The 93,717-nt window shown below is 73.2% G+C and carries 85 protein-coding genes; 35 read left to right on the top strand and 50 right to left on the bottom strand.

What is annotated here, in order from left to right:
• Positions 1-124: 124 nt before the first annotated feature.
• The 3 genes from AB0A74_RS16940 to AB0A74_RS16950 are packed head-to-tail and all read right to left on the bottom strand — an operon-like array spanning position 125 to position 2,981.
• Positions 125-919 (bottom strand): ABC transporter ATP-binding protein, encoded by a 795-nt coding sequence (locus AB0A74_RS16940; protein ID WP_358250311.1) that lies wholly within the window; start codon positions 917-919, stop codon positions 125-127.
• A complete protein-coding gene (locus tag AB0A74_RS16945; RefSeq protein ID WP_358250313.1) occupies positions 916-1,959 on the bottom strand; it encodes an iron ABC transporter permease in 1,044 nt (347 codons plus the stop codon). Before AB0A74_RS16945 ends, AB0A74_RS16940 begins: the two co-directional genes overlap by 4 nt.
• On the bottom strand, positions 1,956-2,981 hold the full coding sequence (locus tag AB0A74_RS16950) for an iron chelate uptake ABC transporter family permease subunit (protein WP_358250315.1): 1,026 nt from the start codon (positions 2,979-2,981) through the stop codon (positions 1,956-1,958). Before AB0A74_RS16950 ends, AB0A74_RS16945 begins: the two co-directional genes overlap by 4 nt.
• 99 nt (positions 2,982-3,080) lie before the next feature.
• Here AB0A74_RS16950 and AB0A74_RS16955 point away from each other — a divergent pair, with 99 nt between their 5' ends.
• The 3 genes from AB0A74_RS16955 (at position 3,081) to AB0A74_RS16965 (ending at position 5,346) form a co-directional block, all read left to right on the top strand.
• Positions 3,081-4,055 carry an iron-siderophore ABC transporter substrate-binding protein gene (locus AB0A74_RS16955; protein WP_358250317.1) on the top strand — a complete coding sequence of 325 codons (975 nt, stop codon included), beginning with the start codon at positions 3,081-3,083 and terminating at the stop codon, positions 4,053-4,055.
• A 74-nt stretch (positions 4,056-4,129) separates the two neighbouring features.
• On the top strand, positions 4,130-5,140 hold the full coding sequence (locus AB0A74_RS16960; RefSeq protein ID WP_358250319.1) for a radical SAM protein: 1,011 nt from the start codon (positions 4,130-4,132) through the stop codon (positions 5,138-5,140).
• Positions 5,137-5,346: a radical SAM-modified peptide, FtsH ternary system-associated gene (locus tag AB0A74_RS16965; protein WP_358250320.1), complete on the top strand. Its 210-nt coding sequence runs from the start codon at positions 5,137-5,139 to the stop codon at positions 5,344-5,346. The genes AB0A74_RS16960 and AB0A74_RS16965 overlap by 4 nt, the downstream gene beginning before the upstream one ends.
• 152 nt (positions 5,347-5,498) lie before the next feature.
• Here AB0A74_RS16965 and AB0A74_RS16970 read toward each other — a convergent pair whose 3' ends face one another.
• From AB0A74_RS16970 to AB0A74_RS17030, 13 genes are read right to left on the bottom strand one after another with little or no spacing between them, the layout of a single operon-like run.
• The gene (locus AB0A74_RS16970; protein WP_358250321.1) at positions 5,499-8,615 is read right to left on the bottom strand and encodes a WD40 repeat domain-containing protein; all 3,117 of its coding nucleotides are present in this window, start codon (positions 8,613-8,615) and stop codon (positions 5,499-5,501) included.
• Positions 8,615-10,681: a hypothetical protein gene (locus AB0A74_RS16975; RefSeq protein WP_358250323.1), complete on the bottom strand. Its 2,067-nt coding sequence runs from the start codon at positions 10,679-10,681 to the stop codon at positions 8,615-8,617. Before AB0A74_RS16975 ends, AB0A74_RS16970 begins: the two co-directional genes overlap by 1 nt.
• A complete protein-coding gene (locus tag AB0A74_RS16980) occupies positions 10,678-11,298 on the bottom strand; it encodes a hypothetical protein (RefSeq protein WP_358250325.1) in 621 nt (206 codons plus the stop codon). The genes AB0A74_RS16975 and AB0A74_RS16980 overlap by 4 nt, the downstream gene beginning before the upstream one ends.
• On the bottom strand, positions 11,295-11,558 hold the full coding sequence (locus tag AB0A74_RS16985; protein WP_358250327.1) for a hypothetical protein: 264 nt from the start codon (positions 11,556-11,558) through the stop codon (positions 11,295-11,297). Before AB0A74_RS16985 ends, AB0A74_RS16980 begins: the two co-directional genes overlap by 4 nt.
• Before the next feature lie 4 nt (positions 11,559-11,562).
• Positions 11,563-12,357 (bottom strand): hypothetical protein, encoded by a 795-nt coding sequence (locus tag AB0A74_RS16990; RefSeq protein WP_358250329.1) that lies wholly within the window; start codon positions 12,355-12,357, stop codon positions 11,563-11,565.
• Positions 12,358-12,368: 11 nt separating this feature from the next.
• A complete protein-coding gene (locus tag AB0A74_RS16995; protein ID WP_358250331.1) occupies positions 12,369-13,523 on the bottom strand; it encodes an AAA family ATPase in 1,155 nt (384 codons plus the stop codon).
• Complete coding sequence (locus AB0A74_RS17000) at positions 13,520-15,361, bottom strand: ATP-binding protein (RefSeq protein ID WP_358250333.1); 1,842 nt, start codon at positions 15,359-15,361, stop codon at positions 13,520-13,522. Before AB0A74_RS17000 ends, AB0A74_RS16995 begins: the two co-directional genes overlap by 4 nt.
• Positions 15,358-16,161, bottom strand: coding sequence for a hypothetical protein (locus AB0A74_RS17005; protein WP_358250335.1), 804 nt, complete (start codon positions 16,159-16,161; stop codon positions 15,358-15,360). The genes AB0A74_RS17000 and AB0A74_RS17005 overlap by 4 nt, the downstream gene beginning before the upstream one ends.
• Complete coding sequence (locus AB0A74_RS17010; RefSeq protein ID WP_358250337.1) at positions 16,112-17,152, bottom strand: JAB N-terminal domain-containing protein; 1,041 nt, start codon at positions 17,150-17,152, stop codon at positions 16,112-16,114. Before AB0A74_RS17010 ends, AB0A74_RS17005 begins: the two co-directional genes overlap by 50 nt.
• Positions 17,134-18,603 carry an effector-associated domain EAD1-containing protein gene (locus AB0A74_RS17015; protein ID WP_358250338.1) on the bottom strand — a complete coding sequence of 490 codons (1,470 nt, stop codon included), beginning with the start codon at positions 18,601-18,603 and terminating at the stop codon, positions 17,134-17,136. The genes AB0A74_RS17010 and AB0A74_RS17015 overlap by 19 nt, the downstream gene beginning before the upstream one ends.
• Positions 18,600-19,601, bottom strand: coding sequence for a ThiF family adenylyltransferase (locus tag AB0A74_RS17020; protein WP_358250340.1), 1,002 nt, complete (start codon positions 19,599-19,601; stop codon positions 18,600-18,602). Before AB0A74_RS17020 ends, AB0A74_RS17015 begins: the two co-directional genes overlap by 4 nt.
• Before the next feature lie 4 nt (positions 19,602-19,605).
• Entirely contained in the window at positions 19,606-20,283 is a 678-nt protein-coding gene (locus tag AB0A74_RS17025) for a hypothetical protein (RefSeq protein WP_358250342.1), read from the bottom strand.
• A complete protein-coding gene (locus AB0A74_RS17030; RefSeq protein WP_358250344.1) occupies positions 20,280-21,110 on the bottom strand; it encodes an effector-associated domain EAD1-containing protein in 831 nt (276 codons plus the stop codon). Before AB0A74_RS17030 ends, AB0A74_RS17025 begins: the two co-directional genes overlap by 4 nt.
• A gap of 200 nt (positions 21,111-21,310) precedes the next feature.
• Between AB0A74_RS17030 and AB0A74_RS17035 the strand changes: the two genes are divergently transcribed.
• The 5 genes from AB0A74_RS17035 to AB0A74_RS17055 are packed head-to-tail and all read left to right on the top strand — an operon-like array spanning position 21,311 to position 26,652.
• Positions 21,311-22,312 carry a hypothetical protein gene (locus AB0A74_RS17035; protein ID WP_358250346.1) on the top strand — a complete coding sequence of 334 codons (1,002 nt, stop codon included), beginning with the start codon at positions 21,311-21,313 and terminating at the stop codon, positions 22,310-22,312.
• Entirely contained in the window at positions 22,309-23,379 is a 1,071-nt protein-coding gene (locus AB0A74_RS17040; RefSeq protein WP_358250348.1) for a hypothetical protein, read from the top strand. Before AB0A74_RS17035 ends, AB0A74_RS17040 begins: the two co-directional genes overlap by 4 nt.
• Positions 23,376-25,076 (top strand): hypothetical protein, encoded by a 1,701-nt coding sequence (locus AB0A74_RS17045; RefSeq protein WP_358250350.1) that lies wholly within the window; start codon positions 23,376-23,378, stop codon positions 25,074-25,076. The genes AB0A74_RS17040 and AB0A74_RS17045 overlap by 4 nt, the downstream gene beginning before the upstream one ends.
• A complete protein-coding gene (locus AB0A74_RS17050) occupies positions 25,073-26,134 on the top strand; it encodes a hypothetical protein (protein ID WP_358250351.1) in 1,062 nt (353 codons plus the stop codon). The genes AB0A74_RS17045 and AB0A74_RS17050 overlap by 4 nt, the downstream gene beginning before the upstream one ends.
• Positions 26,134-26,652, top strand: coding sequence for a hypothetical protein (locus AB0A74_RS17055; RefSeq protein WP_358250353.1), 519 nt, complete (start codon positions 26,134-26,136; stop codon positions 26,650-26,652). Before AB0A74_RS17050 ends, AB0A74_RS17055 begins: the two co-directional genes overlap by 1 nt.
• A 163-nt stretch (positions 26,653-26,815) precedes the next feature.
• On the opposite strand, the gene AB0A74_RS17060 is transcribed toward AB0A74_RS17055, so the two are convergent.
• A complete protein-coding gene (locus tag AB0A74_RS17060) occupies positions 26,816-28,159 on the bottom strand; it encodes an MFS transporter (protein WP_358250355.1) in 1,344 nt (447 codons plus the stop codon).
• A 223-nt stretch (positions 28,160-28,382) separates the two neighbouring features.
• On the opposite strand from AB0A74_RS17060, the gene AB0A74_RS17065 reads away from it, so the two are divergent.
• Entirely contained in the window at positions 28,383-28,607 is a 225-nt protein-coding gene (locus AB0A74_RS17065; protein ID WP_358250357.1) for a hypothetical protein, read from the top strand.
• A gap of 209 nt (positions 28,608-28,816) precedes the next feature.
• Here the strand turns inward: AB0A74_RS17065 and AB0A74_RS17070 are convergent, their stop codons facing one another.
• Positions 28,817-29,722 carry an NAD-dependent epimerase/dehydratase family protein gene (locus AB0A74_RS17070; RefSeq protein ID WP_358250359.1) on the bottom strand — a complete coding sequence of 302 codons (906 nt, stop codon included), beginning with the start codon at positions 29,720-29,722 and terminating at the stop codon, positions 28,817-28,819.
• A gap of 123 nt (positions 29,723-29,845) precedes the next feature.
• On the opposite strand from AB0A74_RS17070, the gene AB0A74_RS17075 reads away from it, so the two are divergent.
• Positions 29,846-30,355 (top strand): MarR family transcriptional regulator, encoded by a 510-nt coding sequence (locus tag AB0A74_RS17075; protein ID WP_358250360.1) that lies wholly within the window; start codon positions 29,846-29,848, stop codon positions 30,353-30,355.
• Here the strand turns inward: AB0A74_RS17075 and AB0A74_RS17080 are convergent.
• The 8 genes from AB0A74_RS17080 to AB0A74_RS17115 form a co-directional block, all read right to left on the bottom strand.
• Positions 30,352-31,101 carry a MoaF C-terminal domain-containing protein gene (locus tag AB0A74_RS17080; RefSeq protein ID WP_358250362.1) on the bottom strand — a complete coding sequence of 250 codons (750 nt, stop codon included), beginning with the start codon at positions 31,099-31,101 and terminating at the stop codon, positions 30,352-30,354. The two genes, AB0A74_RS17075 and AB0A74_RS17080, sit on opposite strands and share 4 nt — an antisense overlap.
• 115 nt (positions 31,102-31,216) lie before the next feature.
• Complete coding sequence (locus tag AB0A74_RS17085) at positions 31,217-31,774, bottom strand: YdeI/OmpD-associated family protein (RefSeq protein WP_358250364.1); 558 nt, start codon at positions 31,772-31,774, stop codon at positions 31,217-31,219.
• Positions 31,771-32,172, bottom strand: coding sequence for a VOC family protein (locus tag AB0A74_RS17090; protein WP_358250366.1), 402 nt, complete (start codon positions 32,170-32,172; stop codon positions 31,771-31,773). Before AB0A74_RS17090 ends, AB0A74_RS17085 begins: the two co-directional genes overlap by 4 nt.
• Positions 32,173-32,244: 72 nt before the next feature.
• Complete coding sequence (locus tag AB0A74_RS17095; RefSeq protein WP_358250368.1) at positions 32,245-34,983, bottom strand: BTAD domain-containing putative transcriptional regulator; 2,739 nt, start codon at positions 34,981-34,983, stop codon at positions 32,245-32,247.
• A gap of 97 nt (positions 34,984-35,080) precedes the next feature.
• Complete coding sequence (locus AB0A74_RS17100) at positions 35,081-35,665, bottom strand: snapalysin family zinc-dependent metalloprotease (protein WP_358250370.1); 585 nt, start codon at positions 35,663-35,665, stop codon at positions 35,081-35,083.
• 199 nt (positions 35,666-35,864) lie between these two features.
• Positions 35,865-36,224: a S4 domain-containing protein gene (locus tag AB0A74_RS17105; protein ID WP_358250371.1), complete on the bottom strand. Its 360-nt coding sequence runs from the start codon at positions 36,222-36,224 to the stop codon at positions 35,865-35,867.
• 60 nt (positions 36,225-36,284) lie between these two features.
• Entirely contained in the window at positions 36,285-38,264 is a 1,980-nt protein-coding gene (locus AB0A74_RS17110) for a hypothetical protein (protein ID WP_358250373.1), read from the bottom strand.
• A 124-nt stretch (positions 38,265-38,388) separates the two neighbouring features.
• The gene (locus AB0A74_RS17115; protein ID WP_358250375.1) at positions 38,389-38,844 is read right to left on the bottom strand and encodes a MarR family transcriptional regulator; all 456 of its coding nucleotides are present in this window, start codon (positions 38,842-38,844) and stop codon (positions 38,389-38,391) included.
• Positions 38,845-38,952: 108 nt separating this feature from the next.
• On the opposite strand from AB0A74_RS17115, the gene wrbA reads away from it, so the two are divergent.
• Positions 38,953-39,567: an NAD(P)H:quinone oxidoreductase type IV gene (wrbA, locus tag AB0A74_RS17120; RefSeq protein ID WP_358250377.1), complete on the top strand. Its 615-nt coding sequence runs from the start codon at positions 38,953-38,955 to the stop codon at positions 39,565-39,567.
• A gap of 6 nt (positions 39,568-39,573) precedes the next feature.
• On the opposite strand, the gene AB0A74_RS17125 is transcribed toward wrbA, so the two are convergent.
• Together AB0A74_RS17125 and AB0A74_RS17130 are read right to left on the bottom strand one after the other, a co-directional pair.
• Positions 39,574-41,007, bottom strand: a complete 1,434-nt coding sequence (locus tag AB0A74_RS17125) for an amino acid adenylation domain-containing protein (RefSeq protein WP_358250379.1) — start codon at positions 41,005-41,007, stop codon at positions 39,574-39,576.
• Positions 41,004-42,104, bottom strand: coding sequence for an acyl-CoA dehydrogenase family protein (locus tag AB0A74_RS17130; RefSeq protein ID WP_358250381.1), 1,101 nt, complete (start codon positions 42,102-42,104; stop codon positions 41,004-41,006). The genes AB0A74_RS17125 and AB0A74_RS17130 overlap by 4 nt, the downstream gene beginning before the upstream one ends.
• Positions 42,105-42,272: 168 nt before the next feature.
• Between AB0A74_RS17130 and AB0A74_RS17135 the strand changes: the two genes are divergently transcribed.
• The 6 genes from AB0A74_RS17135 to AB0A74_RS17160 are packed head-to-tail and all read left to right on the top strand — an operon-like array spanning position 42,273 to position 47,122.
• The gene (locus AB0A74_RS17135; RefSeq protein WP_343937445.1) at positions 42,273-42,557 is read left to right on the top strand and encodes a phosphopantetheine-binding protein; all 285 of its coding nucleotides are present in this window, start codon (positions 42,273-42,275) and stop codon (positions 42,555-42,557) included.
• Positions 42,544-43,887, top strand: coding sequence for an NAD(P)/FAD-dependent oxidoreductase (locus AB0A74_RS17140; protein WP_358250383.1), 1,344 nt, complete (start codon positions 42,544-42,546; stop codon positions 43,885-43,887). Before AB0A74_RS17135 ends, AB0A74_RS17140 begins: the two co-directional genes overlap by 14 nt.
• Positions 43,888-43,898: 11 nt before the next feature.
• Positions 43,899-45,257 carry a TrpB-like pyridoxal phosphate-dependent enzyme gene (locus tag AB0A74_RS17145; protein ID WP_358250385.1) on the top strand — a complete coding sequence of 453 codons (1,359 nt, stop codon included), beginning with the start codon at positions 43,899-43,901 and terminating at the stop codon, positions 45,255-45,257.
• Positions 45,254-46,198: an amidohydrolase family protein gene (locus AB0A74_RS17150; RefSeq protein WP_358250387.1), complete on the top strand. Its 945-nt coding sequence runs from the start codon at positions 45,254-45,256 to the stop codon at positions 46,196-46,198. Before AB0A74_RS17145 ends, AB0A74_RS17150 begins: the two co-directional genes overlap by 4 nt.
• 1 nt (position 46,199) lies before the next feature.
• Positions 46,200-46,670, top strand: a complete 471-nt coding sequence (locus tag AB0A74_RS17155) for a hypothetical protein (protein WP_358250388.1) — start codon at positions 46,200-46,202, stop codon at positions 46,668-46,670.
• The gene (locus AB0A74_RS17160) at positions 46,667-47,122 is read left to right on the top strand and encodes a YbaK/EbsC family protein (protein ID WP_358250389.1); all 456 of its coding nucleotides are present in this window, start codon (positions 46,667-46,669) and stop codon (positions 47,120-47,122) included. Before AB0A74_RS17155 ends, AB0A74_RS17160 begins: the two co-directional genes overlap by 4 nt.
• Positions 47,123-47,130: 8 nt before the next feature.
• Here the strand turns inward: AB0A74_RS17160 and AB0A74_RS17165 are convergent, their stop codons facing one another.
• From AB0A74_RS17165 to AB0A74_RS17175, 3 genes are read right to left on the bottom strand one after another with little or no spacing between them, the layout of a single operon-like run.
• Positions 47,131-48,315, bottom strand: coding sequence for a cation:proton antiporter (locus tag AB0A74_RS17165; RefSeq protein ID WP_358250390.1), 1,185 nt, complete (start codon positions 48,313-48,315; stop codon positions 47,131-47,133).
• The gene (locus AB0A74_RS17170; protein WP_358250391.1) at positions 48,312-49,199 is read right to left on the bottom strand and encodes a DMT family transporter; all 888 of its coding nucleotides are present in this window, start codon (positions 49,197-49,199) and stop codon (positions 48,312-48,314) included. The genes AB0A74_RS17165 and AB0A74_RS17170 overlap by 4 nt, the downstream gene beginning before the upstream one ends.
• A 2-nt stretch (positions 49,200-49,201) precedes the next feature.
• Entirely contained in the window at positions 49,202-49,783 is a 582-nt protein-coding gene (locus AB0A74_RS17175; protein WP_358250392.1) for a response regulator transcription factor, read from the bottom strand.
• Between the two features lie 308 nt (positions 49,784-50,091).
• Here AB0A74_RS17175 and AB0A74_RS17180 point away from each other — a divergent pair, with 308 nt between their 5' ends.
• Positions 50,092-51,390, top strand: a complete 1,299-nt coding sequence (locus AB0A74_RS17180; protein WP_358250394.1) for an MATE family efflux transporter — start codon at positions 50,092-50,094, stop codon at positions 51,388-51,390.
• On the opposite strand, the gene AB0A74_RS17185 is transcribed toward AB0A74_RS17180, so the two are convergent.
• Positions 51,380-52,273, bottom strand: coding sequence for an NAD-dependent epimerase/dehydratase family protein (locus AB0A74_RS17185; protein WP_358250396.1), 894 nt, complete (start codon positions 52,271-52,273; stop codon positions 51,380-51,382). The genes AB0A74_RS17180 and AB0A74_RS17185 overlap by 11 nt on opposite strands.
• Positions 52,274-52,391: 118 nt before the next feature.
• On the opposite strand from AB0A74_RS17185, the gene AB0A74_RS17190 reads away from it, so the two are divergent.
• Positions 52,392-53,129 carry an ATP-grasp domain-containing protein gene (locus AB0A74_RS17190; protein ID WP_358250398.1) on the top strand — a complete coding sequence of 246 codons (738 nt, stop codon included), beginning with the start codon at positions 52,392-52,394 and terminating at the stop codon, positions 53,127-53,129.
• On the opposite strand, the gene AB0A74_RS17195 is transcribed toward AB0A74_RS17190, so the two are convergent.
• Both AB0A74_RS17195 and AB0A74_RS17200 read right to left on the bottom strand, forming a co-directional pair.
• Complete coding sequence (locus AB0A74_RS17195) at positions 53,116-53,739, bottom strand: response regulator transcription factor (RefSeq protein WP_358250400.1); 624 nt, start codon at positions 53,737-53,739, stop codon at positions 53,116-53,118. The two genes, AB0A74_RS17190 and AB0A74_RS17195, sit on opposite strands and share 14 nt — an antisense overlap.
• Positions 53,736-54,833 carry a sensor histidine kinase gene (locus tag AB0A74_RS17200; RefSeq protein WP_358250402.1) on the bottom strand — a complete coding sequence of 366 codons (1,098 nt, stop codon included), beginning with the start codon at positions 54,831-54,833 and terminating at the stop codon, positions 53,736-53,738. Before AB0A74_RS17200 ends, AB0A74_RS17195 begins: the two co-directional genes overlap by 4 nt.
• A gap of 174 nt (positions 54,834-55,007) precedes the next feature.
• Here AB0A74_RS17200 and AB0A74_RS17205 point away from each other — a divergent pair, with 174 nt between their 5' ends.
• The 6 genes from AB0A74_RS17205 to AB0A74_RS17230 all read left to right on the top strand — a co-directional run bounded on the left by AB0A74_RS17205 (position 55,008) and on the right by AB0A74_RS17230 (position 60,594).
• On the top strand, positions 55,008-56,018 hold the full coding sequence (locus tag AB0A74_RS17205; RefSeq protein ID WP_358250463.1) for an ABC transporter permease: 1,011 nt from the start codon (positions 55,008-55,010) through the stop codon (positions 56,016-56,018).
• Complete coding sequence (locus AB0A74_RS17210; protein ID WP_358250404.1) at positions 56,015-56,680, top strand: ABC transporter ATP-binding protein; 666 nt, start codon at positions 56,015-56,017, stop codon at positions 56,678-56,680. The genes AB0A74_RS17205 and AB0A74_RS17210 overlap by 4 nt, the downstream gene beginning before the upstream one ends.
• 55 nt (positions 56,681-56,735) lie before the next feature.
• On the top strand, positions 56,736-57,158 hold the full coding sequence (locus AB0A74_RS17215; RefSeq protein ID WP_358250406.1) for a VOC family protein: 423 nt from the start codon (positions 56,736-56,738) through the stop codon (positions 57,156-57,158).
• 285 nt (positions 57,159-57,443) lie between these two features.
• Positions 57,444-58,430 carry an efflux RND transporter periplasmic adaptor subunit gene (locus AB0A74_RS17220; RefSeq protein ID WP_358250408.1) on the top strand — a complete coding sequence of 329 codons (987 nt, stop codon included), beginning with the start codon at positions 57,444-57,446 and terminating at the stop codon, positions 58,428-58,430.
• 173 nt (positions 58,431-58,603) lie between these two features.
• Positions 58,604-59,293, top strand: coding sequence for an ABC transporter ATP-binding protein (locus AB0A74_RS17225; protein WP_358250465.1), 690 nt, complete (start codon positions 58,604-58,606; stop codon positions 59,291-59,293).
• Positions 59,290-60,594, top strand: coding sequence for an ABC transporter permease (locus tag AB0A74_RS17230; RefSeq protein WP_358250410.1), 1,305 nt, complete (start codon positions 59,290-59,292; stop codon positions 60,592-60,594). Before AB0A74_RS17225 ends, AB0A74_RS17230 begins: the two co-directional genes overlap by 4 nt.
• 760 nt (positions 60,595-61,354) lie before the next feature.
• Here AB0A74_RS17230 and idi read toward each other — a convergent pair.
• The 4 genes from idi to AB0A74_RS17250 are packed head-to-tail and all read right to left on the bottom strand — an operon-like array spanning position 61,355 to position 65,209.
• On the bottom strand, positions 61,355-61,930 hold the full coding sequence (gene idi / locus AB0A74_RS17235) for an isopentenyl-diphosphate Delta-isomerase (RefSeq protein WP_358250412.1): 576 nt from the start codon (positions 61,928-61,930) through the stop codon (positions 61,355-61,357).
• Positions 61,931-61,958: 28 nt separating this feature from the next.
• Positions 61,959-63,311, bottom strand: coding sequence for a fatty acid--CoA ligase family protein (locus tag AB0A74_RS17240; RefSeq protein WP_358250414.1), 1,353 nt, complete (start codon positions 63,309-63,311; stop codon positions 61,959-61,961).
• A 4-nt stretch (positions 63,312-63,315) separates the two neighbouring features.
• Positions 63,316-64,389: a 3-dehydroquinate synthase II gene (locus AB0A74_RS17245; RefSeq protein ID WP_358250416.1), complete on the bottom strand. Its 1,074-nt coding sequence runs from the start codon at positions 64,387-64,389 to the stop codon at positions 63,316-63,318.
• 28 nt (positions 64,390-64,417) lie between these two features.
• Complete coding sequence (locus tag AB0A74_RS17250) at positions 64,418-65,209, bottom strand: 2-amino-3,7-dideoxy-D-threo-hept-6-ulosonate synthase (protein ID WP_358250417.1); 792 nt, start codon at positions 65,207-65,209, stop codon at positions 64,418-64,420.
• 211 nt (positions 65,210-65,420) lie between these two features.
• Here AB0A74_RS17250 and AB0A74_RS17255 point away from each other — a divergent pair, with 211 nt between their 5' ends.
• A complete protein-coding gene (locus AB0A74_RS17255; RefSeq protein ID WP_358250419.1) occupies positions 65,421-66,359 on the top strand; it encodes a LysR family transcriptional regulator in 939 nt (312 codons plus the stop codon).
• Positions 66,360-66,364: 5 nt separating this feature from the next.
• On the opposite strand, the gene AB0A74_RS17260 is transcribed toward AB0A74_RS17255, so the two are convergent.
• Positions 66,365-67,576: an MFS transporter gene (locus tag AB0A74_RS17260; RefSeq protein WP_358250421.1), complete on the bottom strand. Its 1,212-nt coding sequence runs from the start codon at positions 67,574-67,576 to the stop codon at positions 66,365-66,367.
• Positions 67,576-68,823 (bottom strand): ATP-grasp domain-containing protein, encoded by a 1,248-nt coding sequence (locus tag AB0A74_RS17265; protein WP_358250423.1) that lies wholly within the window; start codon positions 68,821-68,823, stop codon positions 67,576-67,578. Before AB0A74_RS17265 ends, AB0A74_RS17260 begins: the two co-directional genes overlap by 1 nt.
• 127 nt (positions 68,824-68,950) lie before the next feature.
• Between AB0A74_RS17265 and AB0A74_RS17270 the strand changes: the two genes are divergently transcribed.
• Positions 68,951-69,439: a hypothetical protein gene (locus tag AB0A74_RS17270; RefSeq protein WP_358250425.1), complete on the top strand. Its 489-nt coding sequence runs from the start codon at positions 68,951-68,953 to the stop codon at positions 69,437-69,439.
• An 11-nt stretch (positions 69,440-69,450) separates the two neighbouring features.
• Here AB0A74_RS17270 and AB0A74_RS17275 read toward each other — a convergent pair whose 3' ends face one another.
• Positions 69,451-70,068, bottom strand: a complete 618-nt coding sequence (locus AB0A74_RS17275) for a hypothetical protein (RefSeq protein ID WP_358250427.1) — start codon at positions 70,066-70,068, stop codon at positions 69,451-69,453.
• Entirely contained in the window at positions 70,065-71,273 is a 1,209-nt protein-coding gene (locus AB0A74_RS17280; RefSeq protein ID WP_358250429.1) for a hypothetical protein, read from the bottom strand. Before AB0A74_RS17280 ends, AB0A74_RS17275 begins: the two co-directional genes overlap by 4 nt.
• A 77-nt stretch (positions 71,274-71,350) precedes the next feature.
• Here AB0A74_RS17280 and AB0A74_RS17285 point away from each other — a divergent pair, with 77 nt between their 5' ends.
• The 3 genes from AB0A74_RS17285 (at position 71,351) to AB0A74_RS17295 (ending at position 76,155) form a co-directional block, all read left to right on the top strand.
• Positions 71,351-72,739 (top strand): SDR family NAD(P)-dependent oxidoreductase, encoded by a 1,389-nt coding sequence (locus AB0A74_RS17285; RefSeq protein ID WP_358250431.1) that lies wholly within the window; start codon positions 71,351-71,353, stop codon positions 72,737-72,739.
• A gap of 189 nt (positions 72,740-72,928) precedes the next feature.
• Positions 72,929-73,858, top strand: coding sequence for a hypothetical protein (locus AB0A74_RS17290; RefSeq protein ID WP_358250433.1), 930 nt, complete (start codon positions 72,929-72,931; stop codon positions 73,856-73,858).
• Complete coding sequence (locus AB0A74_RS17295; RefSeq protein WP_358250435.1) at positions 73,855-76,155, top strand: hypothetical protein; 2,301 nt, start codon at positions 73,855-73,857, stop codon at positions 76,153-76,155. The genes AB0A74_RS17290 and AB0A74_RS17295 overlap by 4 nt, the downstream gene beginning before the upstream one ends.
• A 333-nt stretch (positions 76,156-76,488) precedes the next feature.
• Here AB0A74_RS17295 and AB0A74_RS17300 read toward each other — a convergent pair whose 3' ends face one another.
• From AB0A74_RS17300 to fxsA, 4 genes are all read right to left on the bottom strand, one after another.
• Positions 76,489-77,562: a hypothetical protein gene (locus AB0A74_RS17300; protein ID WP_358250437.1), complete on the bottom strand. Its 1,074-nt coding sequence runs from the start codon at positions 77,560-77,562 to the stop codon at positions 76,489-76,491.
• 76 nt (positions 77,563-77,638) lie between these two features.
• Positions 77,639-78,601 carry a hypothetical protein gene (locus AB0A74_RS17305; RefSeq protein ID WP_358250439.1) on the bottom strand — a complete coding sequence of 321 codons (963 nt, stop codon included), beginning with the start codon at positions 78,599-78,601 and terminating at the stop codon, positions 77,639-77,641.
• A 16-nt stretch (positions 78,602-78,617) separates the two neighbouring features.
• Positions 78,618-82,316: an FxSxx-COOH system tetratricopeptide repeat protein gene (gene fxsT / locus AB0A74_RS17310; protein ID WP_358250442.1), complete on the bottom strand. Its 3,699-nt coding sequence runs from the start codon at positions 82,314-82,316 to the stop codon at positions 78,618-78,620.
• A 35-nt stretch (positions 82,317-82,351) separates the two neighbouring features.
• Positions 82,352-82,519 carry an FxSxx-COOH cyclophane-containing RiPP peptide gene (gene fxsA / locus AB0A74_RS17315; RefSeq protein WP_170199842.1) on the bottom strand — a complete coding sequence of 56 codons (168 nt, stop codon included), beginning with the start codon at positions 82,517-82,519 and terminating at the stop codon, positions 82,352-82,354.
• A gap of 160 nt (positions 82,520-82,679) precedes the next feature.
• Here fxsA and AB0A74_RS17320 point away from each other — a divergent pair, with 160 nt between their 5' ends.
• The 4 genes from AB0A74_RS17320 (at position 82,680) to AB0A74_RS17335 (ending at position 89,047) form a co-directional block, all read left to right on the top strand.
• Complete coding sequence (locus AB0A74_RS17320) at positions 82,680-83,789, top strand: FxsB family cyclophane-forming radical SAM/SPASM peptide maturase (protein ID WP_358250443.1); 1,110 nt, start codon at positions 82,680-82,682, stop codon at positions 83,787-83,789.
• On the top strand, positions 83,786-84,922 hold the full coding sequence (locus AB0A74_RS17325) for an HEXXH motif-containing putative peptide modification protein (RefSeq protein WP_358250445.1): 1,137 nt from the start codon (positions 83,786-83,788) through the stop codon (positions 84,920-84,922). Before AB0A74_RS17320 ends, AB0A74_RS17325 begins: the two co-directional genes overlap by 4 nt.
• 67 nt (positions 84,923-84,989) lie before the next feature.
• Positions 84,990-88,445 (top strand): TM0106 family RecB-like putative nuclease, encoded by a 3,456-nt coding sequence (locus AB0A74_RS17330; protein WP_358250447.1) that lies wholly within the window; start codon positions 84,990-84,992, stop codon positions 88,443-88,445.
• A gap of 68 nt (positions 88,446-88,513) precedes the next feature.
• Positions 88,514-89,047: a snapalysin family zinc-dependent metalloprotease gene (locus AB0A74_RS17335; RefSeq protein ID WP_358250449.1), complete on the top strand. Its 534-nt coding sequence runs from the start codon at positions 88,514-88,516 to the stop codon at positions 89,045-89,047.
• Positions 89,048-89,179: 132 nt separating this feature from the next.
• On the opposite strand, the gene AB0A74_RS17340 is transcribed toward AB0A74_RS17335, so the two are convergent.
• The 4 genes from AB0A74_RS17340 to AB0A74_RS17355 form a co-directional block, all read right to left on the bottom strand.
• On the bottom strand, positions 89,180-89,365 hold the full coding sequence (locus AB0A74_RS17340) for a hypothetical protein (RefSeq protein ID WP_358250451.1): 186 nt from the start codon (positions 89,363-89,365) through the stop codon (positions 89,180-89,182).
• Positions 89,366-90,030: 665 nt separating this feature from the next.
• Positions 90,031-90,975, bottom strand: coding sequence for an ABC transporter substrate-binding protein (locus AB0A74_RS17345; RefSeq protein WP_358250453.1), 945 nt, complete (start codon positions 90,973-90,975; stop codon positions 90,031-90,033).
• Positions 90,976-90,986: 11 nt separating this feature from the next.
• On the bottom strand, positions 90,987-91,742 hold the full coding sequence (locus tag AB0A74_RS17350; RefSeq protein WP_358250455.1) for an amino acid ABC transporter ATP-binding protein: 756 nt from the start codon (positions 91,740-91,742) through the stop codon (positions 90,987-90,989).
• Positions 91,739-92,617 carry an amino acid ABC transporter permease gene (locus AB0A74_RS17355; protein WP_358250457.1) on the bottom strand — a complete coding sequence of 293 codons (879 nt, stop codon included), beginning with the start codon at positions 92,615-92,617 and terminating at the stop codon, positions 91,739-91,741. The genes AB0A74_RS17350 and AB0A74_RS17355 overlap by 4 nt, the downstream gene beginning before the upstream one ends.
• 339 nt (positions 92,618-92,956) lie before the next feature.
• Here AB0A74_RS17355 and AB0A74_RS17360 point away from each other — a divergent pair, with 339 nt between their 5' ends.
• Complete coding sequence (locus AB0A74_RS17360) at positions 92,957-93,601, top strand: LPXTG cell wall anchor domain-containing protein (RefSeq protein WP_358250459.1); 645 nt, start codon at positions 92,957-92,959, stop codon at positions 93,599-93,601.
• Positions 93,602-93,717 lie beyond the last annotated feature (116 nt).

The following is a 93,717-nucleotide window of genomic DNA, read 5'->3' on the forward strand; positions in this document are numbered from 1 at the left end:
GGAAAAGCTGGTTGCGGAGAAGACCAAAGCGCGGTTGGGCTGCGCCCAGGCCGTACGGGGAACGAACCGAGGCCCTTCCTTGGCTTGGCAGCCCGTTGAGCGCGCCTGCGGCGCTGAGGTGTGGCTACGGTGCGAGGTGGGCGCTGATCGGGATCACCAGGGGTGTGCCGGACACCGGGTCCGGGATGACCTTCGCCGCCAACCCGAACACCTCGTCCAACATCGGCTCCGTCAACACCTCCTCCGGTGTCCCATGCGCCAACACCTTCCCGCCTCGCATGGCCACCAGCGTGTCCGCATACCGCGCAGCCAGGTTCAAGTCGTGCAACACCATGACCACCGTCGTCCCGCGTTCCCGGTGCAGTCGGTGCACCAGGTCCAGCACGTCGATCTGGTGTGCCAGGTCCAGGTAGGTGATCGGCTCGTCGAGCAGCAACAGGTCGGTCTCCTGTGCCAACGTCATCGAGATCCACGCCCGCTGCCGTTGCCCACCCGACAGGTGATCAACCTGCCGGTCGGCCAACTCCGCCATGCCGGTCAACACCAACGCGCGCTCGATGGCCTCCTCGTCGGCCGAAGACCACTGCCGGTACCACCGCTGGTGCGGGTGCCGTCCCCGCGCGACCAGGTCCGCTACGGTCAGGCCCTCCGGCGCCACCGGTGACTGGGGCAGCAGCCCGACGACCCGGGCCACGTCCCGCGTCGGCAGCCGGTCGATCTCCTTGCCGTCCAGCAGCACCGATCCGGACGTCGGGCGCAGCAGTCGCGCCAGCGCCCGCAGCAGCGTCGACTTCCCGCACCCGTTCGGGCCGATGATCGCCGTGACGGTGCCGTCCAGCACGTCCACGCTCAGGTCGTCGACCACGACACTCTCGCCGTAGCCCAACCGAAGCGACTGGGCACTCAAACGGACGTTCACGCTCGCGCCTCCCGGCGGCTCCGGATGAACAAGAAGATCAAGTAGGGCGCGCCCAGGATCGCCGTCAGCACGCCCACCGGCAGGTCCGGGATCACCAAGCGCGTCACCAGGTCCGCCGACACCGTCAGCAACGCCCCGATCAGCATCGACCCCACCAACGGCGGCTGCGGGGAGCGCGTCAGCCGCACCGCGATCTGCGGCGTGGCCAGCGCGACGAACGTGATCGGGCCCGCCGCCGACGTGGCGACCGCCGCCAACGCCGCGCCCAGCAACAGCAACGTCCCGCGCGCCGCGTCCACCCGGATCCCGAGCCCGCGCGCGGTCTCGTCCCCGAACTGCAAGCCGCCGATCGTGTGCCCGCACACCAACGTCACCGGCACCAGCAACGCCAACGCCAGCAACACCGGCCCGACCGCGTCCCAGGACGCCTCGGACAGGCTGCCCACGATCCACGTCACCGCCCGCGCCGCGTCGTTGACGTCACCGATGGTCAGCAACCAGTACACGGTGTTGTACCCGATCGCCGACAACCCGATGCCGATCAACACCATCCGGTACCCGTCGATCCCGCGCCGCCACGACAAGGCGTGCAGCAGCACCCCGGCCACCAGGCCGCCGACCAACCCCGCGACCGGCACCCCGATCGCGCTGACGGCCCCGCTGACCTGCCCCCGGTACCCGCCGAGCACGATCACCGCGACGGTCGCGGCCCCCGCGCCCCACGTGATGCCGAGCACGTCCGGGCTGGCCAACGGGTTGCGCGCCAACGACTGGAACAACGCACCCGACAACCCCAGCGCCGCACCGACCAGCACGCCGGTCAACGTCCGGGGCAGCCTCAGGTCGAAGATGATCCCGCGCTCGCGAGCGGTCCCGCCCCCGAGCAGCGTCTCCAGGACGTCCACCACGCCGATGCGCGAGCTGCCCATCCCGATGTTGACCGCGGCCACCGCGACCAGCAACGCGAACGCCCCCACCGCGACCGCGACGACCCGCGGCCGGACCTTCCAGGCCACCGGCCCGGCAGCGACAACCTTCATATGCGGGCCAGTCCCTTCCGCCGCACGAGCACGATGAAGACCGGCGCGCCGATGATCGCCAGCAGGATCCCCACCTCGAAGCTGTCCCCGGTCAGCACGCGCCCGAGCACGTCCGCGACCAGCAACAGCACCGCGCCCAGCAACGCCGAGAACGGCACCAGCCACCGGTAGTCCGGCCCGGTCACCGCCCGCGCCAGGTGCGGCACCACCAACCCCAGGAACGCGATCGGCCCGCACGCGGCCACCGCCGCGCCCACCAGCAACGTGATCGCCACCACCCCGACGACCCGCGTCCGCACGACCCGCTGCCCCAACGCGGTCGCCACGTCCTCACCCAGCGCGAGCGTGTTCATGCCCGGCGTGTTGACCACCGCCAGCACCAACCCCGCCACCAGGAACGGCACGATCTGCCCCACCAGCCCGAAGTCCCGCCCGGCGATGGACCCCACCCGCCAGAACCGGTAGATCTCCATGCCCTGCTCGTTGCCCAGCACGACCGCCGCGATCAGCCCGTACAGCAACGCGCTCACCGCCGCGCCGGCCAACGCCAGCGTCACCGGCGTGGCCCCGCGCCCCCCGACCGCGCCCAGCAGGAACACCGCGACGCTGGCGACCATCGCGCCCAGGAACCCGAACCAGATGAACCCGTAGAGGCGGTCCACGCCCAGCACGACGACCGCGAACACGACCCCGAACGCCGCACCCTGCGTGACCCCCAGCAACCCAGGATCGGCCAACGGGTTGCGCGTGTGCCCCTGCATCAACGCCCCGGCCGCGCCCAGCGCCAACCCGGCCAGCACACCCATGACCGTGCGCGGCACGCGCAGCGACCACACGATGATGTCGGTCTCCGTCCCGTTCGGACGGACGAGCGCGTCCCACACCGCACCGAGCGGGATCGTCCGCGCACCGAACGTGATACTCGCAGCGCACACGGCCAGCAGCAGCGCCACGAGCACCGCGAGCCCCACGACCCGGCGCCGCCGGCGACCGGCAAGACCGGCCCTGGCCACCACCGTCACACCGGTTCTCCCTGTCGTCTGGGTAACTCCGACTTCCACTTCGGACGGACGTCATCTTAAGGTCCGTTAGGTAAGCCTAAGCGCAGAGAGAGTGCCCACATGACGACACCTTGGCGAGTCGCCCTAGCCGCATCCACCGCATTGCTGGCGCTCACCGCGTGCACGGCGAGTGACAAAGCCTCCACGCAGACCAGCACCAGCGCCGCGCCGGGCTACCCGCGCTCGGTCGAGCACGTGATGGGCACCGCGACCCTGAACACCCAGCCGCAGACCGTGGCCGCCCTCGACTCCAGCTACGTCGACGCGGCCCTCGCGCTGGAGGCCAAGGTCGTCGCGTACACGAAGTACCGCAACTACGACCAGCTCCCCGACTACCTCGGCGACGACCGCAAGTACGGCGAGGGCGCGCAGCAGGTCGGTCCGCTGGAGAACCCGGACGTCGAGAAGCTCTACGACATCAAGCCGGACCTGATCGTGTCGGCGAAGGTCCGCCACGAGAAGTTCTACGACCAGTTCACCAAGGTCGCGCCCACGGTGTTCAGCCAGACCACCGGCGCGAGCTGGAAGGACAACATCCGGCTGCTCGCCAAGGCCCTGGGCAAGGAGAGCCTGGCGGAGCAGAAGATCGCCGACTACGAGAAGCGCGCCAAGCGCATCGGCGAGGACATCGCGAAGAAGCTCGGCAAGGAGCCGAAGGTCTCCGTCGTCCGCTTCGTCGAGGGCGAGCCGACCGTCCGCCTCTACAGCAGCGCCTCCTACCCGGGCATCGTCATGGGCGACGCCGGCATCGGCCGCCCGGACGGCCAGCCGGACGTCAAGGACAAGATCTCGGTGAACCTCAGCCAGGAGGAGATCACCAAGCTCGACGCCGACCTGATCTTCGTCGCCGCGTACCAGGACGAGACGAAGAACGCCGAGGACCCGAAGGCGAAGTTCCAGGCCAACCCGCTGTGGGGCACCCTGAAGGGCAAGATCGTGGACGTCAACGACACCACGTGGTTCACCGCCGTGAGCCTCCAGGGCGCCAACGCGATGCTCACCGACCTGGCCAACCAGTTCGGCGTGACCCCGTAACACCGCTCTCGGCCTTTCGGGTGAAGCCGCGCGACAGCGGCTTCACCCGGGACCGGCCGTGCCATCATCGCGGGGTGGAGCGATCCGAGGCGACGTGGTCCCCGGCGGTCCTCTTCGAACCCTCCGGCAACCGGCTCCTGTGCACCCTCTGCCCGACCGGTTGCTCCCTCGCCGACGGCCAGGTGGGCGCGTGCAAGGTCCGCCGCCGCGACGGCGACACCGGCGAAACCGCCACCCGGGCCACGTCCGTCCGCCACCTGGACCCGGTCGAGCGCAAGCCCTTCTACCACGTCCGCCCCGGCGCGCAGACCGTGACGCTCGCGGCCCCCGGCTGCACGTTCCGCTGCGACTACTGCGTCAACCACCGCATCTCCCAGTACGGCCGCGACCACGACACCTGGTCCGCGACCCCGGTGGACGCCCCGGAGATCGCCCGCGACGCGCTGGCCCGAGACGCGTTCGTCGCCCTCTCCTACTCGGAACCCTCCCTGGCCGCCGAACTCACCCTGGACCTGGCCGCCCAAGGCGCCAGGATCCTCTGGAAGAGCAACGGCTTCCTCACCCCGCAGGCCGCGGACCTGCTGGCCCCCGCCCTGACCGCCGTCAACATCGACATCAAGGGCACCGACGACACCCGCCACCACAAGCTCACCGGCGCGCCCGTCACCCCGGTCCTGGACACCATCCGCACACTGCACGCCAAGAACGTCTGGCTGGAGATCAGCACCCCGCTGATCCCAGGCATCTGCGACGACCCACAAGACCTGGCCGCCATCGCCGAGTTCATAGCGGCCATCGACCCCGCCATCCCGTGGCACCTGCTGCGCTTCACCCCCACCTACCGCCGCACGCAGGACAACCCGACCACCCCGAGCGCCCTGGCCGAAGCCCGAGCCATCGGCCACAAGGCAGGCCTGCACCACGTGTACGTGGAACGAGCACTGGCCGAAGAAGGCCGCAACACCCACTGCCCGACCTGCCGAACCCCGGTCATCCACCGAACCATCTGGGGTCTGGCCCGCAACGACCTGGCCGACGGCACCTGCCCGAACTGCGCCACCACAATCCAAGGGATCTGGCGATGACGAACTACGAATTCGTGGACAGCCTCCCGGACCTGGTCCAGCCGGAGGAGTACGCGGACCACCCGACCGGCGGCCTGGTCCGCCTGCGCATCAGCGTGGAGAACGGCGAAATCACCATCCTGGGCGACGCCCTGCGCCCCGAACTGATCGAAAAGCTCCTGGAGTCCCTGTCCCCGGAGACCATCGAACAGATGCTCTGCGGCTAGCTCCACACGCCGCCCTCCGCGCGCAGCGCGGCTCTTCGCGCGCGAAGCGCGCGGTGGCCCAGCCACAAGTGGAGGAACCGACGCCCTTCACCCCCCCATCGGTGGTCAGCCCGCCGGCGAGGCGCTTGTGATCTTGAGGGCGCGAAGCGCCCCTACCCAGCCAGCGCAGCGACCACCACGTCCAACACTTCCTCAGCCGAAGCGTCACATGGCAGCGTCAACCCGCTCACCCCGGCCCGCCCGGGATACCGAACCCGGATGCACCGCAACGAAGCCCGCTCCGGCACCTCCTCGAACTCCTGCGTCAACACCAACACCCAAGCCGGCCCGACCAACGGGTCAGCCAACCCGTCAGCCACCCGTTCCGCCGTCCGCAAAGCCGCCCCCACCTCGGCCCGCCGCACCGACCCACCCGTCCACAACGCGGTCAAATCCTGCGCCCGTCCCAGAAAAACCGCCGCCCCGGGGTCACCCATCCGCACCACCGCGCACCGGTGGCGGTCGTCCACCAACGCCGAAGCGACCAGGTGCGCCACCATCCGCAACGTCACCCCGACCTGCCCGTGCGCGGCGGGGCTGTCGTCCAGGACCAGCACCGCCGACCGCAGCACCGGCGGCAAGGCGCCCTGCCGCGTCCGGTACAGCAACTCGCCGCGCGTGTACCGCAGCCCCAACAGCTCCGGCAACGCCAGTTGCGTCGGCACCAGCGCGTTCACCGCGCCGTGCCGCGCCAACCCGGCCCGCTCGCCGAGCCCGGCCCCCTGCGCCCGCCCGGCGGCCCGGGTGGTCAGCCGGAGCCCCAGCAACCGCCGCTGCCCGGCGTCCAGCGCCCACAACCGCTCGCGCAACGCCCGCATCCGCACCGGCAGCAACGGTTCCGCCGCCACCGCCTCCGGCCCCAACAACCCGAGCATCGTCAACAACCGGTCGTCCACGCCGTCCAGCACGCCGACCAGCGCTGCCAACGGCACCTCGGGTCGCACCGGGTCCGCCGCCGGGGCCGCCAGCGCCGCGCCCAACGCGCCCGCCAACTCGTCCTCGAACGCCTCCGCGGGCGGCTCGAACCCGTTCTGCGGCGGCAACTCCGCCGCCAACAGCACCACGACCCCCACCAGCGCGGCCACCGGCCACCGCAGCCCGCGCAACGCCACCACCCCGGCGTGCCCGCGCAACCACCCCAACCGCCCGTCGTCCCGCCCCGCCACCACGGCCAGCAGGTCCGCGACCGTGGCCAACGCGACCGCCGCGCCGGCCCGCGCGGTCACCACGCCGAGCGAGGTCAGCACCCCCACGTCGAACGGCAACGGCGAGGCGCCGCGCTCGACCTCCACGTCCAGCCGCCACCGCAGCACCAGCCCGCCCGCGTACCCGACGCCGATCTCGTCGTCCGCGGACCACCGGACCGCCCACACGTCCCCGACCCCGTCCGGCCGGGGCAGCACCCGGGCCACCTTCCACGCCGTCACGTCCCACAACGCGACCGTCCCCGCCCCGGCGCCGGGGAACGCGAGCATCGCGGAGTCCGGCGACCACGTCAGCGCCGGCGCCCACCCGCGCGCCCGCCCGGCTCCGGTCACCCGCCGGGCCTGCCACGTCACCACGTCCCACACGGTCACGCCGGAGTCCGCCGCCGCCAGCCACCGCCCGTCCGGCGACCACGCGACCGGCCCGAACGGCGACCTGCCGGGCGTCTCCGCGGGTCCGGGCACCCGCTCCCAGCTCTCGGTGTCCCACACCACGACCCGCCGCCCGGAACTCGCCGCGAGCCACCGCCCGTCGGGCGACCAGGCGACCCGGCCGACGCCCTGCCGGGCGGGCAGCACCCGCGGCCGACCCTCCGGCGCGCCCCGGCGCACGGCGTGGACCAGCACGTGGTCGGGCGTCGCCCCCGGCCCGGGGACCGCCAGGAACCGCCCGTCCGGCGACCACGCCGGCCCTTGGCCCCCGGGCACCGACGCGACCCGCTGCCCGGTGCCCGCGTCCAGCAGCAGCACGGTGTCCGCCTCGGAGTGGTGGAACGCGACGGCCACGAGCCCGCCGGCCGCCACACCCGGCACGCCGCCGGCCGCCACGCCCAGCAAGCCGCCCGCTACGCCCAGGACCCCGCCGGCCTCCACGTCCAGCACGCCACCGGCCACCGCGGGCACGTCCGCCGCCCACAGCGGTTCCTCCGCCGGGTCCCCGGTCCGCACCACCCGCCCGTCGGCGTCCTGCACCACGTACGACCCGTCCAGCCAGGCGAACCCCGGGCCCCACCGGTCGTCGCCGGCCGGCACCAGCACGTCCGACCGCACCGCGAGCACGCCGCCGTCGACCGCCCGGTCCCGCCCGACGCTGCGCGCCGCCCGCACGGCCCACCGCTTCACCGCCGCGGTCGCCGCCGCCCGGTCGGGGGTCGGCTCGGTGTCGGGCATCCGCCACACCCGGACCTCGTCCGGCGTGGCCCGCACGGCGACCGCGCCGGACCCGCCGACGTGCAGCCCGCCCGCCTCCCGCAACGCCGCCGGCAGCGTGCGGACGAGGTCCAGCTGCCGGTCCACCACCGCGACCTCGTCGCCGAACCCGACCAGCAGGTGCGCGCCGCTGCGGGTGAAGCCGAGCGCGACCGGGGAACGCCGGCCGCCGAGGTCGCGGCGGTCCAGGCCGCGCCAGGACGCGGTGTCGATGGTGAACACGTCCCGCGTGCCGGCGGCGGCGACCAGGCTCCCATCCGGCGACCATGCCAACCGCGCCACCGGGTGGGTGGTCGTGCCGATGCTGCGCAGCATGGCCTGGCGCGGGAGGTCCCACCACTGCAACGCGTTCGGCACCGCCACGCACAGCGCCGGTTCGCCGGGCCGCCAGGCCAGGGCGTTGACCCGGCCGCCGGTCTCGTGGCGGGTGACCACGGCCGTGCGGCGGTCGAGCACGACGACCTCGCCGGACGCGGTGCCCAGGGCGAGCAGCCGGCCGGTGCTGTCCAGGGCCAGCGCGGTGACGTCGTCCCGGTCGCCGACGCCCGGCGGCAGGCGGCGGGCCGCGCCGGTGTCCGGGTCCAGGGCGTGCGCGACGCGGTTGGCCAGCACGACCGGGTCGTGCCCGTCGGCGGCCCACTGCACCTCGACCGGGTGCTCGTCGGCGACGTCGATCCGCCGCGCCCACACCGGTGTGCCGGTCAGGTCCACCAGCTCGACGCCCGCGCGGCTGACCGCGAGCAACGCGCCCGCGTCCGGCGACACGGCCACGCCCCGGGCCGTGCACGGCACCGCCGCGACGAGGTCGGCGTCCATCAGCCGGCACCCTCGGCGGCCTGCTCGTACAGCCGGGCCGCGCGGTAGAAGTCGCCCGCCAGTTCCAGCTGCCGGGCCGCCGCCGCGAGGTCGCCGGACAGCTCCAGCCGGGTCGCGGCCGAGACCAGCCCGACCCGCCGGGCGGGGTCGTGCCCGGGCGCGCCGACGGCGTCCGGCTTGGGCCGGGCCACGTCCGCCAGGCGCGCCAACAACGCCTCCGCCGCCGGGGACAGCCCGTCGCGCACCTCGGGCGGGTCCTCCAGCCACAGCGCCCAGGCCGGGACGGCGTCCTCCGCGCGGAACCGGAACGCGCCCGCCGCGGTGGCCACCACGACCGTGCCGCGGGCCAGCCCGAAGTGCTCGACCAGGGCGCCGGCCGGCGGTCGGGGGCGCAGGGTCGTGCCGGACTCCAGGTACAGGCCGTCCGAGCCGAACCGCGCGACCGGGACGCCGAACGGGACGGGGTCGGTGGTGCCGCCGGGTTCGACCAGCAGGTGCCGCCCGGGTCCGGGGACGACGTGCAGCGCTTCGCGGGCGGGGCCGTGGGCGAGGAACACGCGCAGGGCGGGGAGGTCGTCGTCGGTGACCAGGGTCGCGTCGACGCGGTCGGCGGTGGTGTCGTCGCGCGCGAGGGCGATGGCGATGGTGACCGCGTCCACGCGGGGCGCAGCGTGTCGCGGGGGAGCGGTGACGGGCAGGTCGAGGGTCGGCGTGGTCTCGCGCGCGGTCACCACCACGTCCCACACCCCGGACCCGTCGGACGTCACGACCCACCGGTGGCCGGCGGGGACGGACGCGGCGAGGACGTCGTCGTCGACCGGGTAGCGGGCGCGGTGGTCCACCAGGAGGGACGGGCCGATTTCGCGGCACACGACGGTGTCCGGGAGGGCGGAAGTGGTGCGCAGCAACGACTTCGGCAACGGGTCCCCGCCGCCCAGCCGGAGCAGCACCGCCGGCCGGACGTCCCCGCCCCGGTGGAGTTCCACCGCGGTGACGGTCACCGGCACCGAACTGTCCAAAAAGGACCGGACGAGCGGTGCCGCGAGCAGACCCGGGGTCAGCACGGAGACCTCGGCGCGGTCCGGCCCGGTCGGCGGGACGTCCACCGACGCGGCCAGCTCGGCGAGGGTGACGACGGACCAGCCGGCGCTGTCCGGCGCGGGACCGACCAGGCCGCCGAGCGCGAGGGCGGCTTCCTCGGCGGCGGCGGCGACGGGGACGCACACGGTCCCGTCCGGCGCGCGGTGGCAGCGGACGGCCTGGTCCTCCAACGCGCCGACGAAGGCCAGCGCGGCGGCATCCCCGCGGAACCGCGCCACCCGGGCGCCGGGGGCGGCCGGCGCGGGGGACGGGCCCGGCTCGGGCGCGGGCTCGCGCCGCAACGGCCGGACATCGCCGATGTACCCGCCGGGACCCCGCCCGCGCACGTCCGGCGGCGGCCCCCACGCCGCGCCGGGCTGGGCGGCACGCGGGTCCGGCGGCGACCCGGCGGGCGACCACGGCTGACCGGGCGGCGACCACGGCTGACCGGGTGGACCTGGCGGACCGGCGGGCGACCAGGGCTGACCGGGCGGCGCGCCCTGCGGCGTCCGGGGCCGGTTCTGCGGCTGGCCGGGCGGCGACCACGGCTGGTTCCGCGGTGGCTCAGGGGCAGGTGCCGGCGGCGGGCCCGGCCACGCGGGTTCCGGCGGCCACGGCACGTCCGCCGGCCACCCCGGCGGCGGGGGCCCGTCCGGGTCGAAGGTCCACAGCAGGTCCGGCGGCAGGTCCGGCGGCCACGGCAGGTCCGGCGGCAGCTTCGCCGGCCGGGGCGCGGTCGGGTCCAGCAGCCACAGCACCTCCGGCGGCACCTCGGGCGGCCACGGCAGTTCGCCGGGCCAGTCCGCCGGGCGCGACCCGTCCAGCGGCAAGCCCATGAGCGCCAACGTCTCCGCGGGCAGCCGGCTCAGGTCGATCGGCACCAGGAGCAGGTCGTCCGGCGGCTCCACCCGCCGGACGTCGAACAGCGGCGGGCGCGGGGCGGCGGGCTCGTCGGCCTTCTTGCGGCGCATGCGGTCCCAGATCACGCCGCACCCCCGGGCAACCCGGCCGTGCCGCCCAACGCGCGCTCGGCCCACTCCCGCCACTCCGCCAGCACCGCCGGGTGCCCACCGGCGAACGCGTCGGCGAACACCTGCGCCGCCAGGTCCGGCCGCCCGACCAGGTCCGCCGCCTGTACCGCCCACCGCTGCGGCGTGCCCCACTGCCGGTGGTCCAGCGCCGCCAACGCCTCCCGCAACGCCGAGTGCCCGCCACCCTCCAACGCCCGGCACAGCGCCCGCACGATCGTCCGCCGCACGCCCGGTTCGGCCCGGTCGCCCTCGACCAGCCACCGCGCCCGCGCGGTGTTGCGCGCGGCCGTCACCAGGATCCACGCGGCCGACACGACGTCACCCGCCTGCTCCCAGCAGCCCGCCGCCTCCTCGACCCGCCCCAGCCGCAGCCAGCACGACACCGCCTCGGGCACCAGCCGGGCCCGCGCGTAGCAGTCGGCGGCCCGCTCCAGGTCCCCGCCCCGCTCGTAGAGCACGGCCGCCGGGTGCAGCGTGCCCGCGCGCTCCCGGCAGCGGGCGGCCTCCAACGGCAGCCCGGCCTGCTCGTAGCAGTCGGCCGCGCGTTCGAGGAGCCGCCGGGCGTCGGTCACCCGTTCTCCCGGGTCTCGGTCGACCGGCCCCGCTCGCCGTCGTCCTCCTGCGGCGCCCACGCCTCCACGACGGGCCGCCCGGCCGACAGCTCCTCCTCGACCAGCGGCCGCGGGTCGAGGACGCGGCCGACGCGGTGGGCGATCTCGTCGTGGACGGCGTCGTGCTCCTCGCCCTCGCGGACCGCGCCCAGGTCGTCCACCTGGAACAGCTCCACCTCGCCGGTCTCGGCGTTGATGCGCAAGCTCACCCTGACCCGCACGGCCTCACGACTCCATCTCGAACTGGATCTCGACCACGCCGTCCTCCTCGCGCACCACGAAGTTCTGCGCCCCGTTGCGGTGCGCGAACTCGGTGATCGCGCCCTGCACGCCGGCCACCATCGCCCGCTGCACGCCGCGCATGGTCCGCTCGTGGACCTCCTCCAGCCGTTGCTGCGCGGCCGAGCGCAGTTCCCGCTCCCGCAACCGGGACTCCTCGTCGAGCTTGCGGTCGGCGTCGGCCCGCGCGTCGGCCTCGGCGGCGGACGTCCCGTGCTCCCGCCGCAGCCGGGCCTGCTCCTCGGCCTCCCGCCGCAACGCCTCCCGCCGCCGCTCGGCGAGTTCGTCGGCGATCCGCTCGGCGGCGCGGCCGGCCTCCTCCTCGGCCTTCCGCCGGGTGCGGCCCATCCACTCGTCCTCGTACCACAGGCCTTCCTGCTCGGTCTCGACCTCGTCGGTGACCTCGCCGGACTCGACCCGCGTCGCCGAACCCTCGACCTCGACGGCCGCGGTCAGCCGCACGGAGATCTCCAGGTCGCCGGTGGCCGGCCGGTACACCACGAGCCCGTCGGGCACCCGGTGGTGGTAGTCCCCGTCCACCAGCTCCCACTCGGGGTCCTCGGCCAGCGCCCGTTCGAACGCGACCAGCAGCGGCCGGGCCAGCAGGGTGCGCAGCGAGCGGGTCAGCGTGGCCTCGCCGGCCACGGTGCCCGCCGCCCGCGCGGTGCGGACGACCTCGGTCCGCCACTGCTCGGAGACGACCCGGGTCGCGCGCACCCGGACCCGTCGTGGATTGCACATGGTTCCCGCTCCTAGCTCGGCTGGCGCAGCCGTTGGGTGACCTGGTTGATCAGGCCGCGGACGGTGTCGATGGCCGCGTGCTCCCGCGGGTGCCCGCGTTGCAGGGGTTGCAGCACCTCCTGGTTGAGCACGCGCAGGGTGGTCATGACCGCCGAGCCGTCGGCGCCGGCCGGGTAGTCGTCGAGCTGCCGCACCCGCTGGTGGGCCAGTTCGAGCAGCGCGGTGACCGAGCGGCCCCCGGACCCGTCCTCGACCGCGCCCAGGTGGTCGTCCAGCACGCCCTTGGTCACCTCGGCGTCGCCGGGCTCGGTCCAGATGTGCCGCAACGGCCACAGGTCGCGCGGCTGGGCGACCTCCGCGCCGCGCAGCAGGGCCGCGCCGGCCACGAGCTTGAGGCCGCGCACGATCCGCCGGTCCGACAGCGCCACGCCGCGCGCGACCAGCTCGGCCACCACGTCGGCGTAGCGGGAGCGGACGTCGGTGAGCCGGACGTGCCGCAGTTGCCGGGTCAGCTTGCCCAGGTCGGACACCGACACCAGCGGCGAGGTGTTCACGCCGCCGCCGCCCAGCTGCTCGGTCTGGTGCTGCCAGCCCCGGTCCAGCAGCTCGTGCAGCCGGATGCGGGCCACCGGCTCGACCTCCAGCCGCAACAGGAACCGGTCGGCGAACGCGAGCAGCGCCGGGTCGTCGGGCAGTTCGCTGGACGCGCCGAACAGGCTCACCAGCCGCGCGTGCTGCCGCGTGCCGCCGTTGTCGAACGACCGCTCGTTGAGCACCGCCAACAGGGTGTTCAGGATGGCGCTGCTGCCCTGGAAGACCTCGTCCAGGAACACGATGTCCGCCTCGGGCAGCATCCCGGTGGTGCGGACGCGGTAGGTGCCGGCCTGGAACTGTTGGAAGTCCAGCGGCCCGAAGATCTCCGACGGCTCGGTGAACCGGGTGAGCAGGTAGCGGAACTGCGAGGCGTTCACCAGGCCGCAGAACCGCGAGATCAGGTCGGTCTTGGCCGTGCCCGGCGGGCCGATGAGCAGCAGGTGCTCCTGGCACACCGCGGCCAGCACCATCAGCCGCACGGCCGCGCCCCGCCCGACGAACCAGCCGTCGAGCTTGCGTTCCACGGCGGCCAGCAGGTTGACCGTCCGGGTGGTCTCCTCGGGCCAGCTCACACGCGCCCCCGACCCACGTGCTCCCGCTTGCGGCTGATCTGGTGCCGGCCCACCAGCTCGCCGAGCTGGGTCGGCGTCGGCGGTCTGCCCTCGTACTTGGCGGCCACGAACGCGTCGCGGAACAGGGCCCGGATCTCGTCGCCGTTCCAGTCCACGGTGGCCCGCACCAGAGCCTCGGCGAACCCGTCCACCGGGATGCGGTAGCGGCGGGCGTGGACGCGGATGATGTCGCGGCGGGCGTACTCGTCGGGCAGGTCGATCGGGAAGCTCGCGAACCGGCTCGGGCGCAGCAGCGCCGAGTCGATCAGCTCCAGCCGGTTGGTCGTGCCGATCACCAGCATCTGCACGTCCGGGCGGAACCCGTCCATCTCGGTGAGGATCTGGGCCACCATCGCGTTGCCCGCGCGGCTGCCGCCGTCGTCGCCGCTGCCCCGGCGGGCGGCGATCGAGTCGAACTCGTCGAACACGATGACCGACGGCGCGTTGCGGCGGGCCTCGGCGAACAGCTCGCGGATGCGGCGCTCGCCCTCGCCGACGAACTTGTTGGTGACCTCCGGGCCGGACACGATCTGGATGGTGGCGTTGAACTTGTTCGCCACCGCCTTGGCGAACAGCGTCTTGCCGGTGCCCGGCGGGCCGTAGAAGACGAAGCCGCGCGGGGTCAGCTCGGCCCGCAGGTGCTGGTCCTCGTCGGGCAGCGCGCGGGACATGTTCATGATGTGCAGGGTGCGTTCGAGGGCGGCTTTCACGTCGTCGTAGCCGCCGATGTCGTCCCAGCTGACGTCCGGGATCTCGAAGCTGGACGACTGCTGCGCCTTGAACGCCCGGATGGTGTCGCGCAGCTCGGCCACGGTCGCCTGCGGGTTGCCCTCGTGCTGTTGGTGGGCGTACCGCATGGCCTGGCGCAACCGGACCGGGCTCAGGCCCGCCAGGAACTTGTAGAGGTCGGTGTTCTCCCGGACGGAGAAGTGCGCGGCCTCCTCGCGGGTGATCAACGCGGTCTGGGAGGGCAGTTCCTCGCCGGTGTGCAGGCGGACCAGCCGGGGCGTGCCCTCGATGGCGATGCGGGTGCTGAACCGGGACGCCAGCACCTCGGGCACCGGCAGCGACGGGTCCGCGAACGCCAGCAGCACGCAGCGGGAGCCGTGGGTGGAGTAGAGCAGCTCGATCAGCTCGCGCGACTCGTTGGACAGCGCGCCGTCCTGGCCGCCGCCCAGCAGGTCCAGGTGCGGCACGACCAGGACCTGGCGGTCCTTGATCTCCCGGACCAGGTCGCGCAGGCGCGACAGCAGGCGCTGGCGCAGCGTCGCGGGCGGCGCGGGGAACCCGGCGACCGGCGGCTGGCTCTCCTGCTCGCCGTCGGCCTCCAGCAGCCGCGGGTCGCGCCCGGCGCGGCGGACGATGTGCTCGGCCAGGTGGGGGACCAGGATCTTCTCGCACGTGATCAGCACGGACTGGTCGGCGCGCAGCAGCGAGGCCGCCGCCTCGATCTCGACGCCGTGGGCGAGCTGGGTGGCCTGCTCCTCGGTGATCTTCTCGGGGTGCCGCGGCGACGGCGCGCTGGGTTCCGGCGGTCGCTGTGGCGGTGGTTGCGGCGGTGCGACCTCGGGCGCCGGCGGGTGCAGGACCGTCCCCGGCGTCAGGTCGGAGCGCAGTTGGAACTCCAGGTCGAAGTCGTGCAGCGGCAGGGTGGCCTGATCGGGGCGCAGCGGTTCGACCAGCATGCACCGGTGCCGGGCCAGGACCGCCGCCACCGGCGCGCTCGGCGCCTCGCCCAGCACGTCCACCCGCGTCTCGGGCTGCTCGATGACCACCCGCAGGCTGATCGGTTCGCTCATCGGTACCTCCAGTGGAACCGGATGCCGTCCAGGTAGCCGGTGAACGCGGGCCGCGCGCGCAGGTCGCGCCGGTGGGCCCGCTCGACCGACGCCAGCGCCTGCCACCACCGAACCGTGGCCACCAGCAGCTCGCCGCCGTCCTCCTCGGCCTCCCGCAGCCGCGCCCGGTGCGCGTCGCCGTAGTAGGTCATCGCGGCCTCGTACACGTCGAGCACGAACGCCCGGTCCCGGAACCGGAAGCGCTCGAACAGCTCGCCGCGCCACCGGCCCTGCGCGGGCGTGGCGGGCACGTCGGCCAGCCGCAGCACGGCGGCGCGGCGCGCGGGCGGGTCGTCGATCGCCAGGTCCAGCACGGCCTCCACCTCGTGCTCCTCGGCCGGCGCGGGCACCTCGAACAGGGCGTGCAACGGCGACCGCGCCAACACCACCTCCCGCAACCCGGCGTCCAACGCGCCCGCGCACCGCACCGAGACCCCGTAGTGCGCCACGAGGTCCGCGCCGGACCTGGGCATCGGCACGGCCTCGACCAACCCGACCGCCACCGACCGCCGCTGCCGCCCGCCCACCGCCGCGCACAGCAGCGCCGCGCCGACCCCGGCCGGCCGGGCGTCGCCCAGCGGCGGACCGCTCAACCGCAGCTTCGCGCTGGTGACGGCGACCAGCCGGCCGACGGCGGCCAGCACGTCCGGACCCGGCCGCGCCAGTTCCGCGGGCGCGCCCAGGTCGCCGCGCGGCGGCTGGCCGGCCCGGTCACTCGTCGTCCACTCCAACACCCGCAGGGAGGTATCTGTCGCGCTCATGTCTGATCCACTGGGTGCAAGCCCTCATGTCGTTGTCCTGGCGGCCGTAGAAGCGCAGCACCCGTCTGTGCTTGGTCACGTTGAGCAGCCCGGCCACCTGCCACGGCCTGCGGAACGTCGCGAAGTGCAGGTCGAGGTCCACATCGGACAGTCCCAGGCCGGTGCCCGCCTCGAACAGGTGCGTGTGGTACCAGCCGACCAGCTCCTCGCCCTGACCGCGCTCGGCGCGCAGCTGGTTGACGGCGGCGAACGAGTCCGCGGTGAACGTGAAGTGCCCCTTGCCCGCGCCCGAGCTCTGCGCGGGCGTCACGGCCGTGATCTCCACCAGGTAGCGGGTCTCGCCGCCGGCGATCGCGCGGACCGTGCCGAGGAAGAAGCCGCCCTCCTCGATCCGCTGCGACAGCGGCAGGTCGCTGAGCAGCAACGCGTGTGTGCCGGGCGTCATCAGCACGTTGATGGGGGTGAGGTACTCCTCGGGCATGCCGTGGTCGGCGGGCCGCACCTCCGCGACCGCCGGCTCCTCGACCTTGTTGATGGTGAACAGCGGCTGGCTGGTGGGGCGGTGCAGGTTCACGTCCACCGCGCCCTCGATCGACGGGGCCTTGCGGTAGCTGCGCTCGCCGTCCAGCACGGGGTGGCTGATCCGGAACGACCAGTGCCGCTCGTCGGCGTCCAGGCGGTCCACCAGCCGCCGCAGCACGGGCCCGAGCAGCGCGCCCACCCCGAACTTGCGCCGGTACACCATCTGCTTGCCGCGCACGGCCAGCACGTCCAACTCGCCGAAGTCGGGCAGCAGGTTCACCAGCCCGTCCTCGGCCGCCTGCTCCTCGCCGACCTGGTGGAACACCAGCACGAACGTGACGTCCTCGTCCGACTCGTCCAGCGCCTCGCGCAGCAGCGGCTCCAGCGACAGGCGGCCGAAGTAGCGCGGCCGGGGCCGGTCGCCCTTGAACAGCATCACCTCGGCGATGGTCATCCCTCGACGCCCCACGCCCGCACGGTCAACGGCATCGGCGCCCGCTCGTGGTCCGCGGTCTCCCGGGCCAGCTCGTGCACCCGCCGCCCGCCGATGGCCTCGATGGCGTCCTGCCCCGCCGCGGACCGGGCCCACCGGGCGGCCTGGCGGTCGAAGTAGCCCTCGCCCTCCTCGTCGGGGTCGAGCACCTCGTAGTTGCGGTAGCCCGCGATGTCCACGAGCATCCCGCACAGCTCGGCGAAGTCCAGGTCCGGCCGGTAGGCGTCCATCAGCGCGCCCAGGCACACCGCGCCCTTGGGCAGCGGGCCGGGCAGCCGGGCGATGTTGGGGTGGAACACCGGCGACTGCCACAGCACCAGCGGCGCCTCCCGCGGGAACTCGCGGTCCAGCGCGATCAGCACCTCGTGCTGCCCGACCTCGACCGGCTCGGGCCGGTAGGGGTCGGCGTCCTCGGGCAGCGCGAACCCGGTGGTGGTGATCCGGATGGTGAACTGGGTGGGCAGTTGGCGGCTGTTGGTCTTGACGATGTCGAACTCGTCGTGCCGCCGCGCGTAGGCCTCGATCTGGGCGCTGGCCCGCTCGACCCACTGCTGCCACCGCTGGGTCGAGCCGGCCGTGGCCTGCGCGGCCACCTGCATGGCGTCGCCGTCGCGGACCCCGGCCTCGTGCAGCGTCTGGTTCGGGTCGAGCCTGCGGGTCTGGCCGTCCGCGCCGACGACGTCCACGACCGTGCGCGGGAACTCGCCGCGCCGGTTGCGCACGGCCTCGTCGTCGTACTGGCTGAGCACGGCGAACGGGATGTCGGACACCAGCGTGGAGGCGGGCACCGCGCGCAGCTCGTAGGGCTGGCCGTCCGGTCCCTGCACGACCAGGCTCGCGATCAGGTAGGGCCGGAACGGGTGCCGCTCGTAGTTCACCGTGGCGTTGGACCCGCGCTGGGACAGCTCCTGCTGCACGGCCGCCACCATCTGGTCGGCCCGCTGGCCGGGGTCGGGGATGCGCACCGCGGACACGTGCGGCGTCGTGTAGAGCAGTTCGGCCTCGGGCCCGGCGACCGCGCGCACCGCGTCCACGAACGCCGAGTGCTGGTCGGAGGTGATGGCGTAGAGCACGAAGCACGGCCCGCTGTCCTCCAGGCGCGGCCCGGCCTCGGTGGCGGTGGCCGACCCCGCGGTGGTCGGCGTGTCCTGCGGGGTCTCCGCGGCGCCACCGGTCAGCTCGGCCAGCCACTTGGCGAGCAGGTCGTTGTCGGGGTACCAGCTCAGCGCGGTGCGCACGACGGCCTCCGGGCCGTTGGCCATGATGCCGCGCTCCAGCTCGCCGACCACGTTGAGCCAGAACGCCCGCGCGTTGGAGGTGAACGGCGGTATCCGGCTGGCCGGGTAGCCCGCCTCGCGCAGGAACTCCCGGGCGGGTTCCTCGGTGTCGAAGATCGCCGCGAGGTCGCGGGCCAGCTCTTGTCTCATGGTGCTCCTTCGCCGGTGGGGGCCAGCTCCAGGTAGCGGAGCCGACCGGCGGAACCGGGGGTGACGACGGGCAGCAGCTCGCGGGGCGCGACGCCCAGGTCGGCCAGGCGCGCGCCCGGCGGCGCGTCGCGCAGGTGCACGCTGGTGCGGCCGTCGACCGGGAACGGGGTCCAGGTCAGGGCGACCTCGTCGGCGTCCACGGCGGCGAGCACGTCCCCGGCGGTGCCGAAGTGGTTGTGCGCCAACGGGACGACCCCGGTCACGGTCTCGTGGAACGGGCACGCCGGGTCCCGGTCGAGGCGGACCGGGTGCGCCGCGCCGCGCACGGGGTCCACGCGCACGACGGTCGTGCCGGAGCGGAGGCCGAACAGCAGTCGCAGGGCGGTGGTCGTCATCCACGCCGCGACCAGGGCGGAGATCGGTGCGGACGCGCCCCGGTGCCGGGGCCGCGCCAGGTCCGCGCAGCTCCACGGGTCGTCGGTGGCGGCCCGGTCGGCGGCCCCGAGCCCGCAGCCGAAGCACGCGTCGCCGGCGGCGTGGTAGCGCACCTCGCCGCCCCACGGCGACGTGCCGCCGTCCAGCAGCGGCACCCCGACCAGGTTGCACCGGGTGGTCAGCCGCAGCCGGGCGGCCAGGCTGTCCAGGCAGCTCACCACCAGCGCCGCCGACCGCAGCTCGCCCAGGCCGGCCGCGGCGGCCAGTTCGGCGTGCCGGGGATCGACGACGGTGTCCGGCGCGATGACCTCCAGCGCCTCGGCGGCGGCCTCGACCTTGGGCCGCCCCACGTCGGCGGCGCGGAACAGCGCGCCCCGGCTCAGGTTCGACTCGCTGACCACGTCCGGGTCGCACAGCACCAGCCGGCCCACCCCCGCCTGCCCGAGCAGCCGCGCGACCTCGGTGCCCAGCGCGCCGACGCCGACCACGACGACCTCCGCGCGCACCAGGGCCGCCTGGTCCCACCCCGGGACCAGCGCGTGCCGGGCGTAGCGGTCGGCCACCGCGTCACCTCTTCCGGTAGCTCATCGGGCAGTGCGCCAGCTTCTTGTTGAGCAGCCAGCGGTCCCGGCAGTCCAGGCCGCGCGCGGGGTCGTGGTGGACGGGCAGCTTGCACTTGGGCGCGGTCTCGTCGCACGGGCACAGCACGACCGCCTCGAACGGCCGCAGGCTGTGCCCGCACCCCGCGCAGCGCACCCGCTTGGGCAGGTTCGCGACCATCCACGAGCCCGGGTTGAGCCGCTGGGCGACCTGGTTGAGCGCGTCGAGCCGGTCGATGGCGGCGTAGAACTCGGTGGCCAGCGCGGGGTCGTCCCGCTGCCCGGCGGTCGCGTCGCCGTGGCACGGCAGTTCCTCGCTCGCGTGCACGACCCGGGCCGCGCCGTCGGCGGTGGCGTGCTGGACGTGGACGCGGTCGTTGACCCGGAAGGTGTGCCGGCACACCGGGCACACCTGCTGCCCGCCCGCGACCCAGAACGAGTTCGCGGTGGTGACCGCCGGCCCGTCGACACCGGAGTTGGTGCGGTCCACGCCCCGGCGCAGCCCTTCGGTGAAACCGTCCTCGGCGGCCGGCTGCCCGGTCGAGCGCTCGCCCTCGGGCTGCGAGGTCTCCGGCTGCTCGGTGTCGGGGTGCGAGGTCTCCGGCTGCCCAGTCTCGGGCTGCGAGGCCTCGGGGTGCCGGGTCATGCGGTGCCCTCCTGGTAGCGCATGCCGGACACCGGGCAGCCGCGCAGCCCCATCTCGGCCAGTCCGGCGTCGTAGGCGCGGCGCAGCGTGCCGCCGTGGCCCAGCGCGGTGTAGAAGCCGCGGGTGAACGCGGTCGCGCACGCGTCGCCCAGCGGGATCGTGGAGCCGACCACCGCTTCCGCCCGCGACCGCAGCGCGTGGGCGTAGGCGGCGGTGTAGCAGGAGTTGAGCAGGACGCAGCGCAGCTCGTCCAGGACGGCGAAGGTCCGCGCGAGGTCTTCCACCGCGACCGGGGCGGCCCGGCCGGCGTCGTCCTCGAACAGCAGGCTGCCGTCGGGCGTGCCGTGCCCGGCGAAGTGGACCAGGTCGGGTTGGGCGGCCAACAACGCGGGCACGATGTCGCCGACCCGGGTCGCCGGGTTCACCACTACCGACAAATTCCGCAATTGTGCGGACGCCTCCAGAATGGTGCGGTGCTCGACTTCCAACCGAACTCGCGCCGCATTAGTGGGAGACGCCAGGAGGCACAGCGCGCGGCCCGGTCCGGAACCGGCGAGCAGACGCCGCAGTTCCGCATTTCCGGGATACCACTCGGCCGCCGCGAGCAGGAGCTTTTCCAAGTCGAGTGGAAATCCGCCGTGATCGATCCGGCGGCACACCTCCCGCCAGAACTGCTCGGGCGGCAGAGAGTCCGGCGGCGGCACGCCCGCCGCCGGCACACCGGCGTCCTCCAGCAGTGCCAGCACCGACGACCGGTCCCCGAACAACGTCCCGAGCAGGGGAAAGGCACCATCGCGGCGCAGTTGCTGGAACGTCACCCGACCCACGCGCTCTCCACGGTTTCGGTATTGGCGGATGGACGTCCCCAGTGTCGCGCATTCGGCGGGCGTTGTTACCGACTTCCGGAAACTTCCGGTGCCCAATAGGCCGTTCGGTGTCATTGCGACGACTTCGCTCGCAGGCGGCTCCGGCGATGTCTACCGTGCGGGACATCCGGGTTCGACTCGACCGACTCCCTGGGACGTGCATGACCGAACAGCTCCAGCTCATCCTCGCGGGCGACTTCGGGCGCGGATTGCAGACCTACGACATCGAGTTCGACGGGCGGCGGCGACTGGACCCGCCCCTGCTGTCGCGCTTCGGCCGCAACCGGGTCAACGAGCCCGTCGCGCTGCGCTCGGCCGGCCCCGACCCCGCGTCCGTGGCGCTGCTGCGGCGCGAGGTGGACGCCCTGACCCGGCTGCGCGGCCGGCTCACCGAACGCCGCTACCCGACCCAGCTGACCCGGCTGATCGGGCACAACCCCGACCACGAGCCGCCGTACCTGCTGCGCACCAACCGGGGCGAGCCGCTGGCCCGGCTGGACCTGCCGCTGCCCGCCCACGTCCTCGGACCCGTGGTGGACGACCTGGTCCGCATCCTGCGCTACCTCGCGGTCAGCGGCCTGGTGCACCGGCGGATCGGCCTGTCCACGCTCAACTGGGACGGCGAGGGCCTCCAACTGGTCGACTTCGAGCACGCCGTGCTGTCCGGCCTACCCGCGCCGGCGTGCCCGTGCTGCCCGGACCGGCCGCCGGCGGAGGGCGCGGCCCGCCGCCAGGACGACGTGCTCGACGCGGGACTGGTGCTGTACCGGCTGTTCACCAACGAGGACGTGACCGACCCGGCCGAGGCGCGCCGCCGGCTGGACCTGCAGGACGTCGTGGTGCGCGACCTGCTCGACGGCGTGTTCGACCCCGACCGCACCCGCCGCCCGGACCCGCTGGCGCTGCTGCGCCGCCGCAAGCTGCCCGACCCGTTGTCCGGCACCGGCCGCCCGGTGGCCACCCTCGCCGACCGCGAGACCGGTGGCGTGGAGGCGTTCGAACGGTTGCGCGCCGAGCAGCGCGCGTTCGCGGCCTGGTACCAGAACAACGCGCAAGTGCTGCTGAAGGAGCCGGTGCCGCCCAGCCGCGTGACGGCGATCGTGTGGACGTCGGTCGTCGCGCTCGTGGTGCTGGCCGTGGTGCTGTGGGGGGCGTTCTCGTGAGCCGGTCGCCGAACTCGTTGCAGTGCCCGATCTGCCTGCACACCGTGCTGTGGTCGGCCGCGCCCGTGGTCGTCCTCGACGCGCAGGGCGAGGAGACGCCGCTCGTCGCGCTGCCGGCGGAGAACCAGGAGGTGCTGTTCAACCGGCTGGCCACCGCCTACCGGGTGTGCACCGGCGGCGGCACCCGGCACTACCTGCCCTACGACTACGGCGACTACGACGAGCGCGTGGTGGTCGGCGTGATCGGGCAGGGCGCGGCGGGCAAGAGCCACCTGCTGGCCGCGATGGTCGGGCAGCTGATGCGCCGGGCCGCGCCGCTGCGCGACATCGGGTTGCTGGTCGAACCGCTCGACCTGCGCATCCACCAGCGGTACATGAGCACGGTCGTCGAGCCGTTCCTGGGACGGCGGCAGCGGTTGCGCGCCACGCCGGCCCAGGCGATCGAGTTCGCCGACGCGTTGAAGGTGACCAACCTGCGCACCGGGCGGCGGTTCGCGCTGACGTTCTTCGACGTGGCGGGCGAGGTGCTGGAGCGGGTGGACCCGTCGGTGGCGTTCATCGGCGCGGTCAACGCCCTGGTGTTCGTGATCGACCCGGAGACCGTGCCGAACCTGCTGCGCGGCCGGCCGGAGACCACCGGCGACGCCGCGTTCGACGTCACGCTCGGGCGGATCTCGGCCATCCGCAACCGGCGCCGGCTGCCGTACCTGCCGATCCCGTCGGTGTCCGTGGTGGCCAAGGCCGACCTGCTGCGGTTCCGCTCGGCCAAGGTGGACCACTGGCTGTCGCGGGACGCCGAGGCGGAGGAGTTCGACTTGAGCACGGTCGAGGACGAGAGCCGGGACGTGTACGCCTACCTGTTCGCGCGCGGCGCGCACCGCTGGCTGGCCCCGGCGGAGCGGTGCGCGTGGTCGACGCTGCACTTCGCGTCCGCCGCCGGGACCAGTCCCGAGGGGTCGGAGTTCCCGGCGGTGGCGTTCCGGCAGCGCCGGGTGCTCAAGCCGCTGCTGTCGCTGCTGGCGATGAAGGGCGTGCTGACGCCGGCGCCGGTCGGGGGGTGGGTGTGAACGCCGACCTCTCGCGCGTGGACCAGGTCGTCTACCGGTGGTCCGCGCGGTCCCTGCTCGGGCGGCGCGGCGTGGGGCCGGTGGCGTCGTCGTCGCCGCCGGACGCGCTCGACCAGTGGGACCAGCGGCTGCACGAGCTGGTGTGGGCCGCGCCCGGCCCGCCGGGGCTGGTGTTCCTGGACTTCGACGGCGTGAAGGTGCTGATCCACAAGAAGGACGTGCCCGACGCGAACGGCCGTGAGGGTTCGGCGCTGGCGCACGTGCTGATCGGTCGGTCGCTCAACGCGTGGCACGCGCTCGGGCTGTCCACTTGGGACGGTTGGAGCGGCGAGGGCGACGAGGTGCCCGAGGAGTTGCCCGCCCTGCACGCGGGGTGGCTGCACGCCGCCGCCGAGCAGGGCCTGTGGGCGTTGCGCGGGTCGGTGCGGGACCTGCCGCCGGCGCTGGTCGCGGACTTCGTCGCGACCCTGCTCGCCGACCCGGGCGCGGCGCTGACCGTCGTGGACCCGCCCGCGTCGCCGGCCGAGCTGCTGTGCGCCTGGCTGGACATCACCGGCGAGCCGCTGACCTTCGCCACCGCCGAGCCCGGGGACACCGGCCGGCACCTGCCGCGCGTCGTGTTCCTCACCGCCGCGTCCGGCTTCTCCACCCACGCCACCACGCGCACCCGCGTCCGGCTGGGCGGCCCGCGCGAGGCGAACCCGTTGCGGCACTTCACCTTCGCGTTGGCCGGCCGGTACGCGCGCCGGGGCTACGAGGGGATGACCGCGCTGCTGCCGGCGCAGCCGCTGGCCACCGCCGCGGACGTCGAGGCGTGGGCGCGGCGGGTGCAGTTCAAGCCGGGTGTGCTGGCCGACGTGATGGACCTGCTCAGCCGGTCCACCAAGGGCGAGCTGACGCCGGTGGAGGAGGACGTGCTGCGGTCGGGCGTGGTGGACGAGCACATCGTGGAGCAGATCCGGCAGACGCCCGACGGGGAGCTGGCGAACACCCTGGTGGACGTGCAGGCCAACGGCAGCGCCACCGCGCGGGCGTCCGAGCACCGGATGCTGGGGGAGTTGGTGCGGCGGATGGCGACCCGGCCGTTGTCCGAGCGGGCGCGGCAGCTGGTGCCGTTCCTGCGGTTCGACAGCACGACGCTGGTCGACGAGCTGGCCCGGACCAAGCCCGTCGCGCACGGCGTGGACTCGTGGCGGGAGCTGGTGGCGTTCGTCGGGTTGCTGACGACGTTCTCGCTGACCGACGAGCGGTGCCTGGGGCTGGTCGCCCGCGCGACGTCCCGGTTGCAGACCGCGACCCTGCTGCGGTGGCTGCACGAGGACGGCGGGCGCGAGCCGGCGACGTGCGAGCTGGTGCTGCGCAGCCTGCCCGGCCGCAAGGGCTCCGGCGAGCAGCGCAAGCACGCGCGGGAGGCGTTCCTGCTGGGCAACGCGCTGGCGAACGTGGTGGACGTGCTGCGCCCGCAGAGCGCGAGCGCCGCCGTGCCGCTGTACGACGTGCTGGTCGGGGTGGTGTTCGGCCCGGACCTCGGCAGCACCCGGATCATCGGCGACGTCCTGGAGCTGCTCCCGCCGGACGCGCCGCCGGCGCTGCTGCACGTCCTCTACACCAGGGCCGACAACGCCCGCGTCCGCCGCCTGGTCGCGGACGCCGCGGCACGGCGCTACTTCGAAGGAAACGGATTGGCGGACCGATGACTCTCGACGCCCTGGCGGACCGCTTCGACGGCTGGGCCCGCCGTCCCGGTGCCGCCGCGGACGTGTTGCGCGGCATCGGCGAGGACCTGCGGGCGGGCGGTCACTCCCTGGTCGGCAGCCCGTTGGTGGTGGCGTACCCGCCCGAGGTGCTGCTGCCCGACCAGGGCAGGCCGCGGTGGGTGGGGTGGCTGGAGGTCGTGCGGGACCTGCTGGTGTTCGTGCCGGTCGGGTTCACGTGGTGGCGCTTGAGCGGGGCGCTGGAGGCGCACGAGCGGGCGAACAGCACCGAGTCGTTCCTGTTGGGCTGGCAGCGCGGGTTCGGCGGCCAGGTCCCGACGTTGGGCGGGACGGCGGCGTTCGTGGCGTTCATCGTCTTGGTGATCATCGCCCTGACCCTGGCCGCGCACGTGCTGGACAACCGCCACACGGCATCCCGTTCGGAAGACCGCGCGGCGCTGGGCCGAGACCTGGCCATGGCGACGGTTCAAGTGGGCAGGGTGGAGGTCGAGGGCGAGGTCCAGCTGACCAAACGCCAGATCCGCGACTTCGCCGCCCGCATCGGCGCGTCGAACTCGGCCCTGGTCAGTGCCCTCAAGGATACGGGCCGCACGATCGCCGGCGCGGTGGACGCCGGTCCGGGCAGCGACCTGCACAGCGCCCTGGGCGAGTGGACGACGGCGGCCCGAGCGCTGCGGGACATGGGAAGCGCGCTGCAAGCCCCGGCCGAAACCCTGGCCGCCTTGATCGCCCTGCACGAGACGGTCGTCGCCGACGGCAGGACCCTCCAGGGTTCGCTCACCTCCCTGATCGGCCAGCTCGACCAGGCGACGCAACGCGCGGAGGCCGACGCCCAGAGCCACCGCGAGGTGGCCGGCGAGGTGGCCCGGTCGGCGGAGCGGTTGGGCGAGTCGCTGGACGTGTTCCGCGAGCGGACCGAGAGCCTGAGCGAACTGGTGGCCCAACTCCGCTACGCCCTGGACCGCCTGGACCACCGCTACGACGGCTGGGACGAGACCCACCTGGACAACGCCGCGCCCCTGACCAACGGTGACCATTGATGGACCGCCGGCGGAGGCTGCACGTGGTGCTGTTGGCGGGGTGGCTGTTCGCGGACCTGTTCCTGGTCCTGTTCCTGGTGGGCCTGGAATCCACCCCGGGCGCGGCGACTGCCTCAAGCTCACCCACCACGACCACCACGACGACAACAACGACCACCACGACCACCACCACGACCACGACGGTGGCGGAGCGGGTGCTGGACCGGACCCCGGTGAAGTTCGAGGTGGAGGCAGACTTAAACCGCCTGGGCGCGGAAGGCCCAGGCGGCCCGGTGGCGGCGGGCGTGCTGGACGCGGTCAGCCGGGAGGTGGCGGCGCGGGGCCCGGGCCGGGCGGTGGGCTTCGTGCTGATCTTCGCCGCCGGCCCGCAGGACGGCATCGCCCAGGCGCAGGACCGAGCGCGGACGGTGCTGGGCGTGCTGCAGTCCCGCCAACCGGCCTTCGCCGACGCCAGCGGCGAGGGCTACTGGCGAGGCGGCGCGAACATCCTGGAATTCGACGTCTTCTTCTACCGCTGACGAACCCAAGCCCCATCCCGCCGTCACGCGTCACGATCGGACCGGGTCGCCGCCCAGCCACCAGCAGCCCGCCGCTGCGAGACCGCCGCGCCTGCCGCCGCCCGGCTGCCCGCCGCTGCCCGCCGCCGCCAGGCGCGTGATGTCAGCCGCCCGGTCCGTCCGTCTAGCCGTGGCCGTGGCCGTGGGCGTGGCCGTGGGCGTGGGCGTGGGGTAGGTGGCGCTTGGTGCGGGTGCGGGGTCGGGTTCGGGTGCCTGGCCTGGTGGAGCCGTGGGGGTGGCCCGGGGGTGGTTGGAGGGGGAGGGGGCGGCGGAGGACTCGGTGGGCCAGGGCTGCTCGGCGGTGGGGTGGGGCGGCGAGGATCGTGGCGGCGAAGGCTGTCGCGATCAGGGTCAGGGTGCCGGCCAGCACGAGGGTTTGCGACGCGCCCAGGCGTTCGCACAGCCAGCCGAGCAGGGGCGCGCCCGCCGCGCCGGCCGCCGCGCCCACCGCGTGGTTCACCGCGAGGAGCCGGCCGCGCATGCCGTCCGCCGTGTCCAGTTGGAGGCGGGTGCTCATGGTCGTGTCGATGATCACCGCGCCGGCCGCGATCGGCAGCAGTACCAGCGCGAAGCCCCACGTGCCGGGCATCACGCCGCCGATCGCCTGGAAGGTGCTGGTCACCCCCGCTGCGAGCAGCAGGAGTCGGAGGGTGAGCGTGCGGCAGGCCGAGGCCGCCAGGCCGCCCAGCACGGTGCCGATGGCGAAGACCGTCGAGAGCAGGCCGTAGTGGGTGGCGCTGTCGCTCATGGCGGCCATCGTCACCTGGTAGTTGCGGCCCAGGCTGGACAGCACGAACCCGAGCGCGAACAGCAGCACCAGCCGCCCGGACGCGCTGATGTAGCGCAGCCCCGCCCGCACGCCGGCCTGCTCGCGCGGGCTGGTGGCGAGCGGGTGCAGCTCGCGCGTGCGCATGGCCAGGACCGCGACCACGACGGCCAGGAAGCTGACCGCGTTGATCACGAACAGCGCGGGCGTGCCCAGCGCGGCGGCCAGGACGGCCGCGCTGCTCATCCCGAGGATCCGCCCGGTGGAGCTGAGCACGGACCCGAGCGCGAGGGCGTTGCCGAGGTCTTCCCGCGACACCACCTGCCCGCCGAACCTGCCCAGCGCCGGCCCGTCGAACACGGCCACCAGCCCGGCCGCGGCGGTGAGCGCGAACAGCACCGGGATCGGCGCGTCCTGCCACACCGCGAGCGCGAGCACGGCGGCGATGACGGCGTGCAGCGACTGGCAGGTGAGGATGATGTTCCGCACCGGCAGCCGGTCCGCCAAGGACCCGGCCCACGGCCCGAGCAAGACGGACGGCAGGGTGCCGGCGAGCACCGACAGGCCGACCGTCGCGGCGGAGCCGGTGCGCTCCATGACAACCCAGTTGAGGCCGATCAACTGCATCCACGTGCCGGTGACCGAGACGAGATCGGCCACCGCCCACAAGCGGTAGTTTCGGCCGCGCAACGCGCGGAACATCGGGGCTCCCTGAAACACGATCCTCGGGGCCTCGACGTGCCCTGCGAACGGCGTACACACTAAGCGCCGGTTCTGGGCTTCAAACCCTGTTGATCAGTGTTTTCCTTCACGTAACGCACGCCCGGTGCGCCATCCCACACGCTGCCCGCCGTCGGTGCCGACCGTCCTCCGGGGACGTTTCCACCGGGCGACCCAGGGCACCCCTCGGCCGGAGGTGGGTGCGATGAGCGAACCGGTGAGCGAGGACCCGGAGCAGTTCGCCGAGGAGGCGGGAGTGGACCCGACGCCCCAGGAGGTCGATCACTACCTCGAACTGGCGGAGGAGGTCCCGCCCTGGTCCGACCCCGAGCCGGACGCCGAGCCGGACTCCGCGCCCGAGCCGGCGGCGGAGGCGATCCCTGAGGCGGACGCGAGCCCGGAGGTTGAGTCGGGGTCGGAACCGAGCTGACCCTGCGGGCGCTGACCCTGCGGCGGTGGGTTGGCGGCCGGTGGGTTCGGTGGCTGGTGGGTTCGGTGGTCGGCGGTTGGCTGGCGGTTGGCTGGCGGTTGATCGGCGGTGCGTTGGCGGCTGGCGGCTGGCGGTTGGCTGTTGGGGGAGGGCTCCTTTCGGGGTGCGGGCGCGGTGGGCGCGGGCCCGGGTGGGCGGCGGCGCGGGGGTTAGTAGGAGCCGGTGGTCAGGTCTGTCAGGGCTGTGGGGTGGTGTGGGGTCCAGCCGAGGGTGGTTCGGGTTTGGGTTGAGGTCACCGCCTGGTCCAGGGCCAGGGCTTGGGCGAAGGGCTCGCCGACCGTGTCGGCGGCTGTCGGCCAGGGTTGCGCGTTGCCGGGGCCGCCCGCGGCCTGGTCTGCTGCCGCCGCCAAGGCCACTGTGGACACCGCCTCCTCCGTGACGCCGTGCAGCACGGAGCCGGGCTTGGCGGACTCGACGGCCAACGCGAACAACTCCGCCAAGTCGTCCACGTGGACCATCGGCCACCGTGTGCCCACCCCGCCGACGTACCGGCCGGCACTGGCCTCCCGCGCCCACCCCACGAGCATCGACGGGATGCCGCCGCCCCTGCCGTGCACGATCCCGGGGCGCAGGACCACACCGCCGGCCGCCAGCACCTGCTGCTCCAGTCGCGGGCGGTAGGCCACGATCGGGAGCGGGTTCGTCGGCGCTGTCTCGTCCAGCGCTGTCTCGTCCGGTGCTGCCTTGCCCAGTGCTGCCTTGCCCAGTGCTGCCTTGCCCAGTGCTGCCGAGCCCGACGCCCCCAGGACCCACACGCCGCTGGTGTAGACGAGGCGCGCCCCGCTCTCCAGGAGCGCTGTGATGGCTGCTGTGTCGGCCTGTTCGTCGCCCAAGGGCGGGGCGGCGTGGACGACCACGTCCACATCCGCTGCCGCCGCGCACAGGGACGCCGGGTCGGCGAGGTCGCCCGAGCGGAGCCCGTACCCGCCGGGCCTGCCCGGCCTGCCCGGCCTGCCCGGCTTGCCCGGGCGGCTCAGGGCCAGGACCTCGTGGCCGCGTGCCTCCAGGGCCTCCGCCACGGCCGAACCGATGTAGCCGGTCGCTCCGATCACCATGGTCTTCACTGTCGTCCCCCTGTCCGGTAAGCTTCTCAACGTCGAGATAATTGATATCAAGGGAAGTGTCTCGGTGTCAAGAGTCTCAACGTTGAGAGTTTCGGATTCATCCGGAGGGGTGCCTTGGGGACCGAGCGGGACGCGGTTGACGAGTTGACCGCCCAGTGGGCGCGCGAACGGCCCGACGTCGACGTGTCGCCGATGGGCGTGGTCGGTCGGGTGTCGCGGCTGTCGCGGGTGTTCGAGCGCAGGCTGAAGGACTACTTCGCCACCCACGGCCTCGAACCGTGGGAGTTCGACGTCCTGGCCAGCCTGCGCCGCGCGGGCGCGCCCTACGAGCTGACGGCGGGCGCGCTGCTCAAGTCGGCGATGGTGACCTCCGGCGCGATCACCAACCGCATCGACCGGCTGGAGGCCAAGGGGCTGGTCCGGCGCGGCCAGTCGCCCGACGACCGGCGTTCCGTGCGGGTCCGGCTGACCGAGGAGGGGCTCAAGGTGGTGGACGACGTGCTGGTCGGCCACATCGCCAACGAGGAGACCCTCCTGGCTCCCCTGTCACCGGTGGAACGGGACCTGCTGGTCAACCTGCTGCGCATGCTCCTGGTGGAGCACGGCGACACGTCTCTCGGCTAGTCCCCGGCGGGGTCGAGGGCCTCCGGGTGCACGGTCGCGCTCAACAGGCGGCCGTGCGCCCCGAAGGTGAAGTGGGTCGGGGTCTCGCCGGACTCGTCCAGCCCGAACAACGCCCCGTGCGACCGCAGCCGCGTGACGTCCCGGTGGTCCGCCACGGTCACCGCCGCGCACGGGATCACCTTCTCCCGCCACGTGAACACGTAGATCCCCGGCCGCAACCGGTACGTCGTGTTCTCGTCGGTGTCCGCCAACCCCCGCTCCGGGCCGGCGAGGCACTGCCACGTGTACCAGTGCGGGCTGAGGTAGACGTGCTCGTAGGCGTGTTCCGTGCTGTAGATCCACATCGCCCGCCGACCGATCAGCGCACGGCTCGGCTCCGGGGGAGCGCCGGTCGCGCCGGGCAGGTCCACGGGCGTGAAGCGCTGGGTGACGCGCGGCGTCCCGGTGTCGTTGATCGTGGTCGTCACCACCAGGGCGCGGTTGCTCCGCAGGTCGAGGAACAGCGAGACCGCCTCGCGGCCTCCCGGGTGGAACTGGCTGTAGTACAGCTCGTCGTCCACCAGGAACGTCTCGCACGGGTGCGTCCCGTCCCACTCGACGTCCGTGCCGGTGAAGCGGACCCGGCGGCCGTCCAGGTCGAACGCGCGCCCGTCCAGGTCGGTGACCGTCGGGGCTTTGTTCTGGTCGAAGCCGGGGGCCAGGCCGTCCAGCGGCAGCCAGGTGGAGGTGTCCGACAGCGTCGTCATCGCGGTCCTTTCCCGGGGGTCGCGGCCAGTCTGGTGCGGCCGGGACCCCCGGCGGAACGCCGCGGGCGAACCCCGTGCAACGGCGGACAAGCGCAGTGCGCCGGCGGGCAAACCGTCACCGGGCGCGGACACCGCTCGCCGCCAGCTCGACCGTGCGGGCGATGCGGCGTTCCCGCGTCTCGGGCCGTTTCGCGCCCACCACCCACGCCACGATCAACCGTTTCGAGGACGGCGGGAAGGCGGTGAAGTGCTCGTGGGCCGCCGGGGACGCCTCCAGGGCCGTGCGGAGGTCGTCGGGCACGGTGTCCGGGTCGGGCACCGGGTTCCACGTGCCCGCCGCCTTCGCGAAGTCGATCGCGGCCTGCCCGACGGGCGTCATCAGGCCTTCCGCCACCATCCGCTCCGCCCGCTCCCGGTTCACCGCGCTCCACGTGCTGCGCGGCGTGCGCGGGGTGAAGCGCAGCCGTGACGAGCGTTCGTCGTTCTTCTGGTGGTGGCCGTCGATCCAGCCGAAGCACAGCGCCTGCTCCACCGCCTCGGCGTAGCGCACGCTCGGCGTCGCGCTGCCCTTGTGGTGCAGCACCAACCAGATCTCCCGGGCGGACGCGGAGTGCTCGGCCAACCACGCCCGCCACTCCGCGACCGTCGCCGCGCTGAACGTCTCCACGGTCACGCCCCCAGCACGTTCAGGTAGTGCTGGTTGAACATGACACCGAGGACGTTCCCGAACGGGTCCACCACCGACGCCGTCACGAACCCCGGACCGCGCTCGATGGGCTCCCGGTACACAGTCGCGCCCAACGCGAGCAGCCGGTCGAACGCCGCGTGCACGTCGTCCACCGCCCAGTACGCGATCGCGCCGCCGGGGGCCTCCGGCGCCGGCCCGGCGAACCGGCGGTCCACGATGCCCAACTCGTGCTGGTAGTCGCCGATCCGGAACTCGATGTAGGCCGGCACGCCGTCCACCTCGCGCAGGAAGTACGGCTGGATGCCCAGCACCCCGGCGTACCAGTCGCTCGCGGCGCGGACGTCGTCGGCGAAGAAGCTGATGGTGGTGAGTCCTCGCAACATCGGGGATGTCTCCTCTCAACGGGCTGTCGAGAACCATCCTCCGAGTCAAAGTGCTCACCAACTGAGCACTTTTCAGCGCAGGTTCGCACGGATCTCCGACGCGCTCCGCCGGTGCTCCTCCGCCTCCGCCGTCCGCCCCAATTCCGTCAGCGCCTCGGCCATCGCGGCCTGCACGCGAGCCTGTTCGGCCTGGTAGCCGGTCTGCCGGCACAGCTCCAGCGCGTCCTCGTACCGGGGCAGCGCGGCCTCCGCGCCGTCCAACCGGTGCGTGGTGGCGGCGGCGTCGAACAGGATGCCCATCCGCAAAGTGCGCACGACACCCGCGGAGAACTTCAGCGCCTGCTCGAAGTACTCGTACGCCGCCGCCTTGTCGCCCAGGTGCCCGCACAGGACGCCCAACGCGCCCAACGCGACCGCGCCCAACCCCGGATCTTCGAGGTCACGCGCGATGTCCACCGCCTCTTCCAGCCGCACCCGAGCCGAGTCGTAGCGGCCGGAGATGATGTCCTGGTCGCCGCAGTTGATCTGCGCCACGGCCACGCTGTGCCGGAACCCGCCCCGCCGCGCCGCCGCCAGCGCGCGGGCGTGGAACTCCGCGGCCTCGGTGTTGCGGCCGAGCACGCCCACGGTGATGCCCAACTGGGTGTTGACCAGGTTCTCCAGGGCGAGGTCGTCGCCCACCACCGCCCGCGCCCGCCGCAGGAACGGCAGCGCCTCCTCCGCCAACCCCAGCCGGGTCAGGCAGAACCCCCGGTTGGTCAGGGCGAACCCGTCACCGGTGCGTTCGGCGGCCACGGTGTGCAGCGCCAACGCGTCATGGACCTGCGCGGTCGTGTCGAGGTAGCGGGCCAGCGCCCGCGAGAGGTGCGCCGCGTGCCGGGGCTGCCCGTGCGCGGCGACGGCGAGCAGGCACGCGCGTTCGTCGTTGACCCACCGCATCGCCTCGCGGTGCGTCGGGAACGCCGGATCGGGGCCCACCAGCGGCGGCACGGGCGGGCGGCGGTGCGGCTCGCCGGGGGTGAACATCGCCGCCGCCACCGACGCCACGTGGCAGTAGTGGTCGCACAGCCGCTCCAACGCCGCCGGGTCGTCGGCCAGTTCACGGGCGTGCAGTCGGACCAGGTCGTGCATCCGGTACCGGCCGGGGACGTGTTGCTGCACCAGGTGCGCGTCCTCCAGTTCGCGCAACGCCCGCCGCACGCGGGGGACCGGCAGGTCGGCCAGCGCGGCGGCCCCGGGCACCGCCACGTCCGGCCCCGGCACCAGCCCGAGCAGCCCGAACAACCGGACCGCGTCCGCGCCCAGGACCCGCAACGACGCCGCGAACACCGCGCGCAGGCTCGTCGGCAGGTCACCGGTGTCCAAGGCGTCCAGCCGGGCGGCGCGGACCTCGTCGGCCAACGCGGCCAGCGGCACGTGCGGCGCGGCCTTCGCGCGGGCGGCCAGCACGCCCAGCGCCAGCGGCAGGCCGCCGCCGTGCCGGGCGAGCACCTCGGCGGCCCCGGGCTCGGCGGCCACCCGGTCCGGGCCGAGGTGGCGGGCGAGCACGTCGGCGGACGCGGGCTCGTCCAGCACGTCCACCGGCACCGGCACCGCGCCGCGGGTCGCGACCAGGCCGGTCAGCCGGTGCCGGCTGGTCACCAGGACCGCGCACGAACTCCCGCCGGGCAGCAGCGGCGCGACCTGGCCGGTGTCGCGGGCGTTGTCCAGCACGACCAGCAGCCGCCGGTCCGCGGTCAGCTCCCGGTACAGGCCCGCCTGCGCGTCCGGGTCGGCGGGCACCTCGCGCGGCGGCACCCCGAGCGCGCCCAGGAACCCGCGCACCACCGCGTCCGGCGCGAGCGGTTCGGCGACCGGGTCGAAACCACGCAGGTCCACGTGGAGGCGGCCGTCGGGGAAGTCGTCGCGGTGGCCGTGCGCCCAGCGCAGCGCGAGCCACGTCTTGCCGACGCCGCCACCGCCGGTCAGCAGGGCGACCGGGGCGCGGTCGAGCAACACGTCCAGCGCCTTGAGCTCGCGCTCCCGACCGGTGAACGCCGCCGGCGCGGCGGGCAGCAGTTGCGGCACGCGCCGGTTCGGCTCGGCCGGGGACGGATCGGCGTCGAGCACCCGCTGGTGCAGTTCGCGCAGTTCAGGGCCCGGTTCGGTGCCGAGGTGGTCGATCAGCGCCCGTCGGGTGACCTGGTAGTGCCGCAACGCGTCGGCGGCGCGGCCCGCGCGGTGGAGGGCGAGCATGAGCTGCCCGGCGAGGCGTTCGTCCCACGGCCGTTCGGCGGCGCGGGCCGGGAGTTCGGCGAGCAGTTCGGCGTGCCGGCCGACGCGGAGGGCGAGGTCGATCCGGTGCGCCTGCGCGGCTTCCCGTTCGGCGGCCACGAGTTGGCGCTCGGCCTCGACCCACGGGGTGTCCAGGCCCGCGAAGGGGTCCGCGACGGACAGCGCCAGGGCCTCCTCGACCAGCTTCAACGCGTGCGCGGTGTCGTCCAGGCGGCGGGCGCGGGCGGTGAGGCCGCGGAAGCGGTGCAGGTCCACGTCGTCCGGGTCGGCGTCGAGCTGGTAGCCCCCGGCGCGCCGGCTGATGGTGGCGTCGGGTCCGAGGGCGCGGCGCAGGCGGGACACGTAGGTGCGCAGGACGCCGTCCGCGCGCAGGGGCGGCCGGTCGCCCCACACGCGGTCGATGAGCCGTTCGGCGGGCACGGGCCGGTTGAGGTCGACCAGCAACGCCGCGAGCACGCACCGCTGGCGGGCGTGCCCCGGGTCCAGCCGGACGCCGTCGGCCACCGCCTCGACCGCGCCGAAGACCCGGAACTCCACGCGTCCCCTTCTACCGGGTCGCGCCTCGCGGGTCCACCGCCGTCGGGCCGGGGTGACCCGTGGGGCGGGTGGTGGTCCGCCCCACGGGTCGTGCGCGTCAGTACACGTAGCACTCGACGGCGGAGTGCGGCGTGAAGCCCGCCGCCCGCACGTCCGTCGCCGCGAGCGAACCGGCGAACCGGCGATCGACCTCGGCGCGCTCCGCCGCGTTGGGCAGCTCGTTCTTGCAGGACACCGGGGCGCTGGAGCCCGACATCAGGTCGGCGCACAGGCCCGTGCGCCGGTCCGGCAGCCCGAGGATGTGGCCGATCTCGTGGGTCGAGATCCGCGGCCGGTGGTAGCCCTGCTGGACGGCCTGGCGGCCCATGTAGACGGTGCCGTTGCCCAGGGACGTCACGTAGGCGCGCGGCCAGCCGTTGTCGGCGTAGATCCGGATGTTCGTCGGCGTGCCCGCCGACTTCTTGACGAGCCGGACGTTGACCACGGAGGCGTTCCAGTTCGCCGCGGCCTTGTCCCAGTCCGCCACGAACTCCTGGGCCTGGCTGGTGTCGTAGTACAGGGTGCGCACCAGCGCCTGGGGCTGCGCGGCCTCCGCCGACGCGCTCGGAGCGGCGACCGCGACCAGCGGCAGCAACATCCCGAGCGCGACCACGGCGGCGCGTGCGACCTTTCGCACGAGCATGGTGATCTCCTTGTAGACAGGGAAAATCGGGAGCCGGTGACAGGGAGGCTCCCGCTACCCAAACAACCAGTCGTGACGCCCCGCCACCAGACCCGTACGTAGGGTTGTATGGACCTTTGTGGTCCGGCGTTGCGCCGTTCGGCGCAGTGGACGGCCTCGGGTGCGGCATTCGTCCCGACCGCACGATTCCGAGGCGGGGTCACAAGCCCCGCGTGCGGAACTTGTCCAGGACCCGGCGTTCGCGCTTGGTCGGCCTGCCCGCGCCCCGGTCGCGCCGGGCGACCGGCAGCTCCGGCGGCGGTGGGGGAGTGCGGTCGATGTAGCAGGCGGCGGCGTCCGTCGCGCCCACCCGCTTCTGGATCACCCGCACGACCTCGACGACCTTCACCGCGTCCCCGACCCGGGCGCGCACCTCGTCCCCGGGAACTACCGTCGAGGCCGGCTTGGCGGGCTTGTCGTTGATCCGCACGTGCCCGCCCCGGCACGCCGCCGCCGCGTCCGGTCGCGTCTTGGTCAGCCTGACCGCCCACAGCCAGCGGTCGATGCGGGTCGACTCCACGCCGTTCACCCTACGGTGACGACGGCCGCCGGGCCGCGTCCCGCGAGTCGGGGCACGTCGTCAGGGGCGGCCCCACACGTCGGTCGGCGGCGGCCCGGTCAGGCGGGCCACGTCCAGGGTGAACAGGGGTTTGGTGCGCTTGCGCAGCCGCGCCAGGATCGACCGCTGGCGTTGCGCCAGCTCGGTGATGATCGTCGTCGGCGCGGTGTCCGGGTCGGGGGTGTTGCGGTACCAGTTGCCCAGGACTTCCAGGCTGAAGTCGACCACGTGCGAGCCGCCGGTGCCCAGGACCAGGTCGCCTTCCGTGCGGAACTGGCCCGAGTGGAACGTCAGGTTCCGGGCCGTGTAGAGGGCGTCCAGGAAGGTCGCGATGCGTTGCTGGCTGTCCCGCAGCCACGCGCCGCACGCGGCGGGTTCGGCCAGTCGGTGGGCCCAGTCCGCGACCTGTTGAGCGGCGAGGGGTGACGTGTGCTCCAGGACCCGGGCCAGCGCGTCGCGGGCGGCGGTCAGCGCGGGCGGATCGGTGGGTCTTGGCGGTAACAGCAGGTCCACCCACGTGTTCAGGTCGTGCAGGCGGGTGAAGCCGTCCGTCTTGGCGTAGCTGTTCACCGCGGCCAGGTTCGCCGTCAGGTTGGCCTCGGCGGACCGCTGGTGCCGCCGCGCCGCGGCGAGTTCCGCCCGCTCGTGCGACGCCCTCGCGTGCAACGGGGCGTAGTCGGGGTGGTCCGTGGGGCACGCCTCCAACGCCCGGTCCAGGGCACCGCTGCGCTGCTCCGACACCTCCACCCGCGAACGGGCCGCGCGCACCACGGCGGTGGCGGACTGGTGCAACTGCTGGTGCGCCTCGACCACCTGTTGCCGCAACGCTTGCAGCGCCAACGCCGCCGCCAGGTCACCCCGGTTCTCCAGCCCGCACGCCTCCAGCGCCGCCCACGCCAACGCCGCGGCGGGCAGCGGAGCCTCCGTCACCCGGGCGACGTGGGCCATGCGCAGCCCGTTGCGCAGCGTGCGGGGCCACCCCGGCACCAGGGGATCGGCCCGCTTCACGGTGGTGCGGCGCGGCGGCAGGTGCCGGACCTGCCGGTCCACATCGGACACCAGGACGTCGTCGCCCAGCGACAGCGTCACCAGGCGGTGCCCGGCCATGTACTGGTCGAGCAACTCGGACAGGGTCCGCCGCGCGGCCCGCCCGGCGGAGGGCGCGTCCACCGCCTCGACCTGGCAGGACGCCAGGCACGCCGCACCGTGCGTCGGCACCCCGCGGACGAAGACCCGCAACCGGTTCGGCGACCCGAACCCCAGGCGCTCGGGCTCGGTCAACGCGGCCGACGTGGCGGTCGGGTCCAGCACCGAGAGGTGGGACAGGGCCGTCGCGCCGTGCACCACGACGGCCACCCGGTAGCGCTGGGGCCGGGGCAGCAGGAGGTCGAGCACCGACCGCGCGTCCAGCCGGTCCACCCGGTCGGCCAACTCGCGGCACAGCGTGTCGTGGTCGCGGTCGGTCGCCGCGACCAGGCACGCCAGTTCGTCGGACAGCAGGTCCAGGCCCGCGACGGTGGTGAAGGACTCCGGGCCCTCCCACACCACCGTGAAGGTCGATTCCAGGAACTCCCGCACGTCCGGCAGGAGCGCGCCCACCGCGCCCGCCGCCTCGCGGGCCAGCTCGCGCCGCCGACCCATCGGGATCCGGATCTGGTCGTCCAGCACGGTGATCACCGCGTCGAGCACGTCCCGCACCTCCAGCAGCACGGGATCGGGCCCCCACCGCGCGATCCCGCGCTCCACCGCCGCCCGCGTCCCCTCGCACAGCGACCGCAGCAGCGACACGCGGGGCTGCGAGGTGTCGGCGAAGTTCTCCAGGACCGCCCGCGTGCGGGGCAGTTCCGAGGCCATCCCGGCGAGCGCGGACACGTGCCGGCTGAACAGCGTCGTCCCGCTCACCGCCCGCAGGACCCGCTGCACCACGTACGTCCGGGTCCACGAGACGCCGGCGCGGCGGAACGCGTCGAGCAGGCGGTGGTCGAAGCCGCTGTAGGCCATGTCCGCCAACCTATCCGTGCCGGCGGCCCCCGAGGGGGTCGGGGAGTCCGGCACCCGCCCGGCTCGCCGACGGCCGACTAGGCCAACCGCCGCGAGCAGCCGTTCCAGGCCGGTCAGGTCACCGTCACGGGCGCCACGCGCGTTGCCGTTGGGTCAGCTCGGCGTACATGCGCTTGAAGGCCGCGTACTCGCGCGCGCCGAACGCCTCGGCGTGCCGGGCGTCGATGGCGGCCATGATCTCGTCCGACTTGGCCATGTGGTCGAGCCCCCGCTCGGTCGGCACCACCAGTTTGGCGCGCCGGTCGGTCGGGTCGGGGCGGCGCTCGACGTAGCCGAGGGCTTCCAGCTCGTCCAGCAGCTTGCCGATGACCTGCTTGTGCTGACCGGAGTGGCGGGCGAGGTCGGTAGCGCGGGTGCCCTCCGGGTCGAGGTAGGCCATCACCGAGCCGTGCTGGGGCCGCAGGTCGGGGTGGCCGCGCTCGGCCAGCGTCGTGAACAGCTCCTCCTGCACGGCGAACATCAGCCGGCTGGTGAGCACGCCCAGGTCGGGGTCGGTCTGCTTCCGCTCGCTGCGGCGCAAGGGGCCTCCAGTGGTCAGTAGAGGTGATAGTCACCATATTTGACTATCTCTGCCGGTGACTATACCTTGGTCGTCGTCGATGATCATCCCGAACCGCAGGGGGACGCAGTGAACAGCCAGGTCAAGGTCGCGATCGTGTACTACTCCGCCACCGGCAGCGTCGCGACGATCGCCCGGGAGATGGCCGACGCCGCCGAGAAGCTGGGCGCGGAGGTGCGGCTGCGCAAGGTCGCCGAACTCGCCCCGCGCGCCGTGGTGGAGGCGAAACCGGAGTGGAAGGCCAACGCCGAGGCCACCGCGGACATCCCGGAGGCCACCGCCGACGACCTCGTGTGGGCCGACGCGGTGATCATGGGGTCGCCGACCCGGTTCGGCAACGTCGCCTCGCAGCTCAAGCAGTTCCTCGACACGCTGGGCGGCGTGTGGCAGCGGGGCTTGCTCGCGGACAAGGTCTACAGCGGGTTCACCTCGACCGGCACGCTGCACGGCGGCCAGGAGTCGACGCTGCTCGCGCTGACCCACACGTTCCACCACTTCGGCGGCATCGTCGTGGCGCCCGGCTACACCCACCCGCACAAGTTCGTGGACGGCAACCCCTACGGCACCGCCCACCACGACGGCGGCGGCACGCTGGCGGTCGACGAGACCACCCGCGAGGCGGCCCGCGTGCAGGCCGAACGGGTCGTGCGCTTCGCGCGGGCGATCAGCGCCGCCGCCGCGTGACCCCGCCTACCCCGGCAGCGCGGCCAGGGCGCGGCGGTCCAGCTTCCCGTTCGGGGTGCGCGGCAGGGCGGGCACCAGGCGCACCGCGTCCACGATCATGTGCCGGGGCAGGTGCGACGCGCAGTGCCGCTTGGCGTCCAGCAGCCCGAACTCCCCGACCGCGACCACGTGGGCGACCAGCCGGGCGTCCAGGCCGGCGCCCCGGACGCTGACCGCCACCTCGCTCACCGCCGGGTGGGACTGCAACGCCGCCTCGACGTCCCCCAGCTCCACCCGGTTCCCGCGCAGCTTCACCATGCCGTCGCGGCGGCCCAGGTAGCGGTAGTCGCCGTCGGGCGACAGCACCACCCGGTCCCCGGTCGCGTACGGGCCGGTGTGCGGCGGGTGACCGTGGTAGCCCAGCATCACGGTCGGGCCGGACACCACCAGTTCGCCCTCCTCGCCCACCCCGGCCACGGAACCGTCGTCCCGGACGGCCCACACGGTGTCCCCGGAGCACGCGCGTCCGATCGGCACCGGCCGGGTCCAGGCGTCCGGGACCTCCCCGACCTCGAAATACGTGCACACGTTGGTCTCCGTGGGCCCGTAGAGGTTGAGCAGCCGAGCCTGCGGCAGGTGGGCCCGCAGCGCACGCAAGTGGTCAACGGGATACGGCTCGCCCGCGAACAGCACAGCGCGCAACTCCGGCAAGTCGGCCTCCAACAACCCGTTGCGAGCCATCAGGACCAACACGGACGGCACCGAGTACCACACGGTGATCCGTTGCGACACAAGCAGTTCGACCAACCGCTTGGGCGCGTACGCCGCCTCTTGCGGCACCAGGGCGACCGATGCCCCGACCAGGAAGGGCACGTACAGGTCCAGCACGGAAAGATCGAAGTGGAACGGCGCGTGGTTGGCGAACCGGTCCGAGGCCCGAGCGTCCAAGGCGCCGGCCGCCCACTCGACGAACGCCAACGCGTTCCGATGCGAGATCCGGACACCCTTGGGCACGCCGGTAGAACCGGACGTGTAAAGGATGTACGCCAAGTCGTCGGGCGACGCCGACACGGGCGGCAGCGGCTCCACCGGGCCGCCACCCAGCTCAAGGCACACCGCCCCCGGCACGACACCGACGTTCTCCGGAGTCGTCACGACCACCGCCGGCGCGCAATCCCGGATCACCTGGTGCGCCCGATGCGCCGGGCTCAACGGATCGACCGGCACGTAAGCCGCCCCCAACCGCAGCACGGCCTGCATCGCCACGACCGCCGCCAACGACTTGGGCAACCACAACGCGACCCGGTCACCACGCCGAACGTCCAAAGAGGACAGGAACCGGCCGACCAGGTCCGCCTCACGGTCCAACTCCGCGTACGTCATCGAGCCGTCGGCGGTCCACACCGCGAGCGCGGACCCGTCACGACGAGCGCCGGCACGCACGAGATCGGGCAGGATCACAACCCCAGCTCCTTGGCCATCTGTTCGAGCTGCATCTCGGAAGTCCCGGAGAACGTGGTGGCCGCGACGGCGTCCAACAGGTCGGCGGACACCCGCTCGTCGCGCACCCCCGACCCGCCCGTCACCCGCATGGTGAGCAACGCCGCGTCCACCGCCACCTCGCTGACCGCGAGCTTCGCCGACGCCACCTCCCACGCCGCCCGCTCGCCGCGGTCCAGCCGCCAGCACGCCCGCCACAGCAGCAACCGGGCCGCCTCCCACCGCGACCGCAGCCGCACCACCGCGTGCGACACGGCCTGGTTCGCGCCGATCGGCCGCCCGAACTGCCGCCGCGTCCGGGCGTGCTCGACGCACCGGTCCAGCAACCGCCCCGCCTGCCCGAGGTAGGCGGCGAACAGGCACGTCCGCTCCCACCGCATCGACGCCTGGAAGATCGCCGCACCCTGGCCTTCCACGCCCAGCATGTTCCCCACGGGCACCCGGCAGCCCGCCAACCGCACCTCCCCGGCCGGGCACGACGACAGCACGCTCTTCGCGAAGGCCGGCTCGACCACCAACCCCGGCGTCCCGCGCTCGACCACGAACGCGCTCACGCCCAGGTGCCCGAACGCCGGTTCGGTCGACGCGTACACCACGAACACGTCGGCCACCGGACCGTTGCTGACGAACGACTTCGCCCCGTCCAGCACGTAGTGGTCCCCGTCGAGCCGCGCCGTGCTGCGCAGGGCCGTCACGTCGGACCCGGCGTCGGCCTCGGTGATGGCGTTCGCCCCGACCCACTCGCCCGACGCGAGCAGCGGCAGCACCCGCTTGCGCACCCGGTCGTCCCCGTGTTCGGCGATCGGCATCGCGCACGCGAACAGGTGCGCCAGAGCGGAGAACACCACCCCGAGGTCCGCGCAACCCCCGCCGAACGCCTCGGCGACCCGTGCCGTGTCGAGGAAACCGCGCCCCGACCCACCGAACTCCACGGGCACGCTCAGCCCGAGCAGCCCTTCGCGCCCGCACAGCGCCCACAGCTCGTCCCGGCCCGCCGCGGGCCACGACCGCGCCCGGACGCGCTCAACGTCGTCGTCCGCGTCCCATCCGAAGTCCACGCGACGGGAGCATAGGCACCCCGACTTCCCTTGTCCTCAACAGGAATGCGGGGCGGAGCCCTGGCCGAAGGGACGGCCCGCGCCCCGCATTCCGAGTGAAGACAACGGTTTTCCACGCTCCGTAGCATCGAGCGGCCGGTGGTGCCGCCACGTGCGAAGGAGACCTGGATGGAGCACGACGAGGTCCTCGAAGAGCTGACGGGGTTCATCCGGGACAAGGTGCTCGACCCCTCGGCCGGGGTCGAGGTCCGCCCGGACACCCCGCTGCTGGAGTGGGGCATCCTCAACAGCCTGTCCACGACGAGCCTGGTGGTGTTCATCCAGGAGCGGTTCGGCGTCGAGGTGCCCGCCGAGCGCATGGTGGGCCGCAACTTCCGCGACCTGGACAGCATCACGGCTCTCGTGCTGGACCTCGATCGCGCCGAGCTGGGGGAGACCCGTGGCAGACGTTGACTTCGACATCGGCATCGTCGGCGGCGGACCCGCCGGTTCGACGATCGCCTCCTACCTGGCCCGCGCGGGCCTGTCGTGCGTGGTGCTGGAGGGGGAGCTGTTCCCCCGGCCGCACGTGGGCGAGTCGCTGATCCCGGCCACCACGCCGGTGCTCGCCGACATCGGCGCGCTGGAGAAGGTGGACAAGGGCGGGTTCCCGCGCAAGTACGGCGCGGCCTGGACCTCCGCCACCCGCAGCGACATCTCGCCGCTGGGCTTCCAGCTCTCGCACGGCTTCAAGGCCGCCGAGGTCGAGTTCCGCGAGCGCGACCAGAAGGGCGTGCAACAGGACTACACCTACCACGTGGACCGCGGCCAGTACGACCTGTTGCTGTTGCAGCACGCCGAGTCCCAGGGCGCGAAGGTCTACGAGGGCGTGCGCGTGCAGCGGGTCGAGCTGGAGGAGGAGGTCAAGCGGATCGTCTTCACGCTGGGCCGCCGCGAGGTCGGCGTGCGGGTGCGGATGGTGGTCGACGCCAGCGGGCGCGGCACCCTGCTCGGCCGCCAGCTCAAGCTCAAGGTGCCCGACCCGGTGTTCAACCAGTACGCCATCCACACCTGGTACGACGGCCTGGACCGGACGGCGCTCGCGGTGGACGGCAAGCAGGCGGACTTCATCTTCATCCACTTCCTGCCGATCACCGACACGTGGGTGTGGCAGATCCCCATCACCGACACGATCACCAGCGTCGGCGTGGTGACGCAGAAGAAGCACTTCACCGCCGCCAAGCAGCAGTGGGGCGAGTTCTTCGACCAGTCCATGCGGACCCGGCCCGAACTGGCCGAGGCGTTGCGCAACAGCGAGCGCGTGCGGCCGTTCAAACCCGAAGGCGACTACAGCTACGCCATGCGCCAGGTCTGCGGCGACGGCTGGCTGATGATCGGCGACGCGGCCCGGTTCGTGGACCCGATCTTCTCCAGCGGGGTCAGCGTCGCGATGAACAGCGCGCGCCTCGCGTCCTACGACATCGTCGCCGCCGCCGAGAAGGGCGACTTCTCCAAGCCGTCGTTCCAGACGTTCGAGAGCAAGCTGCGCCGGGCGGTGGGCAACTGGTACGAGTTCATCTCCATCTACTACCGGCTCAACATCCTGTTCACCGCGTTCGTGGCCGACCCCCGGTACCGCATCGACGTGCTGCGGATGCTCCAGGGCGACGTGTACGACGGCGGCGAGCCGACCGCGTTGACCCGGATGCGGGAGATCACCCGCGAGGTCGAGGAGAACCCCGACCACCTGTGGCACCAGCACCTGGGCACCCTGCGCGCGCCCAGCCAGGCACCGATGTTCTAAAAGGGGCTGCCGTGAAGAAGTACGTCCTGTCCGAGAAGGACACTCCGACCCAGTGGTACAACATCGTGCCCGACCTGCCCCGGCCGCTGCTGCCGCCGCTGCACCCGGTCACGCACGAGCCGGCGACGGCCGCGGACCTGGAACCCCTGCTGCCCCGGGCGGTGATCGAGCAGGAGATGAGCGCCGAGCGGTGGATCGACATCCCCGAGCCGGTGCAGGAGCTGTACCGGATCTGGCGGCCGTCCCCGCTGTACCGGGCCGACCGGCTGGAGAAGGCGCTGGACACGCCCGCCCGGATCTACTTCAAGTACGAGGCCGTGTCCCCGGCGGGGTCGCACAAGCCGAACACCGCCGTGCCGCAGGTGTACTACAACTCCGTCGAGGGCGTGAAGCGCGTGACGACGGAAACCGGTGCGGGGCAATGGGGTTCCGCGCTGTCGTTCGCGGGCAGCCTGTTCGGCATCGACGTCACCGTCTACATGGTCAAGGCGTCCTTCCGGCAGAAGCCGCACCGCCACTCGCTGATGGAGACCTGGGGCGCGGAGGTGTTCCCGTCGCCGAGCACCCGCACGCAGGCGGGCCGCAAGATCCTCGCCGAGGAGCCGGACTCGCCGGGCAGCCTGGGCATCGCCATCAGCGAGGCCGTGGAGGACGCGTTGGCCCACGACGACACCAAGTTCGCGCTCGGGTCGGCGATGAACCACGTGGTCCTGCACCAGACGATCATCGGCCTGGAGGCCCGCAGGCAGTTCGAGCTGGCCGAGGACTACCCGGACGTCGTCATCGGCTGCGTCGGCGGCGGCTCCAACTACTCCGGGCTCGCCTTCCCGTTCATGGCCGACAAGCTCGCCGGGCGCCGCGACACCCGGTTCATCGCGGCGGAACCGGCCGCGTGCCCGACGCTGACCCGGGGCAAGCTGACCTACGACTACCCGGACGTCGCCGGGCTGGGCCCGCTGCTGCACATGCGGACCGTGGGGCACGGGTTCATCCCCGCGCCGATCCACGCGGGCGGCCTGCGCTTCCACGGCGACGCGCCCACGTTGTGCCTGCTGCACGACGACGGCCACGTGGAGGCCCGCGCCTACAACCAGAACGAGGTGTTCACCGAGGCCGTGCGGTTCGCCCGGTCCGAGGGGTTCGTGATGGCCCCGGAGTCCTCGCACGCGCTGCGCGGCGCGGTGGCGGAGGCGCTGGCCGCCAAGGAGGCCGGCGAGGCGCGCACGATCCTGTTCGGCTTCTCCGGCCACGGCCACTTCGACATGGGCGCCTACGACGCGTTCCTGGCCGGGAAGCTGGAGGACTACGAGCTGCCGCAGGAGCAGATCGACGCCGCGCTGGCCGACCTGCCGACCATCGCGACGACATGACCTGGATCGACGTGCACCACCACGCCTACCACGGCGAACTGGCCGACGCGCTGGCTCGGCGGGGCGTGACCCACATGGCGCCGGGCGTGCCGGTGCCGCGGTGGCGGGTCGAGGACTCGTTGCGGGTCATGGCGAGCTGCGGCCTGGACGCGGCGATCCTGTCCGTCCTCATGCCCGACCAGGCGCTGCGGCTGCCCGACGGCCCCGACCTGGTGCGCGCGACCAACGAGTGGACCGCCGAACTGGTCGGGGCGCACCCCGGCCGGTTCGGCCTGCTCGCCACCCTCCCGCTGCCCGACCTCGACGCGTCCCTCGCCGAGGTCGGGCACGCCTTCGACGTGCTGGACGCCGACGGGGTGGTGCTGCCGGCGAGCCTCGCGGACGGCGCGCTGCTGGGCGACCCGCCGCAGGAGCCGCTGTTCGCCGAGCTGGACCGGCGGGAGGCCGTGGCGCTCGTGCACCCCGACCCCGGCTACCGGTGCTCGTGCACGGGCGCGCCGGACTCCCCGGCCGTCGTCCCGCCGCCGCTGGTGGACTTCGTCATGGACACCACCCGGGCGGTGGCCAACCTGCTGTTCCGGGGCGTGCTGCGGCGGTACCCGCGGATCCGGTTCGTCCTGGCGCACGGCGGCGGCACGATCCCGTTCCTGGCGGGCCGCCTCGAACTGGCCGAGACCTGGGTGCTGCCCGACCGCGACGGCTCGGTGCGCGACGAGCTGGCGGGGCTGTACTACGAGACCGCGCAAGCGTTTTCGCCGGGGGCGCTGTCGTGCGTGGACACCGTCGCGCCGCCCGGTCACGTCCTGTTCGGCACGGACTTCCCGTTCATGACCGAACCGGTCGTCGCCGCGACCCGCCGGGACGTGGCCGCCCACCGCGCGGACGTCGGCGGCGCGGCCCTTGCCCTGTTCCCCCGGCTGCGGGCCGCCGCGAGGAGGTAGCGTGCGCTATTTCGAGGATTTCCGGGTCGGCGAGGTGCACGAATTGGGCAGCCGCGCGTTGACCGAGGCGGAGATCCGCGCATTCGCCCGGGTGTACGACCCCCAGCCTCGGCACATCGGCGGATCGGGTGAACCGCCGATCGCCAGCGGGTGGCAGGTCGCGGCGGCGTTCATGCGCCTCTACGTGGATTCGGTAGTCCGCAGCGCTGCGGCCGACGTGTCGCCTGGAATAGCGGAACTGCACTGGCTGCGCCCGGTCCGGCCGGGAGACGTGCTGGTCGGGCGGGCCACGGTGCTCGGCACGGCCCCGTCGCTGTCCCGGCCGGACTGCGGGGTCGTGCGGCAACGCGGGGAACTGCTCGACGAATCCGGCCGACCCGTCATGACTTTCGTGTTCTACGGATTGATGCGCAAACGCGAGCACGCCCCCGTCGGGGTCCGGGGATCGGAACCCGATACCCTGCGCCCATGAGCAGTCCCGTGGAAATCCTGAAAGACGCCGGCGTTTCCTTTTCCACGTTCACGCACGCGCCGATCCGCACCTACGAGGACATCGAGCGCGAACTCGACCTGCCCGCCGACCGGCTGCTCAAGACCCTGGCGTTCCGCGCCGAGGACGGCCGGTTCGTGCTGGTGTCGCTGCCGATGCTGCTGCCCGTCGGGTACGGCAAGGTCGCCAAGGCCGCGGGCGTGTCCCGGTCGAAGCTGCGCCGCGCCGGCGACGACGACCTGCGCGAGCTGGGCATGGCGCCGGGCGGCATCAGCCCGGTGACCCGCGTGGAGCCGCGCACGGTCGTCTTCCACACCTCCGTGCCGGACATGGGCACCGTGTACTGCGGCAGCGGCCGGGACGACGAGACCGTCCAGGTGGAGGCGGCCGATCTCGTCGCCCTCGTGCGCCCGGTGCTCGCCGAGGTCGGCTGAGCCGCCGGTCAGTTGACCGGCTCCGGCACCGGCTGGGGTTTGCGCAGGTAGAACAACTTGAGCAGCGGCCCGGTCATCATCGTGGTCACCACGGCCATCAGCACCAGCTGCGAGTACAGGTCGCGGCCGAGCAGGCCCAGTTCCAGGCCGATGCCCAGCATCACCAGCTCGGTCAGGCCACGCGTGTTCATCAACGTCCCCAGCGCGACCGACTGCCGCCACCCGACCCGCGCCAGCCGCGCGCCCAGCACCGCGCCGGTGAACTTGCCGCCCACGGCCACCAGCATGATCAGCGCGAACCCGAGCCAGCCGACCGCGAGCCCGGACAGGTCCACCCGCAACCCGGCCACCACGAAGTACACCGGCAGCAGCAGCACCTTGCCGACCTGCTCGACCGGGGCCGTCACGCCCGCCCGCAGCTCCGGGTCGCGCGGCATGACCAGCCCGAACAGGAACGCGCCGAAGATGAAGTGCAGCCCCATCCACTCGGCCAGCGCGCTCCACACCAGCAGCCCGACCAGCACGGCGGCGAACAGGTCCCGCCGGTTGCTCAGCCTGGCCAGCACCGGCCGCACCACCAGGAAGCTCACCGCCACCAGCGGCACGGCCAGCAGCAGCCGCCACTGGTCCGGGGAGCCCGCGCCCAGCGTCGCGATGGCCACCGCGAGCAGCGACCACGCCACCAGGTCGCCCAGGGCGGCGCTGCCCAGCGCGAGCGTGCCCAGGCGGGTGCCGCCGAGCCGGAAGTCCGCGATGATCCGCGCCAGCACGGGGAACGCGGTGACCGCCATGGCCGTGCCCAGGTAGAGCACGAACCCGGTCCGGTCGTCGCTCATGGTCAGCGCCAGCAGGACGCCCAGCGCGAACGGCACCAGCATGGACCCGGCGGCCACCGACGCCACCGCCTTGCCCCGCCCGCGCAACAGCTCCCGGTCGAACTCCAGTCCGACCAGGAACATGAAGAACACCAGGCCGACGTTGGCCAGCGAGCCGAGCATGGGCCGGATGTCCACGGGGAACACCGCGTCCGCGATCGCGCCGCCGAACAGCGTCGGCCCCACCAGCACGCCCGCCACGATCTCGCCCACCACGGCCGGTTGCGCGAGCCTGCGGGCCAGGGCGCCCATCAGCCGCGCGAGCGTGACGATGACGGCGAGGGCGATCAGGAGCTGGACCACCTGGTGCGAGGTCATCGGACACCGACCTCCACCCGCGCCGGGCGCAACCCGATCACCAGGCCCACCAGCACCAGGCACACGCCGACCAGGTCCGCGAGCCCCGGCCGCCCGGTGCCCAGCAGCGCGCCGGACACGATCGCGCCGATCGGCAGGAAACCGGAGAACAGCCCGGCTCGGTCGGCCCCCAGCCGCGGCAGGGACGCGTACCAGCACAGGAACGCGAACACCGTCACCACGACCGCCAGGTACGCCAACGCCAACCCCTCCGCCACCGTCGGGACCCGCACCACGTCGGTCCCGTCCACCACCAGTCCGACCACGACCAACTGCGGCACCGCGAGCGCCGCCGAGTACGCCGACACGCGGATCGCGCCCAGCCGCCCCAGCACCGGCAGCGCCAGCAGGGAGAACCCGGCCTCGCACGCCAGCGCGCCGAACGCCAGCAGCAGCCCCAGCGGCGAACCGCCGCCGAACCCGGACGTCACGCCGACGCCGACCACCACGACGACGGCGGCCACCAGCACGCGGGGCGCGGGTTTGCGCCGCTCCACCGCCGGCCCCACCAGCGCCAGCACGATCGGCACCGCGGCGACGACCGTGCCCACGGTGGCCGGGTCGGCGAACCGGGTGCTCTCCACGACGAGCACGTTGAACGCGGTCAACCCGGTCAGCGCCAACAGGAACAGGAACAGCGCTTCGCGGCGGGTCAGCCGCAGCGGCCCCTTGCCGAACGCCTGCGCCACCACCAGCAGCAGCACCGCGCCGACCAGGTAGCGCACGGCCTGGCCGCCGTAGACGGGGTAGTCGTGCAGCGCCGGGGACACCCCGGTCAGCGTGCCGACGCAGAACATCGCGGTCGCGGCCCCCAGTGCGCCGCGCCGCTGGTCGCCGGGCGCCACCGCTAGGGCCTCCGCGCGCGCGTCGCCGACTCGCCGACGCTGATCAGGCCGGTCTCGTAGGCGTAGGCGACCGCGCTGGCCCGGTTGGGCAGCCGCAGCTTGCGCAGCAGGTTCTGCACGTGGAACTTGACCGTGCTCTCGGTCAGCGACAGCTTGCGCGCCATCTCGGAGTTGGTCTGGCCGCTGACCAGCAGCCGCAGCACGTCGGCCTCGCGGCGGGTGATCTGCTCGGGACCGTGCGCCTCGACCGGGTCGGCGGGTTCGGCGCGGGCGAAGAAGGCGTAGCCGGCGGCGAGCATCCGGATGGCGCTGAGGAACTCGTCGGGCCCGGCGGCGGGTGGCAGGACGCCCACGCGCGGCGCGGCGGGCAGCACGGCCCGGTCGTCCACCACGAGGACGCCGGTCCGGTCGGAGGTCCGGCTGTCCAGGAACCGCCGGGCCGCCACGGGTGGGCGCGGCACGTCGGCCAGCGCGCCGATCACCACGACGTCGGGTTGTTCGGCGGCGTGCCGCACGAGCGCGTCGTAGGTGTCGACCTGGTGCACCACTTCGATCCCGGTGGCGTCGTCGAGTACTTTCCGCATGCCGATCCGGAAAAGCGTCCGGTGTTCGGCGATGACTAATCGCGTTGTTCCCGTCAGGAATGCGTTCTGCACAGCGTCAGGCCCCCAACCCGGTCCTCGCGTCGTCGAACGGGCGCCCCATCGCCCGTGACCGTCCTGTGTGGACTGATTCCCCCAAGGCCCGATCAATGTTTCCCGCGAACCACGATCAAATCAACCGGGCGGGCGAGATTGGGCCGAACGGGTGGCCGGCCCGGATCCACCCGAACTCCACCCGGACGCGACCCCGGTCGGCGATGATCCGCGTGGGTACGACTCGGGGGGTTGCTGTGCGATACCGGCGGATCGCGGCACTGGCCGTGCCGATGGCCTTGCAGACCGCGATGATGCTCGTCGGCCAGGTGGTCGTGGTCGCGTTGATCGGGCGGATGGGCGACGGCGCGCTGTACGTGCAGGCGCTGTACGCGCCGGCGGAGTTCCTGCTGGTGGCCGTGGTGAACGGGTTCGCGGTGGCGTTGCAGGTGGCCACCGCTCGGCGGGTCGGGGCGGGCGAGCCCGGCGCGGTCGCCGGGTACTACGGCGGGCTGCTCGGGCTGGGCGTGGCCGCGTACGCGGTGCTGGCGGGGGCGTTGATCGCGTCGGCGGGCACGTTGGGCGAGCTGGTGGACGTCGCGCCGGCGGAGGCGCAGCGGTTCCGGTCGTTCCTGGTGGCGATGGTGCTGGTGGGGTCGTTGCGGCTGGGCGGCGAGCTGTGCTCGGCGGTGTTGCGCGGGGTCGGGCGCGGGACGGCGGCGGCGCTGCTGACGTTGACCTACGTGGTGCTGATGACCGCCGGGGTGGCGGTGTTCGCGTCGGACCTGGCGGCCGTGCCGGTGGTGGCGGGCGTCGCGGGCGCGGTGGAGCTGGGCGTCGGGCTGCTGCTGGTGGCGCGGGCCGGGCTGGTGACGTGGCCCGGGGTGCGGGCGTGGCCGTCGGACGTGGGGCGGCTGGTGGCGGGCGTGGGGCTGCCGGTGGCGGCCACGTACGTGCTGCTGTTCGTGGTGAACCTGCTGCTGGTGCGGATCGTGGCGATCGACGGCCCGGCGGCGGTGGCCGGGTTCAACGCCGGGTACACGGTGCAGACCGCGGTGCTGGTGCCCGCGATCGGGTTCGGGTCGGCCATCGCGGTGCTGGTCAACCAGGGCGTCGGCGGCGGTGACCGGGAGCTGGCGGCGTCGGCGTTCCGGCGCGGGCTGGTGCTCGCGACGGCCGGCTACGCGGTGGTGACGGTGGTGTTCGTGCTGGCCGGGGCGCCGCTGGCGGACCTGATGGCGGCGGACCCGGCGGTGGTGGCGGAGGTCCGGGCGTTCCTGACCGTGATGGGGCCGACGTTCGGGTGCAACGGCCTGGTGCTGGTCGCGTTGACCGTGGTGCAGCAGGTCGGGCGCGGTGGGGCGGCGGTCGGGTTGAACCTGGCGTACTTCGTGCTGGTGATCGTGGTCGGCTGGATCGCGGTGGCGCGGACCGGTGACGCGCACGGCCTGGTGGTGACGATGGCCGTGCTGGGGTACGCGAGCGCGGTCGTGGGGCTGCCGGCGTCGGTGTGGTTGGTGCGCAAGGCGATCCGACCGCGGCTGGTCACCGTGTGAAGGTCTCGCGCAGGGCCTGGTCGATCGCGCCGCGCGTGCCGTCGCCGATGAACAGCTCGCGCAGCAACAGGTCCGGCAGGTGCGCCGGGTCCAGTCCGGACTCCTTGCCCCGCACCGAGTGCGCCAGGCCGGTGAGCCGCAGGGCGGCCTTGAGCACGGTCGGCGGCAGGGCCCGCACGCGACGCGGGTGACCGGTGGCGTCGGCGATGCGCCCGAACATCTCGCGCCAGGTCAGGTTCTCGTCGGCCACCGGGATGTCCGCGCCGGACCGGCTCTCCAGCGCGTCCACCACGACCTCGGCGACCCGGCGGGCGGTCGTGGCGGCGCTGCCCCCGGGCGGCGCGACCAACGGCGACCGCGACCGGGCCCACTTCGCCAGCGGCCCGGCCCAGTTCGGCAGCCGGTCGCCCGCCCGTCCGAACACGAACGGCAGTTCCAGCACGGCGACCGGCAGGTCCGGCCCGGCGGCCTCCCGGGCGGCGCGGGCCTGCTCGACGCGGCTGCGGATGTACGGGTGCTTCGCGGCGAGCCGCCACTCGGGGTGCTCGCGGTGGAAGTGCGTGTAGTACGAGCCCAGGACGACGGCCCGGGTGAGGCCGTGCGCCCCGGCGGCGGCGAGCAACCGGGCGACCGGCTCGACGTTGCCCGCGTGGAACACCGGGTAGGCGGGCGCGCGCGGGACGTTCCGGTCGTCCACACCGGCCGCGAACACGACGCCGTCGTGGCCGGCGAGCGGGGGCGTGTCCTTCGTGGCGTCCAGGGCGTGGTCGACGTCGGGTCCGGGCGTGCGCGCGACGGTGGTCGCGTGGTGCCCTTCCTCCCTCAGAAGCGTGACGACGTGCCGCCCGACCAACCCGCTCGCACCGACCACGACGATCCTCATGGGGACATCATGTCGTTCCCGTGCTTGGCTATGGGCCGTGGACGGGCGTTTTCCCCAGACAGGGCTGCGGCACTTCGTGACACAGGTCGAGCAAGCGTGTGCCGAACACGGGGCGAAGGTGCGGTGGCACTCCGACCACTGGGTGGCCGAGGTGCTCTCCGACGACCGGCGGTTCCTGGTCATCGGCCAGGTGTTCCCGCTCAACACGGCCTCGGCCGCGCAGGTCGCCACGGACAAGGTCGCCACCGCCGGGCTGCTGGCCGACCGCGGCGTGCCCGTCGTGCCGCACCACCTGCTGCGCTTCGCCACCGACCGCGACCCGGTCGCGCTGACCACGACGCTGGTCGGGTTGCCGGCCGTGCTCAAGCCGCACCGGGAGAGCAGCGGCGTGGACGTGCTGCGGGCGCGGGACGAGACCGAGGCGCGGACCGGGCTGGCCCACCTCGCCGGGCGGTACCGGGCCATCGCGGTGTCGCCGCTGCTGCCGATCGAGGACGAGTACCGGCTGGTCGTGCTGGACGGCGAGGTGCTGCTGGTCTACCGCAAGGCCATCGCGCCGGGGGAGTGGCGGCACAACCTGAAGTTCGGCGCGCGGCCGGACCTCGACGTGCCGGCCGACCGCGCCGCCACCCTCGCCCCGCTCGCCCTGGCGGCGATGCGGGCGCTGGAACTGCGGTTCGCCAGCGTGGACATCGCCTGGGTGGCCGGCCGGCCGCTGGTGCTGGAGGTCAACAGCGGGGTGTCGCTGGAGCACTTCAGCCAGGCCGGGCCGCGCCACCGGGACCTCGCGGCGGAGGTCTACCGGACGGCGATCCGGGCGTGCCTGGAGGTCCCGGGGGACGTCACGGCCGGATGAGGCCGCGCTCGCGGGCCGCCGCCACCGCCGCCGTGCGGTTGTCCACGCCCAGCTTGGCGTAGATGTGCACCAGGTGGGACTTCACGGTGGCCTGGCTGAGGAACAGCCGCTTGCTGATCTGCTGGTTGGACAGGCCGGCCGCGACCAGGCCGAGCACCTCGGTCTCCCGCCGGCTCAACGCGGACCCCGGCGAGCGCAGCCGGCCCAAGAGCCGCTGGGCGACCGCGGGCGCTAGGGCGGACCGGCCCGCCGCCGCGTCCCGCACGGCCGCCGCCAGGTCCGCCGGGTCGGCGTCCTTGAGCAGGTAGCCGGTCGCGCCGGCCTCGATGGCGGCGAGGATGTCCGCGTCGCTGTCGTAGGTGGTCAGCACGAGCACGCGGGGCGCGCCGGCCCGCGCGGTGATCTCCCGGGTGGCCTCCGCGCCCGCCATGCCCGGACCGAAGCGCAGGTCCATCAGCACGACGTCGGGCGCGAGGGCCACCGCCAGCTCCACCGCCCGCTCGCCGCTCGCGGCCTCGCCGACCACCTCGAAGTCCGGTTCGGCGGCCAGCACCGCCCGCAGCCCGGACCGGACGATCGGGTGGTCGTCGGCGATCAGGAGCCGGATCACGGCTCGGCCCGCGGGAAGCTGACCGCCAGCGCGGTGCCCTGGCCGGGTGCGGACTCCACCACCAGTGACCCGCCCAGCTCGGCGACCCGCGCCCGCATCGCGACCAGCCCGAACCCGCCGCTCGCCCGCACCGCGTCCGGGTCGAAGCCCACGCCGTCGTCGACCACGTCCAACGTCACCCGGTCCTCCATGTAGCTCAGCGTGAGGTCGGCGTGCCCGGCGCGCGCGTGGCGCACCGCGTTGGCCACCGCCGACTGGGCGACCCGCAGCAACGCCACCTCGTGCGCGGTCGGCAGCGGGACCGGGGTGCCGTCCACGTGCAGGGTCGCGGGCAGCTCGCGGGTGCCCTCGCACAGCCGCCGCAGCGCCGCCGGCAGCGACTTCCCGGCCAGGTCCGGCGGGGTGAGGGCGTGCACGAACCGGCGCGCCTCGGCGAGGTTGTCCTGCGCGGTCGCGCGGGCCTGCTCGACGTGGCCCGCCGCCGTCCCCGGGTCGTCGGGCAGGCTGCGGGCCGCCGCGCGCAGCAGCAACTGGATGCTGGACAGGCCCTGCGCGAGGGTGTCGTGGATCTCGCGGGCCAGCCGTTCCCGCTCCCCCAGCACGCCGCGCTCCCGTTCCGCCGCGGCCAGCGACGCCCGGGTGGCCTCCAGCTGGTCGATGAGCCGCCGCCGCCGCTCGCTCTCCCGGTACAGCGCCTGGTAGCCGAGCACGCCCGCGACCGTCACCACCGCGCCCAGCGTCGGCCCGACCACCGCCGCGACGGTGAACTCGCCCCGGTGCCACGCGAACCCGGCGACGGCGACCGCGGTCGTGGCCGCGACCGCCAGCAGCCCCGGCACCCGCGGCAGCAGGTGCGCCTGGAGCAGGAACAGCGGGAACGCCAACCACACGCCGTCCGGGCTGACCACGAGCACGCCCGCCCACGCCGCGGTCACGGCCAGCAGCCACCAGCGCGGTGGCGTCACCACCCCGAGCGCGTACACCGCGGCGAACGCGCCCGCCGCCACCGCGCCGCCGCGGAACACCACCACCGCCAGCAGCACGGCCACCAGGACGTGCACCGGCCAGGGGCGGGCGAAGCGGTGGGTCGTCACGAGCGTTCGACACTACGTCCCCGCCCCACCGGGCATCAACCGGCCGGGCATCAACCGAAAGGTTGACTTCCGGCTCCGCACTTCGGTGTGCGGCAAGCGTTCCCGGGCGCGATGTCCACAGCGGACGCCGGCGGCAGGCTCGGCGGTGTCGTGTCGGCACGAGAGAGGTCCGCTGTGTTCGTGGCGTGGAGAGACCTGCGGTTCGCCCGAGGGCGGTTCGCGTTGATGGGCGCCGTCGTGGTGCTGATGACCATGCTGGTGACGTTGTTGTCCGGGTTGACGGCGGGGTTGGCGCGGGAGAGCACGTCCGCCGTCGCCGACCTGCCGGTGGACCACCTCGTGTTCGCCGGCGACACCTTCGCCGAGTCCGCGATCACGCCGGCCGCCCGTGCGGAGTGGGCGCGGGTGCCGGGGGTGGAGTCGGTGCAGGCGTTGGGGATCTCCACGGTGAAGGCGGTCGCGGGGACGCGGACGGCGACGGTGTCGGTGTTCGGCGTCGAACCGGGTGGTCCGGTCCCGTCGGCCCCGGAGGGCGAGGCCGTGCTGTCGGCCGGCGCCGCCGAGGAGCTGGGCGTGACCGCCGGGCAGTCGGTGCGGCTGAACGGGCGCAGCGTGCAAGTGGCCGCCGTGTCGGGGGACGCCTCCTACAGCCACATGCCGGTCGTGTGGACGGGCGCGCCGGCCGACGCGACCGTCCTCGCGCTGACCACCGACGGCACCGCCGACCTGGCCGCCGCCGACCAGCGCCTGGGCACCCGCACGGTCGGCCGCGCGGACGCCTTGTCCTCGATCGGCTCCTACGCGTCGGAGAACGGGTCGCTGCAGCTCATGCGCGGGATGCTGTTCGCCATCTCGGCGCTGGTCATCGGCGCGTTCTTCACCGTGTGGACGATCCAGCGCAGCGCGGACATCGCCGTGCTCAAGGCGCTGGGCGCGACCACCGGTCACCTGATGCGCGACGCGCTCGGCCAAGCCTTGGTGCTGCTGGTCGCGGGCACGGCCGTGGGCGCGGGCCTGGCCGCGCTCCTCGGGGCGTGGGCCGCGACCGCCGTGCCGTTCGTGCTGGACGCCTCCCTGGCCCTGCCCGCCGTCGTGATGACCCTGCTCGGCCTCGTGGGGGCCGCGCTGGCGGTCCGCCGCATCACCTCCGTGGACCCCCTCACCGCCCTGGGGAGCACCCGATGAGCCTCGGCCTGACCGACGTCACCCTGACCTATCCCGACGGCGACGGCCGGCTGACCGCGTTGGACGCGGTGAGCCTGGACGTCGCGGCGGGCACCACCACTGCGGTGGTCGGCCCGTCCGGTTCGGGCAAGTCCAGCCTGCTCGCCGTCGCGGCCACGCTCGTCACGCCGGACTCCGGACGGGTGGTCGTGGCCGGCGTGGACGCCACCGGCCTGAGCCCGGCGCGCCGCGCCGAACTGCGCCGCACCCGGATCGGGATCGTCTTCCAGCAACCCAACCTGATCCCGTCGCTGACGGCGTTCGAGCAGGTGGAGCTGATGGCGCGCCTGGCCGGCGTCCGGTCCCGCGCGGCGGACCTGCTGGCCGCGGTGGGCCTGGCCGACCACGCCCACCGCCGCCCGCACCAGCTGTCCGGCGGCCAGCGCCAGCGCGTGAACATCGCCCGCGCCCTGGCCCACGACCCGGCCGTGCTGCTGGTCGACGAACCCACCAGCGCCCTGGACCACGCCCGCGGGGCGGAGGTGTTCGCGCTGCTCACGCGGCTGTCGGCGGAACGCGGCGCGGCCACCGTCGTGGTCACCCACGACCGGACCCACCTCGACGGCGTGGACCGGGTGGTCGAGGTGGTGGACGGCCGGGTGCGGGCCGGCGCGGTCCGGTAGCGCGATCCCGGGGCGCTTGTCAGGATGTGGCCACCCCCGACCCCAGGAGGACCCCGTGGCCTCACGTCTGAACCCGTACATCAGCTTCGACGGCAACGCCCGGGAGGCGATGGAGTTCTACCGGGACGTGCTCGGCGGCGAGCTGCGGCTGAGCACGTTCGGCGAGTACGCGCCCCCGGACACCCCCGGCGGCGACAAGATCATGCACGCCATGCTGGAGACGCCCGGCGGCTTCACCCTGATGGGCGCGGACACCCCTCCCGGCCAGCCGTACCACCGCGGCGACAACATCTCGATCAGCCTCAGCGGCGACGACGCCGGCGAGCTGCGCGGCTACTGGGAGGGGCTGTCGGCGGACGGGACCGTGGCGGTCCCGCTGGAGAAGCAGATGTGGGGCGACGAGTTCGGCATGTGCGTGGACCGCTTCGGCATCACGTGGATGGTCAACATCGCCGGCTCCGCCAGCCCGGCCCCCTGACCCGCGCGTCGGGGAATCGCGGGCCCACGGGCCCGCCACCTCGCAGTCCGATGTGGACAGACGAGGTGTGTTCGTCGCGCCCGCCCGCGACTTCCGGCGGTTCGACAAGCCCCCCGCCAGCCGCCCGCGGCCCCGACCGCCGAGCCGGAGCTGCAAGACCTCCTGCCGGACCTACGCCCGGGCCGCTGACCTGCCGTGGGACGGCCGGATGCAACCCGGTGCGGGTCCCGGGCGTCCTCTCGGTAGGTTGGGCCAAACCGGCAAGTGATCGCTTGGGGGAAACCGGTGTCGAAACAAGCGCAGCTCAGCGCTGCCGTCCTCGCGTGCGCGCTGGTCGCGACCGCGTGCACGTCGAGCGGCCCCGAGGCCGCCACGCCCGACCTGGCACCGCGCGGCACGACCATGACCACGGCCAAGCCGACCAGGCAGGACCTGACCAACAAGGTCAGCCTCACCGGCAAGGTCGCCATGAACCCGGTCTACGGGATCACCGCGCCGGTCGCCGGCCAGGTCCGCTACCTGGAGGTCGCCCAGTCCACGGCCACGCCGACCAGGCCGACGCGCGTGGCCACGGTGTGGGCGGACGGCAAGCCCAACCACGTCGAGGTGCCCGCCGGGTCGAGCTTCGGCGGCAGGCTGGTGGACGACCGCGCCACGGTCACCGCCGGCATGCCCGTCGCGTCGGCGAAGTACGCGGGCTACGGCATCGTCGCCGACATCAACGGCGAGCAGGCCTACCAGATCGCCGACGCGGTCAGCGGCACCATCCAGGCGCAGATCAAGAACGGCCCCGGCCCGTTCCCGTGCACCCTGTTGGGCACCATCGCGGCGCTGCCCGCGGGCACCGTCCCCGCGCCGCCGCCCGCCCAGCCGGAGGAGCAGACCCCGGAGACCACCGGCCGCCAGGCGCCGCCGCAACAGCAGCAGCCGCCCGGCGGCTCGTCCGACCCGACCGGCCTGCGCCTGGTGTGCACCGCGCCCGACGACGTGAAGCTGATCAACGGCGCGTCCGCGACCCTGGAGGTCGTCACGGCCAGCGCGCAGAACGCGCTCGTCGTGCCGGTCGAGGCGGTCGCCGGCGGGCAGGGCAGGGGCAAGGTCGACGTGGTCGGCCCGGACGGCGCGAAGACCACCAAGGACGTCGTGCTCGGCCTGACCGACGGCAAGGTCGTGGAGGTCAAGGAGGGCCTGACCGGCGAGGAGACCCTGGCCGTGCCCGGCCCGGACCTGCCGCAGGCGCCGCAGGGACAGCCCGAGGCGGGTGGCAGGTGACCGCACCCACGCCACCGACCGGCGGGGGAGCGCCGCCCCAGACCGGCGCTTTCCCACCCGCCGCTCCCGGCACCTTCCCACCCGCCGCCCACGGCAACCTCCCGCCCGCCGCCCACGCCTTCCCGCACCCCACCGTTCCCGGCATCCCGCCGCAGGCCCCCGGCACACCGCCGCTGCTCCAGCTCACCGGCGTCACCAAGACCCTCAAGGGCCAGCAGGAACCCCGCACCATCCTCGCCGGCGTGGACCTCACCGTCCACAGTGGAGACTCGATCGCGATCCTCGGCCGCTCCGGCTCCGGCAAGTCCACCCTGCTCAGCGTGATCGGCCTGTTCGACCGCCCCGACGGCGGCCGGTACCTGCTCAACGACCGCGACATCACGAAGCTGCCCGAGCGCAAGGCCGCCGCGTTGCGCAGCGCGGAGTTCGGGTTCGTGTTCCAGCGGTTCTTCCTGCTCAAGCACCTCACCGCCGCGCAGAACGTGGCGATGGCGCTGGTCAACGGCCAGGGCTGGCTGCCGCGCCGCAAGCGCAAGGCCAAGGTCATGGCCGCGCTGGACCGGGTCGGCATCGCGCACCTGGCCAAGCACAAGCCGCCCCGGCTGTCCGGCGGTGAGCAGCAACGCGTCGCCATCGCCCGCGCCCTGGTGCGGGAACCGCGCGTGCTGCTCGCCGACGAACCGACCGGCGCGCTGGACACCGAGACCGGCAACCTGGTCGTGGAGGTCCTGCGCGCCACCACCGACCAGGGCTGCGGCCTGGTGCTGGTGACCCACGACCGCGACCACGCCGCCAAGATGGGCCGCGTGCTGCGGCTGGCCGACGGCGTGCTCAACCCGGCCGACGAGCGGGTGGTCGCGTGATCCGGCTGTCCGGGCGGCTGCGGTCGTCGCTGATCATCGGCGGGCAGGGCATCCGGGCCCGCAAGCTGCGCACGTTCCTGTCCATGGTGAGCCTGTTCATGGGCGTGCTGGCGGTCGTCGCGGTGCAGGCGGGGGCGGAGATCGCCAACCGCGCCATGCTCGCCGACGTCGAGCTGCAAACGGGCAAAGACGGCACCCGCATGATGTACATGCCGCCCACCGCCGACGTGGACACGGTGCTGGAGGTCGTGCGCGGCCGGTCCGACGCGGTCGCCATGACCGGTACGCAGGCGATCATCGGCGAGCCGGGCGTCAAGCCGATCAACGAGGGCGGCGGCCCGATCGACCAGCCCGGCGGCTACGGCCCGCGCATGACGTGCGACCAGAACGGGTGCCGCGAGCTGAGCGACGGCAACAAGGACCGGCCCGGCGGCCAGGCGATCGAGCTGCAGCTGACCGGCCTGACCGGCGACGTCCGCACGTTCAAGCCGTTCCGCGCGGTCTCCGGCCAGTGGCTGGAGTTCGGCGGCGACCCGTCCCTCGCGCCGAGGCTGGTGCTCAACACCAAGGCGGCGGAGGCGTTCGAGCGCTACCGGGTGCCCGCCGAGATGCGCATCAACGGCGCGCCCACCAACGCCACCCCGCGCTTCATCGGCGTGGTCGACGACGGCAACTGGAGCCCCGCCGCCTACGTCCGCTCCGACGAACTGGCCAACTGGCTGCCCGCACAGGGCATGAGCGACGGCCGCAACGGTCCGGGCCTCCAGGTCCTGATGTCCCCGACCGCGTCCGACGTGGAACACGCCCTGCGCGCCCGCCTGGTCGCCGGTGGCGTGCCGGCCGACCAACTCCACGTGAACACGGTCAACACGTTGGAGCGCATGTCCACCGAGCTGAAGCTGATGCGCCTGATCTTCCTGGGCATGGCGGCGCTGGTGCTCCTGATCGGCGTGGCGGGCATCCTCAACGTCGGCCTGGCCACGGTCGGCGAACGGGTGGAGGAGTTCGCGCTGCGCCGGGCCGTGGGCACGCCCCGGTTGTTGCTGGCGGGGATCGTGCTGGCGGAGACGTTGCTGACCGGTTTGCTGACAGCGGCGGCGGCGATCGGCGCGGCGGTGGTCGGCCTGCGGGTGGCGGCGTCCCTGTTCGGCTCGCGTTTCCCGTCCCTGCAGGGCGTGGACTTCCCGTGGCAGGCCGGTGTGGCCGGCGTCGTGGCGGGTCTGGTGGCCGGCGTGCTGGGCGGCCTGGTGCCGGCGCTGCGAGCGGCCCGGATCCCGATCTCCACGGTGATGCGCGCGTAAAGCGGTTGGACCGCCGTGCCAGGCTTGTCGGCGTGCGAGAACGCGCGACGACCGGCAAGTCGGGCGCGGCGGTCAGCAGGCGACGGCGGCGCGCAGCGCCCAAGGGGCCTGGTGAGGTCACACCCCAACCCGGGCTTCTTGCTTGTGTCATCTCCGTATGGCCTGCCCGAAGGGCTACCACACTTTCCCGGGGTTGGGCCAAAAAGTTTTGCGAGGAACGAGCAAAAGTTTTTCGACCAACCCCGGGAAAGTGTGGTTGGCTCCGCCAGGCCATACGGAGATGACACAAGCAAGAAGCCCCCGCTCTTTCTTTTGCTTTTTGTCATCTTTGGCGGCCTGCCCGCCGGCGAGGCTCTTTTCGCTTTGAACTCAACGCTGACGCTCTCAAGCCCTCGCTTCGCGGGTCTGAACGCAACGCGCTCCGCGGTCTCAAGCTCGGACGCGCTTCGCGCTTGGGAGCGCTCCGCGCATTGGAACGCGCGAAGCGCTTGAAAGATCAAAAGCGCCTCGCCGGCGGGCAGGCCCCCGGGGGTGGAAGGGCGTCGGTTCGTTCCCCGTACGGCCTGCCGAAGGCAACCACCCTTGGGCCTTGTTCGCAACCGGTAAAGCGTGGTTGCAAACAAGACCCAAGCGCGGTTGGGCTGCGCCCAGGCCGTACGGGGAACGAACCGAGGCCCTTCCTTGGCTTGGCAGCCCTTCAAAAGCGGCGCGCCTGCGGCGCGAAAAGCGGGCGCGCCTCGTGTGGGGCTGGTCGGGAGTGTTACGGGCGGGCGGCTGGGGGGAGGGTGGAAAGGGTTGCCGTTGGCCAGGTCCATGGGTCCTCGCCCAGTTTGACCAATTCCTCGACCTGGAGCAGGCACCAGGGGGAGATCGGGCGCACGCCCGCCAGGACGGCGTGGGAGAAATCTCCCCACGGCACCCATTCGAACGAGTCCACCTCGTCCTCGTTCAGCACCGGGTCCCCGTCCAGCCGGCCGCGGAAGACCGGGCACATCTCGTTCTCCACCACGCCGTTCTCCATCACCGCGCGGTACCGGAACGTCGGTAGGACCAGGTCCAGCTCCACGCCCTCCACGCCCAGCTCCTCCGCCAACCGGCGGGTCACGGCGGTGGCCGCGTCCTCGCCCGGGGCCGGGTGGCCGCAGCACGAATTAGTCCACACGCCCGGCCAGGTCTTCTTGTGCAGCGCCCGCCTGGTCAGCAGCAGGCGGCCCGCGCCGTCGAACAGGTAGCTGGAGAACGCCAGGTGCAGTGGCGTGTCCGCGTGGTGCACGTCGGCCTTGTCGGCGACTCCGATGCTCGTACCCGACTCGTCCAGCAGCACGACTTGTTCCACGCGGATCACCCTGCCACAGGCCCCCCGGTCAGCGCGCGGCGGCAAGGGCCTCCGGGTTGCGGACCAGCTTGCCCGCCGCCGTCCTCGGCAGGGCGCGCAGCACGTGGGTCCGGCCGGGCAGCTTGAAGTCCGCCAAGCGCTCCCGGCACCACGCGGACAGCTCCGCCGCGGACAGCTCGTCGCTCTCCGTGCCGACGTACGCCTCGATCACCCCGTCGTGCACGGCGATCGCCTCGGTCACCAGCGGGTGGGCACGCAGCGTGGTCTCGATCTCCGTCAGGTCCACCTTCGCGCCCTGCACGACCACCAGGGAGTCGGCCCGGCCCAGCAGGCGCAGCGCGCCCCGCTCGTCGAACTCGCCCCGGTCTCCGGTGCGCAGCCAGCCGTCCAGGTAGCGCTCGCCGTCCTCGTCGCGCAGGTACGGGGACTCGTCCAGCGCGACCTCCACCAGGCCGTCGCGCACGCGGATGGTGGTGTCGGTCAACGGCTTGCCCACCGCCGGCCGGGTGGCCCCGGTGACGTCCATGGTCAGGGCACCGGTCTCGGTGGTGCCGAAGCACTCCCCCACCGGGAAGCCGTAGGCCCGGCCGAACGCCTCCGCGACCTCGGCCGGCATCAGCTCGCCGCCCGCGAACGCCGCCCGCACGGTCTTCAGCGCGGGCCGGTCGGCGGCCTCGGCCAGCAGGGCGAAGTGGAACGGCAGGCCGGTGATGAAGTCGACCTCGTGCCGCGCCGCCGCGCGCAGGACGTCGTCGGCGGTCGGGCGGGCGGCGAAGACCAGTTCCACGCCGGCCGCCAGCGAGTGCAGCAGGCCGCCCATCAGGCCGAAGCTGTGCGCGGTGGCGTTGAGCAGCAGCAGCTTCTCGCCGCGCTGGGTCATGCCCTCGGCCGCGCCGAACCGCATCACCTCGCGGATGACCGACTCGGTGCTGCGGCCGACGACCTTGGGCGTGCCGGTCGAACCCGAGCTGAACTGGACCAGGCGGTGCCGGGTGAGCGCGGGCAGGCCGTCCGGGCGCGGCTCGGTGACCAGCTCGTAGCGCTCGCGGAACGCGCCGGCGCCGCGCCCGGTGGACCGGACGACGAACTGGGGCCGGCTCAGGCCGCGCAGCACCTCGACCTCGGCGGGCTTGAGGCGGTGGTCGATGGAGACGACCCGGGCGCCCAGGCTCCACAGGGCCAGCACCACCTCCAGCTGGGTGAAGCTGGGCGGCACCTGGACCGCGACCGTGCTGCCCTCCCCCACCCCGGCGGCGGCGAACAGGCCCGCCTCGGCGGCCACGGACTCCCGCAGCCGCCCGTGGGTCACGGTGTGGTCGTGGGTGAACACCGGCACGTCGTCGCCGTGGCGGCGCAGCAGGTCGGTGACGAACTCGCGCATCGGGTCAGGACTCCTTGCAGAACTCGCCGATGGGGATGCCCACGTGCCGCTGCTCGGTCGCGATGTACCCGAGCAGCTCGTCGCCGCGCTCCAGCTCGGTGACGTTGCGGACCTTCCCGCCCGGCCCGAGCACCCGGACGTGCCAGTCGTCCTGCACGGTGAGGCTGACCTCCACGCCTTCCGGTGAGTGCGCGGTGATGGTCAGGATGGGCCGGGACTCCAGCTTGGCCCGGCCGACGGTGACCTTGCGGGTGCGGCCCTCGGAGTCCACCGCCAGCACGGTGCTGCCGGAGCGCAGCTCGGACAGGTAGTTGGTGCGGTTGTCGGGGCCGAGCACGTAGGAGTGCAGCGCGCCCGCGTTGACCCGGAACGGCCGGGTCGGCATGTACGGCAGCGGGTGGGTCTCGCTGCAGCACAGGATGAAACCGGAAGAGAACGAGCCGACCAGGATGCCCTCGTCCTCGCGGAAGTGCGAGCACGTGTCCACGCAGACCCGGTCGCCCAGGCCGTTGTGGGCGATGCCGGCCACGGTCAGGGTGGTCAGGGTCAGCGGCGGGGTCGTGGCCTCCAGCAGGCGGGCCAGGTCGAACACGTCGGTGGCGTCGCGGGGCGCGAGCAGGACGCCGTCCGAGCCGTGCTCCAGCACGTCCAGGACGATGGCCGCCTCCTCCAGGTCGGCGACCTCGGTGACCAGCTTGCCGGGCGCGCCGTCGGCGGCGGCGATGACGATCTCCAGCGGGATCTTCGTCGGGTCGGTGAACGCGACGATCGTGTGCTCCAGCCGCACGGCGGCGTCGCAGGCGAGCTTGAGCGTCCGGTCGTCGCCGACCCGCACGAACGCGGCGGTGGCGGTGAGCCGGTCCAGCCGGTCCCGGTCGTCCACGACGACGGCGACCAGGTGCGGGCCGTCCACCGGCTCGGGCGCGACCAGCACGCGGGTGACCGTGGGCGGCAGCGTGTCCAGCAGGGCGGGGTCGTCGGACACGATCCCGGCCAGCCGGGCGTGCAGGGTGGCGTCGACCACGGACTCGCGGTGCGCCTCGGGGACGGTTCGGAGGTCGATCCAGGCGAACTTCACGCCAGACTCCAGGGTTGCGGGACTGTGATCAGGACACGGCGCCGGACATGGCCGGCACCAGGTCGGCGGGGTCTTCGGCGTGGATGACGGAGGCCAGTTCGGCCACCAGCGACATCGGCTGCGGCGAGGTGAACACGCGCCGCCCCACGGCCAGGCCCGCGCAACCCATCGCCATCGACGCGCGCGCGTAGTCCACGAGGCTGCCGCCGGTCGCCGGACCGCCCGCCACCAGGACCGGGATGGGGCAGCTCTGCACCACCTCGGCCATCCGCTCCACGGGCAGCGCGAGGTTGGTCTTCACGATGTCCGCGCCCAGGTCCACGGCGATGTTGACGACGTGGGCGAGCAGGGCGGGGTCGGTGGTGTCGGCGATGCGCGGCCCGCGCGGGTAGACCATCGCCACCAGCGGCACGTTCCAGGCGTCGCAGGCGTTGGCGACCACGCCGAAGTCGGCGAGCTGCCGTTCCTCGGTGTCCGAGCCGATGTTCACGTGCACGCTGACCGCGTCGGCCCCCAGCCGCAGCGCCTCCTCCACGTCGCCGACGAGCACCTTCGCGTTGGCGTCGGCCATGTGCGCGGTGCCGGCGCTGAGGTGGACGATCAGCGCGCAGCCGCCGAGCAGCATCGGGTCGAGGGTGCGCACGCGTCCTTTGTGGACGATGATGGCGTCGGCGCCGCCGACGACGACCGAGGAGATCAGGTCGGGCCACCGGTCGCGCGGCACGACCGGTCCGTCCGAGACGCTGTGGTCGAGCGGGACGAAGAGGTACCTGTCGTCACGCGGACGGGAAAGGCGTCGCAGCCGCAACGCTTTCCTCATGTCGCTCACACCTCCCCAGGATTGGCGGTAGCCACGCTGAAGACTGGTCGAGACCCGACTCTTGCGGGGAGGTGGCACCTGGCGATAACTCGTCAGTTATGCACCTGTTGGAGCAACGGAGTGCGGCGAACCCTCCACGCTGTGTCAACCTTTCACACTCGCACGGTCGGTTCTGGACGTGATCCGGTTGCCCTAGGCTGCGGCAGTGCACATGGAGCTGAGACACCTCCACGTTGTGCTGACCGTGGCGGAGGCGGGCAGCATCAGCCGGGCCGCCTCCGTCCTCAAGATCGCGCAAGCCGGGCTGACCGCGCAGCTGCGGCGCATCGAACGGGGCTTCGGTGGTCCGCTGTTCCTGCGGCGCAGCGACGGCGTGGAGCTGACCGAACTCGGCCGCCACGTCGTGCTGAGATCGCGTGACCTGGTGGAACGGTTCGACGACCTGATGGTGACCGCGCGCAGGCTGGCCGCGCAGACGGGCGGCGAGGGCATCCGCCTGGGCGGCGTGGCCGGCGCTCCCACGCCGCTGCTGGTGGACGTGGCGCGCGACATGATGCCCAACCAGCCCAGGACGACCCACGTGGAACGCAGTTGCGACGCGGTGCTGGACCTGGTGCGCACGGGCAAGCTGGACGTGGCGCTGGTGGTGGAGTTCCCCCAGAGTCCACTGCGGATTCCCGAAGAGGTGGACTGCCGCGCGGTGGTGACCGAACCGATGCTGGTCGGCGTCTCGGCGGGGCACCGGCTGGCCGGGCGCGGCGAGATTCGGCTGTCCGAACTGGCCGATGAGGACTGGGCGGTGCCGGACGAGAACTACGGCGGCGGCCGGGTGAACCTGCACCTGGCGTGCGAGGCGGCCGGGTTCACGCCGCGGTGCGTGCACTTCGGCGTGGACCCGGTGTCGGCGGCGGAACTGGTGCGCTCGGGCCACACGGTGGCCTGCTTCTTCCCCACCGGGCGGGAATTGCCCGGCGTGGTGCTCAAGCCGGTGGTGGGCAGCCCCGTGCACCGCCGCGTGCTGCTGGTGTGGCAACGCGACAGCGCGGCGGAGCGGTACGTGGACGACCTGCACGCGCGACTCCTGCGGGCCTACCAGGAACGGGTGCGGGGCCAGTCCCGGCCGGCCACGCTGGCCGCGGCGGCCAGCTGACCCGGTCAGGCGGCGTTCCGGTTCCGCGTGGCGAAGTAGCCCACGACCGCGGCCAGCAAGCCGGACACGGCCATCACCGGCCACACCGCGTGTCCCATGCGCAGGAACAGGAAGCCGCCCAGCACCGGCCCCAGCGCCGCGCCCAGCCCGAACATGAACTGGAAGCTGCCGATGTAGCGGCCCTTGAGGTGCGCCGGTCCCGCCATGCCCGGGTAGGCGAAGACGACCGGGCCGCCGATGATCTCGCCGAACGTCCACACCAGGGTGCCGATCACGATCACCGCCGGCCCCAGCGGCAGGCCGTACAGGGCCACGCCGACCGCGGTGAGGGCGTACGCCGTGAAGACCACCAAGCGGGGCTTCATGTTCTGCGTCTTCTTGGTGACGACCAGTTCGAGCAGGATCACCGCGCCGCCGTTGAGCGCGACCGCCAGCGTGTACCAGAAGATCGGCACGCCCGACGCGGCCACGTCCAGCGGCAGTGTGGACAGGTACTGCACGTACACCACGGCGTTGAAGAAGGTTGCCACCAGGTACAGCAGGTAGCGGCGGTCGCGGAAGAGGTCGGCGTAGCTGCCGGTCTCCGCAGCGCTTTCCGAAGGTCCCGTCGTGGCCGTCTTGGCGGGCAGGGCGTAGAAGGCCAGCACCGCGTAGCCCAGCGCCACCGCCGCTTCACCCCAGAACAGCAGGTGGTAGCTGTCGCCGCCCAACTGGTAGAGGCCGAACCCGATCAGCGGCGCGGCCGTGGTGCCCAGGTTCAGTCCGAACCGGTACATCGCGAAGACCATGACCTGGCGGTCGTCGTCGGTCAGTTCGGACAGCAGCGTCGCCGAAGCCGGCCGGTAGATCTGGCTGATCGCGCCCAGCAGGGCCACCGCGCCGATGAGCAGCCCGTAGTTCGGCAGGTACAACAGGGACGCGGTGAGCGCGGCCGCGCCCGCCATGCCCAGCACCGTCGAGTTCCGCGCGCCCAGGCGGTCCGCGAGAGCGCCGCCGATCAGCACGCCCACGACGTTGCCGATGCCGAACACGCCCAGCGCGGTCGCGGCCTCGCCGGCCGTGTAGCCGCGCGAGGTCATGAACAGCACCAGGAAGATGTTGAGGAAACCGCCGACCTTGTTGACGAAGACGCCGCCCAGCACGGCTTTGACGGCCAGGGGTGACTCGACGAACGTGCGCCAGACGCCGGCGGACTTCGCTTCTTCGGTCGTCGTCATCACGCGCTCTTGACGTCCAGCGCGGCCTCTGCCGCGTCCAACCGGGACGCCACCTCGGCCCGCGAGGCGCCGACCGCGATGGCGAACGCGATCCGGCCCCACACCGTGCCCTTCGGCGGCGGCGACACGACCGCGCCCGGCTGCGCCACGGTGACCACCCGGTCGATGCCCTCGGGCAACGCGGCTTCGTTGAAGGACAACGAACCCAGGGTCGTGTCCTCCTCCTCGACGTAGAAGAACCGGATGCCCGCGACGCGGCGGCGCTTCGGCTCGACGTCCACCGGCCGGCCGGTCGCCGCGCCGGCCGCCACCAGGCCCGGGTCGATGCCCGTCGCGAGCAGGCCGAGGTAGGGGATCATGTCGCCGCCCAGGCGGCCGTTGACCTCGATCACCTTCGGACCGTCGGCGGTCAGCATGTACTCGGAGTGGGTCGTGCCGTCGGTGAAGCCGAGCGCCTCGTGCGTGTCCTGCAACGCCTTGAGCAGCACCGGGTCGGTCAGCAGCGGGTCGTCCGCGTCGACGAAGTGGCCGACCTCCTCGGCGTAGGGCTGGTAGCCGACGACCTTGCGCCCGACGAACAGCGGGGTCACGCGGCCGTCGCGGACCACCGAGTCGACGCTGATCTCCTCGCCGGACACGAACTCCTCGACCAGGACCGGCTGGTCGGTGTCGAACACGACCGGCTCGGGCGCGCGGGCGCTCTCGGTGAACCCGAAGTTCGCGCGCACCTCGCCCTCGTCGTGCACCTTCACCACGCCCAGGCTCGCGCCCAGCCCGCGCGGCTTGAGGATCGCCGGGTAGCCGACCTCGGCGGCGGCGGACACGGCCTGCGCCACCGTCTTCACGGCGATCGACCGGGGCTGCGGCACGCCCGCCGCGTCCAGCGCCGCGCGCGTCTTCCCCTTGTCCCGCAACCGCCACACGACGTCCGGGTCGCCGTTGCGCAGGCCCAGTTCGCGCGCGATGAACGCGGTGGCGTGGATGCGGACCTCGTCCCAGCACAGGACGCCCGCGATGGGGTCGCGCGCGTGCAGCTTCGCGGCCTCGGCGGCCATCGCGGGACCGTCGGTGGTGCTGGGCAGCACGGTCCAGCCGGTGACGTGCTCCCTCTCCCAGCCCGGTTCGGCGGTCAGGAACAGGTGGACGCGGTACTCCTCGCCGATCGAGCGCAGCAGGTACTCGCGGTACAGCCGCATGCCCGTCGCGACCACGAGCAGCAGCGGCCGGTCCGCCTCGGTGCCGGTCATCCGTTCACGCCCCCACATTTCCCGAAAATGGCCGTGCGGATTATGTGCCCCCATCCGGTCCGGCGACAGCCCGAGGCCGAACGGCTCATTGAAAAGCCTTATGGCTGTTCAGCTTTACGATGCGCGGGTGACGCACACCGGACATGTCGGAGTGGCACCGGACTACCGGCACACTTCGAAAACCGCTCACGCCGTCCCGGCCCACGACGTGGTCGTGCCCGGCGGCCGGTTCAAGTGGTACGACGTCGTCCGCGACGACGAGGTGATCACCGAGGAGGACCGGGCGCTCGCACGCAGGACGGTGCTGGACGCGCTGGAATCGGGAGCCGTCCCGGCGGCGCTGGGTTTCGTCGTGCTGCACCTCAGCGGCGGCCGCCACTTCCTCGCGGTGTGGACGTGGCGCAACGAGAACGAGTTGTGGCAGACGTTGTTCGTGCGCGGGCGGGGCGATTTCCGCGCGGTGTCCGGCCGTGGGCACACACCCGTGATGTGCGTGTGGGAAATGGGGCCCGTGGTGCACGAGCAGCAGGCGTGGGTGCGGTTCCTGCACACGTCCCGGGACGCCGCGGCGGTCGAGGCGTACCTGGCCGACCGCGCGTCCGGCCCGGTGGGCTAGTCCACTGTGGACTACTCGGCGTGGCGCAGGACGCTTTCCACCTCGGTGCGGAACGCGTCCACGCCGTCCTGGCCCTCGGGCGCGCCGTGGGCCTGGAGCAGGTGCAGCAGCGCGACGCCGCTGGCCGACCGGCGCGCTTGGGCGCGGAACGAGAACGCGGCCTCGTAGACGGTGACGGCGATGGCGAGCGCGGCGGCGACGGTGGCCAGGAACCCCCACATCGCCCGCCGCCCCGGGTCCGCCACGGCGACCGCGCCCAACGCCGCCGCGCCCGTGTAGAGCAGGACGGTGCCGGCGGTGGTCCAGCGCAGGGCTCGGGCGTAGCGGGTGCGGGTGTGTTCCAGGGCGGCGAGGCGGTCGCCGACGCGGTGGCGCAGGTAGGCGCGCAGGAACTGCTCGCGGTGGTCGGCGAGGACGGCCGGGGTGAGGACGAGCGGTTCCTTCGGCCGTGGTGCGGGCGACGGTCGCGGTGCGGGCGACGGTCGCGGTGCGGGCGACGGCTTGGGGGACGGCGCGGCGGACGGTGTGGGCGCGGTGAGGCGCTCGGACACGTCCGAGGGGGCCTCGGGCCGCGCGCTGTCCACCGCCACGGTCGCCGCGTCGGGCTTGGGGTCGTCTTCGCTCGTCATGCGTTGCTCACCGGTTCGTGGCGGTGGCGGGCCACCTCGGTCGCCAGCTCGCGGGAACGCTCCTCGCGTTCCGCGTCCGTGGCGGCCGGCGGCGCGGCCAGGTGGTCGAAGTACAGCGCCCGCAACTGCTCGGCGCGGGCGCGGGCGTCGGGGTTCTCGCCGCCCCGGGCCAGCACGGTCAGCACGGCGGCGCCCGCACCCGCCACGGCGACCAGCACGCCCGGCCACGGCACGTCGCGCAGCCAGACCTGCAACGCCCCGAACGACACGGTCGCGAACCCGGCCGCGACCGCCAGCAGCACCAGCAGCCGGGCGCGCTCGCGTTCGCGCAGCGCCGCGGTCTCCTGCTCGTGCAGCACGGGCGCGACGACCTGGTTGGCGTCGTGGATCGCGTCGGCCAGCAGCGGGTAGTCCAGCACGTACCCGGGATCGACCACGGGACGCTGCGCCGGCGCCCGGAACCGCAAGCTCGGGAACACCCGCACCGGCCGCACGGGCGCGGCGAACTCCCGCGACCCGAGCACGCGGTGCAGCACCGCGACGATCCGGTCCGGCCCCTCGTCCAGGTGCACGACGGCGACCTGTCCGCCGCGGGTCAGCACGGCGAGGTCGTCGTCGCCCGGCGCGCCGCGCGCGATGTCGTCGGCCAGCCCGCCGGTGCCGGCGAGCACGAGCAGCGGCCGGTCCCGGCCCAGGTGCTCGACCAGCGCGGCGCGCGCCACGTCGTCGCCGCCGGCCAGCACGGCCAGGGCGGGCCGCCGGCCCGCGACCGCGTCCACCGTCCGGACCAGCGCGGGCACCTCCTCGCCCCACTGCGAGCCGGGCACGAGCACGACCGTGTCGTGGTTCGCGTTGAGACGCACCTCACCCGGGGCCGGCTGGACGTCCTCGGCCGCGACCCGCCCGGACGGCGCGACGCCGACCAGCCGGGGCCGGCGGCCGTCGAGGGCCTGGGCGGCCAGGCCGGTGAGGTGGGCGACCCCGGTGTCGGCGCCGCCGGTGATCACGGCCGCGTCCCGCTGCACGGCCGTGACCAGCACGGATCGCAGCACGGGCAGCAACGCGGCGGCCAGGTCGGTGTCGAGGTCGCCGGACGCGCCGAGCAGCAGCACGACCGGCCGGCCGCGCGGCAGACCGAACGCCCGCGCCCGGATGTCGGCGTCGGGGTGGGCCAGTCGGCGCACCCGCGGACCCGCTGTGGACATGCCGGGCACCCTAGCGCCGCCTCACGTCGATTTCACCCGTCAGAGGAACGAATCTTTTTCACGGGTACCATTCGGCCGTGCAGATCGACCCCGCCGAGATGGAAATCGCCCTGCGGGTCCTCGCCCAGGTGGATGAACTGGACACCGAGCACCCGGACGCGGTGGTCATCAGGCGGGCGACCGCGGGCATCTGGAAGAACCTCCGCAAGCGCCGCAAAGCCGCCAAGCGCGCGGCCGTCACGCTGGCCGACCGGGCCGTGATCGAGGCCACGGCCACCGGTTCCCCGTCGCGCATCGACGACGAGACCCGCGGCATCCTGCTCAAGGAGCCGGAACCGGGCACGGTCGTCGGCACCCTCCAGCGCGCCCGGTCGTGCTACACGTGCAAGACCCGGTACACCGAGGTGGACGCGTTCTACCACCAGCTGTGCCCGCCGTGCGCGACCCTCAACCGCAGCCGCCGCGACGCCCGCGCGGACCTGACCGGCAAGCGCGCCCTGCTCACCGGCGGCCGGGCGAAGATCGGCATGTACATCGCTTTGCGCCTATTGCGCGACGGGGCGCACACGACCATCACCACGCGGTTCCCCCACGACGCCGTGCGCCGGTTCGCGTCGATGGAGGACAGCGCGGACTGGCTGCACCGGTTGCGCGTGGTGGGCATCGACCTGCGCGACCCGAGCCAGGTGGTGCGCTTGGCGGACACCGTCGCCGCCGACGGACCCCTGGACATCCTGATCAACAACGCCGCGCAGACCGTGCGCCGGTCGCGGGACGCTTACGCGCCGCTGGTCGCCGCGGAGTCCGCGCCACTGCCGTCCGGCCCGCTGCCGGAACTGGTGACCTTCGGCCACACGTCCTCCGCGCACCCCGTGGCGCTGACCGGTTCTCTGGCCGACACCATGCCCGAGGTGACCGCTCTGGCCCTGACGGCCGGTTCCACGCAGATCGACGCCGGCGGGCTGGTCCCGGACGTCCACCACTCGAACAGCTGGGTGCAGCGGGTGGAGGAGGTGGACCCGGTGGAGCTGCTGGAAGTCCAGCTCTGCAACAGCACGGCGCCGTTCATCCTCATCTCGCGCCTGCGGCAGGCGATGGCGGCCGCACCGGCCCGCCGCAAGTACGTGGTGAACGTGTCGGCGATGGAAGGCCAGTTCTCCCGCGCCTACAAGGGCCCGGGCCACCCGCACACGAACATGGCCAAGGCGGCGCTGAACATGCTGACCCGCACCAGCGCGCAGGAGATGCTGGAAACGGACGGCATCCTGATGACGGCCGTGGACACCGGCTGGATCACCGACGAACGCCCCCACCCGACCAAGCTGCGCCTGGCGGCCGAGGGGTTCCACGCGCCGCTGGACCTGGTCGACGGCGCGGCCCGCGTGTACGACCCGATCGTCCGCGGCGAACAGGGTGAAGACCTGTACGGCTGCTTCCTGAAGGACTACGCCCCCGCTCCGTGGTGACCCGCCCGTCCCACGACCCGGAGGAGTAGCAACGGGTGTGGGCCGATCGGGTGGGGACCGCCCCGGAGCCGGCCCGATGTGCCACTGTCCGTCGGTAGGCTGGAGCGGTCGCCGGGCGTGGGGGGTGGGCATGGGTTGCGGGCGGGGGCGGTCGGGGACCGTCCTGGTGCGCGCCAAGGGCGGCACGCGATGACGCGGCCGATCAACCCCTTCCCCCTGCCCGGGTGGGAGCGCACGCCGATGCGGCCCCTGCGGCCCTGGGAGCGCACCGCCCACCGCGACTACTACGTCGACGTCGACGGCGCCGAGGCCGCCTTCCAGCAGTTCCAGCAAGAGCTCGGCGACCTCGCCGGCGTGCTGGAGGACGGCCGCCTGGTCCTGGTCACCGGCGAGTCCGGGTGCGGCAAGACCGCGCTGCTCAACCGGTGCGCCGACTGGACCGCCGTCGCCCTCGCCGAGCGCGGCCTGAAGGGCGTCGTCGTCGACCTGACCGGGTGCCTGCCCGAGGACGAGGAGCTGTCCATCCAGCAACGCCTGGAACAGGTCTGCGACCAGCTCTTCGACCGGCTCGTCGACGCGCGGGCCCTGCGCCCCGAAGAGGTCGAGGCCACGCGCGGTGACCGGGACAACCCGCAGCGCGTCTTCCCGCGCCTGGCCCACCTGCTGCGCGACGACGTGGTCCTGCTCGTCCTGCTGCCCTCGCCCAACGAGCTGCTGGACGAGGTGGTCCGGTACGCCAAGCAGTTGAGCAGCCCGCGCGTGCTGTTCTTCGCCGAGTCCGCGTTCTTCCGCGCCGACGACATCGCGGAGCTGGTGCGGCGGACCGAGGCGTGGGTCCCGCCGGTCACCCTGCTGGTCGGCAAGCTGGAGACCGGCGACCAGCACCGCTTCGCCAAGGACCGGCTCCTGCGTCACACCGACGTCGGAACCTATCCCCAACTGAGTGATCAGGCGGTCGAATTGCTCGGCAAGATCTGTCAATCCGTCGCCATGCTCCAGCGGATCCTCCACGGAACGTACGAGCGGAAGCTCACTTCCGGACTAAGCTACACCGATACCGATCTGGTGACGGTGGACGACATCAGGGCGTACCTGAACGGACTGGGGATGCAGCCATGAGCGGCAGCGACGACCTCCCGCCCGCGCGGAAGAACCCCTTCTCGCCGATGGCGGTCGCCCTGATCATCGACGACTTCCAGGACGACTTCGACTCCGTCGACGTCACCATCGCCACCGACGCGACCCGGCAGGCCGTCGCCCACCTCGACGCCTACCTCGACGGCCCGCCCGGCACGGGCACGGTGTTCGCCGTGCTCGGCGACTACGGCACCGGCAAGACCCACCTCGCCGTGCGCCTGGTCCGCCACGCCCGGCGCGCGCTGGACGACCCGACCCGCGCCCTGTACCTGGAGGCGACCGCGGACAGCTTCATCGAGCTGTACCGCCGGTTCATGCAGCGGCTGGGCCGCGAGGGCGTGCGGGCGCAGGTCAGCGACTACTACGCCGACATCGTCGCGGACTCGTTGCAGAGCACCGGGTTGACCGCGGACACCCTGGACTGGCTGGGCAGCCGGCAGCTGGAGCCGCAGGAGGTCGTGGAGCGGCTGGGGCTGATGGAGAGCGCGCTGCTGCGCAAGGTCCAGGACACGCTGCGCCACGTCACCAACAACAAGGACTTCGGCACCGCGCTGACCCTGTTGCTGCGCCCGGGTTTCGAGCACGCGGTGTGGTCGTGGCTGCTCGGCGGCGCGCCGGACCAGGTGCTGGTGGAGCGCGGCATCACCACGCCGATCGACACCGAGGTCGCGGCGCTGGAGGCGATGGGCGTGTTCGCCCTGCTCTTCGGCGGCCGGCAGCGGCGGTTCGTGCTCGCGCTGGACGAGCTGGACAAGATCTTCTCGGCGGACAAGCAGCCGCAGGCGCAGACGATGGCCGCGTTCCAGACGCTGTTGCAGGTGTTCGCCAAGGCGGGCGCGTGCCTGGTGCTGTGCGGGCTGCCGGAGTTCAAGGCCGTCCTGCCGCCCGCGGTGCGCCAGCGCATCCCTTACACGGTCACGATGTCGGGTCTGAGCCACGCGCAGGTCCGCGAGTTCATCGTGCGTGCCCAGGAAGCGCAGGCCCAGGAGGCGCAGGCCCGGGAGGCGCGGACCGGCCGGTCGGGCCTGGCGCCGTTCACCCCGGAGACCGTCCGGTACCTGCGGGACGTGGCCGGCGGCAACACCCGCAACGTGGTCCGCCTGTGCCACCGCGTCTTCCGGCTGGTGGACGACCGGGCGCGGGCGACCGGCGACCCGGACGCGACCGCCACCGACGACATGGTCCGGCAGGCCGCCCGGGAGCTGTTCGGCTCGCTGAGCGCCGACGACCTCGACGGCGCGGTCCGGCGGCTGCTGGACGCCAACGGCTGGGAGTACTGGCACAACCACCTGCTGGGCACCGGCGAGGAGTCCAAGGCCGAGTTCTGGGTGACCTTCCCCGACCGCGACGGCGGCTGCGCGGTCCTGCTGGAGGGTTCGCTGCTGGACAACGACGACGTGACGCGCGTGATGCGCCGGGTGTCGGCGGTCCGCGAGGCCCAACCGGACGCGCAGGTCGTGGTGCTGGTCAACGGCGTGCTGACCGACGGCGTGGCGATCCAGCTGCGCGAACCCCTGGGCCGCGACCCGCTGGTGTTCTCCGAACGCTCGTTCGCCGAGGACTTCAAGGCCCTGGTCGGCGCGACCGGCATCCCCTCGGAGCAGGACCCGGTGTCCGCGCTGCGCCAGCGCATGGACCAGCTCTCCCGCCAGCAGGCCGGGATCTACGGGTTCATCGAGCAGCTGGCCGAGCACGTGGACGGCGTGCGCACGTCGTCGGACCGCCAGTTCGGCGCGATCGGCCGCCAGCTCAACCTCCTGGTCGGCACGTCCCCAGGCCGCACGCCACAGGACAGCCGGCTGCCCGGCGAGGTGGAACGGCTCTTCCGCGACGCCGTGGACGCGCTGGAGGGCCTGGTGCAGGTGGACCTCATGCTGGGCGAGGCGTTCGACTTCGCGCCGGCGCGGACGCAGGAGGCCGTGCACCGACGCCTGCGGACGCCGGAGTTCACCGACGCGGCGGCGAAGGCGATCCTGATCCAGAGGACGGTCCTGGCGTTCCGCTCGGCGCTGGCCGAGTGGTACCGCACCCATTCCGACACACCGGACCCGGAAGACCGCCTGGAACAATTGTGCGGGATCTACGACGACATCGTGGAATTCCTGCCGCTGTTCGACCTGGACCCGTTGTTCGTCCTCCCGCCGTGGACGGCCCGCGGCGGCGGAGTGGTCGCGGACGTGAGCCAGACGACCCGCCGAACCCGGGTGCACGACGCGCTGCGCAATTTCAGCCCCCGCGTCCGCCGCGCGGTCGTCAAGGGATTGCAGGGAAACGCCTAAAGCCTGCTAACGCGATGATCGTGGCGCTGAAGGCGGCGGAACCAGTGCGGCAGCGCGATGTCCAGGAGGTTGGTCAGCCTGGTGATGGGTGGCTTGCCCCCGGTGGCGGAGCGGGCTCGCCGGTAGGGTCTGGTTCGTTTCGGCGTGACGCCGAGGTCGGCGCGGGTGTGGGCCAGGCGTGAGCCCGGTGGGCGGCGCCGTTGTCGGACATTGTCGCGGCCTCGGCGGCCGGCCAGTTCTACTCGACGATCAGACGCGCCGGACGTGGCCGGGCACGCGGGTGAACGCCGCGTCAGGGTGGGGCACGGAGCCTCCGGGCGTGTGAAGCGGTTTCTAGACCTCACTCCTGGTACTGCGGAATCCGGCTCCCTGGAACGCCGGGACCACGGTCACCTTCGGCACGGCGGGCTGCACGCGGTCGTAGACGCCGTTGGTCAGGGCGTGCAGGAAGTTGACCACCACCACCGCCGGGGCCACCACGGCGATCGCGCCCGGGAAACCCGGTTCGAGCAGCAACGCCAGGATGATCGCCGTCAGCCCGTTCTGCTGCCCCAGCGACAGCCGCATCCGGTCGCCGCGCCACCGCTTGGGCAGCGTCAGCACCCACGCCACCGCGCCCTGGGCGAGGAACGCCGCCGCACCCAGCACCGCGCCCACGGCCGCGAGCGCCCACGAGAACTCGAACGCCAGCACCAGCCCGACCGCGAAGGTGGCGGCGAACATGCCCGCCTCGGCCAGGCCGTCCACCCACCTGCCCAGGTCCGGCCGGAAGAACAGGCCGATCAACGCCAGCGCCAGCAACAGCGAGTACGTCACCGCCACGTACCCGATCGCCACGACGACCGCCGCCGAGAAGGCGTGCAGCACCACCCGCGCGAAGCGGCCGGACACGGCCACCCCGTGCCGCCGCACCAGCCGCCACACCAGGAAGCCGCCGCCGGCCAACGCGAGGTTGAGCGCGAAGTTGGCCGTGAACGCGCCGAACCCGCCCACCGCGCCGCCCTGCAGCGCGAACGACGTGATGTAGACCGTCAACAGCACCGTGATCGGGTCGTCGAACGACGCCCACGCCGACAGCAGCGCCTTCGCCGAGTCCGACATCTTGGACTTGGCCCGCACCGCCGCCACCGACAGCGGGTCGATCTGGGCGACGGCCACCGCGAACACCAGGTGCTCCGGCTGCCGGTACACCAGGAACATCACCCCGAAGATCAGGGCCACTTTCGCGAGGACACCGAGCGTGACCGCGAGGACGACCGTGCGCAACTCCCGGCGGAATTCGTCGATCACGATGCCGCTGGTGCTCGCGTACAGGCCGAAACCGAGCAGCGCGGTGATGAACAGGGAATACGCCGAAGAACCCTCGACATCGCTCAGCTCCGCCCGCCACGCGACGAACCACCCCACGCCCAAGGCGGCTAACAGCGCGGCCGATCGCAGAGCGGGCGTCACCATTTCACGGTAGGCAACCGAATGGCCCCCTTCAAGGCCCGAATGGAGTGAGCCCGGCGGCCAGTCGTGACAGCCGGTCGTCGGCGTTGCTCACCCGCGCCTGGTCGATGGTCACGCCCGCCAAGTACTCGCCGGGACCCAGCCGGTAGTAGTAGACCGCGCCCATCTCCACGTCCAGCACGGCCCGCGCGAGCAGGCCGCCGACCACCGGGCGCAGCGCCCGGTTGAGCTTGGTGACCAGGCCCCCCAGTTCACGGAGGAAGCCCGCGTAGAACCGGCGCCGGGCCTCGACGGTGATCTGCTTGAAGAACGGGGCCAGCGACGGGTCGCCCAGGTGGTCCACCATGGTCAGCACCTCGCCGCCCGCCACGTGCGCCACCACGTGCAGGTCCTCGGCGCGGGCCGCCGCCGCGCACTCCGCCAGGCGGCCGTCGCCGGCCGTCACGAACGGGTCGCGCGGGCCGGCGCCGGGCAGCGGCACGGGGCCCTCCGCCGTCTCCCAGCCGCCGGGGTTGAGCGAGCCCAGGCTCAGCTCGGCGCGCAGCGCGGTGGCCAGTTCGGCGACCGCCCGGTCGGCCTCGTCCACCGCCGGGTGGCCGAACAGCGGTCCGGTGCCGGCGTGGTCGAGGACCAGGCCGACGACGTGCTCGGTGGGCACGACCGAGTCGCAGAACAGCGCGCCCTCCTCGGTGTGCAGCACGAGCCGGATCAGCCGGCCCGTGCGCACCTCCTGCAACGCCCGGTCCAGCGCCGTGACCTGGAACGTCAGGTGCCGGCCCAGGCGCTTGAGCTCCTCGCGCCTGCTGCCGCCGGGCAGCGCGTCGGGCGCGGGCGGCGGGTCGCCCAGCGCGTCCACGCCGAAGTCGAACACGCCGCTGCTGTAGTGGGCCAGGTAGTGCAGCGCGGGGCTCTTGAGGATGGCCGCGCGGCACGCGTGCCGGGTCGTGTCGAACTCGGGGCCCAGGTGCTCGGCCTCCTCCTCGTACAGCTCCACGCTTCCTCCGGGGCGCTCAGGTGTGCGGGATGTCCACATCGCACTCCAGCCAGTCCTCGTCGGCCGGACCGAGGCTCAGGTTGTGCGCGGCGGCGGCCGTGTGGGGGTGGTCGGGGCCGAGGAACTCGACGCAGTCGGCGTGCGCGGCGGTGATCAGCGCGGTCGCCGTCGCCGTCTCGCCCGCCGACATCCGCACGCGGGCCTCGTCGACGGCGGCGGCGAGCGTCCACGGGTGCGTGTCGCCCAGCCGGGCGCGCAGCACGGCCGCCGCGGCCTCGACGTTGGCCACCGCGCCGGGGTGGTCGCCCGCCGCGCGCAGCGCGAGCCCGAGGCCGAGGCGGCACAGCGCGAGGAACGGGTGCTGCTCGCGCACGCCCTCCAGCGCCGCGAACCCGTCCAGCGCGGTGCGGGCCAGCTCGACGGCGAGGTCCGGGTCGCCGCCGACGCGCCGGTGGTCGTTGGCGAAGCTCAGCCGGCAGCCCAGGGTGAACGGGTGGTCGGACCCGACCAGCTCGCGGAAGTCCCGCAACGCCTTGCCGGTGCGCTCCTTGGCCGCGCGGGTGCGCCCGGCCAGCCGCAGCGCCACGGCGTACTGCCAGTGCACCCGCACCTGCACCACGTTCAGCTCCGGCCGCAGGCTCTGCAGCTTCTGCGACGCCTGCAGCAGCGATTCCAGCGCCTCCGGGTAGCGGCCCAGTTCCCGCTGGTAGAGGCCCACCTGGGCGAGCGTGCTCCAGGTGAACTCGTCGCGTTCGCCGAACAGCCGCCGCCGGCGGCGGAAGTTGTCCTCCTCCAGCGCCAGCGCGCCCACCACGTCACCGGACAGGAACATCGACAGCGCCAGGTTGTGCGCGGCGCGGCGGGTGTCGGGGTGGTCCTCGCCGACGACCGTGCGCAGGCCCTCCCAGGTGGCCTGGTCCTCGGCCAGCGCCTCGGCGAACAGGCCCAGGCCGCGCAGGTCGCCGCCCCGGCCGCGGGCGGTGATCAGCGGCTGCGGGTGCAGCAGGTCCAGGGCGCGGCGTTGCTGGGCCAGGGCGAGGTCGTCCAGGCGCAGCGCCTCGGCCGGTTCGCCCAGCACGCGGTGCACGTTGGCCAGCTGCGCGGCCAGGCGGTTGCGCAGCGGGTCCTCCGCGCCGAACTTGCGGGTCCACGACTCCAGCAGCGCCCGGCCGGGTTCCAGCGCGGCCCGCCGCACGCCCGCGCCGCCGTCGGTGAACAGGAACCGCGCCTGGTTGACCAGCCAGCGGCGCACCCGCGGGTCGTCGCTGTGCAGCGCGCCGGACGGGAACACGTGCTGTTGCAGCTCCTGGAAGCGGGCCGCGCGGCTGGGCGACTTCTCCTCGACCTCGGTGGGCGCGAACGCGGCCAGGGCCGAGAGCACGTCGGCCTGCCGGGCCTCGCGCTCGGCGGGTGACATGCCGTCGCGCAGCGCCCGCTGCACCACCCGGTGCAGGCGCAGCGTGTACTGGTCGCCCCAGTCGACGCGGAACAGGCCGTGCCGCGCGCCGGTCCACAGCACGCGGTCGATCTCGCCGGCGTCCAGCTCCAGCGGCGCGGCGTCCAGGCCGCCGGCGGCGACCACGCGGTCCAGGAACGCGGGCGAGCGCACCAGCCCCAGCGCGACGCCCTGCGGCGACAGGAACGAGCACAGCCGCGCCACGAGCACCGCGACCCGGCCGATCCCGTTCTCCCGCAACGACCCCGTGACGACGTCCACCACCCGGCCGACGCCCGCGCGGTCGGACTGGGCGAGCCGCTCGAAGAACGTCCGGGTGGCCCACGCCGCCGCGTCCGCGTCCGACGAGCCCGCGCCGCGCTCCACCCCGGCCGTCTCGGCCAGCCACGCGGCGGCGAGGTCCAGGGCCAGCGGCAGGCGTTCGAGGTGGGCGGAGATCCGTTCGGCGTCGGCCGCGGCCAGGCCCGGCACCCGGCACAGCAGCAGCTCGACGGCGTCCTCGCGGGTCATCCGGACCAGCTCGATGGCGGGCGCGGCGGCCATGCCGGAGGTGATCAGCACGTGGCCGGTGGCGCCGGGCGGCAGCAGGTCGGCGATGGCGTCGAGGTCGTCGGCGTTGTCGTAGACCAGCAGGAACCGGGCGTAGGCGGGGTCGGTGGCCAGCCGGTCCAACGCGGTCAGCGAACCGAAGTCGGTGGACCCGGGCAGCCGCAGCGCCACCGCGAGGTCGGCCAGGCCCACCTGCACCGACTGCCGGTCCTGCGCGGACAGCCACCACACGGCGTCGTAGTCGGAGGAGAACCGGTAGGCGTACTCCAGGGCGAGTTCGCTCTTGCCGACGCCGGGCACGCCGTTGAGCGTGACGACGGCGCGTTCGGCGCCCGCGTCGGCGAACTCGTCGCGCAACGCCTCGATGTCCTCGTCCCGGCCGACGAACGCGCGGTGCCGGGGCGGCAGGTGGAACACCGCCGGGTCCGCGCCGGGCACCCGCATGGCGGTGTCGTGCGCGGTGCCGGGCCGGTCGATGAGGCCGAAGTGCCCGAGCAGCTTGGCGGACAACGTCTCCGGCGGGTGCCGGTGCACCGACAGGCCCTCGGCGTCGTCGTCCTCGGCGAGCAGCAGCCGCAGCACGGTCACCGGCCGGTCGGGCAGCTCGACGCCGTCCAGGTGCGGCGACGCCAGCACCACCACGCCGGGCGGGACGTCGTCGTCCCACCACTCCCGCGCCTCCGGGTACGGGCGGACCTGCGCGCCGGCGCGTTCGAGCTGGCCGCGCACCCAGTCGGCCCAGGCCCGGTCGCGCGGGGCGTAGGCGAGGGCGACGCGGTCCGGTTCGGCGGTGGAGGCCAGGCCGAACACGCGGCGGTAGCGGGCGCGCAGCACCGGGGAGACGGGCCGGGCCGCGGTGACCGCGCCGCCGCTGACCGCGGTGGCCAGGCGGCCGTACTGGGCCTCCAGCGCGCCGCCGCCTCCCGGTTCCTCGGCGAGGATGGCCAGCAGCGGGTCGAAGGCGTCGAAGGGCCGGTAGGGGATCTCGACCGTGCCGCCGTCGGGGACGCGTTTCGCCTGTCCGGCCAGGAGTTCGGCGAACGCGGCGTGGATCTGCGAGCGGATGCGCTGCGCGCGGGTCTGCTCGGAGTCGTCGAACAGGGTGGCCACGGGGACCACGTCGATGCGGATCGGCGCCCGCTTGCGGACCTTCGTGGCGAGGTCGGCGGCGTCGGCGATGGCCCGCGGGCGGGGCCGGAAGCACACGACGGCCAGTTCGCACAGCGTGGCGACCAGGGTCAGCGACTCGTCCGCGACGCCGGTCGGCGCGTCGATCAGGACCTGGTCGTAGTCGGATTCGGCGAGCCGCGCGCGTAACTCCGCGATCGCGCCCGCGTCGCCGTGGCCGCCGCGCCCCGGCTCGCCGCCGAACGGGGCCACGACGTCGATGTGGCCGGCGTCGTCGGGCGCGGGCAGCGCGAACCGCTCCACGACCGGCGGCGGGTCCTCCTCGCGCGCCGGGTCGGCGTGGTAGGCGGCGAGCAGCGCGCGGCCCAGCGCGTCGGGCAGCGCCCGGCGGGAGACCAGGAACGGTTCCAGGTATTCCCGCACGTGCGGCACCTCGGAGCCCCAGTCCACCACCAGGACCCGTTGTCCCGCACCGGACAGCACCCAGGCGAGGTTCGCCACGGCGCTGGTGCGCCCGGTGCCGCCGGTCGCGGACAGGAACGCCGTCACACCGGTGTGGCCGTGGCCGGCAGGGCTGCTCATCGACTGCTCCAGACACCGACGGGAAAGGGGTCGCGCTACAGGGAACTCTCGAACGCCGCGAACCGGTCGGGCAACTCCGCGTTCTCGGCGAGGATGCGGTTCAGGGCGGCGCGCAACGCGGTGTCGGGCAACTCCGCCAGCCGCGCGAGGTCGATCCCGGTGACGTCGAGGAGTTCGGACTCCAGGACGGGTTCCTCGGCCATCTCCCACCCCCTCACCGCACTGTTGCGGTTCCGCTCCCGTTCCCTTGATCCCATCGTAGTGCGCCACAACGAAGAATGCGGGGAATCCACCGATCGGCGGAAGTGGGCGCCGGCGCGATGTGTTTGGTTGGTGTTCGGGGGACGACGGATCGGGGGGCGCATGGAAACGCGGCCGTTCCGGCAGTTCGTGCTCAAGGTGCACAGCCGCTGCAACCTCGCGTGCGACTACTGCTACGTCTACGAACTCGCCGACCAGGGTTGGCGTTCCCGACCGCGCGCGATGTCCGCCGAAGTCGTCGCGCACACGGCCGAACGGGTGGCGCGGCACGTGCGTGCGCACGGGTTGCCCGAGGTGGAAGTCGTGTTGCACGGCGGAGAACCGTTGTTGGCCGGACCTGCGGCGTTGGCCTCGCTGGTGCGCGGGTTCCGGTCCGCGGTGCCGGCGGCGGTGCGGTTCTCCGTGCAGACCAACGCAACCCTGCTCGACCGGCGCTTCCTGGCGTTGTTCGCGGAACTGGGCGTGGGTGTCGGGGTGAGCCTCGACGGCGGTCGCGAAGCGCACGACCGGCACCGCAAGCGGCCGGGCGGGACGGGGAGTTGGGCGGCGGCGCGGGACGCATTGCGGTTGCTGGCTTCCGACGAGTTCCGCGCGGTGTACCGGGGTGTGCTGTGCGTCGTGGACGTGGACAACGACCCGCACGACGTGTACCGGTCCCTGCTCGATTTCTCGCCGCCCGTCGTGGATTTCCTCCTGCCGCACGGGAACTGGACGACACCGCCGCCGCGCCGGCTCGCGGGATCGCCGGAGACGCCTTACGCGGATTGGCTGATCCCGTTGTTCGACCGGTGGTACGACGAACCGGTGACGCGCGTTCGACTGTTCGAGGAACTGTTGAACGTCGTGCTGGGCGGACGGTCGCGGTTGGAGGGCGTCGGGTTGACGCCGACCGCGCAGGTGGTGGTGGAGACCGACGGCACGATCTCGGCTTCGGACATCCTGGCGTCGTCGCAACCGGCCGCGGCGGCCACCGGTCTGCACGTGGCGCGGGACGACTTCGACCGCGCGCTGCCCGAGGTGCCCGCCGCGTCGGCCCTGTCCGCCACGTGCCGGGCGTGCTCGCTGGTGGCGGCGTGCGGCGGCGGGTTGCGGGCGCACCGGTTCCGGGCGGGGTCGGGGTTCGACCACCCGTCGGTCTACTGCCCGGACCTGGTCCGCCTGATCACCCACGTCCGCGACCGCGCGGCGACCGACCTGGCGGCGCTGGCGTGACGGTGCCGCCGTGGCGACTGCCGGCCGCCGCCTTCACCGCGCTGGCCCGCGGCGAGGGCGGTCCGGCGGTGGTCGCCGACCTGCGCCTGGCCCGCCGCAGCCGGACGTCCCTGCTGATCAGGCTGATCGCGACCGCCCCGGAGGCGCGCCCGGCGTACCGCCTGCTGGTGGACGCCGACCGCGCGGCCCCGGCGGAGGTGGCGAGGGTGCTGGACCACCCGTCGGTGGGCGCGTGGGCCACCCGCACGGCGCTGGCGCTGCGCTCGGGCCACCCGGCCCGCCCGGCGGAGCTGTCGTTCACCGCGGCCGCGGCGGCGGTGCGCGCCGGCCTCCCGGTGACCCTGGACTTCCCGCCGGTGGACGTCTTCGCCCTGCCCACGCTGGGTGTCGCGGACCCCTCGACCCTGGTCTGCACGCCCCCGCCCGAGATCACCCTGGGCCCGCGGGTGGTGCAGATCGACACGTGGCCGGGCGGCGGCGTCCCGCCGGAGCTCCCGGTGGCCGACCACGTGGACGTCGCGCGGTGGCGGCGGTCGCTGTCGGCGGCGTGGCGCATCCTGGCCGCCGACCACCCGCCGCTGGCGGCGGAGGTGGCCGAGCTGATCACGGTCGTGACCCCGATGCCCGCCGCCCGCACCGGCACCACCAGCGCGACCCTCGCCGACGCGTTCGGCTGCGTGTTCCTGTCCCCGTCCCCGGACCCGGAGTCCTTGGCGGTCACCCTGGTCCACGAGGCACAGCACACCAAGCTGGTGGCGTTGATGGACCTGTTCCCGCTGCTGGTCCCGGACCGCCGCGAGACCTTCTACGCCCCGTGGCGGGAGGACCCCAGACCCCTGGCCGGCCTGCTCCACGGCACCTACGCCCACCTCGGCGTGGCGCGGTTCTGGCGCACCCGGCCGGGCCTGGCCGCCCAGACCGAGTACGCCCGCTGGCGCAGGGCCGCCCTGACGGCGACCGGAACCCTGCTGACCAGCGGCGGCCTGACCGGGACGGGCACCCGTTTCGTCGAGGAGATGGCACGCGTCCTGCGCGCTTGGTGCGCCGAACCGGTCCACCCGGAAGCCGAAGCGAGAGCGGCCGCCCAGGCCACCGCCCACCACACCCGCTGGAGCACCCGCCAGCCGAGCTGACCACACTCGCGCGACTCGCCGGGCACGGTCCCCGCCCGGGGCCCGCGGCCCGGCGATACTGCCCGCCATGCTCAACGCCGACGGCCGACTGGTGCACTCCCCGGCCGACCTGGTGGACCTGCTGGAGTGCGAGCACCGCAGCCGCCTCACCCTGGCGCTGGCCCGCGACGTCCCCGGCGCGCCCCGCCCCGACCCCCAGCGCGACGTCCTGGCCGCCAAGCACGGCCTCGCCCACGAGCTGGCCGTCCTGGACCGCTTCAAGGCCCACCACGACGTGGTCGAGATCCCGCAGCCCGCGCCGACCCACGAGGCCCTACTCGCCGCCGCGCGAGCCACCCGACAAGCCCTCGACGCGCAGGCCCCGGTCGTCTACCAGGCCGTTTTCTACGCCGACGGTTTCCACGGCCGCGCCGACTTCCTGGTCCGCACCGACCACGGCTACGAGCCGCACGACGCCAAGCTCGCCCGCCACCCCTCGCCGGCGAACATCGTCCAGCTCACCGCCTACGCCGACGCGCTCGACGACCACGCCGGCCCGCGGATGCACCTCATCCTCGGCGACGACACGACCCGCACCTACCGCGTCGCCGACTTCCTCCCCGTGGTCCACAGCCTCACAACGCGCCTCACCGAGCGCCTCGACGCCCCGCCGACCCTCCCGGAGCGCCTTTGGAACGACGAACGCCCGGCGTGCGCGACCTGCCGCTTCGCCCGCCACTGCGCGACCGGCCGGGAACGCGACCGCGACCTGTCCCTGGTCGCCGGCATCCGCACCGACCAGCGCCGCAAGCTCCAGGCCGCCGGCCTGGGCACGATCGACGCCCTGGCCAACGCCACCCGCGAGGACCGCCCGGCCACCATGTCCGCCGCGACCTTCACCGGTCTGCGCGCCCAGGCCGCCCTCCAGGTCATCCAGGACGACTCGCGCACCGCCGACGACCCGGTCGGCAAGGTCGCCTACGAGGTCGTCGCCCCGGAGGCGCTGGCCGAACTGCCGCCGCCCAGCCCCGGCGACCTGTTCTTCGACATGGAGGGCGACCCGTTCGCGCTCGACGGCGAAGGTCTGGAGTACCTGTTCGGCGTGGTGACCCCCGAGGAGGAGTTCACCCCGTTCTGGGCGCACACCCGGCCGCAGGAGAAGGCCGCGTTCGAGCGTTTCGTGGACTTCGCGACCGCGCGCCTGGCCGAGCACCCGGACGCGCACATCTACCACTACGCCCCGTACGAGACCAGCGCTCTCAAACGCCTCGCGGCCCTCCACGGCACCCGTGAGGAGGCCGTGGACCACCTACTGCGTTCCCGCGCCCTGATCGACCTCTACGCGGTGGTGCGCAAGGCCTTGCGCGTCTCGCAGCGCTCGTACTCCATCAAGTACCTCGAACCCCTCTACATGGACACCAACCGCGACGGTGACGTCACCACGGCCGTGTCCAGCATCGAGGCCTACGAGGAGTACCTGACCCTCAACGAACGCGACGACATCGCCCAGGCCGAGGAAGTCCTCAACGGCATCGCGGACTACAACGCCTACGACTGCGTCTCCACCCGCCGCCTGTACCGGTTCCTGCTGGAAATCCGCGCCGAGGCGGGCATCGAGCCGCACGTCCCCGAACAGTCCTTCGTGGACGAGGTCGAGGACGAGCTGGCCGCGCAACGCCGCGCCGAACGCGCCGCCCGCCTGGCCGCCGTGGTGGACCCGCTCCTGGAGGGCCTGCCGGACAACCCCGCCGACGCCACCGACGACGAACGCGCCCGCGCCCTGCTCGCCGCCGCCGTCGGCTACCACCGCCGCGAGACCAACCCGGCGTGGTGGGACTTCTTCCGCCAGGTCGCCGCCCCGCTGCCGGAACTGGAGTCCGACAACGCGTGCACCGTCCCGGTGTCGGTGCGGGCGCAGGACTGGCAGATGCCGTCCGGCCGGGTGCGCAAGGCCAAGCGCGAACTCACCGTCCGCTGCGACCCGGACCGCCCGCACCCGTTCGCCCAGGGCGACCAGGTCCGCCTGCTCTACCCGGGCACCCCGAACCGCACCCGCGACGCCGTGGTCCTGGCCGAGTCCGCCGAGGACATCGTGCTGCTGGAGAGCACCGCGCCCGACGAGACCGACGCCGACCGGCCGATCGCCGTGCTCCCCGGCAGCCCGGTCCGGCCCTCGCCCAAGGACGAGGCCGTGTACGACCTGGCCCGCGCGGTCGTGGACCACCTCCCGGCCCTGCCGCCGCACCCCGGCGTGGACCTGGTCCGCCGCACGCCGCCCCGCCTGCGCGACGCCTGCGCGTTGCCGCACACCGGGGACGTGATCAGCGACGTGATCGCGGCCGTGGACGCCCTGGACGGCTCGACCCTGGCCGTGCAGGGGCCGCCGGGAGCCGGGAAGACCTACCTCGCCGGCCGGTTGATCGCGCACCTCATCCGCTCCGGCCGTTCCGTCGGCGTGACGTCGAACAGCCACAAGGCGGTGGAGAACGTCCTCGGCGCCGCCCTGGCCGCCGGGCGCGAGCTGGGCGTGCCGATCCCGACGGCCAAACGGCCCAAGGGCGCTCCGGCGAAGGACTGCGCCTGGGAGCAGCCGAAGGACAACCCGGCGCTGGTCCGGTGGCGCACCGACCAGGGCGGCGGGCACCTGGTCGGCGGGACGGCGTGGACGTTCGCCAACGCCACCCTGCGCGAGCAGCCGTTCGACGTGCTGATCGTGGACGAGGCGGGCCAGTTCGCCCTGGCCGACGCCCTCGCGGTCTCGACGTGCGCCCGCAACCTGGTGCTCCTGGGCGACCCGCAACAGCTGCCGCAGGTCGTGCAGGGCACCCACCCGGCCGGCGCGGACGCGTCCGCCCTGGGTCACCTCATCGGCGACGCGGACGTCATCCCGCCCGCGCTGGGGTACTTCCTCGACCAGACCCGGCGGATGCACCCGGACGTCTGCGCGCCGGTGTCCACCCTGTCCTACGCGGGCTTGCTGCACGCGCACCCCACCGCCGCCGGTCGTGCGATCGCCGACCTGGCGTCGGGCGTGTACCTGCACGAAGTCGACCACCGCCACAACACCACCAGCTCCATCGAGGAAGCCGAGGCGGTCGTCCACATCGTCCGGTCACTGATGGGTCGCATGTGGACGGAAGGGCGGAACTCCCGCCCCCTGGACGATTCCGACATCCTGGTGGTGGCCCCGTACAACATGCAGGTGCGCCTGGTCCGCCGCGAGCTGGAGAAGCACGGCTACCCCGAGGTGCGCGTCGGCACGGTGGACAAGTTCCAGGGCCAGGAAGCCCCGGTCGTCATCACGACCATGACCTCCTCCGCCGCCGTGGACCTGCCGCGCGGGTTGGACTTCCTGCTGTCCCGCAACCGGATCAACGTGGCGCTGTCGCGCGCGCAGGCGGCGGCGATCGTCGTGTGCTCGCCGCGCCTGGTCGAGGCGGACATCCGGGGCGTGGACCAGTTGCGCCTGGTGTCGGGGATGATCGGCCTCATGGCGGACGCCCGCCCGTGGCCCATCGACGGCATCTATGCCCAACCGCTATGACGCCATCCGGTCATCACCTCTTAATGTGAACAAGCGCGAGAACCTTCCCCTGCACCGAAGGAGATCGTGTGACCGGCAAACTGGTGCGCGCCGCCCTTGTCGCGGTGCTCACGTCCCTCGCACTCGCGGGATCCAGCCTGACCGCTGCCGCCGAACCGTCGGCACTGGCCAGGACCGTCTACTACAGTGCCTCCGGCTACTCGGCGGAAGCCGACCAGGCCGCGCAGATCTGGAACTCCAGGGTGCCCAACCTGCGGCTCGTCCGCGGGGGCAGCGCCACGATCCGGATCTACGCGACCACCGGGGGCGGCTCCCGGGCCTATCCCTGCGGGCTCGGGTGCGCCACGATCTACATCGACAACCGTGATGTGGCGGCGGGCAACTACGCCCTGCGGATCGTGGCACACGAGATCGGGCACGGCCTGGGGCTGCCCGATACGTACAACGGCATCTGCTCGTACCTGATGTCGGGCGGCAGCGCGGGCACGTCCTGCCGCAACCCGTACCCGAACGCCCAGGAGGCGAACCGGGTCAACCAGCTCTTCGCGGGCGGCTACACCACATCGACCGCCGGCACCCCGGAGGTGTACGCGAAGAACTGACCGGACCGGCGGTGCGCGGACCGCACTCCCCACCACCGCCGCCGACCTGTCCCGAAGCGAGCACACCACGGCGGCCGGGCGAGCCGACGGACAGGACCCGAGGGCCGGACAAGCCTCCCGCTTGTCCGGCCCTCAGCCGCGCGCGGCGACCGCGCCCGACTCCCGCAACACCCCGTCCCGGAACCGGGACGACACCCCGAACGCCGGCACGACGTCCTCACCCAACCGCCTGAGCTCGTCAGCGGCGTCGCGGACCCTCCCGGAGCGCGCCCACCGCACGGCGTGCCAGTACCGCAGTCGGTAGTCGAAGGACCGCACGGTCGGATCGTCCTCACCGAGCCGCCGGACCTCGTCCGCCCGCCGCTCGCCGAGCAGCGCGCGTGCAAGGTCTGCGTGTGAACGTCGGCCGGGGCGTGTCGAGCAGCCATCCACGCTTCGATCTCGTCGTACAGCGCTAGGGCGCGGTCCGGGTGCCCCGCCGATCCGACAACGGCGGCATAGACCAGCGCCGCGGCGTAGGTCACCCACTCCTGCCCGTTCAGGTTCTCGACGCAGTCCTCGATCAGGCTCAGGAACAGGCCGGCCGCCGCGCGCGGTTCACCCGTCTCCCCGGTCCACTGCGCGCTGCCACGGCGGATGTTGAGCGTGGTCGGGTGGAATGGGCCATACCGGCGCGCACGCCGATGGTGTCCGCACGAACCGGTCCGTGGCGATCGCCTCCCGCAAACGCGTGGAGATGTCGCGTCGCACAAGGGCCGGTACCCGGTTCGAGAACCCGGCGAGCACCGCGCTGACAGCCACCACCACCGAGGAGATCGCCGTGGGCTCGGGGAGCTTCGCCACCACCGCGCCACGGCGACCACGGTCAGCGCCAGTCCGACGAGGAGCCACACCAACCGGTGCCGCACAGGGCCTCCCGAACGCTTCCCAACGACCGGAACCACCCCGCACAACCCCCGCTCAAGCCGTCGAGCGGGCCGGCCTCAGCTCTTCGGCAGCCCCGGCGGGTTGATCTCCGAGGTGGGCACCGCCTCGCCGGTCAGGCCCCACCGGTCCAGCACCTCGCCGTACTTCCCGCTCGCGATGAGGTGGTTCAGCGCCTCCGCCACCGGTTCGACCAGGCCGCTGCCCTTCTTCGTCGTCGCCGCGATCTTGCCCTGGATCTCGCCGCCGCCGGAGAACGACCCGATGATCTCCGTCTTGCCCGACGTCGCCACGTGGTAGGCCGAGGTCGGGTTCGGTCCCAGGTACGCGTCGATCCGCCCGGACTCCAGCGCCAGGTAGTAGTCGGCCGCGTTCTGGAAGTACTTGATGTCGGTCGCCTTCAAGCCCTTCGCCTCGTTCTCCCGGCTCCAGGCCACCAGGATCTTCTCCTGGTTGGTCCCCGACCCGACCGCGATGACCTTCCCCGCCACGTCCTCCGGCCGCGTCACCTTCCAGTCACCGCCCTTGCGCGCCTCGAACGCCAGCGTGTCCAGCCGGTAGGTGGCGAAGTCGTACTTCTCCTTGCGCGCCTCGGTCACCGTGATGTTCGACAGCCCCAACGGGTACGCCCCGCTGTCCAGGCCCACGAACAGGTTCTCCCAGGACGTGACCTCCAGCTGCGCCTCCAGCCCCAGCACCCCGGCCACCAGCACCGCGATGTCGGTCTCCACGCCGATCACCGTCTTGTCGTCGGTGGCGTAGAACCGCAGCGGCGGCGCGGTGCCGGCCGAGCCGGCGACCACCAGCTTGCCCGACTTCCGGATCGCCTCGGGCACCTTGGCCGCGATGGCGTCCACCTTCGCCGCGGTCACCCGGTCCTGCGCCGGCCCCAGGTTGACCGTCTTCCCGGCCGCCACGACCTTGTCCTCGGTCACCGCGCCGTCCGCACCCGAGCACGCCGTCAACGCCAAAGCCACCGCGGCGACCACAACCGGAATCCTCACCACTGACCCTTTCAGAGCACTTTGGACAGGAACGAACGCGTACGCGCGTGCCGAGGGTTGTCCAGCACCTCACCCGGAGGCCCCTGCTCGACCACCACACCGCCGTCGAGGAACACCACCGTGTCGGCGACCTCGCGCGCGAAGCCCACTTCGTGCGTCACCACGACCATCGTGGTCCCGCTGCGGGCCAGGTCCTTGATCACGTCGAGCACCTCGCCCACCAACTCCGGGTCCAACGCCGAGGTGGGCTCGTCGAACAGCAACACCTTGGGCCGCAACGCCAACGCCCGCGCGATGGCCACCCGCTGCTGCTGCCCGCCCGACAGGTGCCGGGGGTAGGCGTCCTCCTTGTCGGCCAACCCGACCCGCGCCAGCAACGCCCGCGCCGCGACCCGCGCCCGCGCGACCGGCGTGCGCTGCGCGGACACCGGCGCCTCCACCACGTTCTCCAGCACCGTCAGGTGCGGGAACAGGTTGAAGTTCTGGAAGACGAACCCGACTTCGGTGCGCTGCTTGAGGATCTCCCGCTCGCGCAGCTCGTGCAGCCGGTCGCCGACCCGCCGGTACCCGACCAGCGACCCGTCGATGCTCACGTACCCCCGGTCCACCTTCTCCAGGTGGTTGATGGTCCGCAGCAACGTCGACTTCCCCGACCCGGACGGCCCGAGCACCACGACCACCGACCCGGCCGGCACGTCCAGGTCCACCCCGCGCAACACCTCGTGCGCGCCGAAACTCTTGTGGATCCCCCGCAGCCGCACCATCATCTCGACTCCCTGGTGGCACCCTTGGCGTAACGCTTTTCGACGTAGTGCTGGAGGATCGAGAGCAGGGTCGTCAGGACGATGTACCAGACCGTCGCGACCATCAGCAGGGCCACGACCCGCGCGTTGCGCCCGTACACGACCTGCACCTGGTAGAACAGCTCCCCGATCGCGACGACCGACACGATCGACGTGCCCTTGAACAGGCTGATGACCTCGTTCGCCGCGTTGGGCAGGATGGACCGCATCGCCTGCGGCAGGACGATCCTGCGGAACTGCCGCGCCTTGGGTATCCCCAGCGCCGCCGCCGCTTCCCACTGCCCGTGGTCCACCGAGATGATCCCCGAGCGCACGATCTCGGCCGCGTAGGCCGCCTGGTGCAGGCCCAGACCGAGCACCGCCGCGCCCATCGGGCTGATGAGGTCCTTGGTCTCCACGCCGAAGAACGCCGGCCCGAACGGGATGCCGACGTGCAGCTCCGCGTACAGGTAGGAGATGTTGAACCAGAACAACAGCTGCACGATCAACGGGATCGACCGGAACGCCCACGTGTAGGCCCACGACACCCCGGACAGGAACCGGCTGCGGGACAACCGCATCAGCGCCAGCACGACACCCAGGGCGAACCCGATCGCGGTGCCGTAGAGCGTCAGCTCCAGCGTCACCCCGACCGCCCGCAGGATGGAGGGGGCCGTGAAGTACTGGAAGAACGTCGGCCAGTCCCACCCGGGGTTGGTGGCCAGGCCGTGGACGAACTGCGCCACCAGCACGAAGACGACGACGACACCGACCCACCGCCAGGGGTGGCGGGCGGGCACGACCTTCAACCGCGAGAGGTCGTCGGGCTCATGCAGGCGTGGTTGTGCGGACACGCTCATGGAGGGTCCTTAAGAGGGAGGGTGCGGCGGAGGGGAAGCGGTTCTGTCAGCGACAGATCGCGCTGGAGACCCGGCCGTAGTCCACGTGCCTGCGGGAGCGGAGGACGACCACCACACTCCCCTTCCCACGCTGCCCGACCAGGACCGGAACCACTCGACTGGCGACGAGTAAGCCACTTCGCAGGCTCGCGAACAAGAGTGACCACCTGCTGAAACCACGGTGCGTCAGCGGTTGACAAGCCCGCGGGTCACCCGAATTGACCAGCGCCGGCCGTGAACAGCGGCCGGCGCCGGCCCGTATAGGGGTATGCGCTTCCCGCCGTACCAACAGGAGTGACCATGCACGCTCGGACGCCCCGGGCTCCGCTCTGCGTCATCGCGGCCGTCCTGACCGCGGTCCTCGCCCCCACCCCGGCTTCCGCGCACACCCCGACCCTGAAGGCCGCCTGCGCCGACGGCCAAGCCGTGCTCTCCGTCGAACTCCGCAACTACAACGACGACAGGCCCAACCGCCTGCACGTCACCGACGGCGCGACCACCCTGGACAGCCGGACCTTCGGCTCCCACCTCCGCCGCGCCTACACCCGTGACGGCACCGCCGCGCACACCTTCACCGTCACGGTCGAGGCCTGGGACGACCGCTACTGGTCGAGGGGCTGGTCCTTCACGAGATCCCTCCCGATCCCGCCTTGCGCAACCCTGACTCCCCCACCGCCACCCCCACCTCCGACGACGACGACCACACCCCCTCCCGCGCCCACAACAACCGTCCCCACCACCACGACCACCACGGCGACAACCACGACCACCACGGCCCTGACGTTGGACTGGCCGACCACCCGCCCGAAACCCGCCGTGATCCCCGCGGCCACCGGGCTCCCGGACACCGGCGCGGACGTGACGGCGCCGCTGGTGATCGGCCTGCTCCTGCTCACCGGCGGCACCGCCGTCCTCATCCTGTTGCGCCGCAGGGCGAACAGCTAGGGCAGGCAATTGGGGCAGCGCAGGCTCGTCTGGTCGGGTGGGTGTGGTGGTCTGTCGGGTGGGTTGTGGGGTGTGGCGCCCCGGTTGGGCGGGGCGCCACTCCGTGGTCAGGCGGG

It is taken from the genome of Saccharothrix sp. NPDC042600 (assembly GCF_040647305.1).
GTDB lineage: Bacteria > Actinomycetota > Actinomycetes > Mycobacteriales > Pseudonocardiaceae > Actinosynnema > Actinosynnema mutabilis.

Excerpts from the sequence above, each read along its gene's own strand:
- AB0A74_RS17060 (WP_358250355.1), bottom strand. The coding sequence starts at position 28,159 with ATGTTCCGCGCGTTGCGCGGCCGAAACTACCGCTTGTGGGCGGTGGCC.
- fxsA (WP_170199842.1), bottom strand. The coding sequence starts at position 82,519 with ATGGCCGAGGAACCCGTCCTGGAGTCCGAACTCCTCGACGTCACCGGG.
- AB0A74_RS17280 (WP_358250429.1), bottom strand. The coding sequence starts at position 71,273 with ATGTCCACAGCGGGTCCGCGGGTGCGCCGACTGGCCCACCCCGACGCC.
- AB0A74_RS17185 (WP_358250396.1), bottom strand. The coding sequence starts at position 52,273 with ATGAGGATCGTCGTGGTCGGTGCGAGCGGGTTGGTCGGGCGGCACGTC.
- AB0A74_RS16955 (WP_358250317.1), top strand. The coding sequence starts at position 3,081 with ATGACGACACCTTGGCGAGTCGCCCTAGCCGCATCCACCGCATTGCTG.
- AB0A74_RS17005 (WP_358250335.1), bottom strand. The coding sequence starts at position 16,161 with ATGAGCGCGACAGATACCTCCCTGCGGGTGTTGGAGTGGACGACGAGT.
- AB0A74_RS17080 (WP_358250362.1), bottom strand. The coding sequence starts at position 31,101 with ATGACGACGCTGTCGGACACCTCCACCTGGCTGCCGCTGGACGGCCTG.
- AB0A74_RS17025 (WP_358250342.1), bottom strand. The coding sequence starts at position 20,283 with ATGACCCGGCACCCCGAGGCCTCGCAGCCCGAGACTGGGCAGCCGGAG.
- AB0A74_RS17350 (WP_358250455.1), bottom strand. The coding sequence starts at position 91,742 with ATGATGGTGCGGCTGCGGGGGATCCACAAGAGTTTCGGCGCGCACGAG.
- AB0A74_RS17150 (WP_358250387.1), top strand. The coding sequence starts at position 45,254 with ATGACCTGGATCGACGTGCACCACCACGCCTACCACGGCGAACTGGCC.
- fxsT (WP_358250442.1), bottom strand. The coding sequence starts at position 82,316 with ATGAGCAGCCCTGCCGGCCACGGCCACACCGGTGTGACGGCGTTCCTG.
- AB0A74_RS17035 (WP_358250346.1), top strand. The coding sequence starts at position 21,311 with ATGACCGAACAGCTCCAGCTCATCCTCGCGGGCGACTTCGGGCGCGGA.
- AB0A74_RS17175 (WP_358250392.1), bottom strand. The coding sequence starts at position 49,783 with ATGCGGAAAGTACTCGACGACGCCACCGGGATCGAAGTGGTGCACCAG.
- AB0A74_RS17065 (WP_358250357.1), top strand. The coding sequence starts at position 28,383 with ATGAGCGAACCGGTGAGCGAGGACCCGGAGCAGTTCGCCGAGGAGGCG.
- AB0A74_RS17110 (WP_358250373.1), bottom strand. The coding sequence starts at position 38,264 with ATGGCCTACAGCGGCTTCGACCACCGCCTGCTCGACGCGTTCCGCCGC.
- AB0A74_RS17275 (WP_358250427.1), bottom strand. The coding sequence starts at position 70,068 with ATGACGAGCGAAGACGACCCCAAGCCCGACGCGGCGACCGTGGCGGTG.
- AB0A74_RS17290 (WP_358250433.1), top strand. The coding sequence starts at position 72,929 with ATGACGCGGCCGATCAACCCCTTCCCCCTGCCCGGGTGGGAGCGCACG.
- AB0A74_RS17090 (WP_358250366.1), bottom strand. The coding sequence starts at position 32,172 with ATGTTGCGAGGACTCACCACCATCAGCTTCTTCGCCGACGACGTCCGC.
- AB0A74_RS17360 (WP_358250459.1), top strand. The coding sequence starts at position 92,957 with ATGCACGCTCGGACGCCCCGGGCTCCGCTCTGCGTCATCGCGGCCGTC.
- AB0A74_RS16945 (WP_358250313.1), bottom strand. The coding sequence starts at position 1,959 with ATGAAGGTTGTCGCTGCCGGGCCGGTGGCCTGGAAGGTCCGGCCGCGG.
- AB0A74_RS16970 (WP_358250321.1), bottom strand. The coding sequence starts at position 8,615 with ATGGACGCCGACCTCGTCGCGGCGGTGCCGTGCACGGCCCGGGGCGTG.
- AB0A74_RS17015 (WP_358250338.1), bottom strand. The coding sequence starts at position 18,603 with ATGAGACAAGAGCTGGCCCGCGACCTCGCGGCGATCTTCGACACCGAG.
- AB0A74_RS17000 (WP_358250333.1), bottom strand. The coding sequence starts at position 15,361 with ATGAGCGAACCGATCAGCCTGCGGGTGGTCATCGAGCAGCCCGAGACG.
- AB0A74_RS17210 (WP_358250404.1), top strand. The coding sequence starts at position 56,015 with ATGAGCCTCGGCCTGACCGACGTCACCCTGACCTATCCCGACGGCGAC.
- AB0A74_RS17070 (WP_358250359.1), bottom strand. The coding sequence starts at position 29,722 with ATGGTGATCGGAGCGACCGGCTACATCGGTTCGGCCGTGGCGGAGGCC.
- AB0A74_RS17260 (WP_358250421.1), bottom strand. The coding sequence starts at position 67,576 with ATGACGACGACCGAAGAAGCGAAGTCCGCCGGCGTCTGGCGCACGTTC.
- AB0A74_RS17320 (WP_358250443.1), top strand. The coding sequence starts at position 82,680 with ATGGAAACGCGGCCGTTCCGGCAGTTCGTGCTCAAGGTGCACAGCCGC.
- AB0A74_RS16965 (WP_358250320.1), top strand. The coding sequence starts at position 5,137 with ATGACGAACTACGAATTCGTGGACAGCCTCCCGGACCTGGTCCAGCCG.
- AB0A74_RS17165 (WP_358250390.1), bottom strand. The coding sequence starts at position 48,315 with ATGACCTCGCACCAGGTGGTCCAGCTCCTGATCGCCCTCGCCGTCATC.
- AB0A74_RS17055 (WP_358250353.1), top strand. The coding sequence starts at position 26,134 with ATGGACCGCCGGCGGAGGCTGCACGTGGTGCTGTTGGCGGGGTGGCTG.
- AB0A74_RS17240 (WP_358250414.1), bottom strand. The coding sequence starts at position 63,311 with ATGCGCGAGTTCGTCACCGACCTGCTGCGCCGCCACGGCGACGACGTG.
- AB0A74_RS17265 (WP_358250423.1), bottom strand. The coding sequence starts at position 68,823 with ATGACCGGCACCGAGGCGGACCGGCCGCTGCTGCTCGTGGTCGCGACG.
- AB0A74_RS17295 (WP_358250435.1), top strand. The coding sequence starts at position 73,855 with ATGAGCGGCAGCGACGACCTCCCGCCCGCGCGGAAGAACCCCTTCTCG.
- AB0A74_RS17355 (WP_358250457.1), bottom strand. The coding sequence starts at position 92,617 with ATGAGCGTGTCCGCACAACCACGCCTGCATGAGCCCGACGACCTCTCG.
- AB0A74_RS16990 (WP_358250329.1), bottom strand. The coding sequence starts at position 12,357 with ATGTGCAATCCACGACGGGTCCGGGTGCGCGCGACCCGGGTCGTCTCC.
- AB0A74_RS17160 (WP_358250389.1), top strand. The coding sequence starts at position 46,667 with ATGAGCAGTCCCGTGGAAATCCTGAAAGACGCCGGCGTTTCCTTTTCC.
- AB0A74_RS17250 (WP_358250417.1), bottom strand. The coding sequence starts at position 65,209 with ATGAGGAAAGCGTTGCGGCTGCGACGCCTTTCCCGTCCGCGTGACGAC.
- AB0A74_RS17050 (WP_358250351.1), top strand. The coding sequence starts at position 25,073 with ATGACTCTCGACGCCCTGGCGGACCGCTTCGACGGCTGGGCCCGCCGT.
- AB0A74_RS17135 (WP_343937445.1), top strand. The coding sequence starts at position 42,273 with ATGGAGCACGACGAGGTCCTCGAAGAGCTGACGGGGTTCATCCGGGAC.
- AB0A74_RS17100 (WP_358250370.1), bottom strand. The coding sequence starts at position 35,665 with ATGCTCGTGCGAAAGGTCGCACGCGCCGCCGTGGTCGCGCTCGGGATG.
- AB0A74_RS17330 (WP_358250447.1), top strand. The coding sequence starts at position 84,990 with ATGCTCAACGCCGACGGCCGACTGGTGCACTCCCCGGCCGACCTGGTG.
- AB0A74_RS17255 (WP_358250419.1), top strand. The coding sequence starts at position 65,421 with ATGGAGCTGAGACACCTCCACGTTGTGCTGACCGTGGCGGAGGCGGGC.